The sequence below is a fragment of the Aneurinibacillus uraniidurans genome (assembly GCF_028471905.1).
Classification (GTDB): domain Bacteria; phylum Bacillota; class Bacilli; order Aneurinibacillales; family Aneurinibacillaceae; genus Aneurinibacillus; species Aneurinibacillus uraniidurans.
Genome location: NZ_CP116902.1, coordinates 3,302,672 through 3,418,014 on the forward strand (window position 1 = coordinate 3,302,672; position 115,343 = coordinate 3,418,014).

The 115,343-nt window shown below is 45.1% G+C and carries 110 protein-coding genes, 2 pseudogenes and 3 riboswitches (2 of these 115 running past the window's edge); of the genes and pseudogenes, 33 read left to right on the forward strand and 79 right to left on the reverse strand.

Going from position 1 to position 115,343, the window contains the following annotated elements; translation table 11 throughout:
• Window positions 1-1,261, forward strand: the 3' portion of a protein-coding gene (locus PO771_RS16505; protein WP_272560731.1) for a methyl-accepting chemotaxis protein. 788 nt of this gene lie to the left of the window's left edge; the window shows 1,261 of its 2,049 coding nt (coding positions 789-2,049); its start codon lies beyond the left edge, outside the window; it ends in the stop codon at window positions 1,259-1,261.
• A 38-nt stretch (window positions 1,262-1,299) separates the two neighbouring features.
• Here the strand turns inward: PO771_RS16505 and PO771_RS16510 are convergent, their stop codons facing one another.
• The 3 genes from PO771_RS16510 to PO771_RS16520 form a co-directional block, all read right to left on the reverse strand.
• A complete protein-coding gene (locus PO771_RS16510; protein WP_272560732.1) occupies window positions 1,300-1,830 on the reverse strand; it encodes a hypothetical protein in 531 nt (176 codons plus the stop codon).
• 9 nt (window positions 1,831-1,839) lie between these two features.
• Window positions 1,840-2,043 carry a hypothetical protein gene (locus PO771_RS16515; protein ID WP_272560733.1) on the reverse strand — a complete coding sequence of 68 codons (204 nt, stop codon included), beginning with the start codon at window positions 2,041-2,043 and terminating at the stop codon, window positions 1,840-1,842.
• A gap of 68 nt (window positions 2,044-2,111) precedes the next feature.
• Window positions 2,112-2,408 (reverse strand): hypothetical protein, encoded by a 297-nt coding sequence (locus PO771_RS16520; RefSeq protein ID WP_272560734.1) that lies wholly within the window; start codon window positions 2,406-2,408, stop codon window positions 2,112-2,114.
• 397 nt (window positions 2,409-2,805) lie between these two features.
• On the opposite strand from PO771_RS16520, the gene pssA reads away from it, so the two are divergent.
• Window positions 2,806-3,294, forward strand: a complete 489-nt coding sequence (gene pssA, locus PO771_RS16525) for a CDP-diacylglycerol--serine O-phosphatidyltransferase (RefSeq protein ID WP_272560735.1) — start codon at window positions 2,806-2,808, stop codon at window positions 3,292-3,294.
• A 60-nt stretch (window positions 3,295-3,354) separates the two neighbouring features.
• Here pssA and PO771_RS16530 read toward each other — a convergent pair whose 3' ends face one another.
• Window positions 3,355-3,603 (reverse strand): AbrB/MazE/SpoVT family DNA-binding domain-containing protein, encoded by a 249-nt coding sequence (locus tag PO771_RS16530; protein ID WP_272560736.1) that lies wholly within the window; start codon window positions 3,601-3,603, stop codon window positions 3,355-3,357.
• A 191-nt stretch (window positions 3,604-3,794) separates the two neighbouring features.
• Between PO771_RS16530 and rluF the strand changes: the two genes are divergently transcribed.
• Window positions 3,795-4,481, forward strand: a complete 687-nt coding sequence (gene rluF / locus PO771_RS16535) for a 23S rRNA pseudouridine(2604) synthase RluF (protein WP_272560737.1) — start codon at window positions 3,795-3,797, stop codon at window positions 4,479-4,481.
• Between the two features lie 60 nt (window positions 4,482-4,541).
• Here rluF and PO771_RS16540 read toward each other — a convergent pair whose 3' ends face one another.
• Window positions 4,542-4,772, reverse strand: coding sequence for a DUF1450 domain-containing protein (locus PO771_RS16540; protein WP_272560738.1), 231 nt, complete (start codon window positions 4,770-4,772; stop codon window positions 4,542-4,544).
• A 176-nt stretch (window positions 4,773-4,948) separates the two neighbouring features.
• Here PO771_RS16540 and PO771_RS16545 point away from each other — a divergent pair, with 176 nt between their 5' ends.
• From PO771_RS16545 to PO771_RS16555, 3 genes are all read left to right on the forward strand, one after another.
• The gene (locus PO771_RS16545; protein WP_272560739.1) at window positions 4,949-5,992 is read left to right on the forward strand and encodes a copper amine oxidase N-terminal domain-containing protein; all 1,044 of its coding nucleotides are present in this window, start codon (window positions 4,949-4,951) and stop codon (window positions 5,990-5,992) included.
• Between the two features lie 342 nt (window positions 5,993-6,334).
• Entirely contained in the window at window positions 6,335-6,700 is a 366-nt protein-coding gene (locus PO771_RS16550) for a response regulator (protein ID WP_272560740.1), read from the forward strand.
• Window positions 6,701-6,900: 200 nt separating this feature from the next.
• Window positions 6,901-7,437, forward strand: coding sequence for a hypothetical protein (locus PO771_RS16555; protein ID WP_272560741.1), 537 nt, complete (start codon window positions 6,901-6,903; stop codon window positions 7,435-7,437).
• 116 nt (window positions 7,438-7,553) lie between these two features.
• Here PO771_RS16555 and PO771_RS16560 read toward each other — a convergent pair whose 3' ends face one another.
• Window positions 7,554-7,886 (reverse strand): hypothetical protein, encoded by a 333-nt coding sequence (locus tag PO771_RS16560; RefSeq protein ID WP_272560742.1) that lies wholly within the window; start codon window positions 7,884-7,886, stop codon window positions 7,554-7,556.
• 263 nt (window positions 7,887-8,149) lie between these two features.
• Here PO771_RS16560 and PO771_RS16565 point away from each other — a divergent pair, with 263 nt between their 5' ends.
• On the forward strand, window positions 8,150-8,665 hold the full coding sequence (locus tag PO771_RS16565; RefSeq protein ID WP_272560743.1) for a ferritin-like domain-containing protein: 516 nt from the start codon (window positions 8,150-8,152) through the stop codon (window positions 8,663-8,665).
• Window positions 8,666-8,934: 269 nt separating this feature from the next.
• On the opposite strand, the gene PO771_RS16570 is transcribed toward PO771_RS16565, so the two are convergent.
• The 3 genes from PO771_RS16570 to PO771_RS16580 form a co-directional block, all read right to left on the reverse strand.
• Complete coding sequence (locus PO771_RS16570; RefSeq protein WP_272560744.1) at window positions 8,935-9,219, reverse strand: late competence development ComFB family protein; 285 nt, start codon at window positions 9,217-9,219, stop codon at window positions 8,935-8,937.
• A gap of 405 nt (window positions 9,220-9,624) precedes the next feature.
• The gene (gene rlmD / locus PO771_RS16575) at window positions 9,625-11,019 is read right to left on the reverse strand and encodes a 23S rRNA (uracil(1939)-C(5))-methyltransferase RlmD (RefSeq protein WP_272560745.1); all 1,395 of its coding nucleotides are present in this window, start codon (window positions 11,017-11,019) and stop codon (window positions 9,625-9,627) included.
• A gap of 124 nt (window positions 11,020-11,143) precedes the next feature.
• Complete coding sequence (locus tag PO771_RS16580) at window positions 11,144-12,898, reverse strand: methyl-accepting chemotaxis protein (protein ID WP_272560746.1); 1,755 nt, start codon at window positions 12,896-12,898, stop codon at window positions 11,144-11,146.
• 195 nt (window positions 12,899-13,093) lie between these two features.
• Here PO771_RS16580 and PO771_RS16585 point away from each other — a divergent pair, with 195 nt between their 5' ends.
• From PO771_RS16585 to bacA, 7 genes are all read left to right on the forward strand, one after another.
• On the forward strand, window positions 13,094-13,462 hold the full coding sequence (locus PO771_RS16585; protein ID WP_272560747.1) for a hypothetical protein: 369 nt from the start codon (window positions 13,094-13,096) through the stop codon (window positions 13,460-13,462).
• A 49-nt stretch (window positions 13,463-13,511) separates the two neighbouring features.
• The gene (locus PO771_RS16590) at window positions 13,512-13,697 is read left to right on the forward strand and encodes a DUF5325 family protein (RefSeq protein WP_272560748.1); all 186 of its coding nucleotides are present in this window, start codon (window positions 13,512-13,514) and stop codon (window positions 13,695-13,697) included.
• A gap of 152 nt (window positions 13,698-13,849) precedes the next feature.
• Complete coding sequence (locus PO771_RS16595) at window positions 13,850-14,809, forward strand: cation diffusion facilitator family transporter (protein ID WP_272560749.1); 960 nt, start codon at window positions 13,850-13,852, stop codon at window positions 14,807-14,809.
• A complete protein-coding gene (locus PO771_RS16600) occupies window positions 14,787-15,173 on the forward strand; it encodes an ArsR/SmtB family transcription factor (protein ID WP_272560750.1) in 387 nt (128 codons plus the stop codon). Before PO771_RS16595 ends, PO771_RS16600 begins: the two co-directional genes overlap by 23 nt.
• Window positions 15,174-15,182: 9 nt before the next feature.
• On the forward strand, window positions 15,183-15,668 hold the full coding sequence (locus tag PO771_RS16605) for a PaaI family thioesterase (protein WP_272560751.1): 486 nt from the start codon (window positions 15,183-15,185) through the stop codon (window positions 15,666-15,668).
• Window positions 15,669-15,706: 38 nt separating this feature from the next.
• Window positions 15,707-16,489 carry an alpha/beta fold hydrolase gene (locus PO771_RS16610; RefSeq protein ID WP_272560752.1) on the forward strand — a complete coding sequence of 261 codons (783 nt, stop codon included), beginning with the start codon at window positions 15,707-15,709 and terminating at the stop codon, window positions 16,487-16,489.
• 184 nt (window positions 16,490-16,673) lie between these two features.
• Window positions 16,674-17,471 (forward strand): undecaprenyl-diphosphate phosphatase, encoded by a 798-nt coding sequence (bacA, locus tag PO771_RS16615; protein WP_272560753.1) that lies wholly within the window; start codon window positions 16,674-16,676, stop codon window positions 17,469-17,471.
• Window positions 17,472-17,517: 46 nt separating this feature from the next.
• Here bacA and PO771_RS16620 read toward each other — a convergent pair whose 3' ends face one another.
• Both PO771_RS16620 and PO771_RS16625 read right to left on the reverse strand, forming a co-directional pair.
• Window positions 17,518-18,486 carry a YbgA family protein gene (locus tag PO771_RS16620; protein WP_272563196.1) on the reverse strand — a complete coding sequence of 323 codons (969 nt, stop codon included), beginning with the start codon at window positions 18,484-18,486 and terminating at the stop codon, window positions 17,518-17,520.
• Between the two features lie 25 nt (window positions 18,487-18,511).
• Complete coding sequence (locus PO771_RS16625; RefSeq protein WP_272560754.1) at window positions 18,512-18,826, reverse strand: rhodanese-like domain-containing protein; 315 nt, start codon at window positions 18,824-18,826, stop codon at window positions 18,512-18,514.
• 170 nt (window positions 18,827-18,996) lie between these two features.
• Here PO771_RS16625 and PO771_RS16630 point away from each other — a divergent pair, with 170 nt between their 5' ends.
• Window positions 18,997-19,218, forward strand: a complete 222-nt coding sequence (locus tag PO771_RS16630; protein ID WP_272560755.1) for a DUF1128 domain-containing protein — start codon at window positions 18,997-18,999, stop codon at window positions 19,216-19,218.
• Between the two features lie 49 nt (window positions 19,219-19,267).
• Here the strand turns inward: PO771_RS16630 and corA are convergent, their stop codons facing one another.
• The 8 genes from corA to PO771_RS16670 form a co-directional block, all read right to left on the reverse strand.
• On the reverse strand, window positions 19,268-20,227 hold the full coding sequence (corA, locus tag PO771_RS16635) for a magnesium/cobalt transporter CorA (protein WP_272560756.1): 960 nt from the start codon (window positions 20,225-20,227) through the stop codon (window positions 19,268-19,270).
• A gap of 105 nt (window positions 20,228-20,332) precedes the next feature.
• Entirely contained in the window at window positions 20,333-21,754 is a 1,422-nt protein-coding gene (gene lpdA, locus PO771_RS16640; protein ID WP_272560757.1) for a dihydrolipoyl dehydrogenase, read from the reverse strand.
• Window positions 21,755-23,044 (reverse strand): dihydrolipoamide acetyltransferase family protein, encoded by a 1,290-nt coding sequence (locus tag PO771_RS16645; protein ID WP_272560758.1) that lies wholly within the window; start codon window positions 23,042-23,044, stop codon window positions 21,755-21,757.
• A 23-nt stretch (window positions 23,045-23,067) separates the two neighbouring features.
• Window positions 23,068-24,051, reverse strand: a complete 984-nt coding sequence (locus PO771_RS16650) for an alpha-ketoacid dehydrogenase subunit beta (protein ID WP_272560759.1) — start codon at window positions 24,049-24,051, stop codon at window positions 23,068-23,070.
• Window positions 24,048-25,181 carry a pyruvate dehydrogenase (acetyl-transferring) E1 component subunit alpha gene (pdhA, locus tag PO771_RS16655; protein WP_422664961.1) on the reverse strand — a complete coding sequence of 378 codons (1,134 nt, stop codon included), beginning with the start codon at window positions 25,179-25,181 and terminating at the stop codon, window positions 24,048-24,050. The genes PO771_RS16650 and pdhA overlap by 4 nt, the downstream gene beginning before the upstream one ends.
• A gap of 457 nt (window positions 25,182-25,638) precedes the next feature.
• Window positions 25,639-26,304, reverse strand: coding sequence for a methionine ABC transporter permease (locus tag PO771_RS16660; RefSeq protein ID WP_272560760.1), 666 nt, complete (start codon window positions 26,302-26,304; stop codon window positions 25,639-25,641).
• Window positions 26,294-27,307, reverse strand: coding sequence for a methionine ABC transporter ATP-binding protein (locus PO771_RS16665; protein WP_272560761.1), 1,014 nt, complete (start codon window positions 27,305-27,307; stop codon window positions 26,294-26,296). Before PO771_RS16665 ends, PO771_RS16660 begins: the two co-directional genes overlap by 11 nt.
• Before the next feature lie 98 nt (window positions 27,308-27,405).
• Window positions 27,406-27,509, reverse strand: a riboswitch (SAM riboswitch).
• Between the two features lie 100 nt (window positions 27,510-27,609).
• The gene (locus PO771_RS16670; protein WP_272560762.1) at window positions 27,610-28,431 is read right to left on the reverse strand and encodes a methyl-accepting chemotaxis protein; all 822 of its coding nucleotides are present in this window, start codon (window positions 28,429-28,431) and stop codon (window positions 27,610-27,612) included.
• Window positions 28,432-28,709: 278 nt separating this feature from the next.
• Here PO771_RS16670 and PO771_RS16675 point away from each other — a divergent pair, with 278 nt between their 5' ends.
• The 4 genes and pseudogenes from PO771_RS16675 to PO771_RS16685 all read left to right on the forward strand — a co-directional run bounded on the left by PO771_RS16675 (window position 28,710) and on the right by PO771_RS16685 (window position 35,177).
• The gene (locus tag PO771_RS16675; protein WP_272560763.1) at window positions 28,710-30,257 is read left to right on the forward strand and encodes an SWIM zinc finger family protein; all 1,548 of its coding nucleotides are present in this window, start codon (window positions 28,710-28,712) and stop codon (window positions 30,255-30,257) included.
• Between the two features lie 671 nt (window positions 30,258-30,928).
• A pseudogene (locus PO771_RS19480) lies at window positions 30,929-32,425 on the forward strand (DEAD/DEAH box helicase); the annotation flags it as partial.
• 78 nt (window positions 32,426-32,503) lie between these two features.
• Window positions 32,504-33,031 (forward strand): annotated as a pseudogene (locus PO771_RS19485) (DEAD/DEAH box helicase); the annotation flags it as partial.
• Between the two features lie 16 nt (window positions 33,032-33,047).
• The gene (locus PO771_RS16685) at window positions 33,048-35,177 is read left to right on the forward strand and encodes an ATP-binding cassette domain-containing protein (RefSeq protein ID WP_272560765.1); all 2,130 of its coding nucleotides are present in this window, start codon (window positions 33,048-33,050) and stop codon (window positions 35,175-35,177) included.
• Here PO771_RS16685 and PO771_RS16690 read toward each other — a convergent pair.
• From PO771_RS16690 to selD, 7 genes are all read right to left on the reverse strand, one after another.
• On the reverse strand, window positions 35,174-35,779 hold the full coding sequence (locus PO771_RS16690; RefSeq protein WP_272560766.1) for an SET domain-containing protein: 606 nt from the start codon (window positions 35,777-35,779) through the stop codon (window positions 35,174-35,176). The two genes, PO771_RS16685 and PO771_RS16690, sit on opposite strands and share 4 nt — an antisense overlap.
• A gap of 146 nt (window positions 35,780-35,925) precedes the next feature.
• Entirely contained in the window at window positions 35,926-36,708 is a 783-nt protein-coding gene (locus PO771_RS16695) for a M15 family metallopeptidase (RefSeq protein ID WP_272560767.1), read from the reverse strand.
• Between the two features lie 198 nt (window positions 36,709-36,906).
• A complete protein-coding gene (locus PO771_RS16700) occupies window positions 36,907-37,224 on the reverse strand; it encodes a thioredoxin family protein (RefSeq protein WP_272560768.1) in 318 nt (105 codons plus the stop codon).
• A 184-nt stretch (window positions 37,225-37,408) separates the two neighbouring features.
• Window positions 37,409-37,960 carry an acyl-CoA thioesterase gene (locus PO771_RS16705; protein WP_272560769.1) on the reverse strand — a complete coding sequence of 184 codons (552 nt, stop codon included), beginning with the start codon at window positions 37,958-37,960 and terminating at the stop codon, window positions 37,409-37,411.
• A gap of 163 nt (window positions 37,961-38,123) precedes the next feature.
• Window positions 38,124-38,600: a cupredoxin domain-containing protein gene (locus tag PO771_RS16710; RefSeq protein WP_272560770.1), complete on the reverse strand. Its 477-nt coding sequence runs from the start codon at window positions 38,598-38,600 to the stop codon at window positions 38,124-38,126.
• A gap of 80 nt (window positions 38,601-38,680) precedes the next feature.
• Window positions 38,681-39,718 (reverse strand): tRNA 2-selenouridine(34) synthase MnmH, encoded by a 1,038-nt coding sequence (gene mnmH / locus PO771_RS16715; RefSeq protein WP_272560771.1) that lies wholly within the window; start codon window positions 39,716-39,718, stop codon window positions 38,681-38,683.
• A 16-nt stretch (window positions 39,719-39,734) separates the two neighbouring features.
• Complete coding sequence (gene selD, locus PO771_RS16720; RefSeq protein ID WP_272560772.1) at window positions 39,735-40,784, reverse strand: selenide, water dikinase SelD; 1,050 nt, start codon at window positions 40,782-40,784, stop codon at window positions 39,735-39,737.
• A 242-nt stretch (window positions 40,785-41,026) separates the two neighbouring features.
• Window positions 41,027-41,155, forward strand: a riboswitch (cyclic di-AMP (ydaO/yuaA leader).
• A gap of 8 nt (window positions 41,156-41,163) precedes the next feature.
• Here selD and PO771_RS16725 point away from each other — a divergent pair.
• Entirely contained in the window at window positions 41,164-41,706 is a 543-nt protein-coding gene (locus PO771_RS16725; RefSeq protein ID WP_272560773.1) for a C40 family peptidase, read from the forward strand.
• 61 nt (window positions 41,707-41,767) lie between these two features.
• Here the strand turns inward: PO771_RS16725 and PO771_RS16730 are convergent, their stop codons facing one another.
• The 12 genes from PO771_RS16730 to PO771_RS16785 all read right to left on the reverse strand — a co-directional run bounded on the left by PO771_RS16730 (window position 41,768) and on the right by PO771_RS16785 (window position 53,521).
• Window positions 41,768-43,738: a methyl-accepting chemotaxis protein gene (locus PO771_RS16730; protein ID WP_272560774.1), complete on the reverse strand. Its 1,971-nt coding sequence runs from the start codon at window positions 43,736-43,738 to the stop codon at window positions 41,768-41,770.
• Window positions 43,739-43,912: 174 nt separating this feature from the next.
• A complete protein-coding gene (locus tag PO771_RS16735; RefSeq protein WP_272563198.1) occupies window positions 43,913-44,629 on the reverse strand; it encodes an urease accessory protein UreH domain-containing protein in 717 nt (238 codons plus the stop codon).
• A 24-nt stretch (window positions 44,630-44,653) separates the two neighbouring features.
• Window positions 44,654-44,914 carry a hypothetical protein gene (locus tag PO771_RS16740; protein ID WP_272560775.1) on the reverse strand — a complete coding sequence of 87 codons (261 nt, stop codon included), beginning with the start codon at window positions 44,912-44,914 and terminating at the stop codon, window positions 44,654-44,656.
• A gap of 23 nt (window positions 44,915-44,937) precedes the next feature.
• Window positions 44,938-45,936 carry a hydrogenase expression/formation protein HypE gene (gene hypE, locus PO771_RS16745; RefSeq protein WP_272560776.1) on the reverse strand — a complete coding sequence of 333 codons (999 nt, stop codon included), beginning with the start codon at window positions 45,934-45,936 and terminating at the stop codon, window positions 44,938-44,940.
• Between the two features lie 14 nt (window positions 45,937-45,950).
• Window positions 45,951-47,078, reverse strand: a complete 1,128-nt coding sequence (gene hypD, locus PO771_RS16750) for a hydrogenase formation protein HypD (protein ID WP_272560777.1) — start codon at window positions 47,076-47,078, stop codon at window positions 45,951-45,953.
• A complete protein-coding gene (locus PO771_RS16755) occupies window positions 47,075-47,296 on the reverse strand; it encodes a HypC/HybG/HupF family hydrogenase formation chaperone (RefSeq protein WP_272560778.1) in 222 nt (73 codons plus the stop codon). The genes hypD and PO771_RS16755 overlap by 4 nt, the downstream gene beginning before the upstream one ends.
• Window positions 47,265-49,634, reverse strand: a complete 2,370-nt coding sequence (gene hypF, locus PO771_RS16760) for a carbamoyltransferase HypF (RefSeq protein ID WP_272563199.1) — start codon at window positions 49,632-49,634, stop codon at window positions 47,265-47,267. The genes PO771_RS16755 and hypF overlap by 32 nt, the downstream gene beginning before the upstream one ends.
• Window positions 49,604-50,260: a hydrogenase nickel incorporation protein HypB gene (hypB, locus tag PO771_RS16765; protein ID WP_272560779.1), complete on the reverse strand. Its 657-nt coding sequence runs from the start codon at window positions 50,258-50,260 to the stop codon at window positions 49,604-49,606. Before hypB ends, hypF begins: the two co-directional genes overlap by 31 nt.
• Window positions 50,261-50,268: 8 nt before the next feature.
• Complete coding sequence (locus PO771_RS16770) at window positions 50,269-50,511, reverse strand: hydrogenase maturation nickel metallochaperone HypA (protein WP_272560780.1); 243 nt, start codon at window positions 50,509-50,511, stop codon at window positions 50,269-50,271.
• Window positions 50,499-51,020: a hydrogenase maturation protease gene (locus PO771_RS16775; RefSeq protein ID WP_272560781.1), complete on the reverse strand. Its 522-nt coding sequence runs from the start codon at window positions 51,018-51,020 to the stop codon at window positions 50,499-50,501. The genes PO771_RS16770 and PO771_RS16775 overlap by 13 nt, the downstream gene beginning before the upstream one ends.
• 1 nt (window position 51,021) lies before the next feature.
• Entirely contained in the window at window positions 51,022-52,569 is a 1,548-nt protein-coding gene (locus tag PO771_RS16780; RefSeq protein WP_272560782.1) for a nickel-dependent hydrogenase large subunit, read from the reverse strand.
• A 1-nt stretch (window position 52,570) separates the two neighbouring features.
• Window positions 52,571-53,521 carry an NADH-quinone oxidoreductase subunit B family protein gene (locus tag PO771_RS16785; RefSeq protein ID WP_272560783.1) on the reverse strand — a complete coding sequence of 317 codons (951 nt, stop codon included), beginning with the start codon at window positions 53,519-53,521 and terminating at the stop codon, window positions 52,571-52,573.
• A gap of 264 nt (window positions 53,522-53,785) precedes the next feature.
• Between PO771_RS16785 and PO771_RS16790 the strand changes: the two genes are divergently transcribed.
• Window positions 53,786-54,760 carry an aldo/keto reductase gene (locus PO771_RS16790; protein WP_272560785.1) on the forward strand — a complete coding sequence of 325 codons (975 nt, stop codon included), beginning with the start codon at window positions 53,786-53,788 and terminating at the stop codon, window positions 54,758-54,760.
• Window positions 54,761-54,845: 85 nt separating this feature from the next.
• Here the strand turns inward: PO771_RS16790 and PO771_RS16795 are convergent, their stop codons facing one another.
• Window positions 54,846-55,286, reverse strand: coding sequence for an Lrp/AsnC family transcriptional regulator (locus PO771_RS16795; protein WP_272563200.1), 441 nt, complete (start codon window positions 55,284-55,286; stop codon window positions 54,846-54,848).
• A gap of 187 nt (window positions 55,287-55,473) precedes the next feature.
• Between PO771_RS16795 and PO771_RS16800 the strand changes: the two genes are divergently transcribed.
• A complete protein-coding gene (locus PO771_RS16800; protein WP_422664962.1) occupies window positions 55,474-56,649 on the forward strand; it encodes an MFS transporter in 1,176 nt (391 codons plus the stop codon).
• A gap of 39 nt (window positions 56,650-56,688) precedes the next feature.
• On the opposite strand, the gene PO771_RS16805 is transcribed toward PO771_RS16800, so the two are convergent.
• From PO771_RS16805 to PO771_RS16820, 5 genes are all read right to left on the reverse strand, one after another.
• Window positions 56,689-58,515, reverse strand: a complete 1,827-nt coding sequence (locus tag PO771_RS16805) for an APC family permease (RefSeq protein ID WP_272560788.1) — start codon at window positions 58,513-58,515, stop codon at window positions 56,689-56,691.
• Window positions 58,516-58,789: 274 nt separating this feature from the next.
• A complete protein-coding gene (locus PO771_RS16810) occupies window positions 58,790-59,614 on the reverse strand; it encodes a hypothetical protein (RefSeq protein ID WP_272560789.1) in 825 nt (274 codons plus the stop codon).
• 50 nt (window positions 59,615-59,664) lie between these two features.
• Complete coding sequence (locus PO771_RS16815; RefSeq protein WP_272560790.1) at window positions 59,665-60,384, reverse strand: protein kinase family protein; 720 nt, start codon at window positions 60,382-60,384, stop codon at window positions 59,665-59,667.
• A 4-nt stretch (window positions 60,385-60,388) separates the two neighbouring features.
• A complete protein-coding gene (locus tag PO771_RS19490; RefSeq protein ID WP_422664963.1) occupies window positions 60,389-60,757 on the reverse strand; it encodes a zinc ribbon domain-containing protein in 369 nt (122 codons plus the stop codon).
• 116 nt (window positions 60,758-60,873) lie between these two features.
• Entirely contained in the window at window positions 60,874-61,566 is a 693-nt protein-coding gene (locus tag PO771_RS16820) for an aspartate/glutamate racemase family protein (RefSeq protein ID WP_272560791.1), read from the reverse strand.
• 317 nt (window positions 61,567-61,883) lie between these two features.
• Window positions 61,884-61,979: riboswitch (cyclic di-GMP riboswitch) on the forward strand.
• 86 nt (window positions 61,980-62,065) lie between these two features.
• Here PO771_RS16820 and PO771_RS16825 point away from each other — a divergent pair.
• Together PO771_RS16825 and PO771_RS16830 are read left to right on the forward strand one after the other, a co-directional pair.
• Window positions 62,066-67,432, forward strand: coding sequence for an OmpL47-type beta-barrel domain-containing protein (locus PO771_RS16825; RefSeq protein WP_272560792.1), 5,367 nt, complete (start codon window positions 62,066-62,068; stop codon window positions 67,430-67,432).
• A 505-nt stretch (window positions 67,433-67,937) separates the two neighbouring features.
• Window positions 67,938-68,495, forward strand: a complete 558-nt coding sequence (locus PO771_RS16830) for a DUF2569 domain-containing protein (protein WP_272560794.1) — start codon at window positions 67,938-67,940, stop codon at window positions 68,493-68,495.
• Window positions 68,496-68,701: 206 nt separating this feature from the next.
• On the opposite strand, the gene rlmD (PO771_RS16835) is transcribed toward PO771_RS16830, so the two are convergent.
• From rlmD (PO771_RS16835) to PO771_RS16850, 4 genes are all read right to left on the reverse strand, one after another.
• Entirely contained in the window at window positions 68,702-70,108 is a 1,407-nt protein-coding gene (gene rlmD / locus PO771_RS16835; protein WP_272560795.1) for a 23S rRNA (uracil(1939)-C(5))-methyltransferase RlmD, read from the reverse strand.
• 27 nt (window positions 70,109-70,135) lie between these two features.
• Window positions 70,136-71,014 (reverse strand): diacylglycerol kinase, encoded by an 879-nt coding sequence (locus PO771_RS16840; protein ID WP_272560796.1) that lies wholly within the window; start codon window positions 71,012-71,014, stop codon window positions 70,136-70,138.
• Window positions 71,015-71,108: 94 nt separating this feature from the next.
• The gene (locus tag PO771_RS16845; protein ID WP_272560798.1) at window positions 71,109-72,473 is read right to left on the reverse strand and encodes a (Fe-S)-binding protein; all 1,365 of its coding nucleotides are present in this window, start codon (window positions 72,471-72,473) and stop codon (window positions 71,109-71,111) included.
• Complete coding sequence (locus PO771_RS16850) at window positions 72,412-73,878, reverse strand: FAD-binding oxidoreductase (protein WP_272560799.1); 1,467 nt, start codon at window positions 73,876-73,878, stop codon at window positions 72,412-72,414. The genes PO771_RS16845 and PO771_RS16850 overlap by 62 nt, the downstream gene beginning before the upstream one ends.
• A 119-nt stretch (window positions 73,879-73,997) precedes the next feature.
• On the opposite strand from PO771_RS16850, the gene PO771_RS16855 reads away from it, so the two are divergent.
• Window positions 73,998-74,690 (forward strand): FadR/GntR family transcriptional regulator, encoded by a 693-nt coding sequence (locus PO771_RS16855; protein ID WP_272560800.1) that lies wholly within the window; start codon window positions 73,998-74,000, stop codon window positions 74,688-74,690.
• Here the strand turns inward: PO771_RS16855 and PO771_RS16860 are convergent.
• From PO771_RS16860 to PO771_RS16870, 3 genes are all read right to left on the reverse strand, one after another.
• The gene (locus PO771_RS16860; RefSeq protein WP_272560801.1) at window positions 74,687-75,436 is read right to left on the reverse strand and encodes a sirohydrochlorin chelatase; all 750 of its coding nucleotides are present in this window, start codon (window positions 75,434-75,436) and stop codon (window positions 74,687-74,689) included. The two genes, PO771_RS16855 and PO771_RS16860, sit on opposite strands and share 4 nt — an antisense overlap.
• A gap of 164 nt (window positions 75,437-75,600) precedes the next feature.
• Window positions 75,601-76,185 (reverse strand): guanylate kinase, encoded by a 585-nt coding sequence (locus PO771_RS16865; RefSeq protein ID WP_272560802.1) that lies wholly within the window; start codon window positions 76,183-76,185, stop codon window positions 75,601-75,603.
• Window positions 76,186-76,321: 136 nt separating this feature from the next.
• Complete coding sequence (locus PO771_RS16870) at window positions 76,322-76,876, reverse strand: thioredoxin family protein (protein WP_272560803.1); 555 nt, start codon at window positions 76,874-76,876, stop codon at window positions 76,322-76,324.
• Window positions 76,877-77,046: 170 nt separating this feature from the next.
• On the opposite strand from PO771_RS16870, the gene PO771_RS16875 reads away from it, so the two are divergent.
• On the forward strand, window positions 77,047-77,931 hold the full coding sequence (locus PO771_RS16875) for an EamA family transporter (RefSeq protein WP_272560804.1): 885 nt from the start codon (window positions 77,047-77,049) through the stop codon (window positions 77,929-77,931).
• A gap of 33 nt (window positions 77,932-77,964) precedes the next feature.
• On the opposite strand, the gene PO771_RS16880 is transcribed toward PO771_RS16875, so the two are convergent.
• The 6 genes from PO771_RS16880 to PO771_RS16905 all read right to left on the reverse strand — a co-directional run bounded on the left by PO771_RS16880 (window position 77,965) and on the right by PO771_RS16905 (window position 83,762).
• Entirely contained in the window at window positions 77,965-78,558 is a 594-nt protein-coding gene (locus PO771_RS16880) for a DL-endopeptidase inhibitor IseA family protein (protein WP_272560806.1), read from the reverse strand.
• A gap of 70 nt (window positions 78,559-78,628) precedes the next feature.
• A complete protein-coding gene (gatB, locus tag PO771_RS16885; protein ID WP_272560807.1) occupies window positions 78,629-80,062 on the reverse strand; it encodes an Asp-tRNA(Asn)/Glu-tRNA(Gln) amidotransferase subunit GatB in 1,434 nt (477 codons plus the stop codon).
• An 18-nt stretch (window positions 80,063-80,080) separates the two neighbouring features.
• Window positions 80,081-81,541, reverse strand: a complete 1,461-nt coding sequence (gene gatA / locus PO771_RS16890; protein WP_272560808.1) for an Asp-tRNA(Asn)/Glu-tRNA(Gln) amidotransferase subunit GatA — start codon at window positions 81,539-81,541, stop codon at window positions 80,081-80,083.
• 18 nt (window positions 81,542-81,559) lie between these two features.
• Window positions 81,560-81,850 (reverse strand): Asp-tRNA(Asn)/Glu-tRNA(Gln) amidotransferase subunit GatC, encoded by a 291-nt coding sequence (gene gatC, locus PO771_RS16895; protein ID WP_272560809.1) that lies wholly within the window; start codon window positions 81,848-81,850, stop codon window positions 81,560-81,562.
• Between the two features lie 176 nt (window positions 81,851-82,026).
• The gene (locus tag PO771_RS16900) at window positions 82,027-83,118 is read right to left on the reverse strand and encodes a GGDEF domain-containing protein (RefSeq protein ID WP_272560810.1); all 1,092 of its coding nucleotides are present in this window, start codon (window positions 83,116-83,118) and stop codon (window positions 82,027-82,029) included.
• Between the two features lie 92 nt (window positions 83,119-83,210).
• Complete coding sequence (locus PO771_RS16905; RefSeq protein ID WP_272560811.1) at window positions 83,211-83,762, reverse strand: cupin domain-containing protein; 552 nt, start codon at window positions 83,760-83,762, stop codon at window positions 83,211-83,213.
• A gap of 198 nt (window positions 83,763-83,960) precedes the next feature.
• Here PO771_RS16905 and PO771_RS16910 point away from each other — a divergent pair, with 198 nt between their 5' ends.
• The 5 genes from PO771_RS16910 to PO771_RS16930 all read left to right on the forward strand — a co-directional run bounded on the left by PO771_RS16910 (window position 83,961) and on the right by PO771_RS16930 (window position 87,305).
• Window positions 83,961-84,731 carry a DODA-type extradiol aromatic ring-opening family dioxygenase gene (locus PO771_RS16910; protein WP_272560812.1) on the forward strand — a complete coding sequence of 257 codons (771 nt, stop codon included), beginning with the start codon at window positions 83,961-83,963 and terminating at the stop codon, window positions 84,729-84,731.
• 36 nt (window positions 84,732-84,767) lie between these two features.
• Entirely contained in the window at window positions 84,768-85,175 is a 408-nt protein-coding gene (locus PO771_RS16915) for a DoxX family protein (protein ID WP_272560813.1), read from the forward strand.
• 296 nt (window positions 85,176-85,471) lie between these two features.
• The gene (locus PO771_RS19495) at window positions 85,472-86,305 is read left to right on the forward strand and encodes an alpha-helical endospore appendage domain-containing protein (RefSeq protein WP_422664964.1); all 834 of its coding nucleotides are present in this window, start codon (window positions 85,472-85,474) and stop codon (window positions 86,303-86,305) included.
• 121 nt (window positions 86,306-86,426) lie between these two features.
• Complete coding sequence (locus tag PO771_RS16925) at window positions 86,427-86,750, forward strand: alpha-helical endospore appendage domain-containing protein (RefSeq protein ID WP_272560814.1); 324 nt, start codon at window positions 86,427-86,429, stop codon at window positions 86,748-86,750.
• Between the two features lie 21 nt (window positions 86,751-86,771).
• Window positions 86,772-87,305: a hypothetical protein gene (locus PO771_RS16930; protein ID WP_272560815.1), complete on the forward strand. Its 534-nt coding sequence runs from the start codon at window positions 86,772-86,774 to the stop codon at window positions 87,303-87,305.
• 39 nt (window positions 87,306-87,344) lie between these two features.
• Here PO771_RS16930 and PO771_RS16935 read toward each other — a convergent pair whose 3' ends face one another.
• Both PO771_RS16935 and PO771_RS16940 read right to left on the reverse strand, forming a co-directional pair.
• The gene (locus PO771_RS16935) at window positions 87,345-87,671 is read right to left on the reverse strand and encodes an alpha-helical endospore appendage domain-containing protein (RefSeq protein ID WP_272560816.1); all 327 of its coding nucleotides are present in this window, start codon (window positions 87,669-87,671) and stop codon (window positions 87,345-87,347) included.
• Window positions 87,672-87,738: 67 nt separating this feature from the next.
• Window positions 87,739-88,932 carry a glycosyltransferase family 2 protein gene (locus PO771_RS16940; RefSeq protein ID WP_272560817.1) on the reverse strand — a complete coding sequence of 398 codons (1,194 nt, stop codon included), beginning with the start codon at window positions 88,930-88,932 and terminating at the stop codon, window positions 87,739-87,741.
• A 167-nt stretch (window positions 88,933-89,099) separates the two neighbouring features.
• Here PO771_RS16940 and PO771_RS16945 point away from each other — a divergent pair, with 167 nt between their 5' ends.
• A complete protein-coding gene (locus tag PO771_RS16945) occupies window positions 89,100-91,613 on the forward strand; it encodes a glycosyltransferase family 4 protein (RefSeq protein WP_272560818.1) in 2,514 nt (837 codons plus the stop codon).
• Between the two features lie 88 nt (window positions 91,614-91,701).
• Here the strand turns inward: PO771_RS16945 and ligA are convergent, their stop codons facing one another.
• The 12 genes from ligA to PO771_RS17005 all read right to left on the reverse strand — a co-directional run bounded on the left by ligA (window position 91,702) and on the right by PO771_RS17005 (window position 106,066).
• A complete protein-coding gene (ligA, locus tag PO771_RS16950; RefSeq protein ID WP_272560819.1) occupies window positions 91,702-93,711 on the reverse strand; it encodes an NAD-dependent DNA ligase LigA in 2,010 nt (669 codons plus the stop codon).
• Window positions 93,712-93,724: 13 nt separating this feature from the next.
• Window positions 93,725-96,001: a DNA helicase PcrA gene (pcrA, locus tag PO771_RS16955; RefSeq protein ID WP_272560821.1), complete on the reverse strand. Its 2,277-nt coding sequence runs from the start codon at window positions 95,999-96,001 to the stop codon at window positions 93,725-93,727.
• Window positions 96,002-96,045: 44 nt separating this feature from the next.
• Window positions 96,046-96,729: a heptaprenylglyceryl phosphate synthase gene (pcrB, locus tag PO771_RS16960; RefSeq protein ID WP_272563201.1), complete on the reverse strand. Its 684-nt coding sequence runs from the start codon at window positions 96,727-96,729 to the stop codon at window positions 96,046-96,048.
• Between the two features lie 121 nt (window positions 96,730-96,850).
• Window positions 96,851-97,999 (reverse strand): Ger(x)C family spore germination protein, encoded by a 1,149-nt coding sequence (locus tag PO771_RS16965; RefSeq protein ID WP_272560822.1) that lies wholly within the window; start codon window positions 97,997-97,999, stop codon window positions 96,851-96,853.
• A complete protein-coding gene (locus PO771_RS16970) occupies window positions 97,999-99,432 on the reverse strand; it encodes a spore germination protein (protein WP_272560824.1) in 1,434 nt (477 codons plus the stop codon). Before PO771_RS16970 ends, PO771_RS16965 begins: the two co-directional genes overlap by 1 nt.
• On the reverse strand, window positions 99,425-100,522 hold the full coding sequence (locus PO771_RS16975; protein ID WP_272560825.1) for a GerAB/ArcD/ProY family transporter: 1,098 nt from the start codon (window positions 100,520-100,522) through the stop codon (window positions 99,425-99,427). Before PO771_RS16975 ends, PO771_RS16970 begins: the two co-directional genes overlap by 8 nt.
• 121 nt (window positions 100,523-100,643) lie before the next feature.
• The gene (locus tag PO771_RS16980; RefSeq protein ID WP_272560826.1) at window positions 100,644-100,943 is read right to left on the reverse strand and encodes a YerC/YecD family TrpR-related protein; all 300 of its coding nucleotides are present in this window, start codon (window positions 100,941-100,943) and stop codon (window positions 100,644-100,646) included.
• Between the two features lie 140 nt (window positions 100,944-101,083).
• Complete coding sequence (locus tag PO771_RS16985) at window positions 101,084-102,127, reverse strand: DUF3048 domain-containing protein (protein ID WP_272560827.1); 1,044 nt, start codon at window positions 102,125-102,127, stop codon at window positions 101,084-101,086.
• A gap of 16 nt (window positions 102,128-102,143) precedes the next feature.
• On the reverse strand, window positions 102,144-103,337 hold the full coding sequence (locus PO771_RS16990) for an ABC transporter permease (RefSeq protein ID WP_272560828.1): 1,194 nt from the start codon (window positions 103,335-103,337) through the stop codon (window positions 102,144-102,146).
• Window positions 103,334-104,065: an ABC transporter ATP-binding protein gene (locus tag PO771_RS16995; protein ID WP_272560829.1), complete on the reverse strand. Its 732-nt coding sequence runs from the start codon at window positions 104,063-104,065 to the stop codon at window positions 103,334-103,336. The genes PO771_RS16990 and PO771_RS16995 overlap by 4 nt, the downstream gene beginning before the upstream one ends.
• A gap of 2 nt (window positions 104,066-104,067) precedes the next feature.
• Complete coding sequence (locus PO771_RS17000) at window positions 104,068-105,435, reverse strand: efflux RND transporter periplasmic adaptor subunit (RefSeq protein WP_272560830.1); 1,368 nt, start codon at window positions 105,433-105,435, stop codon at window positions 104,068-104,070.
• A gap of 157 nt (window positions 105,436-105,592) precedes the next feature.
• Entirely contained in the window at window positions 105,593-106,066 is a 474-nt protein-coding gene (locus tag PO771_RS17005; RefSeq protein WP_272560831.1) for a glutathione peroxidase, read from the reverse strand.
• Window positions 106,067-106,131: 65 nt separating this feature from the next.
• On the opposite strand from PO771_RS17005, the gene PO771_RS17010 reads away from it, so the two are divergent.
• Window positions 106,132-107,388, forward strand: coding sequence for an MFS transporter (locus PO771_RS17010; protein WP_272560832.1), 1,257 nt, complete (start codon window positions 106,132-106,134; stop codon window positions 107,386-107,388).
• A 67-nt stretch (window positions 107,389-107,455) separates the two neighbouring features.
• On the opposite strand, the gene PO771_RS17015 is transcribed toward PO771_RS17010, so the two are convergent.
• The 8 genes from PO771_RS17015 to PO771_RS17050 form a co-directional block, all read right to left on the reverse strand.
• A complete protein-coding gene (locus PO771_RS17015; RefSeq protein WP_272560833.1) occupies window positions 107,456-108,883 on the reverse strand; it encodes an MFS transporter in 1,428 nt (475 codons plus the stop codon).
• A gap of 62 nt (window positions 108,884-108,945) precedes the next feature.
• Entirely contained in the window at window positions 108,946-110,220 is a 1,275-nt protein-coding gene (locus PO771_RS17020) for an MFS transporter (protein WP_272560834.1), read from the reverse strand.
• Complete coding sequence (locus PO771_RS17025; RefSeq protein WP_272560835.1) at window positions 110,220-111,218, reverse strand: ketoacyl-ACP synthase III; 999 nt, start codon at window positions 111,216-111,218, stop codon at window positions 110,220-110,222. The genes PO771_RS17020 and PO771_RS17025 overlap by 1 nt, the downstream gene beginning before the upstream one ends.
• A gap of 143 nt (window positions 111,219-111,361) precedes the next feature.
• Entirely contained in the window at window positions 111,362-112,069 is a 708-nt protein-coding gene (locus PO771_RS17030; protein WP_272560837.1) for an ABC transporter ATP-binding protein, read from the reverse strand.
• A 1-nt stretch (window position 112,070) separates the two neighbouring features.
• Window positions 112,071-112,850 (reverse strand): ABC transporter ATP-binding protein, encoded by a 780-nt coding sequence (locus PO771_RS17035; RefSeq protein WP_272560839.1) that lies wholly within the window; start codon window positions 112,848-112,850, stop codon window positions 112,071-112,073.
• Window positions 112,825-113,787, reverse strand: a complete 963-nt coding sequence (locus tag PO771_RS17040; protein WP_272560841.1) for a branched-chain amino acid ABC transporter permease — start codon at window positions 113,785-113,787, stop codon at window positions 112,825-112,827. The genes PO771_RS17035 and PO771_RS17040 overlap by 26 nt, the downstream gene beginning before the upstream one ends.
• A 17-nt stretch (window positions 113,788-113,804) precedes the next feature.
• Window positions 113,805-114,683 carry a branched-chain amino acid ABC transporter permease gene (locus PO771_RS17045; RefSeq protein WP_272560842.1) on the reverse strand — a complete coding sequence of 293 codons (879 nt, stop codon included), beginning with the start codon at window positions 114,681-114,683 and terminating at the stop codon, window positions 113,805-113,807.
• A gap of 117 nt (window positions 114,684-114,800) precedes the next feature.
• Window positions 114,801-115,343, reverse strand: partial view of an ABC transporter substrate-binding protein gene (locus tag PO771_RS17050; protein ID WP_272563202.1) — the end only. The gene runs 654 nt beyond the window's last position; the window shows 543 of its 1,197 coding nt (coding positions 655-1,197); the start codon falls outside the window, past its right edge; the stop codon is at window positions 114,801-114,803.

Below are 115,343 nucleotides of genomic sequence, written 5' to 3' on the forward strand. Positions count from 1 at the left end.
TTTCACCGATCAAAACGGAACAAACGAATTATTCTTTACTAAAATTCCTCATACAAACTGGGTACTCGCTATGGTGATGCCCGAAAAAGAACTGTTTGCCCCCCTACAATCGCTGCTTAGCCGCTTACTGATCATCAGTGTCATCTCCACTCTTGTCATTGTGGCCGTTATTTTACTATATAGCCGCTATATTACATCCAATATTAAAACAATCAATGACGCTTCTCTTGTGCTGGCAGAAGGAGATTTTACACAAGCAATTGCCGTTAACTCAAGAGATGAATTTGCTCAAATGGCTCAAAACTTTAATAGTATGACCGGAAAAATACGTGATCTGATGGGTCATGTATCCAATAACTCTCACCACGTAGCCACAACTGCTGAACAGCTGACAGCAAGCGCAGAGCAGACAAGTCAGGCAACTGAACAAATTGCCGCCTCGATTCAGGAAGTCGCTGTCGGAGCTGATACCCAATCACGAATCGTATTGGATACAAACCGCCTCGTAGAAAGTGTATCGGAACAAATGAAGCTTATCACACAAAAGATCGAGGAGGTAAACGGAGCTTCTCATCATGCAGCCGGTACTTCTACCACAGGAATTAAAGTCATGGAAAACATGCGGAAGCAGATTACAACTATTCATGATAAGGTCCTCCGCTCTTCTGATGTCGTGAATTCCCTCGGACAGAAGTCAGAAGAAATCGGCAATATTTTATCATTAATTACATCAATCGCTGAACAAACCAATCTCCTTGCTCTTAACGCTGCCATTGAAGCAGCGCGTGCTGGAGAACATGGAAAAGGCTTCGCAGTTGTAGCGGATGAAGTACGAAAACTAGCCGAACAATCGGCCAATGCAGCCAGTGAAATCCATACACTGATTGCACAAATCCAAACAGAAAGTGGAAATGCAGTAGAAGCTATGCAAGAAGGAAGTACAGCCGTAAACGAAGGCATCACGATGGTCAGCAACGCTTCCCATGCTTTTGAAGAAATTCGCACCGCTGTTGGCGGTGTATCCACTCAGATTGAAGAAGCTACTGATTCATTTATAAAAATCCAGTCTGGCATTACCCAAATCGTCCAGGGTATGAATGACATGACTCACACATTTGAACGGGCTGCCCAGAATACTCAGCATGTAGCCGCAGCTGTGGAAGAACAGACTGCTTCTATGGAAGAAGTCGCCAGCGCTTCTACTGTGTTATCACGATCAGCAGAAGAACTGAACGAGGCTGTAAGTCGTTTTAAAGTCTAAAAAAAAGAGAATCGGCATGCCGATTCTCTTTTTTCATGCTATTCCTGACCGCTCAAGCGCTGCAATGACAGCACCGTATGATCCACAATACTCACAAGATCTTCTACGTTATCCTCGTTAATTTTACGTCCAAAATCAAGCGTAACTGTATTCTCGTACCGAATCGGTCCTTCCGCAGGATCATATACAAAAGACAGAGACTGCCTAATCTCCGGACGATTCCCCCATACGCCTACAAGTACATTCCGAATGTCCTCACACTTAGCGGGGCTGTCTACGTACAACGCAAATGACACGCGCAATAAACAACCGAGGCGCTCAATTGGTACAAGCTCCAGAATTTCTCCTGCGAGATCAGATGCACTTGCAAGTAATGTCATACGCGCAGCCGGATTCTCGCTCCCTTTTGTTTCTCGATCCTGGAACTCAATCTGGTATTCACGGGACATCGTCGCCAGATCTACACGATCTTTCCTTGCTGTTACTAGGATAGCACCCGCAAGGTCAAGATCATACACCGCTCCTTCAAGGGCAACTTTCATATTCTCATAAATCGTTGGATCAAACATGGTCTCTCCTTACCGCGACCGCTGCTTCAGTTGCTTACGCCGCTGTTCATCTTCCAACGAATTTTTCGCCGCGATTGCATCATAATCAACGCGCAGATTACCACGAACAGTCTGCGTAATCGCAGTCACAATCCCACCGAAAAATACAATTAGAACGATAACACCGATAATAAAAAACATAATCATCGTTGGGCTTGAAAACATAACCTCCACACATAATCCCTCCTAATCTCTTCTGTATCTTCTTATTATACCCTACTTTCCGACTTACTTAGAATTTCTCAGGATGAAACACGCTTACGCACCACAAACGCCAGGGCTTCATTATCAAACGCCATCAGCACGTTCAGTAGTGTGCCGGTTTCAATTTCACCTGCTTCTTCTTTTGGTACCGTTAACTCCAACATACCAGCAAGCTCAGGTGGAACTCCCTGATCCGGGTACGCTTCTCTGTATAACTCCAGCGGATCAAGATCATGGTTTACACACCACTGCGCAAAAATAAGCACCATCGCATTTGTATCGCGACGATAACTATCCGCAAGCTGTCCCCCCAGATCTTTTTGTTTATCTTCCATCAAAATTCCTCCCTACTGTTCTCCATATCATTTATGAATACGACAAATGCTTCCTGCCCATTATAAACAAGAATGCATCCACTGTCACAATACCACTTTCTAGAAAATGTGATATAATGTAGGAGTAACGTGAAAGGAGGATGACCACATGAATCTATATGTGTGCCTCTCCTGCTTTCAAGTAAAGCAGGGGGATCTCTATCGTGTCGACCTGAATATATGTGAAAATTGTACCCGGCTTTCTGAAAACGTTACCATTGAATCCACACGTACAAATGATGATTCGTACCCATCAGCGAGGGGCTGCTAAAGCAGTCCCTTTTATAAGTCAAAAGGAGACTATAAACGTTTATTATGGTAAAATGCTAACTAATTAAAATATATAATGAGGTGAAGCATGAGCTATTTTCGTCGCTCAATCCCAAATAGTTTTACACTCGGCAACCTTGTATGCGGAATTTTTTCGCTGACATTTGCCATGAACGAATATTACCGCATGGCCGCGCTGTTGATTCTTCTGGCCGCTGTATGCGATCTGTTTGATGGAAAACTCGCTCGCATGTTAAAAGTAGACAGTCCGATGGGGGTCGAGCTTGACTCGCTTGCAGATATTGTGAGTTTCGGGGTTGCTCCAGCTATTTTAATGCATACAATGTCAGAGCCTTCCTTTCTCGTTACACTTGCGTTTATCGCCTTTCCAATTGCAGGTGCCTGGCGGCTTGGCCGATTTAACATCAAACCAACAGTTGGGTACTATATGGGGATTCCGATCACCTTTGCTGGACTGATAGTGGCTTTCCTGGCCCTTTTCTCGTTTTCCAGCCCGATTCTTACCCTTATCCTGGCGATTTTGATGGTTAGTCCGATTCGCGTCCCTAAGCTATAATAAAAGCCTGACATACATCTTACAGAAAAAGAGTATGTCAGGCTTTTATTCGTTCTATATTTATGCTTTTACGCTGGCCAGCTCATCCTGACAGCTCTTGCAAACTAATTTACCTTTGAAGGCTGTTACATCTTCTACAGAATCACAGAATAAGCATGCTGGCTGATACTTTCGTAAAATTACCTTCTCCCCTTCTACGAAAATCTCCAAACCGTCCTTTTCTGCAATTCCGAGCGTACGACGTAATTCAATTGGAAGTACCACACGACCTAGCTCGTCCACTTTACGTACAACACCAGTAGCTTTCATCTGTTACCCCTCATTTCCTTGTTTTGTTATTTTTATCATATATCATATAATAAATGGAATAAAGTGCAAATCATGCATATGTAGAGAAAGTCAACGGAATAAAAAGTATCATTTTGTCGAACATTGTCTATCATTATTTGTTTATGTGATGATATGATACACAAAAAGCGACTCAGCGAAAGGATTATAGAATGAGAATCAATAAATTTATGAGCGAAACCGGGATTTGCTCGAGACGTGAAGCAGATAAATGGATTGAAGCAGGGCGTGTCACGATTAATGGGGTACGAGCTGAACTTGGCAGCACAGCCGAACTAGGCGATGACGTTCGCATAGATGGCAGGCCTATTGGGGCTAAGAAAGCGTCCATCTATATCGCTCTGAACAAACCCGTTGGCATTACATCCACTACCGAAAAAAAAGTTAAAGACAACATTGTTGATTTCGTCAACCATCCAGAACGTATCTTTCCTATCGGACGGCTCGATAAAGATTCCGAGGGTCTAATCTTACTGACGAATGATGGCGATATCGTTAACAAAATTTTGCGTGCAGAGAACAACCATGAGAAAGAATACATCGTGACGGTGAACAAGTCGATTACCCCCGCCTTTGTAAAAGGAATGTCCGAAGGCGTCCGCATTCTTGGTACCCGGACGAAACCGTGTCAAGTAACCCAAATCAGTGACCGTGTCTTTCGTATCATTCTTACCCAGGGGTTAAACCGTCAAATTCGACGCATGTGTCAGGCATTCGGCTATACGGTCGTTAAGCTGCAGCGCATACGCATTATGAACATCACACTTGGCAACCTGAAAATCGGACACTGGCGCAACCTAACAGCCCGTGAACTTACGCAATTAAACAAGCAACTCTAGGTACATATAACAAAACAGCCCTGTAGCATCACGTTTTACATGCTGCAGGGCTGTTATTTTTTATCCGCACTTCTTAATAAGCTTACCAACCTTTTTGACCACTTTCTTCGTAGATTTCGCGGTGACAACCTCACCTTTCCCGACGATGACAAATTGTTTTTTCCGGCCAAGCTTGCACATCGATTGACAACCCATACAAAACTTTGCATCCGGTACAAGTTTCGCAAGCTTTTTCCTCAACTTCTTCACATCATCTGTACATTTCGGACAAATTCGCAGCTTCATTGTCATCCCGCTTCATCCCTTCGAAGAATTGTGGTGAATACCTGTAGTGTATCACAAAAACAAAATATTGATAATAATTATCATTTCGCAAAAAAATATTTTGTATTGAAACCTTTTTGGCTTATATGCCGTCAAAAAGAATGGGATCCCAAACTACACTACTGCAAGGATGTGCAACAATCATGAAATCAACAACATTATGGAAAGCAGCTTTATTCACAACACTTTTTGCTACCACTACAACTTCGGCGTATGCGATGTACATACCTGATCAAGAAAAGAACAGTACGCCCCAGTACACCCAGGGACCTACTGTTATGCTAGCAGACTATGCGGCAAATGGGCTTACACACCGTCTTGTTATAAACGGAAAAGGCTATGCACCTGAGCAAACGTCTATCTATACGAGCCACAATCAAATTATGGTTCCTGTACGCACGATTGCAGATGCACTTGGATTCACACTAACCTGGCATAAAGAAAACAATACGCTTGAGCTTACGAAAGGAAACCAATGGTTCCAGTTCAAGATTGGTGCAGATAATTACAACATTGCCAAAATGCCTGTTACGCTAGGTGTCGCACCAGAACTTACGAACAACAAGACATACGTCCCTCTTTCGTTCTTCCGTGATGTAATCAAAGTAAATGTACAGGTTGATGAAACCGGAACGATTTCAATCTCTGACAAAGCAGAAGAAATGATGAAACACGGTGTAATTACAAGCATCGACAAATCCCAAATTGGAATCAATGGATTCACACACGGTTTGAATCTGAATATTACAGACTCCACCATCATTTCAACAACTGATGGCCAGAAGCTTTCATTCAAAGATCTAAAACTCGGAATGGATGTAGATGTTCGTACAGAAAAATGGGCTACCTTAAGCATCCCACCAATGACAAACGCGGTACAGATTACGGTCAAAGATGCTACTATGAATGAAATGCTTGGCACAACAGGAGAAATCACAGACGTACAGGATATACAGAACGGCATGAAGCAAATTACTGTAAAAGGAACGAAGCTATCCGAGCAAGCACAAGATACGATCGTGCTGGTCGTATCCAACAAAACAAGCATCATCGGTACAAAAGACAATCAACCCGTTTCGATACAGGAGCTAAAAACTGGTCAAAAGCTCCATGCATTCTACGGTCCGATCATGACGAGAAGCCTGCCACCAATTGGCCAGGCTGCAAAACTGATGATTGAAAATTAAACAACCATACATTGATGGTGAAAATTTATAGAAGGCTCAACCTCCAAAGTGTACGTAACACTCCGAAGGTTGAGCCTTCTTTTTTTGTAGATATCCCGATTCGTATCGATCGATTCGTAATCCTCCTACATACGAATAGTTCTTTTGTATTTGCTATACTCGCAAATCCGGTTTAAAAACAAAGTTTTCATTACTCATTGCCTAAATATCAGAAATTTATAATAATCTTTAAGACTCCCAAGATTTGAGACTTACTCCATTTACCAAATTAAATTCGTAAACAGTATTATTTTTATGTCCGTGAAATTATAATTATTTAACAAATGAAAAAGGAGGGGGAAAATGTACCGAGTATTAGTTGTCGACGATGCGCTTTTTATGCGATCAATCGTAAAAGGATATTTACTTGAAAATAATTTCGAAGTTGTAGCCGAAGCTCAAAACGGAAAAGAAGCTTTAGAAAAATATAAAGAAACGTGTCCGGATATTGTAACGATGGATATCACGATGCCAGAAATGGACGGGATCGAAACGATTAAACAAATTAAAAAGTATGATAGTAAAGCAAAAATCGTCATTTGTTCCGCAATGGGTCAAGAAAACATGGTAATTAAAGCCATAAGAGCAGGAGCATCCGATTTTGTTGTGAAGCCTTTAGATAAAGAAAGAGTGCTTGCTGCCATTCATAAAGCACTCACCAGTGACTAGACAAACAAAGAGTCTCCCTTCACTTCTGACTACTACAGCTTGTATACGATTCTGATCACTCCCCCTTTGGATTTCAATCCAGAGGGTTTTTATTTTCACCTTGTACGATGCATTTTCAGGAATTTTTCATTTGAAAATGATATACTCTATTTCACAATATACTGATGGGATATAAGTGAAATAAGGAGGAACTAAAAGCAATGTCACAACCGAAGCAACCTATCATACAAAATCGAAAAGAAAGAACGCGCGTTTTCTTGGCACTCGGTATTACCCTTGCCTTTCTAATAGTAGGGATTTGGTATACGTTTCATTCTTTTTCAGACTCTTTTCATACGCGATCTTTCAGGTACTTTTTTAAGGAATTCGGCTCATATGCACGGATTGGATTTTTCATTGTATTAGCTCATTATGTCCTTATGTTTATTCTTCGGAAACGATATGTAGATGGCATTGGACAAATCAAACAACTTGTTATTTCGCTTTCACGAATTGCCCGTCAACTGCATGTTCCCGTAGCAATTATAGCGATAGGGATCGTACTGATTCACGCTATCGGAGCTCTGTTATACGGATTTACGTTCGACTTTACAAATACTACAGGGCTGCTTTCTCTTTTAGTTCTTCTTCCGTTAGCCATCTCTGGAATTTTTCGATATAAAAAAATGGATCGAAAATGGCATTGGGGACTTGGATTAGGTTTTGCCGTACTTTTTATGGCTCATTCGTTTTTATAATCAACTTTTCAAACTGAATACAGCAAAAAAAGCCCCCGGCATAGGTGGGCTTTTTTTGCTGTATCAATCTTTTGGATACGCGTACAGGAAAGGTAAACCTGCTTCTCTGAAAGTAACTATTGTCCTACTTTTACAGCACTCGCCTGATTTACAATATCATGTAGCCTTTGTTTTGCTTCCTCTACGTCCATCTCAAGTTGAATAAGCAGACTTAACACACTATCTGTGTTCGCTTGCTTTTTGAGAAAAGAGAAAACAATTGGCTTTTCATGCTTAAGAACAGTCATGATTTCTACTGTTGCTAACACTCCGTTCGACGTTTTACTTCGTAAGAATAACTTTAGAAAATTCCTGAAAACAACTAAGTGCTCTAACTTATCAGGGTATTTCTCTAGCAATAGAAAAAACTCTCCTACTGCTCTTCCAAGATCCCATCCTTCACTTTTCATACCGTTCTCCTCCTGATAACTGGTGGGTATATCTAAAGATATAAGCCCGTGCAGCTTTGCACTATTACCTTTCTGGCAAGCTTCCCTTCCTCAGTAGGAATATATTAACACGAAATATAAAGTGGAAATAGGCGTAACATCATGCAAACATTGCAGTACATAATTTTATCCAGCCGTTGCCGACTTTTTTATGACTACTTTCACTTTTCAGTTTTGTGCTCATAGACTGCTTACGACACTACCTTACGAGAGGAGTTTTTCTTATGTATCAATATTTTGATTACGACTTCTACACATACAATCCGTATTCGTTTCTTCCTATACAGTATCAAACTCAATCATCCATCCCTGCAAATGCAATGTATCAGACGAATTTGCAGGCAGTTGTCCCTCTCTTGCAGCAAGCTGTACAAGGTGAGCGGAATGATGAGCTTTTTTATGACTACCTCATTCAAAATGCCCCATCCAATCAAGACAAAGAGATCATTACTTCTATTCGCAATGATGAAAGACGTCATCGACAGATGTTTAAGCAAATGTATTATTCCTTAACAGGACAAACGATTGAATCCACTGACAGCGAACCTTTTAAAAAACCACCCAGCTATCTTGCCGGTCTTGAGCAAGCCCTATTTGGTGAATTAAGCGCAGTCGAACTTTATCGTACCATTTACTTTACGATCCCAAATACCGTGTTTAAGAATATGGTATTTGAAATTCTAACAGATGAAATCAAACATGCCAGCAAATATAATTTTTTGTATGCTAAAAATAAGTAGTTGGCTTTTCCTTCTCGAACCGAAAATGATTCAATTTGATTCATAATCAACTGACTCGGACGCAAAATACAGACAATTCAGTGGTTTTCTGCGTACTTTTTAGTTGGCATATAACTTGCTTATATAATTACAGTAGGTTATCTCTACTCGAACTATCTGTTGGATTTTTAACTCTTTAGGAAGCGAGATCGCACCCCTTTCTCGCTTCTACTTTTTTAAAAGAACAAAGGTTGCAGAATTCCTGAGGAACTCTACAACCTTTTATTTTTTTAAGAGCCGAGCGGCATTTTATGCGGGGAGGGATGTTTGGCCACTAATGTGGTGGCTCGTGTAATTTCGCACAAAATATTTGCCAGGGATTGTTTATTGAAGAATTCTGCCTTGATAAAAGCAAGTCCTAAATCTTTGGATGCGTATCGAGGCGGGAGAGAATTGAGCGTTAAGGCGTATACATCTCCTTTACAGATGTCGCACTTACAGGGCATCTCTATATGCCCCCACTGCTCTTCTAATATTTGTAAGACGAGTTCTTCCATTACATTTACTACTTTCATGGTAGTCTCCTCCTCTTGTCCTTAGCCATATGAATCTTTACAGCAAACTGTTACCATCATTCATTTCATAATTATTGTTTTATTGTATATATTATACAGAAATATATATAGTTGTGTAAGACTATTAATGAGTGAATATTTGTATTTTTTCGTAATTATTTCGACCTAGTTATAATAAACCTTTTGGCAGTTGGTACCCTATCCCATAATATTATAAAATATCCCCCTAAAATAATAGATAAAACAAAATGACCACCATTACAGCAGGTAATAAATGCAATTGGTCAAATTGAGCGTGACGAAAAAATCTTGATACAAAAACAGGAAAAAGGTGCAAGGAATCAGGAATTCTCCTTTTTTCTCACACCTTTATCCACACGTTTGGCAGGGGGCTTTATTTTGGAGTTACAACTTTTTCACAAGCAAGCAAACTGATTCCACATGCGCGGTATTCGGAAACATGTCTACCGGCTGGACCCACTCCATTCGGTATCCTTTCGCCAGATATGCCGCATCTTTAGCCAGCGTCGATGGATTACACGATACATATACCATTCGCTCAGGCTTCGCACGCAAAATCGCATCAAGCAACGCACGGTCGCAGCCAGTACGCGGCGGGTCCACGACAACTACATCCGGACGCTCGCCTTGCTTCACCCACTGTGGCAGCAACTCTTCTGCCCGTCCAACATAAAACGTCGCGTTCGTAGTCCCGTTCAGTATCGCGTTCTGCTTCGCATCTTCAATCGCTTCTGGAATAATCTCGATCCCACGCACATCTTTCGCATCACGAGCCAGCCAGAGTGCAATCGTTCCAACCCCACAGTACGCATCTACCACCCGCTCGTTTCCAGTTAGAGCTGCCGCTTCTGCTGCCGCCTTATATAACTTGATCGTCTGTGCCGGATTCAGCTGAAAAAACGCCCGTGGCGACAAGGCATACGTCAGATCACCAAGCATCTCCTTAATATACGGTTCACCCCAGAGCGGTACCGTTACATCCCCAAAAATAAGCGATGTTTTTTTCAAATTAATATTATGACTAACGCTCGTCAGCTTTGGCAGACGCATGCGCAGCTCGGCTACAAGTTCTTTTTTACGCGGCAATTCCTTCGTTGCCGTGACAAAAATAAGCTGTTGCTCGCCCGTAGCAAATCCGGCGCGGGCAACAACTGTACGCACGATGCCTGTTCGTTTTTTCTCATTATATGGCGCGATATGCAGTTTCTCCAGCACATCACGAGCGGCCTGAACCATTTCATTCGTTGCTGGATGCTGCACCGGACAGCCGCTAATATCAACGAGACTGTGACTCGCCGGAGAATACAGTCCGGTTACGATTCGCCCATCCTGTATTCCTACTTGAAGCTGTGCCTTATTGCGGTAACTCCACGGCTCATCCATACCGAGAATCGGACGCAGCGAGATCTGATCTGTTCCCATATAGCGTGCGAATGCCCCCCGCACAATCTCTTCTTTTGCTTTCAACTGTGCCTCATAAGAAATATGCTGCATCTGACAGCCGCCGCACTCTTCGTACACCGAACAAGATGGCTTCTGACGCTGTGCGGATACTTGCTTAATTTTTTTGACGCGCCCCTCAGCAAATGACGGACCATCTTTTGTAATTCTAACCTCTACCACTTCATCCGGAAGCACGCCTGGGACGAATACCGCTTTCTTCTTGTAATAACCGATTCCTTCTCCATTAATACCGATTCGTTTTATGGTAACGAGAATCTCCTGACCGATACGAAGCTGTACCGGGCCTGTCTGATTCGGATTTTTTTTCTTCTGCATCGCTATCATTCATCCTTATTCCCTGCCGGGCAGGTTGTTCACATTGTATCGCTTCATTATAGCATACCAAAAACCCCGCAGGCGTCGATACGACCTGCGGGGTCCATAGCAGTAGTATTGTTTATTACATATACGAACGATGTTTTTGCTTTTCGGCGATAATACTCTCCTTCAAGCTTGTAAGCTTCTCCATGACTTCCCGCGAAGCCTCGGCCAGGTCACGCAGGCAGCGCTCAGCTGTTGGGCGATCTCCCCGGTTATAAGCCTGAACGGCTTCTTTAGCCAGACTGTGAACACGGGCATGCGGTGCTTCAATGGCTTGATACAGTGGACTGTTGCTGAATAAACGCTTCGCTTCGCCGTAGTACCATTTGCCAAGACGGCAGTCAAAATGAGACGCCACATCTTTCTCGTCAATTTTTTCAAAGCCAAGCAGCAGATTATACACCTTCCAGCGCCAGAGCAGGTGGTCAGTGATGGCGAGCTGAAGCAAGTCTTCCTGACTCATTTTCATATTTTTCGAGATCGAACGCACCCGATATTCATCGATCATCTTACTTAGCTGATAAACTGCTTCCCCGGTACGCCGTCCGATGGCAGCTCCCTGCTCAATCGCTTCGACAATATTATGATTGCGCGCCGTAATATCATCCGTCGCTGCTGCCTGTTCCTGGCTGATGGCTGCAATCTCGTCAAAGTGTCGACCAATTTCATGAATGCTTCCATTCATGTCTTTTAGATCATCTGATACATTCGCCAGCTTCTTAACACCTTCGTGCAGGCGGTTCGAAGATTGGCTCGTTACATTTTTAATCTCAGACGTAATGCTATGCAGTTCCTGCATATCATCTGTGATATGTGCTACCGATTTTTTTGTGCTATCTGCAAGCTTGCGCACTTCTTCGGCTACAACGGAAAACCCTTTGCCATGTTCACCTGCGCGTGCAGCTTCAATCGACGCATTAAGGGCGAGCATGTTCGTCTGGTCAGCAATGCTTTTAATCGCATCGGTTAGCTTGCTCATACTACTGACACGCTCATACAGCTGATCCACCTGGCCTGCAATCTGTACTTGCTCTGCATCCATCTCCTGCAAGGAATTCATGACACCCCCAAGTGCAGAAACTCCATTATCCAGCTTATCAATCGTATCTGTCGCATCATGTGCCACATTCGCAATCGAGCTCGATACTTCTTCTACCCCGGCATTCAATTCTTCCATCGCTGCGCTGACCGCAGCCGAATCTTTCATCTGCTGCTCCTGATAGGACAGCAAATCACGCACTTCGTCAATGTTAGCATTATATTCAATAATCGTTGACAATCCGCCAATAAAACTTTTCGCTTGCAGCTCCATATATGCCTCTACGACAATCTGCTGATCGAGTGTAATCATGCTTTCATATGCAAGAAGAGCATCTGTCATCACAGCTGGACGCTTTGCAAACGCTTGCACGATATGTGGAATAAACAATTGGTTCAACAGCGTAAATGCAGGAAAGAACCAGTCCGGTGTCAGACCAACCCGTGCATGCGCTTCCGCAATAGCACGACGCTTAAATACGTATTCAAGATCCAACTTATCTTCAAATAGGCTGATCATATACGCATAAAATGTCTTCTTTAGTTTTTGCGCATCCCCATGCTTCACCAATATTTGATGCAAAAACGGTACTTCATGCAAACGGTCATAAAATTTATCCACAATTTCCTGATGGTGCTTCTCAAATATATCTTTTAGACTATGCATAATTTCTTTTTGTATTTTTGAAATCCCCAGGAAGTCAAGCTTCTCCTTTAATCGTCCATCCGCTGAAATATCCGAATGATGATCGATATTAAAATAGCTATAGTTAGCCATCTTATCTTTCCCAAACATAATTTTCCCCCTCGATCTCATCGTATTTTTACATGTATCATTTCCTATTGTATCTTTTATTTTACCACTATTAGGAGACTAATTAACTAGATAATAAACAGATAAAACGACATTTTCCTGAACTTACTACCATACAGAGAATTGTATGTCTGCTACAATAACGAAATAGAGTATTGATTGTCAGGGGGATACATCATGTCGACTTCGACAGCCATTACAACACTAGAGACACTGGCAGCCATGCATCGTTGTAATGATGAAAGTCAATTATATACACAAATCGTGCACAATTTTGCACGCCTTCCTCACTTCTCCTGGATCGGAGTGTACATAGAGACAGACGGTCAGCCTATGCTAGCTGCCTCTTCTGCGGATACACCACTCGATTCCCTAGCTCGCCAATCAATTTTACAAATTCCAATTGAAACGGAAGAAAAAGATTACGGAAAGCTTACAATTATCGCTCGCCCATCATGTACGATTGATGAGGCTGATTATATGGGATTGATCCAAATCGGGTGTGAACTTGGTAAAAAAATTACGGCACTCCGCACATCGGAATGATTTTGTCTAACGCTTGAATCGTTTATAATGGGACAGAGGTGAAAAACGGATGACAACTTATCAAAAACAGTCCCTTCTCATTGCGATTCTTGGTGTCGCTTCCTTCATGGGTGTTGGCATTTCTTTTGCTCAACGTAACTTTCTTATGGCTATCGTTTGTGCAATTGTCGCTATCCTTGTAATCGGGATTGGCTTTATGAATAAAGCAAAACACCGAAAAAATGGAACATTATAGGTAGACAAAGTTTTCATGTTTCCACAATCCTGATCGAGGATGATCAGGATTTTTTTATGCATATTATACTAATATTCAAATGAATACTTGAATAATTAGAGGGATCCATATACACTGAAGCTACCATTTATTTACGAACAGGAGGATTTTTTATGGGTATGCATCATCACGATCACCCTAGTCATGATCATCACGGAGGGCACCATCACCATCATCACGGCGAGCATGCCAATGAGAATACTCTATTGTGGGCATTCTTTTTAATTGCTGGCTTCATGATTATCGAATTTATTGGTGGCTTTCTCACGAACAGTCTCGCCCTGCTATCTGATGCAGGCCATATGCTAAGCGACGCTGCCTCGCTTTTTTTAAGTGTGATGGCAATGTGGCTCGCACGCAAGCCTGCCACTCCGACGAAAACATACGGCTATAAACGAACAGAGATTCTCGCTGCATTTTTAAATGGTCTTACACTCGCTGTCATCTCGATTTACATTTTTATCGAGGCATACGATCGCTTTTTTGAACCGCAACCTGTTGCTAGTCTTACCATGATGCTCATTGCTGTCATCGGTCTGATCGTCAACATCGTAGTTGCCTGGATTTTAATGCGGGGCGGCGATACACATAATAACCTGAATGTGCGCAGCGCTTTCCTGCATGTCTTAGGCGACATGCTCGGTTCTGTCGGCGCGATTGCGGCAGGTGCTCTCATCTGGCTGTTCGGCTGGACAATTGCTGACCCGATTGCCAGTGTCATCGTAGCTACTCTCGTGCTCGTATCCGCCTGGAGAATTATTCGAGATTCTGTTAACGTGTTAATGGAAGGGGTACCAAGTGGCATGGACATCGATCGCATCCGACATGCTGTGCTGGAACTGGATGGAGTAGATGCGATTCATGATCTACATGTATGGACCGTTACCTCAAGCTTCCCATCACTTAGCTGCCATATTGTTATCCAAGATTACACACAGGCTGGAGATATTTTGCGAAAGGTCAATCAGTTGTTCAAAGATCAGTTTGGCATCAAACATACAACCATTCAAATTGAAGATGCCGCTATGTGCGCCAAAGGAGATATGTGCGATGAAGAAGATCACAAGCATTGAACCTGCCATATGCCACCTTCCTGCAGAAAAAATACACGGTCTGCGGGAAGACCTGGCTTGCCGCCCGATTGAGCATCTGGCCGCCCTTTTTAAGGGACTGGCCGATGCCAATCGCGTAAAGATCGGTTACATATTAACGCAACACGCAGAGTTATGTGTGCATGATATCGCTGATCTAGTTGGCATCTCTGTTGCCAATGCATCGCATCATCTGCGGCTGATGCGCACACTCGGCTTAACAAAGACACGTAAAGACGGTACAACTGTTTTTTATTCCCTAACCGATGATCACATCCATCGCATCCTGTTAGTAGGGATGGATCATATGGAAGAAGGGAAACATCACGAAAATAATACAAAGTAGGAGATTTACATGGACAAGCAACAACTATTAGCAGCCATCGAACAACTGTCAGACCGCGAGTGCAAGGCAATTGAGCGGACACTGACGGCGGTACAAAATATGAAAGAAAACAAATATCCCTTCCTCGGCAATTTTCTTAATGTGAGCGAAGAGATAAGCGAGAATTCCGATGTATTCGTCTGCTCCATGCCAATCGGACGCGAAGTGCTGAATCCGTATCGCATCGTATACGGTGGTATTACAGCAACACTTGCAGATATGGCAATGGGCTGGATGCTAGAAAAGCGTATTTCCGGGCAGGATAAGTTTGTCACCCTCGACATGCATACAAACTATCATCGGGCAGGTACAGGCAAGCGGCTCATTGCGACTGCACGGGTTATCAACCAGGCGCAGCAGATCTGGCAGATGGCGTGTGACGTACATAACGACCGGGGTGATCTCGTCGTGACCAGTACCGGTACATTCCTGCAGCTATACCGCAACCGCGACTAAGCCTTACTCTTCTCGATTTCTGGAAAGGGGCTACGATCATGAAACAAACCGTACAGACAAATGGCATTTCACTTGCGTATCATGAAGCAGGGCAGGGGGAAGCTCTTGTATTCCTTCACGGTTTTTGCGGCAGCTCTGCTTACTGGGAACGAATCGCACCCGAACTTGCTCGTACATTCCGGGTCATTACCCCGGACCTGCGCGGGCATGGTGCAAGTGAGGTAGGCGATGGCACGTATTCGATGGACTTGCTGGCAGACGATATTGCCGGGCTGCTTAAGGCACTCAGGCTTGAACAGGCCTATGTGTTTGGTCATTCTCTTGGTGGGTATGTGACGCTTGCGCTGGTAGATAACCATCCCGAGCTGGTAAAAGGATTCGGGCTCATCCACTCCACCGGACTGCCGGATGATAAGAAAGCGAAAGAAGTGCGGAAGGAAAGGGTAACACTTATCGAGGAAGAAGGCCTCGAGCCGTTCATCAATGATCTGATTCCGAGGCTTTTCACACCTAAAAATCAGGAAGAGATGAAAGATGTAGTGGAGCACACTCGCCAGATCGGCCTAGCCACCCCTCCAAAAGGAGCAATCAACACCTTACAAGGCATGGAAATACGCCCAGACCGGACGACTGTCCTTATAAAAGCAAAATGTCCCGTGTTGCTTGTCACCGGAGAAGACGACCACATCATTCCATCGGAAAGCACATGGGCTGGCGCACCCGAGCATGCTATGCGAGAAACATACTCCCACTGTGTTCATATGAGCATGTACGAAACGCCAGATAATCTGATCCATACCATTCAAAGCTTCGTGAAATGAAAAGAGGCAATCAGCATCGTATTATAGCGTGCTGATTGCCTCTTTCATTTTACCTTCGACTCTGTGTTTTGTACGTTTATTAAATTTTTACACAAAAAATATGGTTAGGGTACGTGATCAATTATATAATAAAGGCTGGCCAATAAAGACGTAAAACGGCTACTACTTATTTTGGGGGATACACATGGAACACTATTGGATTGCCATTATCCTTGGTATCGTGGAAGGCTTGACTGAATTTTTGCCAGTTTCCTCCACGGGTCATATGATTTTAATGGCGGATTTACTCAACTTTGACGGGGACAAGGCTAAAACATTCGAGGTTGTGATTCAACTTGGTTCGATTACCGCTGTTGTATTTGTGTTCTGGCGGCGCCTGCTTAGTCTGATTGGAATCGGACGTACACGCACGTACGGTCCGCAATTGAATTTGCTGCATGTAATAATCGCTGTCCTGCCAGCAGGCCTTGCCGGTGTACTGCTACATGACTTTATTAAGAAATATTTATTCTCTCCATATACGGTGCTTATGGCGCTGGTGGCGGGAGCGATTCTGATGATTGTAGCAGAGCGATTCCAGCCACGTATCACCGCACCAACAATTGATGATATCACCTACCGTCAGGCGTTTGGGATCGGCTTATTCCAATGTCTAGCGCTCTGGTCTGGTTTTTCCCGCTCCGGTGCGACAATCGCAGGTGGTCTGTTGCTTGGGACAAGCCATAAAGCGGCTGCTGAATTTACCTTTATCGTGGCGATCCCGGTTATGCTGGGAGCAACCGGACTGGACCTGATAAAAAGCATGCACTTCCTTTCAGCGAGTGATTTCGGATTTTTCGCAACTGGCTTCGTAACAGCGTTCGTTGTTGCCATGCTGGCGATTGTATCATTCCTGAAGCTTTTGCAGCGAATCAGCCTGACACCGTTTGCGATTTACCGCCTGCTTCTGGCAGCTGTATTTTATCTGTTTGTGCTTCGGTAACAAAAAAATCCAGGGACATGTTGAATCGTCTCTGGATTTCTTTGTTTTAAAAGTCTCTTCCTTTTCCTGAATCCGTGATCTCCACGAACTCCTCTGGATACGGTTCGAAAAATGTCTGCCTAAGCAAATACGGGTGCTCAAAGCGAATCACCCACGATTTCAACACCGAAAGCGGACTGCTCAGTGGCAGCTTCCCATCCCGGTATTTCTCCAGCAATTCCAAAAAATGACCACGTTCACCGGATGACAAATAGTCTGAGAAGTATCCCATAATATGCATCATCACATTAATGTTCGACGTAAAGCGCGGCGCACGCGCAAACAGTAGACCGAGATGCTCCTCGTAGGCGTCCAGCACCTCTTCGATTGACTTCTTATCCCGATTCGCCACAATGTTACCGAGCACCTTTAGCTCTTTCTGATTATACGCCATAAACAAATACTTGTTATCGCTTTGAAAATTAACCAGCACTTTCATCGACTTCTGTGTCTTGATGGCACGAAAGGTTGACAGCGTGTACAGCTTCGTCAGAAAATGCTCGCGAATCTTAAAGTTTTTCAGTCGTCCTTCATCCTCAATCGCAGCACGCGGAAACCGATCTGTGATTGCGCCTCCAAATAATCCACTGCTTTTATGTAAAACAGCTGGACGCTCGCCGGCACTGTATACTTTCACATCTTTTATCCCACACGAAGGGGAACGATTCTTCAAAATAAATCCATCCACATCCGACAAAGATGCGAGAAATTGATCAGCAAACTGCCCCATCTCATCTGTTACATCTCGGCCACTTGTCGGCTGTATCAGACGGCGATCCTCTCCGCTCAGTACCACACGAATGGTTTCGCGCGGCGTCCCCAGCTCGATCGCGATCTCCGGGCAAACCGGAATAAAATCGACATGTTCCTGTAACTTGCTGACAAATTCATCCGGAATCATCTGCCCATTATATCGACAAGCGTCAAACTCCAGACATTTGCTTACCACAATCGTTGGTCTGGCAAAATCCCGCACAATCTCCGCCGTCCTTTCTTTCTCTTTACTCTTCAATATAAAACGCGACTTCCGCCATCCCGCCTTCTACATTCACGATTTTCTCGAACCCTTGATTCAACAAGAACTGCGTCACATGCCAGCTCCGAACGCCATGCGCACACATGACAAAAATCGTCTGCTCCCGATCAAGTTCCGCAAGACGCTCAGGTACAGTATTCATCGGCATATGATTTGCTTTCTTAAGATGCCCTACTTCCCATTCGTATGATTCGCGCACATCCATAATATAACTTTCGTCTAGTGCCCCTTGCTTATACAAATCCGCAAATTCATGCGCAGAAATCGCATTTGTTGTCATGCTGTTTTTTTCCTCCTCATAAGTCCTGCATTTTTCCTTATCGCTATTATAGCCAGAGCGTACACATGATTGCCACTCTCGCTATGCTGCAAATGCGCAACGCAAGTAGAGACACGATACAGAACGTGCTACAATGGATGAAATACGCCATGAAGGAAAGGATGAACGGAATGAACCTGACAGAAAACACACCTGAAAATATTGAATATATGATCGAAGCGATCAAGGATAAGCTACGCATTGCAAATGCCAGCGCTGTAAAAGCATCTCACTTCGATGACAGTAAATACGAAGACCTCAAGGACATTTATGACATGGTTATGTCGCGCAGCCAGTTTAGTATTAGCGAAATGGAAGCAATCGTGACCGAACTAGGCAGTCTACGCAAATAAATTTTCAACAAAAAAGCAGCCATACAGCGGCTGCTTTTTTGCGTTCTACCTATTTATGCATATCAAGCCATCCCTTACGGCGGAACCAGAGGAACATACTTCCCCCGATGATCGCCATTACTGCCAATACAGCAAAATAGCCATACTTCCAATCCAGCTCAGGCATATTCTTAAAGTTCATTCCATACACGCCCGCAATAAACGTCAACGGAATAAAAATAGACGAAATAATCGTCAATACCATCATCACATTGTTCATCCGATAAGAGTTCACCGAGATATAGTTATCCCGCATATCTGCTGTCATCTCCCGGCTTGAATCAATCATCTCTGCAAGCCGCAACAGATGATCATAAATGTCCGTGAAGTACAGATGATGCTCTTTGAACTCTTTTAAACGCTCCGAATTCAATATACGATACAGCAAATCCCGCATCGAGCCAACCGTCCGCCGCAATTTCAGAAGATCAGCCCGAATCGCAAATACTTCATCCATCAGCTTACGCCCCGGTATGTGCCGCTCGTCTGTATCCAGCTCACTCAGCGCATCTTCAATCCGGTACACAGATGGAAAGTAATAATCGACCAGCTTATCAATCAGCAAATAGGCGATGTACACCGGACCACTGGAACGGCCCGAAGTCGATGCAAGGAACTTTCGCCGTACTTCATCAAGCTCATGTAGCGGCTTCAAATGAAATGATACGAGAAAGTTCGGGCCGACAAACATATCGACTTCTTCTACATCAAGCGTCGTTTGATTCAGCGAATGAAGAACGAAAAACAAGTAGTTTTCATAATAATCGAGCTTGGGGCGCTGCAGGAAATGCAAACAGTCTTCAATCGCCAGCGGATGAAAACGAAAGTATGTATCTAACAGCTTTGCTTCGTCTTCTGTCGGCACATTGAAATCAACCCAGTACCAGTCTATGTCGGAAGCGGACAGGCACGAGAGTGGAATATTTTCGAGCAACTCTCCAGTTGTCGTTATCGCAAGCGTCGTAATCACGAGTTAGTCTCCTATTCTATATGCCTCTTTCTTATTATTGTATGCCCACCGCCTATTCCTTGCAAATACACAGCGGGAACATCCCTGTCCCCGCTGTGTATTTTCCTATTTATTCACAACATGAATCGCATGCCCGAGTGCTGCACAGGCCGCTTCGAGCCATACCTCACTGATTGTCGGATGCGGGTGCATAGTCAGCGCGATATCTTCTACCCGAGCTCCCATCTCCAAAGCCAGCACTCCTTCCCCGATCAAGTTCGATGCGTCCGGTCCAACCATATGAAAACCGAGCAGCAGATGACTGTCTGCCTCTACAATCACTTCGGCCATCCCGTCGGCTTCTCCACTCGCAAGTGCACGTCCATTCGCACGTATCGGGAACTGACCCACTTTCACAGCATATCCCTGCTGTTCGGCTTCTTCCCGTGTCAAACCTACTCCTGCGATCTCTGGCTCCGTAAAAATCACATACGGAATAAAAGGAGAATCCACCGCACTCGGCAGCCCACCAATTACTTCCGCTGCCACAATCCCCTGCTTGGATGCGCGATGCGCCAGCGCCGGGCCCGGTGTACAATCCCCAATCGCAAAAATATGTGGGCGGTTTGTCCGACACTGCTCATCTACCGGAATATAGCCGCGTTCATCCGTCAGCACTCCCGCCTGTGCAAGTCCGAGACCTTCTGTGTATGGTGTACGCCCGATTGTGACGAGCACTTTTTCACTTTCAATCGTATCACTACCAGTAGAAGTCTTTACATGCAGGTGTACCCGTCCGTTTTCAATTACAGTGTTCTCCACCCGTGTTCCCGTGTAAATGCGCATCCCCCATTGCTTGGCATGACGTAACACATCCTTCTTGAGCACGGCCGACACCTGTGGCAGTACCTCTTCCGCCGCTTCCACAATGGTCACCTGACAGCCAAGTCGGGCGAACGCCATCCCAAGTTCCATCCCGATATAACCGCCACCCATAATAGCCAGACTTGCAGGTAGCTCAGTCAGTGCCAGTATACTCGTCGAATCAAGAATATACTGCCCATCAATCGACAGAAATGGGGGAATCATCGGCCTAGACCCGGAGGCAATAATCGCCTGTTCAAAGCGATACGTTTCAAAGTCGCCACCTGTCTCCACACCAATACGGTCCGATGACAGGAACACTGCCTGACCATGTGCAATAGTCACACCATTTTTCTCACACAGCTGGCGCACTCCGCGATTGAGCTGCTCAATGATCTTCTGTTTATGTTTCTGCCAGGCGGTCAGCGAGAACTGTGCATCCCCCTGTGGAAGTGTAATCCCGATCTCGGTGAGTCGAGATAGCTTCGCATATTCCCCGGCAGCATAAATGAGTGCTTTTGATGGGATACAGCCCCGATTCAAGCAAACACCGCCAAGTTCTTCTTTTTCAACAAGCACAACTGATTTGCCAAGCTGGCCGAGCCGGATGGCAGCCGCATACCCACCCGGTCCACCTCCAATCACGACCACGTCTGTTTCTGTCGCCACTTCTCCGACTACCATCTATACCAGCTCCATAAATAGAAGTTCCGGATTTTCCAGCAACTGCTTGATCCGGTTTGTAAATCGCACAGACGCCACACCATCAATAATCCTGTGGTCAAACGATAGCGACACATTCATCATGTCGCGAATGACGATCTCACGGCTTCGTACAACGGCACGCGGCTCTATTTTATGCAGAGCAAGAATCGCGGCTTCCGGGTGATTGATGATCGGCGTGGCCTGCTGACCGCCAACCGATCCAACGCTTGTGATCGTAAATGTACCGCCGCTCATATCGGCCAGCGTTAATTTGCCCGTACGTGCTTTCTCCGCAAGTTCCCCAACTTCTCTGGCAATGTCAAAAATCGATTTTCGATCTGCATGCTTGATGACAGGCACGACCAGCCCCTGCTCGGTGTCTGCTGCCACGCCGATATGATAGTAGTTTTTCAGAACGATCTCGCCGGTGCTGTCATCAACCGATGCATTAAACATGCGGAATTGTTTGAGTGCAATAACAGTTGCCTTGATGAAAAACGGTAAATACGTCAGCTTCACACCTATCTCCTCAGCATGCAGCTTCATTCGGCTGCGAAGTGCGATCAGCGCATCCATCTCCATATCATCAAAATGGGTCACATGCGGGATAATGGTTACGGACTTTACCATATGCTCAGCGATTTTTTTACGGATGCCAGCAAGTTTTATTCGCTCTTCCGCTTCTTGCGGCAGGTTACTTGCTAGGTGCGGCGCAACGATGACAGGCTGTTTTACTTCAGGCGGCATCTGATCTGTGGTAACAGCAACCACCTGTGATTCCCTATCCTGTATCGACTCCGATTTTGCAAATCGGCGTATATCCTCCTCAAGTACACGACCTGCCGGACCGCTGCCTGCTACTTGCTCCAGATCAATCCCCAGACTGCGTGCCAGCTGCCGCACATATGGAGTTGCCAGTGCACGGTGAGTCTCGGAAACAGATGGTACTGCTAGAACAACGTTGGAGACCGAAGAAGCTACTTCCCTTTCCTCTGACTGTATCGCAGCCGTTTCCATTTCTACTTTCTCTCCCACCCCATCGTCAATCACAAACATGACCTGCCCGACATGTACCGTATCCCCTGCTGCAAACAACAGCTGCGTAATCACACCACTAACCGGCGCAGACAACTCCGCATTTACCTTATCAGTCTGCACTTCAACTACCGGCTGGTCCTGCTCCACATGATCGCCTTCTGCGATCAACCAGCGGGTAATTTCCCCCTCATGCATCCCCTCTCCCACATCAGGAAGCTTAAACTCTACCATAGCGTCCTCCTCACCCTCCTCCACTAAAATTGCATCGTGTCAATAATGCCCTGCCGAATGCGTGCCGGTGTCGGCATATATGAATCTTCCAATGTAAAAAACGGAACCGGCACATCGTATCCAGTTATACGTTTTACGGGTGCTTTTAAATAAATGAGCGCCTCGTCGTTAATCAGCGACGTGATTTCAGCACCAAGTCCGGCTGTTTTATGCGCTTCGTGCACGATTAGCGCACGTCCTGTTTTCTTCACTGAAGCAATAATCGTATCCAGATCAAGCGGATACAAGGAGCGAAGATCAATAATCTCACAGCTCCATCCCTTCTCCTGTGCGATCTGCTTCGCTGCCAGCTGGGCGGTGCGCATCATACTCCCCCACGCAAAAATCGATAGGTCACTTCCTTCCTCCACGATCCGGGCCTTGCCAATCGGAACGCGATACATCTCTTCCGGTACCTCTTCCTTGAACGCACGATACAGCCGGGTCGGTTCAAGGAACAATACCGGGTCCGGATCTTCAATCGCCGAGATCAGCAATCCTTTAGCATCATACGGCGTGGCAGGTACGACTACTTTTAAACCCGGTGTATGCACAAAAAACGTCTCCACACTCTCCGAATGCAACTCCGGTCCACGAATCCCTGCACCATATGGCGTACGAATCACAAGCGGTGTCGTGAATTGCCCTCGCGTCCGATGACGCAGACGAGCCGCATGTGAGACGACCTGCTCAAATGCCGGGTAAATAAAACTAAGAAATTGAATTTCTGCCACCGGGAGCATACCATTTAGTGAAAGCCCAATCGCGGACCCAATAATGCCAGATTCAGCAAGCGGCGTATCGACCACTCGCTCCGCTCCATGTTTCGAGAGCAGCCCTTCTGTCGCCCGAAATACGCCTCCGTTTACGCCGATGTCCTCGCCAAGCAGCATAACTCGCGGATCATCCGCCAGCTTCTGATCAAGCGCTTCAGTAATGGCCTGGATCATGGTGAACTTTCGATTCATACGTGTCCTCCCTCCTCATCCTGCAATGAGAGAAATTCTTGCCGCTGTTCCGTAATATGCCACGGTACATCCGCATATACGTGATCAAACATATCGACTGGACGTGTTTTTGGTAACGCTTCCACTTTAGCGAATGCCGCTTCGATTTCGTCCGTAAGCTTGTTCATAAGCACCTGTTCTTTCTCTTCCGTCCATAATTCTTTCTTTATTAGAAACTTCTGGAGCCGCTCAATCGGGTCACGCTGTTCGCGCCACTCTTTAGCTAGTACTTCCTGATCCCGATATTTCTTCGGATCATCCGCTGTAGTATGAGCGCCATAACGAAAGGTAACCGCTTCGATAAGTGTCGGCCCCCTGCCTGCCTGCGCCCGTTCGATCGCTTCTCTCACCGCCAGCCATACAGCAAAAATATCATTGCCGTCCACCCGTATGCCCGGGATGTCATACGCTGCCGCACGCTGGACAATCGTACGCGAGGCAGACTGCCGTTGAAACGGCACACTAATCGCATACCCGTTATTCTGACAGAAAAACAAAACCGGAAGCTGATAGACACCCGCAAAATTTAGTGCTTCATGAAAATCCCCTTCCGACGTGGCACCGTCTCCGAAATACGCGATACTGATTGCTCCCTCACCTTTTATTTTATTCGCCCAGGCCGCACCAGCCGCATGCAGCATCTGCGTCGCAATCGGCACAGACGGCGGCAAGATGTTCTTTCCAGCCGGACACATGCATCCTTCCATTCGACCCATCCAGTACAAAAACAAATTTTCAAGCGTCTGCCCGTGCGTCAGTATCGCCGCATGATCACGATACGTCGGAAACATCCAATCCCCTTCTTTGAGTGCCAGCGCACTCCCCACCTGCGCTGCCTCCTGCCCTTCAAATGGCGCATATGTCCCGATGCGACCTTGTCTCTGCAAAATGACCGCCTTGCGATCAAATGCACGTGCTCGTGTCATCTGCTCATACATGCGTACCATAAGAGCCGGATCGATTCTATTTTCAATCCCCTGCTGCACCTCTCCATCTGGTGTAATCACTTGAAACAATTCCGGAATACGAACATCTTCTAGACGACCCGTCAACGCTGCCGCACGAGCCCGCATATCTTTTTCAATCAACATAATGCTGCCTCCTTATGTGAATTCCGTATACCTGCCGAGCCTGCTGTATCGTATGCAAATGATCAAATAAATGTCTTGATACCACTGCCTCTTTATGCAGATTATAAAATTTATTCTGAATAATTTGCAAACGCTTACATTAAAAGATATATGCGGTTATGTATTATCGTCATAAAGAAAAAAAGAAGCAGAGAAACTCTGCTTCTAAATAAAACTGTGCTTTATGTATATTGCAAAGTAGATTTTCAAGACCCACACAGCTTTCCGAAACGGTCGGTAAACTCAGAATTGATAGATGCTATCAAAACATGCAGACAACATCTCTCGCCTTATTGGAAGAGCATACATCAATCTTTACCACTAGAATCACGCTAGAAGGATTTAGCTACAGCTATAAAACTGACCATGATCAACAAGAGCCTCTCCCGAATATATTTTACGGAGGGGCTCTTGTATCTTATCGTTTATCAATCGCACGGGCTACACGGTCACCAGTAAACTGAATCACCTGCACCAAAATAACGAGAATCGCTACGGTCGCAACCATCACTTCTGTCTGGAATCGGTAGTAACCAAAGCGAATCGCCAAATCACCAATCCCACCGCCGCCGACAATACCAGCCATTGCCGTGTAGCCAAGCAAGCTAATAATCGTTACCGTCAGGGCAAGCACAATACTCGGACGTGCTTCCGGCAACAATACCTCACGAATGATCAACCACGGACTTGCACCAGAAGCAATTGCTGCTTCAATTACACCTTTATCTACTTCACGAAGCGATGACTCAACAAGACGGGCAAAGAACGGAATCGCTGCTGCTGACAGTGATACCGATGCTGCACCCGGGCCAATTGTCGTACCAGCCAGAAGCTTAGTCAATGGAATAAGTGCAACAAGCAAAATGATATACGGTACAGAACGAATAATATTAGCGAGCGAACCAAGTACTACATTGAAAAAACGATTTTGCAAAAACAATCCCTTACTCGTGATAAACAGCAATACCCCTAGTGGAATCCCCACAACAAATGCCACACCAACGGATATGGCCATCATATAAAACGTCTCACCAAATGCCTTTCCGAATTCCGGAAGCAAGTCAATTAAATTACTAAGCTGCATCTGCTAGCACCTCCAGTCCGGCTGTACGCTGCCGGATATGTTCAATCGCACGAGCGATCTCCTGCGAATCACCAATCAGTTCCATAATAAAAATCCCCAGCGGCTCATCCTGGATGTATTCAATCTTGCCATGCAGGATATTGCCTTCTACATTGAATTTTTTCAGCACATCCGATACGACTGCCTTCTCCGCAATCTCGCCCTGGAAGTTGATTTTAACCAACGTTCCTTGTCGGTTTTCCACCAGTTTCTCCGGCAGGGTAAAATGCAGAACCGTATCGATAAAATCACGGGTCAGCGGCTGTACCGGACGAGCGAACAACTCATACACCTCGCCCGATTCAATCACCTTTCCATTCTGCATGACGGCAATGCGATGGCAGATCTCTTTGACCACTTCCATCTCGTGTGTGATCAATACGATTGTAATCCCGAGTGTACGGTTGATTTCTTTAAGCAAGGCTAGAATCGAACGCGTTGTGCTCGGATCAAGCGCTGATGTCGCTTCATCGCACAACAATACTTTCGGATTGTTCGCCAATGCGCGGGCGATTCCAACACGCTGTTTTTGACCGCCGGAAAGCTGTGCCGGATAATGATTCCCTTTGTCTCCAAGCCCAACAAGTTCTAACAATTCCGGTACACGTTTCTCAATTTCTTCTTTCGATTTCCCTGCAGCTTTAAGCGCAAACGCCACATTTTGCGTAACGGTCTTAGAGCTGATCAGATGGAAGTGTTGAAAAATCATACCGATTTTCAAACGCTCCTGTCGTAATTCCTTCCCTTTCAGCTCCGTAATGTCGACACCATCGATCAAAATTTTGCCGGACGTTGGGGTTTCCAGCATGTTCAGGCAGCGTAGAAGAGAACTCTTCCCTGCACCGCTATATCCAATAATCCCGAAAATTTCGCCTTTTTTGATTGTAAGGGTTACATCGTCGACCCCTTTAACTGTACTTTTCTTACCTCTATACTCTTTTGTCACCTGCTGGATTTCAATCATGATAGCCTCCCTCTCCCTTTTCTAGGTAGTAGCAAACAAAAAATGACCTCTTACCTGCCCGAAGCACATAAGAGGTCCAAAAAGGGGAAAAGCAAGACCTCTTATCTGTCGGACATGCGTCCTGCTGGAATTGGCACCAATTGAATCATCAACGGTTGCCGAGGCTTCATCGGGCCAGTCCCTCTGCCTCTCTGGATAAGAGAATATAAAATATGCCGTTTTGTTCGTTCATTTGCCTTGTGTTGCCTTGTTATTTAGAATTTTAGTTCAATTATTCCTACATGTCAAGTGGGTATTTGTTTTTATTTGGAGAGCTTTTTTGCAGTTTCGACCACTTGCTGAGCTACCGTATTTAACTGCTCAAGCGTACTATTAATTTCTGTTGTAGCTGAAGCTTGCGATGTAATAATCGGGGTCATACTTTGCGATAATTGCTGGAGTTCAGTCGATAGTTTTTTCATCTGTTCTAAAATGTCTTCAATCTGACTTACCGCGTCACCTGTATTCGTAGAAAGGTTGCGGATCTCTTTGGCTACCACTTGAAAGCTTCGTCCTTCTTCGTTCTGTGCCTTAGCTGCAATAATACCTGCATTTAACCCGAGAAGATTGGTCTGCTTTGACACGTTACGGATTACATCGACAATTCTTCCTGACTCATCTGTATGCTTTTTCGTTTGTTCTGCGGTAGTATTCATAATTTCTTGCGTAGAAGCTAATTTCTGAGCCATTATATTCACTTCGTTTACACTTGCAGCGATTTGTTCAAGAGATGCCGAAAGCGTCTCCGCCATCCTACCGAGTGCAAATTCGCGCTCTAAACTTATGCCCATTGCCATCACACCTACTACTTCATCCTTGTCAAAAAGCGGGAGACCAACCCCTCGAAATGGATGTCCATACTCAGGAGGCGCAACCATAGTTACAACTTTCCGCTGATCTCTTGCCATACCAAGCGCATCGTAGTCGAGTATAGGTTGTCCAAGTTGTACCCCCGCATCCAGCGTCTGAGACTTGGCGTAGTATACGTACTTTTCCTTATCACTAATCCCAATCATGATGTCTGCTTCATAAAATATTTTTGAAAGGATGGGCATTGCCTCTAAAATAATCTCTAACTCGTTCATATAATATGTACCCTCCCATAACTAGTTTTTTATTTATATAAAGACTATAAATCAATCATATCATTAGAATTATCTGACAAAAAGTCTAGAAATTAATAATCTTGTGAATAAATTAGCATCCTATTTTTCAGGCAGTTGTTTTGTTGACCTCCCTCTATAAAAAGACAGAATCGGGTATACTAGAAATAGAACCGATTGCAAGTTGAAAAGGTAGCAAACGCCTCTTCTATCTATTAATCATCTTGATGATGCATCTATTTTCACAAAAGGAGAAACACATGCTGTCCAATCAGCTTTCTAAAGAAACCGTCGACTTTATAGCGAGAGAAATCGCACAGTCCGTGGAACTACCTATTATCAAACTCGGATTACATTATCGGAATCAAGGACACGTCTATAATGTTACGGTCGATGACGCAGCCATCCATGGTATTGTCCAGGACAAGATGGCTCACCGTGTTTCCCTTGATCTTGATTTCTTGTCATACAGCTCATGCACCTGTCATAAGTCAGAACTATGCGAACATATCATAGCTGTCTTTTTTTATGCATATGCGGCCTTTTATAACCCACGTGATTACATACACACACTTGAATCGGCTGTGAAGCCTGCAGCGAAAAAAGCTGTCTCAGCCTCTCTCTCTCTTGAAACAGGCACAGTAGAACAGTGGCAAGAGCACATGCAAGACCTATATAGTCGTCAGCTTACGCATACATATAACCCGTTTCAATATATCTCAGACTGCCTGCCTACTATTCTGGCAAGCGCTAAATCATGGAACAAAGAAAGCAAGCAATTATATACGTTGTACACTCTGTTGTTTCTTCTCCAAAAAACCGAAGAAGCCAAGCAGCAGATTGCGCTTGCTTCGACATTCTATCAGTACCAGTACACGCTCGTTATAGATGAATTATTGGATCGTCTGTTTCACGTACTCAATACGCTCAATATCGAGCGACTGCATCAGGAGTACACACCATACCTAGAGCCATTCATTGCAATTCTTGCAAAGCTGTGCTTCCCGACCACTCATAGTCCAATTGACTGGCTCACTATCTATCGTTTTTTTTGGAACACATTGCTATGCCAGCCAGCATGGATACAAGCCGAAATTACACGCTTAACGCAGGAATTGAAAAAGAAAGACATGAACTCGCTCCAAAAAGATCACACACTACTTGCACGCGTGCACTTCTATGTACTTGCCGGACAGGATGAGGAAGCTTTACAGCAATGGGAAAAAACTGCTGCACAAAAACTAGAAAACTTACTGCACTATATTCATGTCTTTCATCAGTCGAACCAATGGGAGCGTATGCTTGTCTGGCTGCGCACACTGCGCCCTTATTTATCCAAAGCCGACCACGAAGAATTCAACTTCCTCTGTGAATGCTGGGCCGATACTGCTACAGAACTGCACATAGAAGAAGAATACCTCATGCTTTTGCGCTCGTTGCTGCCGCAAAGCACCCCTTTTTACATGCGCTATCTATTTGAAACTGAACGATATAAACAGTGGATCGACATACATCTAGCTCTCGGAGCATCTCCGCTGATGATGTATAAAGAAAGTCTCAGCAAAATCGAAAAATATGATAGCACCCTTTTGCTGCCGCTTTATCATCAAGCCATTGAACGCCTCATCCTGGAGAAGAAGCGGCCCGCTTATAAGGATTCTGTGAAGCTATTAAAAAAGCTACGAACATACTATAGAAAACTCAAACAGCAGCCAGTCTGGGATACATACATAACCCGACTTACCGAACGACATGCTCGCTTGCGTGCGTTTCAGGAAGAGCTGCAGAAAGGAAAACTTCTGCCTTGATTCTTACTGATACTTTCACCATTTCAAGCTGTTGGATTGAAAATCGTGCTTTTTTTGTCCGGGCAACTAATCAGAATGGGCGCCTGGTAGACCCTGTTACCCTTACATCCATTTTATTTAGCTGGCACGAGGCGTCCTACTACGGCACCTTCATCGAAACTGTTACGTATGACCGAACAGAAGGTCTGCTTCTCTCCCCTTCTGCTGCCCTGGACTTATTTGCCTCACCTGCTCCATTAGAGCATGCCACAATCGAATGGGACGAAGAGGCGAAAAAACTACTTGCTATAGCCCCCATTCTGAAGCAAGCGATTGCCGAAAAACAAATACAACCTGATTTTTCCAAATGGCAAAAAGGGGAGTTCGGCTGGAAACTTCTAACCTCGATCGAGAACACTCCGATCTTTCTTGATGCTTGGATTGAGAGTCTGCTTACAGAGTCAATCAAAGAAGATCACCCACTACTTCACACTGATGTACGAATGCGCGCACAGTGGGAGGAAGAAGACTGGCTGATCGCGATTGGCTGGGTGCAGGATGACACGCCGTTCCGCACCTGTTTGCAGGTAGAAGAAGGCGAAGATGGCCAGCACTGGTTTTTGCATATTCTGCTACAGGATCGTTCACAGCTGGAACACCTGTATACAGTCGCACAATCGGAACATAGCGATATGCCTGCTCCCCCTTACCCGGAACAATGGCAGCCGTACTATTCTCGCGTTGAAAAAGATATACGGAAAATTAGCCGCATCTTGCCATGGATTGAGGAGGCATCCGATCACACCCTTCGCCAAACACTGAACACCGAAGAAGCCTGGCTGTTCCTGACCGAAGGCAGCGAGCAATTGATCGAATCCGGTATCACGGTATTCTTACCAGCCTGGTGGGAACAAATCAAACAGATGAAGCCGCGTCTCAAAGCCCGCGTCGCCTCATCCGTCGGCTCTTCTCGCCATTCCTTATTCGGCATGGAACAAATCATGGAGTTTGACTGGAAGCTCGCTGTTGGTGATGTGACTTTATCCGAAGCAGAATTCCATGAGATCATCGAACAGAAGAAACATCTTGTCCGCATCCGGGGCCAATGGATTCAATTCGACGCCACCATGCTCGCCCAGCTACAAGCAATTATTAGAGAAGCTCAGACTGGAAAAGGCATGACATTTCGCGATGTGTTAACCCAGCACCTTCTGCCGTCAGAAGCACCCTCTTCTGACGAACTGCACGTCGACGTAGAATTGAATAAGCCACTGCGTACAATGGTCAGCCAGCTGTTACAAATGTCTACCATTCCTACAGTAGAAGCACCTACCTCTTTGCAAGGTGAATTACGCCCGTATCAGCTTGAAGGGATTGCCTGGCTTCTGTTCCTGCGACGGTTCGGACTCGGTGCCTGTCTCGCGGACGACATGGGGCTCGGAAAAACAGTGCAGTTCATCTCCTATTTGCTGCACGTCAAAGAAACAGAGGGCAAGCAGGCACCGTCATTACTCATCTGTCCAACTTCGGTGCTTGGCAACTGGCAAAAGGAGCTGCAGCACTTCGCTCCTTCCCTTACGGTGCATATTCATTACGGCTCCTCCCGAAAAAAAGGAGATGAGTTCATAAATGTCGCAAAAGATGTAGACCTTGTGCTCACATCGTATAACTTGTCGCATCTGGATGAAGACGATCTGCATGCGGTCACATGGAATACAATCTGCCTCGATGAAGCACAAACAATTAAAAACGCTCATACGAAGCAATCAAGTGCCATTCGCAGACTAAGTGGCTACCACCGCATCGCCCTGACCGGCACGCCGATTGAAAACCGGCTAACTGAGCTGTGGTCCATCTATGATTTTATTAATCCGGGTTATCTCGGCAGTCTAAGCGCCTTCACCCGACGCTTCGTGACACCGATCGAAAAGACAAAAGACAAAGTATTAATTGAAACGGTACAGCAATTGATTCGCCCATTCTTGCTGCGCCGGGTCAAAAAAGATCCAAAAATCCAGCTCGATCTGCCTGATAAATATGAAACGAAAGAATTCGTTTCTCTAACGGTCGAACAAGCGTCATTATACGAAGGCTTAATTCAGGACATGTTCACCAAAATCGAACAAGCCTCTCCGATGGAACGAAGAGGCCTGATTTTATCGACCTTAACCCGCTTAAAGCAGGTGTGTAACCACCCAGCGCTATTTTTAAAGGAAGGAAAAAATGCGGACTGGAAAGAACGCTCCCATAAAACAGAACGCCTTCTCACACTAGTAGATGAGCTTCGGCAGGAAGGAGATCGCTGTCTGATTTTCACACAGTTCGTCGAGACTGGGCATCTGCTGCGGGGTATTCTCGAACAAGAATTACAGCAGTCGGTTTACTTCCTTAATGGCAGTACACCAAAAGTGAAGCGGGATGAGATGATCGCGCGCTTCCAGGATGAGACATTGCCTGCCGATGCATCCTGTGGGATTTTTATTTTGTCCCTAAAAGCAGGTGGTACGGGCCTAAATCTCACCGCTGCCAATCACGTCTTCCACTTCGATCGCTGGTGGAATCCGGCAGTGGAGAATCAGGCGACAGACCGCACGTACCGCATCGGCCAGACCCGTCATGTTCATGTCCATACGTTCGTTACGATGGGTACGCTAGAGGAACGAATCGATGAGATGTTAACGCAAAAGCAGAACTTAAGCGAGCAAATCGTAGGCAGCGGAGAGAACTGGGTCACTGAGCTATCCACCGATGAACTGCGCGAGCTGTTTGCCCTGCGCAAAGAATGGATTGAATAAATGGAGGTGCTACTCCTTGTTTTTCATACAACGTGTGATGCGCTTTTTAGTCCCTTATAAGGGACTAAGCGCTTTACTATTCCTTGCCCTGATCATTGAATTAGCCTTCGAGACATTGTTACCACTTAGCTTTAAATTCATTATCGACAACGCAATTATACCGGGCGATTATCCAAAGCTAGTACTTATTCTCAGCTGTCTATTAATCGGGGCAATTCTCGTCATAATTGCTGGGATAAGCCGGGATTTTCTTTCCGCACGAATCGGAACCGCCATGATCCGAGATATGAATGTCACCATGTATGAACACTTACAAAAACTGTCCATGGACTTTTATGTCCGAACAAAAAGTGCCAACATCGTAGCGCGTTTTAATTCGGACCTCTCTGTTATAGAGAACTTCCTGATGCTTATTCCGTACGGAATTTTGTCGGTGTTAGGCTTAGTTTGCAACGTTATATTCTTGTTCGTACTTCAATGGAAACTTGCCCTGCTCGCCACCATTGCCCTGCCACTCTGTCTGCTCGGCCCCAAAATGCTTGGAGCTCGTGCCTCTGACAAGACCCTGCTGCTCAAAGAAACGCAGGCACAGATTGCTGAAGTCGTGCAGGAGAATGCAAGCGCACAACCCGTTCTAAAAGCATTCGGTCTAGAACGTTCTTCTATCAGCTCTTTTCATACGCTTATGGCTCGTTACACAAAAATCTTTACGAATGCCCATTTTTCCACGTTTCTCGTAGATCGTTCGACTAATATCGGCATTATCATTCTTAATCTTATCGTCATTTGCTCCGGTTCGATTCTCGCATTTCAAGGGTATCTCTCTATCGGTTCATTGCTCGCCTTTAATTCGATTCTGCTTAGCATTAGCACCCTGCTCGGTGGCATTACCTGGCTAGCTCCCCAGCTGATTCACGCTACGGCAGGAATGCGACGAATCGAAGCATTACTAGCAGAGCCCCCGACTCCTGATGCCGTGGCCACCCCTGCGCTTGCGCCGCTACAGCATGAGATTCGCTTCACCAATGTTACATTTGGGTATACGCCGGATCATCAAAACTTGAAGCAGATCAACCTCTCCATCCCAAAAGGAAGCTACGTAGCCTTCGTCGGTTCAAGTGGCTCTGGAAAGAGTACGATTATTAGTCTACTTATGCGGTTTTACGAACCATCCACCGGGGCAATCTCATTCGATGGTGTGAACATTCGTACGACGTCACTTTCTTCCCTCCGCTCCCAGATTGGAATTGTGTTTCAGGACAACTTCTTATTTAATACATCCATTCGGGAAAATATTCGGATGGGCAAACCAGATGCTTCTGACCAGGAGATTGAAGATGCGGCATGCGCTGCCGAAATTCACGACATCATTCTGTCATTTCCGGATGGATACGACACCTGTGTAGGCGAACGAGGCTCCATGCTTTCCGGTGGACAGCGCCAGCGCATCGCGATCGCCCGGGCCATTATTCGCAACCCTGCCATTTTAATTCTCGATGAAGCAACATCCGCGCTCGATCCGGCAACCGAGATGGCGATCAATCTCACCTTACAAAAACTGTCGCACAGCCGCACGGTTATCTCTGTCACACACCGCCTGGCATCTGTCGAACACGCAGACTGTATTTTCGTTCTGCATCAAGGTCAGCTGATTGAACAAGGAACCCATCAAGAACTATTAACCTTACCAAACGGAACATATCGAGATTCTTGGGACAAACAAAATGGCTTCCAGATGAGTGACAACGGCTTCTATGTGGAGGTTAAAGCGGAAAAGCTTAAAAAAATTCCGATTTTATCTACGCTAGATGATGAACTACTGCACGAGATTTCTCATTACTTCGTTACTGAATCGTACGCTAAAGATCGAGTTATCATTGAAGAGGGAGATTGGGGAGATCGATTTTATGTTATCGTACGAGGAAAAGTAGACGTGTTAAAAAATAAGGAGGGCGAAGAACAGGAACGAGTAGCATCGTTAGCAGACGGCGACTTCTTCGGGGAAATTGCGCTCTTGCAAGACGTCCGGCGCACCGCATCCATTCGCTCGGTTACACCTGTCATTCTGCTTAGTCTGCAACGCGAATTTTTCCAGCGCGTATTAAAACAAGCTCCTCACTTACAAGAAATGCTTCAGCGAGATTAACGTCCCGTTTTTTTCTTTCTATCATAATGAATCTCTTTAATCGAAAGCATCGGCTCTTTACCGGCGATCACAGCCTGAATTTTATCGGCGAATTCAGCCCGGACGAGATGCTTCAATGGCTGTTCGACATCGTTATAAAACTGAAATGCTCCCTGTGCCAGCAGGTCCCAGCGGTCGGCATACCGCAACAAATCATCCGGCATGACCCGTACCCGGTCCGTTCCTTCTTCTGGAAAGCATTCAAACGGAACATCGACATTCAATGTACCATAATCATCTGTTAGCTGCTCACCTGGATAAATATCCTGCGCCGCCAGCTCGATCTCATACGCGGTCCCTACACAATTCGCATGAAAGCTATGATTGACGTACTTTCCAATGTCCCAGCACAAAATGTACTGCCCATGCTGGTTGCGATACGAATATTTGAGCACATCCTTTTGGCGAAGCGGCTCAAGTGACTCTACGACTGATTCTTCTAAAATTTGATCGAGATCGTCTAATGCCCAGGTAATCGTTCCTTTCGGGATGAATCGGGTCGCAAACACACCGAATCCGATCTGATCATTAATGTACCGTAACTCTGTGTCAGGATGCATCATAAGACTTCCTCCATTTTTTTCATTTTTTCATTCATATTAAACAACATAAGATAACGTGTAAACATATATTGTATCCAGATCTTCGTTACAGGTCATGGAAGAACCTAAAAAGCCCTGCTGCACATAATGTTCAGCGGGGCCTCTCCTTATCTTTTTCCTTTTGTTAGTGTTACTGTACGTGTATTCTGATCCCAGTCAATCACATAACCAAGCACTTGTGCGATCTCCCGTCCCTGTGCATATCCCGTATCCCCAATCACGAGGGTCGTCTGTAGTACACTCGTACCGAGCATAACCTTCCCGTTTGCAAATCCAACCGTAACTCCTGCCGCATTGCCCACTGCCCGCACTGGCAAATACGAAACACCGTCGCGGAGAATACCACTCGCATCTAACTTCGCACCATTAACGACTATACTACAAGCATTTGATGCCACTTTCGTCGGTTCAGGAATTACGACAGCCGCTGTCGGGCGTGCGGGTACTTGTCCACTTTGAAGCTGACTATATCGATAGCCAAATGTCATCTCGAAATGGGGCGTATCCTTAAACGTCCTGAAATCACCGCCCCAGGCAAATCCCTTCGATTTAAACACCTGCACCACTTGCTTCCATTCAGCACTGCTATCGTCCCATGTCACGTCTTTCCCGTCTTTTGTGTACAAAGCGAAGTCAATCGCCAAACCGTAGTTGTGGTACGATTGCCCCCCTCTTGCATTCGTCACAATTTTCCCTGGCTTTGTCCGTCCTTGTGCATATAAGTCATTCTGTTCAGCGATTGAGCGGTATCCTTGTGCGATGAGAACGTAGATCCCTTGCTGCCATAACGCGAAAATAGCATCCCACGCTTTCTGTCGGACAGTCGGGTGCAAGTTCGCGTCATTTAGGCGAAAGTTTTTCTGTACAAGCCAATCCCATGTAATTGTCATGTCCATCCCCCTTTTACTTTCACAATATGCAAAAGAGTGTCTGCCTGTATCAACGCTAGCCTTTTCAAGCAAAAAAAGCACCTTCCCATTCCTAATATTGATCGTCAGAACAGGAGAAGTGCTTTTTTACTATTTTAAACTATATATACAATAAGAGGTAATATTAAATTGGATTTTTTCAAAAAAATAACGGAAAGCTCACATGCTTTCCGTTCGATCCAGCGCTTCTTCCAATTGTTCAAACCTAACAAACCTTGATTGACGTAAAACTTCTTTTCCGTGTAGAAACAACAAAATCGTTGGTGCGGTAAATACAAGAAATTCTCCTGCAATCGCAGGCGTTTTTTCAATGGATACCGCAACGCTTTTGACCCGCGGATATTTTTGAAGCAATCTCTCTGTCTTCTCAAATACAACATCACAGACTCCGCAATTCGCCATTTTAATGAACACTAAACTTATTTCGTGGCGCTCTATGTGTGCTTTTATCTCAGATAACTCGGTACATTCATCCATATTCGTTCATCACCTTAACATAAGTAGTTTTTCTATAATCTGTTCCATAATTCCCACCACTTTAGCTGTTATTTTTATTTCATATAACCATTTCGATTCTACTATAAAATACTAATTCATATAAAGAAAAGCACCTACCTATTGCTCAGTAGATGCTTTTCTTTATGTTATCATCAACTATCCACTATCCGTTTACCACCCCGTACAACTGCTCATTCACATCCAGATGATTCGTATTAATGTGTGTCAGATTCTCAATCAGATCTTTCGTCTGTTCCCGGTGCGTTTTGCGTGCAATCGCCCGCTCCGGTGCAGTTTTAAATAAATACTTTTCTTCCTCCGTCTCCGGAATAACACCCGGAATCGGCATTGGTTTTCCCATATCATCTACGGCCACAAGCGTCTGGAACGATACCGCTGCAATCCGGCGTTCCCCTGTCATCAAGTCTTCGGCTGTAGAGCGGATGAATACTTCCATCGAAGTCCGACTTGTCCACGTAACATACGCAACCAGGCATATGGAATCTCCCACTCGTACAGGAGAAAGAAAATCGACGGAATCTGTGGAGGCTGTTACACATGGCCGTCTCGCATGACGCGTAGCAGACAATACCGCCACCTCGTCAATCAACTGCATCAGTCGGCCCCCGAACAGCGTGTAATGATGTTGCGTATCGGGTGGAAGTACAACGTTTGCTTTAACGCAACGCGAAAGTTTACTTGGCTTTGCATTCATTATGTATCACCTCATCGTTGTTATTGTTTGTATTATAACAGATAAGATTTATCTCGTGTTGTTATATTTCAGATTAAAGCGTTTACAACTATAAAAAAATTAAAAAAACATGGACAAAATCAGGCAGCAAGCCATCATTTTGTCCATGCTTTTCGGAACAGCGTTATTCGACAATCAATTTTCCAGTCATTTTATCGTGACCACTTCCGCACATCACGGAACAGTCATATTGGAACGTACCAGCTTTATCTGCGACAAACTCTGCGCTTCCGTTTCCTTTAATGTTCACCTTGTAGTCTGGAATTTCGAAGCCGTGTCCACCGTCGTCACTCATCAGGGTGATTTTTACCTTGTCCCCTTTTTTGACACGGATTTCTTTTTTATCAAACTCAAAATCTTTTGCCATGACTTTGACTTCTACTGTTTTTCCAGCAGGAGCCTGATTATTCGCAGCTTTCGCAACTGGAGCAGGAGTCTGGCTGCTTGATGATGTCGCAGCCGGAGCTGATGCTTGACTGCTTGATGATGTTGTAGCAGGAGCCGAAGAACTGTCAGCCTGCTTCGTGCTCGTTCCACAAGCACTTAGCATGGAAGCTGTTACAATAGAAGTCGCAAACAAAATAACCATTTTCTTTTTCATGATCGTATCCTCTCCATTCCGTAATGAAACAATCTATACGTATTTGTATCACATTAATGTTTTACCACGGAAATCTGAAATCAAACTGAAAAAGAGAGGTTCAGATGACGTTTCACCGCTTCAACAGCTTCTTCCACACAGTCAGCCTGAATGAGAATAGGCTCTTCTATATACATCCGCTCCATATATTGATAGCGTGGATCATAATAATACTCAATTAATAAGCGAATCGCCGCTTCGTATTCATCGTTCAGGAGGTGACGTTCAATTTCCGCTGCGACCGGGGTATGAATTCGATTCTTTATTTTTAGGAAAGCCCCTAGGCACTCCTCTTTATGCTCCTCGGGACGATAGTCTTCCATGATAATCCGCACACGTTCATGCAGCGGTAATTGCACGATGATATGGACGCCGCTAATTTTAGCTTGCATGATAAACTCAGGAAGCAAAATCTTACCGATTCGTCGACTTTCCGCTTCCAGCACTACATAAGGAGCATCCTTCACTTCCTCAAGCTGATTCAATAATAAGGCATCGAAAGACTTCTGATTATTCGATTGCAATCCAATTTCCCCGAAAATCGAACCACGATGCCCGGCCGCTGCTTCCAGATCAAGTATCGGATAACCTTGCTCTTTTAAGCGGTGAAGAATATGCGTTTTTCCAGAGCCTGTATTTCCTCCCAGAACAACCGCACGTGGATGAAGATCGTATTGCGCAAGCCTTTCGACTACCCATTTCCGATAGGCCCGTACTCCTCCAGCTAGGCGTAAAGCACGTATGCCCATAAGCGAAAGTAACGTCGCCGTTGTTTTGCTTCGCATGCCTCCCCGCCAACAAAAAACAGCCAGTTGAGAATCATACTGCTGAAATTGTTTAATAAAACGAGGTAGCTTACTTGAAACAATTTCTAACCCACGTTCTTTCGCGGCATCCACACTCACTTGCTTATAGAGTGTACCGACTTCGGCCCGTTCCGCATTATCAAAAATAGGAATGTTCACACTTCCCGGAATGGTAGCTTCTGCAAATTCCGCAGGAGAACGAACATCGACTAGCATAAGCTCCCCTCTAGCATGTCGTTCAAGTAATTCCTGAATGTTTATATCTTGAAACAATGCAGTGCGCCCCCTATCACAAAACGGTTATGCGTCTTGGATTTTCATCCGTCACATATCCAATCCGTTTCGCCTCAACGCCAGCATGCACCAATGCTTCTAGCAGCTTCTCCGCGTCTTGATTCGCAACCGAAATCAATAATCCACCTGAAGTGACCGCATCACACAAAACATACCGATCGATCGCGTCAAGATCATCTGCAAACTGCACCGAACTTTCAACATGTGCAAAATTATTTTTCGTACCTCCAGGCATGCACCCACTCTCAGCCAACTCACGTACACGGGGCAAAACTGGTACGTTAGATCGTTCAATGGTAATCCCAACCTGACTGCCTTTTGCCATTTCCAGTGCATGTCCAAGCAGACCAAAGCCCGTAACATCTGTGCATGCATGTACGGTATAATTCGCCATTGTTTCCGCAGCCACTTTATTCAAAGTGGTCATAACCTTCGTAACACGTTCAATCTCCTCTTCATGAAGCCGATCATTCTTAATCGCTGTTGTCAAAATGCCGACCCCGATCGGTTTTGTTAAAATCAACTGATCTCCCGCCTGGGCATTTGCATTCGTTTTCACATGATCTGGATGAACGAGCCCCGTTACAGCAAGACCAAATTTTGGCTCATTGTCATCGATCGAATGGCCGCCAACGAGAGTCGCTCCGGCCTCGCGCACTTTTTCAGCTGCACCTTGCAAAATTTCCGCAAGAACTTGTTTGTCCAATTTGTGGATAGGAAAGGCTACGATATTCATAACCGTAAGCGGTTTTCCTCCCATTGCATAAATATCGCTGAGGGCGTTCGCTGCCGCAACCTGTCCAAATGAATACGGATCATTCACAATAGGCGTAAAGAAGTCGAGTGTTTGCACGAGTGCCAGATCGTCTGAAATCTTAAATACTCCGGCATCGTCACTCGTATCCAGACCAACAAGCAGATTCGGATGCGGCTCGGTCTTAGGTAAACGCTGAAGTACTTGCGCCAAATCCATAGGACCAATTTTACATCCACAACCTCCCTTCGTTGATAAGGCAGTTAACTTCAGATTATTGTTCGTCGACATAACAGATCTCCTTTTTGCATCATAACGTGCATAAAATTCCGATGGGTACACGTTAATAGTACACCAGGAAGATCTTTTTTCGCAAAATACGGCAAACTGATCTACGCAAGCTTATCGCAAAAATATGATCAATGTATGATCATGACGTAAAAAGTTTTCCCTTTCCTCATGATGGATACATAACCAGTAACGGCCTAATGTTCTCCCCGTAATTTTTCGTTATTGTAAAAATGTAAGTTGAAATTAAATGAGTGCCTAATCTGGGAAACCAGAACGGGGGAACCGTTTCTTGGGGTGAAATCGCAATTGCGATCGGGAAGCCTTTCAACCGAACCCGGCAGCTAACCTCGGCGGCATACGAAAGGGAGAATTTTTCTTTATGTTTAAAAAAGTCGTTTCTGTTGTCGTACTCTCTAGTGCTTTCGTGACAGGTATATGCAATGTAGCTATTCCAAATGCAAGCGCAGCAACCTATCACCATTCTCACCATCGCTCTCACCACCACTCCGCAATCCCATCGTCTGCAACGGCCTCACAGGGGCAGCAGGGACAAGGAGAGCAAGTTGCAGCCTACGCGGAGCAATTTCTCGGTGTCAACTATACACATGGGGGCCGCTCTCCACAAACTGGCTTTGATTGCTCAGGATTCGCCTATTATGTATACAAACATTTTGGCATTACCTTATCTACAGGACCAGCTGGCCAACTGCAGCAAGGGACACAGGTGAGTAAGTCAGACTTGCAGCCAGGGGACATTGTATTCTTCCGCTCCGAGAATTCTCACAGCGGGTACCATGAAGGAATTTACATTGGAAATAATAAATTCATTCATGCGGTTGCCCCGGGCAGACCTGTTCAAATCACAAACTTAGACTCTTCCTGGTATACACAGCGCTTCATAGAAGCTCGACGCTACCTATAAGACGTAAGACACAGCAAACCGCTACCTGATAAACGATCAGGTAGCGGTTTTTATCTGCACACTATGCTTTAAATTGTTTTACAATCTCCTCAAGTTCTTCCGCCATTTTAGCCAGGGATGCTGCCGTAGCAGACACCTCTTCCATCGAAGCTAATTGCTCTTCCGTGCTAGCTGACACCTCATTAATACCTTCTGATACTTTTTCTACTGTCTTTGTTACAGAGCGAATGGACGCCACAAACTGCTCGGTACTTGCTGTAATCTGTTGAACCGAAGCGGAAACTTCATGAATTTCATTGCTTACTTCATCTATCGATTGGTAGATTTGCGTAAAGGAGGCTCCAGCATCATCGACAACTTCCATCCCTTTCGCTACTTCTTTCCTACTATTCTCCATCGAACGTAAAGCCGTATCCATTTTAGTTTTAATCATATCAATTAATCCTGTAACACTGCCGGCTGATTGAGAGGATTGCTCTGCCAGCTTTCGAACCTCATCCGCTACGACAGCAAATCCTCGTCCATGTTCTCCCGCCCTCGCTGCTTCGATAGCAGCATTCAAAGCCAGAAGGTTTGTTTGACTTGATATATCTGTAATCAGCCCGGCAAAATTTCCAATTTGATCGATACTTTCATGTAAATGCTTGATAATAGTAGCTAACTCATCAACCGAGTTTTGAATGAAGTTCATCTGCTGAACGGCTGTAAGAATGGTTTCATTTCCTTTAGATGCTATATCAGAAGTTTTGGTCATCGATACAGAGGTCGTCTGCGTATGCTGAGCGATTTCCTGAAGTGTATCAGACATTTCAGCAATCGTTGCTGACATCCCCTCTACGTTTCTCGCCTCCTCCTCTGATCCAACCGCGATCTCATGAACCGTACCAGAAATATGCTCCGTTGCCTTAGCTGTTTCCTGAGAACTTGCCATTAATTGTTCGGAGGCAACCGCCAAAAGATCTACCCTTTCTTTTACCTGGTGTACAACTGTCTGTAAGGATTCACCCATATGATTAAAGTGATTTCCCAGTTGACCAAGCTCATCTTTAGCGTTCACACTAACTCTCTCTGTTAAATCACCTTTGCTGATTTTATCCGAAGCATCACTTAGCAATTTGAGCGGTCTTGTAATGGAAAGAATCACCCAATACGTCACAACAGCTCCCAACAGCAGCGAGACGATAATCGTAACAACCGTAGTAAAGAAAATACCTTGAACACTCTCTTGAATCTCTGCTAATTTTATCGTGCCAGCTACTTTCCATCCTGTAGTCGTATTCGTTGTAAAAAATGTTTCTTTTTGCTCTCCATCCTCGTTACCTATATATGTACCCTCATCCTTTTTAAAGAGCTCTCCCATAGTCTGTTCAGGGATCGCATCACCACTTTTTATCGTAGGATGAACAATGGCTTTCCTTGTTTGATCGATGATAAATCCATACCCATGTTCGCCAATTTTTGTTTGTTTCACGGAATTACTCAGATTGGTAAGATCTAAATCGATAGCAACAACCCCGCTCCCATCTTTCAACGGTTTTGAAGCGCTTACAACAATTACATTTTTAAGCTTATCAAGGTATGGTTCTGAAACACTTACGCTCTCTTTATTTTGCATTGCTTCTTGATACCATACGCGCTTCCTCGGATCATAGTCTGGCGCGAGTTTGTCTGCCCCGTCTGCAATCAAGATGCCCGTTTGTGTACCAACGTATGCAGACGTAATTTCTGGATGCGTATTTTGGAAACGATGTATAATGTCCATAACACGTGGATTTTGTTTTCCATCATATAAGCTTGCATCAATAGACTGAGATAAAAAACCTACACTCTTCTTCTCATTTTCTATCGTATTATTAATTAAGTCGTTTAGAAATTTCACGTTTCGTTCCGCAGAATTGACCATGTCGTTTTGTATCCGGTCTTTAGCGGTATTATACGAGAAACTTCCAATAACTAGACTCGGCAGCAGTAAAAGGAGAATAAACGCAACCTGTAACCTTCTTCCTACACTTGATGCAATCCAATTCATCATATACCTCAACCCCTCTTACTAACATCTGTGAATATAAACTGTATAATTCAATAAATAAATATTATCTATAAAATACCTTTTAGCATAGTGTAAAAATTGCAATATTGCATATAAAAAAAATAGACCGCCCTCCCCAGAGGTCTACGGTCTATTTTTGCTCTTACAAACTAGAGATTACATCCAAAGACGAAATAATCCCTCTACAACACCAAGCTGATACATATAATAAAAGCCAAAACATATACTAATGGCCCCGGTCACCCTGGCCAGCCAAAAATGGATGCCTGTACTTCTTGTGCTCATAACAAAAGGAATCGCCAACACCGTCGTAAATAATAACATCCCACAAACAGTTCCCAGGCCAAAAACGATAATGTAGGCGGCTGCCTGCCAGACTGTTTGAACGGTTTCCATCGTAAGCAGGATCATCGCCGCACTTCCGGCAAGACCATGAATAAAGCCAATAGCAGCCGATTTATAATACGATACATTTTTGTGTTGATGCTCATGGGTAACTAATGTTCCGTGCGAGTGAAAATGATTGTGTACATACCCGTCCCGGTGAGGATGAGCATGGGCATGAATTTTTTCCTTTTTAATTCTTACAAGACTATCAATCCCTAGATACACAAGCATGATACCGACCAAAAACTCAAGCGACATCGCCCACACTTCAGGTATTTGGCTTTTCAGCAAAATAAGTGTGATCCCTAAAATAAACAGCGTAGTAGTATGGCCAACTCCCCAAAACACACCCGCCAGCGCAGAACGCCCTATTTTTTTACTTTGGCTTGCGATCGTCGATACGGCAATAATATGATCGGGCTCAATCGCATGCTTGATTCCCATTAAAAAACCAAATACGAGAACGGATAAAAAACTAACGTCCATCATCTCTTCCCCCCGTTCCCTTGCCTAGCCTCTCATATCGGTCACGGTAACCCCGGATGTCTCCTGATGCTGATCCTGAAGTTTATGTTGAAGTTGATGCAGCTTTTTGCGCAGCTGTACAGCTAACTCCTCTGCTTCCAGAAAATCTGTCCGCAGCCCATGCAAACCGCGATTTTCGACAAAATCTCCCCATGAAGAAACATACGTATTCACATGGCGCACCAAATCTTCCATCTGACGTAAAGCAAGCTGAGCTTCACTTGTATTAACGATTTCTTTACACATTTTAATCTCCTCCATTTTATAAATTAGCAAATTCGCGGCAATGGCGTCCCAGAAAGCATATCCAGCTCTCGCGTTCCTCCAAGCGCCGTTTTTAGCAACACTTCACCATTCCCCGGTTCAATTCGGCCAATCTCCGCCGCCATATGAAATCCCGGAAACGCTCTTATAAAATCAACCAATGTCTCCGACTCCTGCTCTGATACGATGAATAATACTTTCCCCTCATTCGCAATATAAAGCGGGTCCATTCCCATCAATTCAAGCGCTCCTTTAACAGCTGACTGCATCGGCACTTTCTCCTCTTCCACAATCATCCGCACACCGGCGCTCACAGCGATTTCCTTCAGAGTTGTTGCCACGCCTCCCCTGGTTGGATCGCGCATAAAGCGTATCGTTTTAAATTCTGTCAGCGCACGGGCAATCAGCTTATTAAGCGGCTGGCAATCGCTAAGCAACGGTGGATCAAAACTGATACCTGCTCGTTCTGCTAGAACAGCCACCCCATGTTCAGCAATGCCACCATTAATAATGATTCGATCGCCTGGCTGAATTTGCTCGTATCCGAGTCGCTTAGGCTGCTCATTGAAGCCTATTCCTGTCGTGTTAATATACATGCGGTCACATTTTCCGCGTTCTACAACTTTCGTATCTCCGGCCACAATTCGCACGCCTGCTTCCCGTGCCGCTTCTGCGAGGGAGCGCACCATCTTCCGCAGCAAATCAATTTCCAGACCTTCTTCCAAAATAAAGCCAACCGATAAGTATGCAGGTGTGGCACCGCTGACAGCCAAGTCATTTACCGTTCCGGCAACAGCCAGCTTCCCAATGTCCCCGCCTGGAAACTCCAGTGGTTGAATAACAAAAGAATCCGTCGTAATCGCCAACTGACCCGCTCCGACAGCAACTGTAGCGGCATCCCCTTTCGCAGCAAGAGCTTCATCGCAAAACGCTTCCGCAAACACTTCTTCAATCAGCCGATGGGTAAGCAGTCCGCCATCCCCATGCGATAGCAATATCTTCATCCGTTTCATCCCCTCTATCCGTGAGCTACCACTTTTCCACGCTCATATTTGTAGTAGGTGGAGCAAGTACCTTCTCCCGATACCATGCAGGGACCAATCGGATTCTCAGGCGTACAAATTCCGGCAAACAGTTTACAATCAAACGGACGCATTTTTCCTTTAATGATTTCACCACACAGGCATCCTTTGATCCGCTTTGTTGCAGGCTTTTCCACCTCGATATGCTCTCTCGCATCAAATGTTCGGTACGCCTCACTCAGTACTAAGCCGCTGTTCGGAAGATCGCCAATTCCCCGCCATGTTCCCGTCTGAACAGAAAACACTTCCGCAAGCAGTTCTCTCGCTTTGCGATTTCCATCTTCCTTTACGACACGCTCATAGTTATTCACAACATATCGTTTTTCTTTGTTTAACTCCTCGACTAGAAGCGAAATGGATGATAACAGATCGACCGGTTCGAAACCTCCGATTACAGCGGGAATGTTCTCCTTCTCCAAACGTTCCCAACCACGCCGACCAACAATGACGGACACGTTCCCTGGCAAGAGCAGCCCGTCAAATTGATAAGACGAATCTTGTAATAAAATATCAACCGCTGGTGGGGTCAACTTATGAGCCGAATATACCCAGAAGTTTGTCACCCCAAGCTTTTTAGCGCGTTGCATACTCAGCGCAATGCCTGGAGCAGTCGTTTCAAACCCAACTCCCAGGAATACGATCTTCTTATCAGGATGACGCAGGGCAATGTCCACACTTTCCGAAGGAGCATACACAACTCGAACATCCGCTCCATTCGCTCGTTCTTCATATAAAGTAGAAGACGAGCCCGGCACTTTCATCATATCGCCGAATGTCGTAACAATTACGTCCTGCCGCTTGGCAAACGCAATCATATGGTCGATATCCGCCTGATCCGTCACACATACCGGACATCCTGGGCCGCTAATCAAATCAACATACGGGGATAAAATATCACGGACGCCTGTTTTTGAAATAGCAACCGTATGAGTGCCGCACACTTCCATAAACCGAAGCTTCCTGCCCAACTTTTCTCTTTCCTTCTCCAAGGATGGAATAAGTCTTTCCACTAACTTTTTGCTTAGCTCCGTATCCCGAAAAGCCAGAAGGTTACTCATCGTCATAAATCGAGCACCTCTTTCCACACATCAAGACTATTCCGTGCGCTTGATTCATCAATGACCTGAATAGCTTCTCCTGCGTGGACCAGGACATACTGGTCTATCTCTACCTGCTCCAACAAGCCAATGCCTACGATTTTGGTACTCCCTAAGTAATCAACTTTAGCACGCCACTCCTGCAGATAAACCTCAACAACTTTTGCTGGAACTGAAAGACACATGCTCCTGATGCCACCTCCATAAAGCTGAGACTGCCTGCCCGAAGGCAATTCCCCCATCTCCAGCCGGTATTTTCTGCTGTGTATAAACCGTAAATCCTTCCTGCTGTAATCGTCGTTTTGTATACGAGAGCAAGTACCGATTGTTCCATACCCCACCACTTAATACGACTGAGCGAATCCCTGTTTTTTCCCGTGCCTCTTTCGCACCATCCAGCACCATTTCCGCAATCGTATGATGAAAGGTTCGCGAAATGCTCTGCGGAGAAACGCCCTGTTCAAAATCTTCGAGAATGCTTAGAAACAGCCGATCCACATGCCATTTCCCGTCCCTGCTATAAAAAGGGTAGACCCGATTATCATGTTCAGTGCCCTGCACATCGTCTCCAATTAACTCTCCTAGCAGCATAGCAGCCTCGCCCTCATACGAGCTTTCTACACAAATACCCAGCAAGGCCGAAACAGCATCAAACAGACGGCCTGCACCACTGCTCGTAGCTACTGGAATGCGCCCATCAAGCTGTGCCATAACGAATGGCATTTTTTCGCGATAAGCAGAAAACAATCGCTCAGCCCAAGCAAGCATATCGTCTGTATTTCCCAGTGCTTCATACAGACATGATACGGCCAGTAGCCATGGATTCCGAATCGCCGTCTCTCCCCCTGGTAACGCAAGCGGCTTAAGGGAATGTACTCGCTCAAAATCAAGGTAATCGCCCACCAGTATTTCAAAGCCCCACATCGTACCGTCGCGTCCATATCCAGTTCCATCCAATATGCACCCAATCACACGTTCCTTAAGCATATGTTCCGCCATACATGCCGTCATATGAGCATGATGATGGTATACCGCAATCGAATGCTTGCTCTTCCACGCTTCTCTTTCTTGCGAAACGCGGTAAGCAGGATGCGGGTCATAGCCAATGACATCAGGCTTTGCTTCTACCAGATGTAAAACATGAGCGATGCTTTGTCGATAATTCTCGATCCCTTCAACCTTGTCGACCTCTCCTACGTGATGACTGAGCAACGCCTTACCATTATGCAAAAGGCAAAACGTATTTTTCATTTCACCACCCATGCCAAGAACGACAGGAAGTGCAGATGATGTAGCGGGAATAGGGAATGGTATTCCTTCAGGGACGAACCCGCGCGAACGACGAATAAGATAAAATTCTTCTTCAATTACCTGACCAACTGAATCATCAGCACGAACGACAATGTCACGATTATGAAGCACATAGCCGTCTGCAAGATCGCGCAAGTCACGCAATGCTTCTTCATTTGTCTGTGCAATCGGGCAGCCGCTCTTATTGCCGCTTGTGGCAACTACAAATAAGCACGTCGAATCAAACATAAGCTGATGCAACGGTGTATACGGAAGCATGACCCCCATCCGACGAATGCCTGGTGCCAGAAGAGAAAGTGGCAAGATCTCCCCTAATTCTGGCTTCGGTTGCAGCAGTGTAATGGGTGCCTGTCTCGTAAGGATGACTTCTCTCTCTTTTGGTGATACATAAAAGTATCGTTCAATCGTCTCAATATCCCATCCCATCAGAGCAAGCGGTTTGCGTGATCGATTTTTGCGTCGGCGTAACTCCTTGATCGCTGCCTCATTGCTTGCATCACACACAAGGTGGAAGCCACCTAGTCCTTTAAGCGCAATGATTTTTCCAGCTCCCAGTAACGAATGCAGCGTTTCAAGCCAATCACCGGACACTGTTTTTTGCTGCTCATTCAACAAAGTAATCTGCGGACCGCAGCGCGGACAAGCAATCGACTGTGCATGAAAACGCCGATTATGCGGATTCTCGTATTCTTGCAAGCATTCTTCGCACAATGGAAACGATGCTAGGGCAGTTCGCCCTCTATCATACGGCAGCGCCTCAATAACTGTATAACGCGGCCCGCAATCGGTACAGCTTGTAAAAGGATAGCGATAAAAGCGGCTGTCCGGGTCTGACATGTCATGTGCACATGCGTCACAGAGGGCAAGATCAGCCGGCAAAACATAACAGGAAGAATCCCCCTCCTGTTTACTCGAATGAATCCGGAAGCCCGTTTCCCTAATAGGCGGCAATTGAGTTTTGCTTAGCGTCTGAATGCGCATCGGCTCGGTTGCCTGGGACGATAGCGAATCAAGAAAGGCCTGAATGTCCCCGAACGTCCCCTCGACCTCAATGATGACTTCTCCCCGTTGATTGGATACATGACCGCTCAGCTGATATTGCTGGGCAAGACGATACACAAGTGGGCGAAAGCCGACACCTTGCACAATTCCTGCGACACGCAACTGATACCGCTGTATCGTTACGCCTTCACTACCTTCGCTGTAAGCCATTCGATCCAATCGTGCATTCCCTCCCCATTCAACGCCGACACGTAAAAAATAGGAACATCCGGATTTAACCGATGGACATCCGCTTTGAATTGCTCCACATCAAACTGGATATACGGCAATAAATCCGTTTTATTCAAAATAACAGCATCAGCCCGCTGGAATACAACCGGATATTTGGCTACTTTATCGACACCTTCTGTCGTACTTAACATCACAACCCGCAAATCCTCACCCAAATCAAATTCAGCCGGGCACACCAGATTCCCCACGTTTTCGATAATGAGCAGGTCGACTGCGGCGAGATCAAATCGGTCCAACGCCTGTGCGATCATTTTGGCATCCAAATGACACGCACCATGCGTATTAATTTGCACCGCATGAACACCATGAGCGGCAATTCGCTCCGAATCAAGCGTCGTCGCTACATCCCCCTCAATAACCGCGATCTCATACTTGCTTTTCATTTCATCTATTACTCGTTCAAGCAATGTCGTTTTCCCTGCCCCGGGTGAGCTGAGAAAATTGAGTGTAAGTATGTCATGCTGCCGTAAACGGTCACTATTTTCCTTAGCCATGTCCTTATTTCCCTGCAGAACATGCCTTTCAATATAAATTCGTTCCGTCATATAAGTCCCTACTCTCCCTCGATATAATCGATGTAAAACTCGTCCCTGGTTGCCCGTTCGATTTCAAGTACGGCTGTATCGCTGAGTGGCGCTTTTTTCAAAAGCGTAAAAGCAAATTGCAGTGAATCAATCATGACAGACGTATGCTCGCCGACCACAACTTTCACTTTGTGGATATGCTGCAAGTTCCGTTCCTTAGCAATCGTAGAAACAACAGAAATCACTTCTGACATCAGGCTTACTTCATGCATGATGATCCTCCGTTTTGTGCACACACCTCGGCAAGTTGATAGCCCCGCTGTCTGAGTTCACGAATCACAAGTTCCACCGTCTCTTCTACCTTATTTTCTATCCGATCAGAGAGTGTAAGCGTCCACGGCGAGACCTCTTCCGGCTCGATACCAATGACAAGACCGCCAACTTCCCTTCCGCTGCTCTTAACGATGTGTAACACTTCTGCAATCCCCATCTCATGCAGATACAGCGGTGCTTCATCCGGTATCTTCAACGCGGAGATCGGGAATTGATATAACGTCCCTGGCTCTTTTTGTAAAACAACTGTGTCTATTACGACGATTTCTCTTGCTTCTTCTATCAGTGGGAGGATGGAGAGACCTAAGATCCCTCCATCTACTAGGCGAACGTCTTGCGGAAATGTATACCGCTTTTGCAATTCCGCAATGATTCTTGGACCGAACCCGTCATCACCATGAAGCGTGTTTCCCAGTCCCACTAGTAACAATTCGTATGAATATTCCATCTTAAATTCCTAAACGCATATGGTGGATATGAGTTCCATGGATAGAATGAACCGCACATACGAGACATGCATCAAAGGAACGCACCACACTACCTAACTCAGTCGGATCATCAGGCCTTACTACTTCTGTGCCCATTAACGCCTGCTCAATCGCACCCAGTTGGTTCATGCTATCACGCGGCGAGACATTCCATGCTGTTGGTGTGATCACCTGATAATTAGCCAGTTTACCGTCCTCAATCACATTCCAATGCATCAAGGAGCCACGGGCTGCTTCCGTCAATCCAACACCTTTTGCATTCTGCGGTTCAGCAGGCTTGATATAGAATGGTTTCTGCAGATCAATCTCCGCTAACCATTCATACATTTTCGGAAGCGTACGCACCGACTCCTGGAATCTAGCAATTGCACGCAGGAAAACGCTCGGACCATGTACCGTAAGTAAATCCATCATAAGCGGATCGCCCTCTACAATCATCCGTGACAGCGGCCCGGCTTCCACGACCTGCCCATCATAACGCGGCGCCTTCGCAAAACTGTACTTATCCTCATCATCTTCTTTATAATCCGGGTCTGTGACACCTTCCCACGGATGGTTTCCACCTTCGTATCCTTTATAGAAAGAACTAGAGATATGCTCTTCCACTTTTAAATGGTCAAAAGCGTGTGTTTTCGTGCCGTCGTAGTAGCCTGCAGGCAACCATGCGGTACGTTCTTCTACTTTATGGTTATACGGATTATCAGGGTCTTCATACACACCCGAAGAGAGGAACTTTCCAGGTCCAACCCCCAGCTTATCCAGTCCTACATCAAGAGCAAACTGAATGAATAGACCGATATCGCTATTGCGATGTGATTCACTCTCCGCAAGCCATACCCGTAAATCGTTTTCTCCGGTAATTTTTAGCCAGCGCTCAATGGAGCATCCGAGAATAACCGTTTCAACGAAATTCTGAAATTCCTTGAAAATCGCCATTGTTTTGGTCAAGTCTGTTAAATAAGGCGAGCCTGTAATCCCACCTGGAACCATGAAACTACTATGCGGCCATTGCCCGGCGAAAATGGCATTCACCTCGAGTAAGCGCTTACGTTGCTTCACTGCCTGTGCGTACGATGTTCCTGTAAAAGGAGCAAATCGCTTTTTCACTTCTTCATAAAAAGGCGACTCTGCATATTTCTCATTGACGAAATCGACTGCAAACAATGCATAAAACCATGTCGCATGACTTTGTACATTTTCCGTCGCCTGACAAATATTACGCACCAGTGTCGCATTTTTTGGAGGTGAAACTTGATAAGCGTTTTCCAGAGCATTTACGGCAGCTCGCAAGTGAGCCTGCCCGCATATGCCACAAACTCGCGGTGTGATGACAAGCGGATCAAGTGGGCTTTTTCCACGTAAAATCACTTCAATGCCACGAAACATTGTCGCCATGGCACTTGCCTGTACCACTTTGTTTTCCTCAATCACGACTTTAATCTCCAAATCGCCTTCCACGCGGTTAAGCGGACTGACATTCAGCTTTACTCTTGTTAGCTCTTTCCCCATATTATTCTCTCCCCTTGATCATTTTGCCTTTCAAGCGTTCTGGAGCCGCCAATTTGGAAACAGCTGCAGCAGCAATATACGGTAATGTCGGAACACCCAGAGGAGATTTTTTCGGAATCATCCCGACTTTTTCTGTTTTAAAGTAGTTGAAAGTAGGAAAGTCAGGCTCTGTACAGCCAAAACAAGGGACACCCGCTCTTGTTTTACTGGATTGACGATTCCATAAAATTCGGTTGCACGAGGAATGCGTATAATGCCCCTGACAACCAAAGTTAACGGACAGGCACCCTTCCTTGCATCCTAATGTTTCAGCTGCAATTTTATATTCAAAGTACTCATTTCGTGTACATCCCTGGTGAGTAGTCGTGGAGTATAAATCGAGTGGACGATGGTATTCATCGAGGAGTAAATCTTGAGGTCTAGTTAAAGCGCCAATGATCGTTTGTGTAATCCAATCCGGATGCGCTGGACATCCCGACACATTAATGACAGGCAATCCACTTGCTGAGCGATAATTCGCTCCTAAAAATCCGCCTTTATCTTTCCGATGGAACTGCAAGCCAGTCGCATCAGTCGGATTTGGATCAGCTGCCGGAATTCCCCCGAAGCATGAGCAATCACCAGCAGCGATTACGAAGCGAGCGACTTTGGATAGATCTGCTACCCAATCTTTGAAAGGCCTTTCACAAAAAACATCATATTTGCCGGTGCCGTTCGGCCCTTGCGCAATGGCACCTTCAATCACCAAAATGTCTAGCGGCTCATGTCCATCAATGAAATCTCGCAAAATTTTCTTTACGCTATCTCCCATTTCCAGACTTAACGACGGATGCCAGCACAGTTTCACCCCATACTGTGTCAGCAAATCAATGACATCAGGCTGATCTGCCGTCAAGAAAGCCATCGTATTCCCGCTACACGCCGACCCTTCTAACCAAAGTAAATTTGCCAAAATATCCTCCCCCAATTACACACATAAAATATTGTTGTGTATTCACATAGTAATATGAAATAGGGACTTATGTCATTAATATTTTTACCAATCAAGTAGCGATTATATTGCAAATTACCTATACAAACAGTAATTATATTAATAATAAGCTTGTCGCTGTTTGATCTAACTCAGCACAAAATCCATCCTTCAAATATAGTCTTACCACGCACTCCACACGTGATATGATACAGTAAATAAAAATTTGCAAAGGAGCAAGGAAATATGAGATATCGCCGTCTCGGAAAAAGTGGACTTGAAGTATCGATATTAGGATTGGGCACAAATGCATTTGGAAAACGAGCTGATCAAGACACTTCAATCAAGATTATCCATCATGCCTTGGACAGTGGTATTAATTTCATTGATACGGCAAATATTTATGCTAACTCTGAATCAGAGAGAATTATTGGACAAGCTCTGGACGGAAGGCGACAAAACGTTGTGTTAGCGACAAAGGCTGGATTAGTGCGAGGAACAGGGCCGAATGAGAGTGGCTCATCTCGCTTTCATCTTCAACAGGAGTTAGAAGACAGCCTTAGACGTTTAAAAACGGATTATATCGACCTGTATCAAATTCACACATTTGACCCGTACACTCCGCTTGAAGAAACGCTGCGTACTTTAGATGATATGGTTCGTTCAGGGAAGGTGCGCTATATTGGAGCATCGAACTATGCTGCCTGGGAGTTAATGAAAGCATTAGGTATTAGTGAATGGAAAGGATTTACCCGGTATATTTCCACTCAAATTAGTTATTCTCTTGCCGATCGTACACCTGAAAATGAACTTGTTCCCATGTGTGTAGATCAAGGTGTCGGTATTATTCCGTATTTTCCGCTAGCTGGAGGGATTCTAACTGGAAAGTATAGTGAAAAAGAGACGGTACCTGTAGGTTCCAGAGCAAATACAGACCCCAACTTCAGCAGATTTCTTGATGATCGAGCCATTACACTCGGACAAAATGTAAGCAAGCTGGCAGCCGAACATGGTTATACTTCTAGTGCGATTTCGCTGGCCTGGCTCATGGATAGACCCGCTGTCTCCACCGTTATCGTGGGTGCTACACGCATCGAACAACTGGAGGATAATTTGAAAAGCGTAAACATAAATCTCGATTCAGAAATAACAAAAGAACTGGATGAACTCAGTAATCCATTTCGTTATGGTAAACCATTTGCTTTTTACCGTTTACCTTAAATTAATTGATATCACCAAATCTAAGGGGCGACTGACAAAAGTCGTCCTTTGTTGTCCGTCCCCCAAATGGCTAGCGAAAATTTGGCTAATCAACACGACTGTCATCCAACATCATTTTTTGCTCAAATGGAGCTGTCAGCGCAATCAAGGTATAGGAATAGCCAAAATCAGCGCATCTTTCCGAAAAAGCCACTAGTTCTTCGTTGGTTTCAGTGACTACCTTCAGCATGTAGTTGTACTCTCCGCTGATCCGATACATATCCGTCACCTCGGGCGATTGCTTGCAGAACTCAATAAAGGCAGAGCATTTCTTCGTCCGGAACATGACGAAAGCAGTCGTGTTTTTACCTAGCTTCGCCTGAGAGATGGCAGCATGATACCCCGTAATCACGCCTTGCTCTTCTAGCCTTCTTACCCTCTCTTTTACCGCGGGCTGCGTCATCCCAATAACTCTTCCTATTTCAACCATTGAAATACGAGCATTTTCGTGCAGAAGATGTAAAATTTTGTAGTCTATCTGATCCAGATGAATCACCCTTTCATTTCTTTAAGTAAATAACTCTAATTAACTTGAATATTTAAAGCGATATAGCAGAAATAACTTCATTTATCTATGTAAACTATAGAATTATTTGCGTAATATGTCACTAGATCAAACACTTGTCGCACCCGCGCGGGAATCGGCAAAACTTTTCGTTTAAGGAGTGACGCTATTGTCTTGCTATACAGTAGTTTATTTACTTGCCTTGGGTGAGTTCATGGTGGGCACTGCCGAATCGATTGTCACCGGAATCATCGATATGATTGCGAAAGACACGCAGGTCCCACTCTCACTCGCCGGGCAATTGGTAACCGGTTTTTCTCTAGCATTTGCCTTTGGTTCACCGCTAGTAATCGCTTTTACCGCAAGTATGGAGCGAAAGAAACTGCTTATCACAGTTCTTCTTCTCTTCATCGCTGGCAATCTGCTCGCATTTATCAGTCCTAGCTTTTCTGTTTTGATGACTTCCCGAATCCTGCTCGGCTTAAGTGGAGGCGTCTATACCGTGGTGGCGCTTGCTGTCGCTGCCAACCTCGCTCCACCCGAGAAAAAAGGGAGTTCGATTGGGATCATTCTCATGGGCTTTAGTATCTCGCTAGTTCTAGGAGTACCTGCCGGGACCATAGCAGGCGAACTGTGGGGCTGGCGTTCTGTTTTCGCCATCATTGCGGCATTAAGCATCATCCCGGTTCTCTGTATTTCGCTGTACCTTCCCAAGCTGTCAGGACAGAAGGCTATCCCTTTGCGGACACAGCTTGCTTCTCTCAAAAACAATAGGATTATCACGGCTTTGCTGGTTTCGTTCCTTTTTGTGACGGGGTACTCAACAGTCTATACGTACATTACACCACTCTTGCAAACTACTTCAGGGATGTCGACAGCTGTTGTCAGCACAACGCTATTATTGGCCGGCGTGGCCAGTACAGCAGGGTCACGTATAGGAGGATTTTCCACGGATAAACGGGGAATACGACCCACGCTTTACATAAGCTTATTCCTCCATGCAGCAATTTTGATCATCCTCCCCTTCATGGCGCAGCTTATTTTTGGTGCCATGCTTGCGGTGATGGTTTGGATGTGTGCCGTACAAATGACTGTGCCTGCCCAGCAATATTATCTAATTACCTTGTCACCTCAGTCGTCCGAAATCGCGCTAAGTGTCAATACTTCTATCTTCCAATTCGGATTGGCCGCAGGAGCAGGAATGGGTGGTCTGATCGTGAATCATTATTCGGTTGCCCCTCTCGGTTGGGTTGGAGGAGCGTCAGTGCTCATAAGTCTTTTTCTCGTATGGTTGTCCTTCTCATCAGAGGGGTCTGCCACATCTACAACAGTCATATCAAAATAAGAAAACAGTCAGGGAGGAAACGCCCTGACTGTTTTTTTGTTAGGATTTTAAATGGAATGGCACTTTAACAATTATGATATCCTCCCGATTCAACAACGCACGTTCAATAAAGTAAGCGGCCTGGTTATGAAGCATCCGGTGCCACGTTTTTTTCGTAATAAAGATCGGGAGAACAACGGTGATTTCATATTTCCCATCGACACGCCGTTGAACCTGGTCAATAAAGCGAAGCAATGGATTTTTGATGCTTCGATAACGTGAATAAAAAGTTTCCAGACGAATCCCAGGATTCCACGCTTGCCATTTTTCCCTGAACTTCTCATCTTCGTCTTTATCAATGGAAACATGAAACGCGATAATCTGCTCGGGCGGGCTAGATTCTAAGGCATATTCGATCGAGTTGCGTACGACTTGATTGATTCCACCTACCGGAACAATCATCAGCGTACTCTTTAGATGCAGCGGGTGATCGATCTCCATCTTTAATTGGGTAGCAACGCTTACGTAATGCCTTTTAATGCTAAACATCATCCATACAAGAACCGGAATAATAATGGCGATGGTCCAGGCACCTGCTGAAAACTTCTCCACAAGAGAAATGATTACAACTGAAAAGGACATGATCGCGCCTAAAGCATTGATGAATACCTTCGATTTCCACCCTGAAGGCTTTTCTATCCTCCACTTCTTAACCATACCCAGTTGCGCGATCGTAAACGAAAGAAATACCCCGATGGCATACAACGGAACCAGACTATCAGTCACAGCATCAAATCCAATAATCAACAAAATTGACATGAGCGACAGAACCATAATGCCGACATTAAGCGAAAGTCTGTCACCCCGCGTGGAAAACTGTCGGGGCATATAGCCGTCCTGTGCCACAATGGCAGCCAGAAGTGGAAAGCCCGCAAAGGCTGTATTCGTAGCCAGAAACAGGACAAGCGCTGTCGAAATTTGTGTCGAATAATACATCCAGGAATGTCCAAACAGGTGAGAAGCAACCTGAGAAAGAACCGTTGGATTCCCGGTTGGACTTGGTGCAACTCCATATAAATTGGCCAGAATTGTGATACCCATAAACATGACAAACAACAAAATCCCCAAGTATAAGAGCGTGGTTTTCGCATTCTTCACCGTTGGGTCTCGAAAGACTGGAGTGGCGTTGGAGATCGCCTCTACACCGGTCAAAGCCGAACAGCCCGATGAAAAAGCACGCAGCAGAACATAGAGGGTAACTCCCTGTGGAATGTGCGCCGGCATCGGAATAGAGGTAGAAGGAATGCCATGCACGACCACCTGATACAGACCAGCAAGTAACAAGGCAAAAATATTAAAAATAAAAAAGTATGTTGGAAAAGCAAAAACTGTGCCGGCTTCTCGAACCCCTCTCATATTGATAAAAGCGACAAGAAGAACACCCAGCACAGAAAGCTCAACATTCCACGGTATCAGATTCGGAAAGGCGGATGTAATAGCAGCCACTCCCGCTGTAGCGGATACAGCTACTGTTAACGTATAGTCGACGAGCAGTGCGGCACAGGCAATCAGTGCCATCAGCGGATTAAAGTTTTCCTTCGCTACCGCATACGCCCCGCCCCCCCTCGGGTATCCATTAATCACCTGACGATACGAAATAATCAGGGTAAAGAGGAGAATCACAATGATCAATGAAACAGGAAGACTAAACCACCTGGCGGCTACTCCATAAGCAACAAGCGCAATTAAAATCGATTCTGTCCCGTATGCTACCGAGGATAAAGCATCGGATGAAAGGATCGGCAAGGCCATCCATTTCGGCATTCTCTCTTCCTGCAACGCTTCTGTTGACAGCGGGCGGCCGAATAAAAAATGTTTGATTTTCATCCCGTTTTCCACTCCAATTATAATTGATTGTTTTTTCCGCTCTCGAACTCGAGATTAGGCCGACCTTTTATTTATTTCATGTGACTTATTATAAGCAGATTATTTTAAAAAAAACACAATCAAGAATTCAAATCCAAAATCACCAGCCAAGGAAGATTGTATCCGATATTCCTCGTATCAAACAAGCTGTGACAGAAGTTAACGAGCACATAAGAATGATTAAGGAGACAAAAAAATGTGCAGCCCCTTTCAAACAAAGATCGCTGCACATTTTTTATGTTACTTTTAGTTTATAGAGAAGATAACTAAACCCTAGCGTTATAAGTGAAAAGAGTACCGCTATACTCGAAAATGCAAGAACATAGGCATTATATTCTGCAAGTTGAACAATCATCTTATAGCTGTTCACATGTAGAAATCCCGCAATAATATTAAACACAACAAGCAAAGCGAAAATCATGACGAGTCCATTTGCGGAATTTTGGATATCTGCTTTACTTAACGCAATGTGGGAAGAAATACTGATAGCCAGCACAATAAACAGCCAAAACGAAGGAGTCGTCAGGTTATGCAGAGTAAAGAGACTTTTACTTATCACGATCACTGCTTCACCTATCGTTTTTAACACATTGATATCTACCTTCTCTATAGATATATGTTGATGAATTTGAGCTTTAAAAGTAGCATACGATTGCGGCACAAGAAGATACATGCCTACTATTAAAGAAGCAATTCCACTAAATATAGGCCCTAGCCCGATAAAGAAGTTGCCGACTTGCTGATAAACACTGGCTGGATTATATTGATGCTCAACATAGCCAAGCACACCATCTGGACTATTGAGCTGCAACAGCTTTACCTTTGTTACCTTGTGTCCCCATAGGATGCATTGGATCAGATGTCCAATTTCGTGAATCGGGGTACCTATCCAGGCGGTCAGGAGCACTCCTTTTCGTCCCAACGCTCGAACCAAATATGTATTTGAGTATTTTTCCAAATATCCTAAGAGAAAGCCAATAAAAATAAAAACACCTACCAAATAAAGCATTTCTACAAAGCTTATCAGGAGGGTGTTACTAAATGATACTACGATATTCATCGAAATCTCCTTGTCATAATGCCGTGCTGTTTACGTAACCTATGATTTCATTAGCATCCAAACGCATGAATAAAATCCGTCTCTATATCACTAATGCTTTCATACACTGTCTCAAGCCCCATTAATCTCTTCAAAAACATTTTCTGCTTTTCCTGTAATGGTAACTCTTTATACCAGGGTAAATTCTTTTTGCCTCCATCTCTTTGAAAAGAAGAATAAAGCAAGTACAAGAAAAAATCTCCCAGATACGAATAGTCTAGGTCATATCTATATCGATTGTTATCTGCAAATCTTGCCAATCCAAAGTCAATAAGAACTACGTTATAGCCATCTATAAGAACATTAGGTATCCTTATATCCCGATGTACAATACTATTTTCATGTAGGTACTTTATAATATTTATGAGTTTGATGCCAATATTATAAAATTCTTCAGTTGAAAATTCATGATGATCCTTGAAAATCATATCCTTAACCGTAACTCCTGACTTGAGTTCCAGGACAAATCCATAAAAGCTCCCTTGGTTTATTACCCCTAAAAACTCAGGGATTCTTTCATCCCTGAGTTTTGAAAGGATAACCGCCTCGTATATATTCTTGTTTGAATCCTTGATAAACAAGCTTTTTTTGAACTTCTTAATAATAACCTTGCTGCCTGTGTCGGTTTTGGCAAGAAAGCATAACCCATATCGACCTTCGCCAACTATTTTTTCAATCGTATATTCTCCAAGTTTTTTTCCACGATATTTTATTTCACTAAAATAACGCATAGGATCACCTATTCAACTGGTTTCCACATTGAGAACAAAATTTAGAGTTCGGTGGCATTTTTCCTCCACAATTTGAGCAGAACAATTCCACTTTAACCTTTTCTCCACAATTCAAGCAAAATTTTGAGCCAGCCGGGATTTGACTGTTGCACTTGTTGCAATTTAGCGATCCTTGATTTGGAAATGGCTGATTTTGCATAGGTGAATGGTTGTGTTGGTGTCTGTAATGACCATAATGGCCTCTAGAACTGCTTCTTGAACCAATCATATCAAACAAGTTGCCTAAAATTCCTTTTTTCTTGTAGTGACTACTTCCATGATTTCCATATTTATAATGGCTCTTTTTTGAAGAAGATCTTGAGAAAAAGCTCATATTTCCATACCTCCTTATATAATCTATTTATTTTCTATTGTTATCCTACATGTTAACAGCCCTCTAACCCAAATTCCACCACTACCAAATTAAAGCTTTTTTATCTCCTGTAATCTCTATTCGTTCAAAGACTGATTTACTGCTTCAATTGCATGCAGTGCTGTTGTATCAAACACTGGAACTTCCACATCCTCTTGCTTTACCAGTAATCCGATTTCAGTGCAGCCCAAAATAATGCCCTTCGCTCCATTTTCCACTAAACTTCTCATTACCTTCTTGTAACATTCCCTAGATGTCGGTAGGACCTTACCTACGCATAACTCTTCATAAATGATCTTGTTCACAACTTCTCTGTCACTCTCATTTGGCACTATCACTCGTATTCCATTCGACTCCAAGCGTGACCTGTAAAAATCTTGTTCCATCGTGTATTTTGTACCTAGCAAACCTACTGAATCGATTCCTTGCTGTTTAATCGCCACAGCAGTTGCGTCCGCAATATGTAAAATCGGAATGCTGATTTTTTGCTGTATGACATCTATTACCTTATGCATCGTATTGGTGCAAATAATAATAAAGTCTGCTCCCCCTTTTTCCAGAGAATATGCAGCATCACCCAATACTTCTCCAGCCTTGTTCCACTCTCCCATCGACTGATAATGCTCAATTTCAGCAAAATCCACACTATATAACAAGCACTTTGCGGAGTGTAATCCACCTACTCTATTTTTTACTTCTTCATTAATAATCCGATAATATTCAACCGATGATTCCCAACTCATTCCTCCGATAAGACCAATCGTTCTCATGTTACTCCTCCCTCGAATGAAATCTTTAGCATAGAAACTGCTCCCTCTAACTATTCTCCTACTCTGACTATAAAGTATTTATCGTCTTCCTGCATATCACCCTTTCTTCACCGCTCAATTCCACCCTTACTTAAATAATAAACAAATATAGTTAAGGTAAAAATGCCCACAATCCTCATTTCTAGACTATGTGTTCTTATCCATAATCTTAGATTTCCATTTAGTCCCCTTGACACTATTTAATAAGATTTATAATCAAAAATACCTATTCAACCAATCGTTTAGACGCATTATGATAGACTTATAAAAAATAACTAATGTGAAAAGGGCAAATCATCGGGAAACCATGAGACGCAAAGCCAAGGGCCTAAAGCATGACTGTTTTTTAATATGCATGGCAGCCGGTTACCACAAGGACTCATAGTTTTCCTTACCTATGAACCTTGTTTAAGGTTCATTTTTATTTTGTCCCTTTTCATGGAAAGGCAGGGATGCTATCGTGAGAAAACGTTTTTTATCAAAATCTTCGTTTTTAGCATTTTTTCTTCTCGTATTCCAGGTATTTATCTCCATACCAAACGTATTTGCGGAAGGTATCTTACCGCCAAGTAACCTTGCAGTCCAGCTTGTGACACCGAGTGACATTAAACTAACGTGGAGTTCTGTTTATGGGGCAACCGGTTACAACATCTATACTATAACCGATGGTCAGTTAACTCTATCAGGAACAAGCAAAACAACAAGCTACAGTATTAATAACCTCCCTGAAGGAACCTATAGCTATGTTGTATCTACTCTAAGCGCAGAAGGTGAGTCGGGTCCATGCGCCCCTGTACAGGCTGAAATTGTCTATCCAGATATGCAGTCTCCTTCCACTCTCACTTATACGATTCAAAACGGAAACAACATTGTTCTAAACTGGTCCGCCTCCCAGAATGCTCAAAGCTATAATGTCTATCAAATCTCACCGGAAGACCAAAAGACATTACTTACAACTGTAACTGGACGAACCTATACTGTAAGCAATGTTCCTGCCGGAAACTATAAATATGCAGTTTCTGCAGTAAATTCCGCATATGGGGAATCACCACTTTCTGCACCTGTGCAGGTCGAGGTCACTCCCACGACAATGAATGCCCCTCGTAATTTTACGTATACGGTAACGAATGGTAATGATGTTAACCTGCGATGGGATGCTGTTACCTACGCAGACAGCTATAAGGTTTACCAAGTTGTTGATGGGGAAAAGGTGCTAAAAAGCACAATAACCGGTACAACAGTTACGTATACGAACATGCCGGCTGGTGATTACAAATATGAGGTTCACTCATACAGTAATCGTTTCGGCGAATCAACAGAAGGCAGTCAGCTTTCCGTTACAGTTGGAGCAGTTACAATGGCTGCACCAGGCAACTTTACGTACAAGTTACAAAACATTAATGACCTTGTCTTAACCTGGGGAGCCGTACCAAATGCAACCGGCTACAAGGTTTACCAAGTTATTGACGGACAAAAAACATTAAAAAGTACCGTAACCGGCACAACAGTTACATATACAAATATGCCGGCTGGTGATTATGTTTATGAAGTTCACTCGTACAGTGATCGTTTCGGTGAATCAGCAGAAGGCAGTCAGCTTTCCATTACAGTTGGAGCAGTTACAATGGCTGCGCCAGGCAACTTTGCCTATAAAATTCAAAACGGTAATGATATTGTACTAACCTGGAATTCTGTTCCTAATGCAAATAGCTATAAAGTGTATCAAATCGTAAACGGTCAAAAAGTTTTAAAAAGTACAGTGACTAGCACAACAGTTACGTATGCCAGCATGCCAGCTGGTGATTACAAATATGAAGTTTACTCTTTTTCTACTCGTTTTGGTGAATCACAGGAAGGTAGCCAAGTATCCTTCTCTCTTGCTCTGCCTACTATGGAGCCACCGGCAAATCTGCTTCAAACAATAAAAAGTGCTACAGAGTTTAGCCTAAGCTGGGACCCTGCTGCCTATGCAACAAATTATAAAGTCTATCAAATTACAAACGGACAAAAAGTCTTAAAAAGTACCGTAACAGGTACAAGTGTTTCGTATACGAACATGGCACCTGGTGAATACAATTTTGAGATTCATTCCTACTCTTCCCGTTTTGGAGAATCGGTAGAGGGAAGTAAACTAACCGTAACTTTAAATGGCCAAACGATGGAAGCACCAGCAAACCTAACGTACAGTATTAATAACGGCAATGACATTACCCTGAAATGGGCTAGCGTACCTTATGCTACAAGCTATAAAATCTATCAAGTCATTGATGGAGAAAAAGTTTTAAAAAGTACAGTCACAGGTACAAGCGTTACGTATACAAACGTGCCGGCTGGTGATTACAAATATGTTGTTACCTCCATCTCGACCCTTTTGGGTGAATCACCAAGTGGGGCTGAAACTAGCTTCTCCCTGACTTTACCGACGATGGATGCCCCAGGAAACTTTGCATACAAGATTCAAAATGTTAACGATGCTGTATTTACATGGGGAGCTGTTCCTAATGCAAACAGCTATAAACTTTATGAGTTAATTGACGGGCAGAAAGTATTAAAAACGACGGTGACAACTCTTACTACAACACTGCTTAACATTCCTGCCGGCGAACATACTTACGTGATTCATTCTTTCAGCTCTCGTTTCGGCGAATCAGCAGAAGGAAGCCAGGTTTCATTTACCCAGGTCTTCCCTACAATGCAGAAGCCGGATAATCTAACATATACTATCGCGAACGGTAACGATATTAGCTTAAAGTGGAATACTGCCACTTATGCAACTGCTTATAATGTTTACCAAATTATTGATGGACAGCCTGTTTTGAAAAAGACAGTGACAGGTACATCCGTAACATTCACAAATATGCCTGAAGGTGACTATACGTATGAAGTACGCTCATTCAGCAGCCGCTTTGGCGAATCACCAGAGGGAAGCCAGGTTTCCATCAAGCTTACTCAAAATGTAATGCAGGCACCGGGCAACCTGACACAAAGTATTACAAACGGAAATGATATCACTTTAAAATGGAATAGTGTTACTTATGCAACTGCTTATAAGGTTTACCAGGTTATTGATGGACAGCCCGTTCTGAAAAAGACGGTGACGAGTACATCCGTAGCATTCACAAATATGCCTGAAGGCGACTATACGTATGAAGTACACTCATTCAGTGATCGTTTTGGCGAATCATCAGAAGGTGCTAAGCTCTCATTTACGCTGGACTTCCCAACGATGCAGGCACCGGGCAATCTGACGCAGAGTATTACAAATGGAAATGACATCACCTTAAAATGGAACGGTGCTACTTACGCAACTGCTTACAAAGTGTACCAAATTGTTGATGGACAGCCCGTTCTGAAAAAGACGGTAACGAGTACAAGCGTAACCTTTACCGACATGCCTCAAGGCGATTATACGTATGAAGTACACTCATTCAGTGATCGTTTTGGCGAATCACCAGCAGCCGGTACCCTGAGCTTTACACTTACATGGCCTGTAGTGCAACCACCAGTGCTGCAATCATCTTTGTTCAATGCAAACAATATGACATTCACCTGGAAGGCAGTTACTTGGGCGAATGAATACCGTCTTTACAAGGTAACAGGTGATAGCAAACAACTGCTTTATAAAGGAACAGCGCTTACTAACACGGTTTACAATTTAGCAGAAGGCAATCATTCTTTCCAGGTAACTGCATACAGCACACGCTTTGGTGAATCTGCGCCTTCTAATCTTATTACCGAGAAAATTGTTTACCCGATTATGCAAGCACCTACAGCTAGCATAAAGCTGCTAAGTTCAACAGAAGCTTTAATTTCATGGAACTTTATCACCTATGCAAACGGCTATAATGTGTATGAAATTATTGACGGTAAACCGGTACAATTAACTAAAAATCTAAACAATCTATCGTATAAGCTTTCTAACCTTACGTATGCAGACCATGAATACTATGTTACCTCGTTCAGTAATTCGTTTGGAGAATCAGAACGATCAAATACTGTAATCGCCAAGCTAATCATAGATACGGAAGCACCGGTAACAACGGCTAAAGTGACTCCTGCTTCTGCATCAACTGGCTGGGCGAATCAAAGCGCTGTTGTCTCATTGTCTGCAACAGACAACGAGGTAGGCGTTGCGAAAACATTCTATTCTCTTGATGGTGGCGAATTTGTAGAAGGGACAGACCTGACAATTAGCGAGGAAGGCATTCACAAACTCTCTTTCTACTCTGTCGACAAAGTTGGCAACAAAGAAGCAGCTAAAACAATTGACATCAAAGTTGACAAAACAGCACCGGTAACAAAAGCAAATGAAATTAGCGATACGTTTACTCAGTCATCCAGCATTAAACTGAGTGCGACAGATGCACTCAGCGGTGTAGCCAAAACATTCTACTCGATTAACGGCTCTGATTATAAGGAAGGAACATCCTTTACGGTAAGCGGAGATGGAACTAACAAAATCTCCTATTATTCAATAGACCAGGCCGGAAATACGGAAAAACCGCAAACTATCGAGGTAAAGGTTGATAACACGGCTCCTGTTACTACTTCTGATGCTCCTACAACATGGAGTAAGGACGATGTAACAGTTTCTCTAACCGCAACAGATACAGAGAGTGGTGTAGCCAAAACATTCTACTCGATTAATGGCTCTGAGTATAAGGAAGGAACATCCTTTACGGTAAGCGGAGATGGAACCAACAAAATCTCCTATTATTCAATAGACCAGGCCGGAAATACAGAAAAACCGCAAACTGTCGAGGTAAAGATTGATAAAATGGCTCCTGTTACTACTTCTAATGCTCCTACAGCGTGGAGTAAGGACGATGTAACAGTTTCTCTAACCGCAACAGATACAGAGAGTGGTGTAGCCAAAACATTCTACTCGATTAATGGCTCTGAGTATAAGGAAGGGACATCCTTTACGGTAAGCGGAGATGGAACTAACAAAATCTCCTATTATTCAATAGACCAAACTGGAAATACGGAAAAACCGCAAACTATCGAGGTAAAGATTGATAAAACCGCTCCTGTTACTACTTCTGATGCTCCTACAACATGGAGTAAGGACAATGTAACAGTTTCTCTAACTGCAACAGATACACAGAGTGGTATATCTAAGACATTCTACTCGATTAATGGCTCTGAATATAAGGAAGGGACATCCTTTACAGTAGATAAAGAAGGGATTACCCAAATTTCCTACTATTCAGTTGACCAGACTGGAAACATTGAAAAGCCTCAAAATGCTGAGGTAAAAATTGACCGTACAGCTCCAATTGTCACAATGGATGTAAATAAGGAAATCAAGCTTGGCACTAGTCTGTTACTAGAATACACAGCAAAAGATGACCAATCAGGTATTGCTTCTGAAAAGATGGTTGTCACCGATCCAACTGGGACATCTAGTACCGTAATGAACGGTAGCTCTATTACGATTAATAAACAGGGTGTCTATAATGTTTCGGTAACGGTAACTAATGCTGCAGGCCTTAGCACTACAATTCAAAGAAAGTTTTCCGTATACATTCCTGCCACAATTGAAGTTACACCTAAAATTGTAAAAGGAAATAGTGGAGTGTTCACAGTCCGTGTTGATCTTCCTTCAGGCTATAGCACTCAAGGCTTTGATTTAAATACAGCAGAACTTAATGGTGTGAAAGCATTATCTTCGAATAATGGATACTACAATCAGGCAAAACTTGGCCAGTTTAAGTTTGAACGTTCCGATTTTACCTGGTCTACACCTGAAGTTGCTGTTGAGTTCCGTGGTTATGTAAATGGAGCTTTAGTAGTTGGGCAAACCATGGTTAAAGTACAAAAGTAAGATATAACCAAACATAAGTAAGTGCAAAAAGGCCATTGGAAAACTTCATTCCAATGGCCTTTTGTGTTCATTTCTAATGTACAAAACAGATAAACGATTACAACCAATCTGGCTTTTTTCGATTTTTTACTCTCATTTTTTCTGTCAGAATATGGTCAGTGGTCAAAACAAAAAGCCCGGTTAGCTCCGTGCTCTTCTTAATTCCTGTGTCATAAAGGTAAGCGTTACATCTAGATCCACAATCAAGTAATTAAAATGAATTATATCATTTCCCGAAATATTCACTTGTTACAATATACGTAGCCATACCTACTATAACCATGACTATAATAGCGGAAATAATGCCTATTATTTTTTTTATCATATACCCTCCATTATTTGGTTTATTTTTTTACAAATATATACTAAAATAGCGTTAAAGTCCATAAAATTACAAATTTAGTATATAAGTTTAATTTTATGGACTTTATATACTGCAAACAAAATAAGGGAGGATTTTAGTATTATGGAGCAGCAAACAGACAAAAACGCTAATATATCTGTAAGCAACTCTTTTATAAGTACAGAAAAGTATAAATCAATAGGTGGATGGTTAATTTTATTTGTTACAAGCTTGATCATAACTTTTATCATAATGCTCTTTGTTATTATTAATGAGTTATTACCAGTATTTTTAGATAAGCAACGTTCTATTTTAATAACTCCCGGTTCACAATTATATGATCCATTATTCACTCGCATAACATACATAGAATTATTTATGAGCATAATAATTTCCATATCTGCTATCATTCTATTAGTCTTTTTGTTTCAAAAAAGAAAATTCGTTCCGAAAATCGCTATAATTTATATCGTATTCTCCTCAGCCTATGCAATCGTAGATTTAGCAATGTATATTTCATTAATCAATCACTTCAAGGATATCGGTATTAACCTAAACCTGGATGCTAATGAAATAAGAGAGAAGGTATCAGGATCATTAATAAGCGCAATAGTATACCCTGTGGTCTGGGTGCCGTATTTCTTAAAGTCCAAGAGAGTAAAACATACCTTTATTCGATAAAAATTCAAATTAATTTCGCCAAACAAAAAATCCCCACCACCCAATCCGGCTTTTTTCGATTTTTTATTCTCATTTTTTCTGTCAGAACTTTATTTTTTTCGTAATAATGTTTTGATAAAAAACAGGGGAAAAGGCTTGATATGACTCGTTTTCGCCCTTTCCCCTCTTTCTTTTATCCTTGCCAAAAGCAGAACTTTATTTATTGGTTACACACATTTTATGAGTAGCGCGACACTCTCGACGTGCACCGTATGCGGGAACATATCCACCGGCTGCACTTCAACCGTCTTATATCCGCCACCCTCCAGAAAACGAAGATCACGGGCCAGCGTCGATGGATTACACGACACATACACCACACGGTCCGGCTTCATATCCAGAATCGTCTGCAACAACGCTTCATCACAGCCCTTGCGCGGCGGATCAACCACCATCACATCCGCCCGGTTCCCTTCCTCATACCACGCAGGAATCACAACCTCCGCTTCACCAACCGCAAACGTCGCATTCTCAATTCCGTTCAACCGTGCATTCCGCTTTGCATCCTCAATCGCATCCGGCACAATCTCCACGCCGAACACCTGCTTCGCCTTCTGCGCCAAAAACAACGAGATCGTTCCGATGCCGCAGTACGCGTCAATCACATTCTCTTCTCCCGTCAGCGCCGCATACTCCAACGCCTTCCCATACAAACGCTCCGTCTGCACCGGATTCACCTGATAGAAAGAACGAGCCGAGATCGCAAATGTAATGTCCCCAATCGTATCGTAGATATATTCTTCACCCCATAAAACCCGGGTAACCTCACCAAAAATCACATTCGTCCGCTTCGTATTCACATTCTGTACAATGCTTTTCACACCCGGCACCGCCTGCGCTAACTCTGCAACCAACGCATCCTGATTCAGAATCTTGTCCCCATTTGTGACCAATACAATCATCACATCGCCAGTCGCAAAGCCAACTTTTGTGACGACATGGCGCAAAAGACCTGTGTGCGTTTCCTCCTGGTAAGCACGAACACCGTGCTTCCAGGCGATCTCCTTCACGCGAGCAATTACATCATCGCCAGTTTCATGTTGGATCAGACAGGCTTCCATATCGATGATTTCATGCGAACGAGCAGCGTAGAAACCGCCAATTAAGCCGCCCGCTTCTTCACCAATAGGCACCTGAGCTTTATTTCGGTAGCGCCATGGGTTTTCCATCCCGATTGTCGGATGGACCGGTACACCTTCGATTTTTCCGATACGACGCAGGTTGTCTTCCACAAGCTTGCGCTTGAATTCGAGCTGAGCCGTATACTCCATGTGCTGAATGCCGCAGCCACCGCAGCGAACGTACAACGGACAAGGCGGTTCCATACGAGCAGAAGACGGCTCGATAATCTCAAGTATGCGAGCGTAGCCGAACTGCTTTTTTAGCTTTGTAGCACGAACGCGAACGCGTTCTCCTGCAAGTGCACCCGGCACGAACAACGTGTAGCCTTCGTAGCGGCCCACACCATTTCCTTCATGCGAGATGTCTTCAATCGTAATTTCTACTGTTTCATTTTTCGTAAGTGGCAGGCCGGATAGATCGGCTGTCGGCTGCCTGCGCTGTTTTTTTCTCAAAATCATCCACCTATATTCTATACGTAATTAACGAATAAGCTTGATATGTCGCGGCAGTGTTGTAAACGTACACGGAAGCGTGCCCCCGAACTCTCCATCGAGATTCAGCTTCACCTTCTCATTAGAAATCGCGACAAGCTTCCGGGTCTGGAAATATTCAACCTTCGAATCATTCACATGCTCACCCTTTAACGCCAGCGTAGCGATGCGGATGAAATCCGGAAGCGATGTTTTCTTCAACACAATGCAGTCAAGCAGACCGTCGTCCATTTTTGCATTCGGGGCAATTTTTTCGAAGCCGCCGATTGAGTTACTGTTAGCAATGAGAAACAGCATAATCTCATCATCAATTACCCGATCATCTGCTTCTAAGCGGACGTGCATAGGAGAGAGAAAAGCCAGCTTCTCAATGCCCTTCATATAATAAGCGAGTTGACCAAGCAGTGTTTTCAGCTTGCTAGGTACTTCGTATGTGAGCGTTGTCAACGCACCGCCGCCCGCAATATTAATGAAGTAACGATTGTTAATTTTGCCAACGTCGATTGGAATCGGTGTTCCATTTGCAATGACTTCTACCGCCTTTGGAATGCTGCGCGGCAGGCCAAGCGCACGAGCAAAATCATTCGTCGTTCCTGCCGGAATAATGCCAAGTGCCGGACGGTATTTCTGTTCCGCAATCCCGTTCACCACTTCATATACCGTTCCATCTCCTCCGGCTGCAATCACAAGGTCAAAGCGCCGCTCGACCGCCATACGTGCCGCAAGCGTCGCATCGCCCGCCCCTTTCGTCGCATGACAAGAGGTTTCATAGCCGCTCTGCTCCAGTGTATCGAGTAATCTTGGAATCCACTTTTTCACTTCTTCCCGTCCGGAAGACGGATTATAAATTAAACGTGCACGTTTCACATCCAGCCACCCTATTTCCCCATAAACTTAACTATTCCTTTACAAAGATTACCCTAATTCAAGGAAAAAAGAAAGCCGCCTGTTATGAGGCGACTTACAAGGCACGATCAAGCAAATCCATAATGTGAATCGCCTCCATCTCATTCTGCATGCCAGCTCGAATGATGCCTTGCTTCATCTGAAGCAGACAACCTGGATTGGACGTTACGATAAGGTGCGCTTTCGTTTGCTTGACATTTTTCATCTTGTCATCAAGAATACGCATCGACATATCGAAGTTTGTGATGTTATAGATCCCTGCCGAACCGCAGCAGCTATCAGCATTTATCATCTCGATGTATTCCACACCCGGAATACTGCGGATAAGCTGGCGTGGCTGATTGCGAACGCCTTGGCCGTGTGCTAAATGGCACGAATCTTGATACGTTACGCGAACATCAAAGGAATTCTTGAATTCAATCTGCGGCAGTTCAGCCAGCAGTTCATTTGCATCGCGCGTTTTGGCGACAAATGCCAGCGCACGCTCTTTCCACTCCAGATCATCGTGGAACCAGTGATGATACTCCTTAAGTGCGGCTCCACAGCCACCAGCGTTGTTGACGATGAAGTCAACATTTGCTTTCTCGAATGCCTCGATGTTACGTTTCGCAAGCTCAACTGCTCCGTCTTTTTCTCCGGAGTGCGCGTGCAGCGCCCCGCAGCATGCCTGATCCTCGACAAAGATCACTTCACAGCCGGCTTTCGCAAGCACACGGGAGGTCGCCTGATTCGTTTCATAAAACATCACGTCCATAATACAGCCTTTAAACATGCCGATGCGGAGCTTAGCTGTTTGATCGGTCGGTTTTACGATTTTTTGACGCTTTTTGCGCTCAGCTGGGGACGCTACTTTTTCTACGGCTTTCTGCATTTCTGCCATTGGACGTGGCAATACATTCACAAGTCCGGTTTTATCTGCTAATGTTTGCAGGCCAGCTGCCTGTGCTGCCCAAAGTGCCGTACCAAGTGTATCAATCCGCTTTGGATGCTTGAAGATCTTATTAAAAACAATGTCACGGATAAATGGCGATTTGCTTCGCTCTTTTTTGTTCGTTTCTACCACTTCACGTGCGGTTTCCACGAGGCTGCCGTATGGCACACCTGCTGGACAGGCCGTCTCACAGGCGCGGCAGCCGAGGCACAAATACATGTTGTTCTCAAACTCTTGATCGACCTGTAGCGCTTCCTGGGCTACGCCTTTCATGAGAGCGATTCGACCACGCGGGCTTGCCACCTCTTTACCTGTCTGCCGGTACGTCGGACAGGATGGAAGGCAGAAGCCGCACTGCATGCAGTTCATAATTTCGTTCGTGTCAAACTTGTTCAGCAGGGATACACTGGCAGTGGAGCAGTCTGGATTATTTGTCTGCTTGTTCATTTCCATGCGCATGTTCTCTCGTTTGTCCACATCCACAGCCATGATTCACGACCACCCTTCTTCTTGAGCTTTTCGCAAAAATTTTGCCAGGGTTCATAATTCCGTACGGGTCAAACGCTTCTTTAATTCGTCGCATGATGTCCATGCCAACTGGACCAACTTTTAGATCAAGGTAATCGGCTTTTGCCATACCAACACCGTGTTCGCCTGTAATGGTGCCGCCGAGCTTGATTGCTGCATGGAAAATCTCTTCGAATGCCTGCTCCACGCGGTGGATTTCTTCCTTATCCCGTTCATCTGTCAGGCAGGTCGGGTGCAGGTTGCCATCTCCTGCATGACCAAATGTACAAATCTGCAGGTCGTATTTTTTCGCTACCAGATTAACTTGCTCCACCATCGCCGCCAGGTTGGCACGCGGTACAGTAGCATCTTCCAGAATCGTCGTCGGTTTGACGCGGGCAAGTGCCGAGAGTGCCGAACGACGCGCTGCCATCAGACTCGCTCCTTCTTCTGCCGTCTGTGCCATCCGTACTTCTGTTGCGCCTTCTGCCCGGCAAATATCTGCCATCCGCGCAATATCGTGCTCAACCTGAAGCGAGGTTCCATCCTGTTCGATAATGAGCATGGCCTTCATGTCTAACGGCAATCCAATATGTGCGAAGTCTTCCACTACGATCATCGTCTCTTGATCAAGGAATTCCAGCGTCGCCGGAATAATCTTGGAAGCGATAATCCGCTGTACACTTCGGGCCGCATCCGTCAGGTCATTGTAGTACGCCACCATCGTTTGTTTGGTTTCTGGAAGCGGTAACAATTTTGCAGTGATCTCCGTAATAACTGCCAGCGTTCCCTCTGATCCAACGAGCAGCTTGGTGACATCGTATCCCGCTACATCTTTCGCATTCTTACCGCCTACCCGTAAAATATCTCCATTCGGTAGAACGGCTTCCAGTCCCATAATATAATCTTTTGTTACACCGTATTTTAGGCCGCGCATACCGCCTGCACATTCCGCGACATTCCCACCCATGGTCGAAATCCGCATACTGCCTGGGTCCGGTGGGTAAAATAGCCCCACTGCCTCTACCGCTTTATGAACATCTGCCGTAATTACACCCGGCTCAAATGTCGCAGTCAAATTATCCTGATCAATTTCTTTAAAAGCATTTAAGCGATTCATATTGAGTACAATTCCACCTTCGACCGGTACCGTCCCACCGCACAAGTTCGTGCCAGAACCACGGGATACAATCGGAATCCGATGCTGACTGGCGACCTTCATAATCGCTGCTATTTCCTCCACGCTAGATGGAATCACTACAGCATCCGGCATTGCCTGGTAAAGCGGGGTTGCATCATACGAATACACATACAACTCATTCGGTGTATCGAGAAAATAATCGCGACCGACAATACTCCGCAATTCATTTTTAATATTTTGATTCATTCGAATCCTCCTCTCCTATTCAGCAGGTCATCTGACGAATTTGATAATAATTTTAGCATAACGCAGAAAAATTGTGTAGAATAAAAGAAAAGAATTTAATAGAAGGGTACGAAACATTTATGTCACTTATTAAAAAAAGTTATGAAGTGATCGCGGAACAAATAGAGAAACTGATCGAAGATGGAACGCTAGAACCCGGAACGCGGCTCCCCACCATTGATCGCCTCGCCGAACAGTACCATGTAGGAAAGTCTACCGTCCGGGAAGCACTTAGCCAGCTCAAGGCACGCGGCCTGATTGAATCACGTCAAGGCGAGGGTACCTTTGTGAAAAAAAGTGCAGCAGCGGCATTAAAAGCCATTCCACCTATCATCGCCAGCAATCACGAAGAATTGGTGAAGCTGATGCAAGTACGCCAGATTGTGGAGTCCGGCTGTGCGGAACTTGCAGCGATGAACCGAGATGAAGAGGACATGCAGCGTCTTTCTACTATTATAAATAATATGGAAGCTGCACTAACGGATGAAGAGCTGAGTCGGTTATACGACATTGAATTTCACATTGCCATCGCATACGCCACAAAAAATCCGTATTTACAGAACATGATGGAAAGCATCGCGGAGGCACTCAACCTAACGATTCGGGATAGCCGTAACCTGTGGTTATATGAAAGCGAAGGCACAACCTCCCGTCTCTATCATGAGCACCGGGAAATATTTGAGGCCATTCAAAACCAGAACAGCAAAGAAGCACGTAACCTGATTGAACAGCATCTTACCCGCGTACGTGAGGTACTCGAAACAGGTCGTTAAGATACGTACATCTGGATCGTACTCGCAAGCCATTTTGCCACGTTTGGATCAGGGAGATAAGGGCGTCCGTCATAGCGCACCGAAATCCCGGCCAGACGCTGCGGAATGGCTTTTTCTGTGTAATAACCTGAACTAAGAAACAGGGGGACAACGAGCGGCTTGTATCTGTCTGCTAGTCGGGACGCCTGCTGTCGAATGGTATCTGGATGAAATGTACTGTATGCAGCAGCACACAGCCCAACTTCATCACACAAACTCGCCGCAAGTTCCTGCAGCAGCCGCTCCCATCGTTCTTGATAACCAGTCTCCTCGCTCCCGTGTGCCACAAGCAGTAATGCTTCTTCTTCTGGGCGACTAGACAGCTCACATACTCGCGTCCGCAGCAAAGTACGGATGCATTGGTGTGTGTCCATCGGTGCAGCCCAGGTGATAGCGGTACCAGGTTGCAACGAAATGCGTGCTAAATCCGTCGGCACGGCACAGCTATCCGCAAGACCAAGCGCATAACGAATTTCGGATAAATGGGTGCTGCCACTTGACACGAATAGCGGGATTGCGATGATATGCTGAACCCCCTTCTCTTCCAACCTTCGGATTCCATTCACAATCGACTTTCCCTCGACCATACCAAGAAAAGCTACCTCGATCTGCACATTGCTAGTAAGCTGTCTTGCTGTTTTTTCCACAAGCTCGTTCCACTCTGGCCGACGCGAACCATGTGCAATAATGATGACTCCTTGCTTCATGCAATCCCCTCCCATTAAAACCGACTATTTTTCTGTGTATTGTAAACTTTATAGCACTTTTCCTCGTATTTGTACACAAAAAAATCCTGATATACACCCTTCTCATAAGAACAAAGAAGGGGTATACCAGGATTTTTACCTCTTACGGTACCGGTTGTTTGCAATTAGTCTTCCAGAAATTTAGCTTCTAAGTACTTCTCCAGCAGCTTCGTAATTTCGAAAGCCGTATGCGATGAATCAAAGTTTTCAAATACATGCTCGCACGCATCTTTATAGGCGATCGTTTCGTTATAATGTGCTAGGTGTCGTGCGATATCCTTGTCTGAATCGCCACGCTGCTTTTGGCGCTCGGCAACCGTATCACTGTCTGCATAAATAAAGAAGCGAATCACGTTATCTCCATACAGCTTTTTCACTTTCTCCGTTCCTTCCGCATTCAACACCATAATAATACTCTGGTGTTCGGTAAACAATGCGGCAATATCTCCTTCTTTGATGCCATAGTGATAGCCGTCCATCGCAACGCTTTCTAAAAACTCATTATTTGCTGCTGCCTGATGAAATTGCTCTTCAGTAATAAAATGATAGTCTTGCCCTTCCACTTCCATCGGTTTCTTCGGACGAGTTGTATAGGAAATAACCGGCGGAATATGAAGACTGCGAAAAATCATTTCCGCAATCGTTTTACGACCTGCTCCGTCGGGTCCTGTAAATACCAAGATATACTCTTTATCTTTTAAACTAAACATGGCATAAAACCTCCTTGGAATGAACGTCTAGATTGTCAATAGAACGCACCAAATACACAGACCGATAGTGAAAAAGACCAGACTCTATTAGCTATATTCGATATTTGTAATAAAATCCCTTGTGTTCCACAGAATTTTATTCCTGTACCTTCGCTTTCACACTTTCGATAACCGTACGCCACACGGAAGGGTCGGACGTGATTCTTTCTTTAAATTGGCGATACATATTTTTTTGTTTCTCTTGAAAATCTGGTGAGTCTGCTGCGGGTAGTTCAGCTCGTAAGGCTGTAACCATCTCCTGCACCTCTGATGATCTTGGACCCCAGACCTTTTTTTCGTTACCATCTTGATCGATAAAAATGAAAATTGGAATGGAGCGCGATGTTCCATTCGTTAAGTATTGATCCATAAGCTCCAGATTCTCATCACGAATCAAAAAGCGTAATTCTATCTTGCTTGCCTCTGCGATTCGCTGCAGGACTGGAACACATAAAGCCGCATCTCCACACCAATCCGCAGTAAGGACAATTCCTCTCCAGTTACGCTCGGCAGCATCGTTCCATGTATTTTGATCCTCTTCCGAGAAAACTACTTGTTCGTAGACCCGTGTTAGTTCCTGTTGATTGACTTGCATGTTCATACGATACTGTTCAAACGTCATTCCTTTTTCATACCAGAGTTCGAGTGTCATAGCTATGACCCCTTTCACGTTTATAATATTGTTCCCCTATATAATATCTATTCGACAAAACAAGCCAACTATCTTCCATGGTAGAGAAATTCCTCTGGAATAAAGTCGAAATTTTGTTACAATAATTTTACCGATAACTTTATATGCATACGAAAAAAGGAGGGGAGTTCGTGGTTTCCGGATATCTTCTTGTGCTATTATCGGCGGTCGGATTCGGTTTGCTGCCGATCTTTGCGCTGTTTGCCTATGACAGTGGCGTAAGTGTAACGACGCTGTTATTTTTACGTTTTGCCATTGCAGCGGTTATTTTCTTTGGCTGTGTGTTCTTGTACTCACGCACCTGGAACGTATCACGGCGTCAGCTGATATCACTTTTGCTGCTCGGCAGCGTATTTTACACTTTGCAGTCGTCGGCGTATTTTTTAGCTGTAAAGTACATTCCAGCCTCACTAGCCACGCTTTTATTTTATTTGTACCCTGTATTCGTTGCAATTCTATCGTTCTTCTTTAATAAAGAAACGCTATCAAAGCAGCTGGTCCTATCTGTTCTTATCTCGCTTGGCGGCATGGGGCTCGTGCTTGGAACGCCAAATGGAGACATTAACACACTCGGCGTGCTATTCGCGCTCGGCGCGGGGGCTGTGTATTCGCTGTACATTATTATCGGCAATCGGGTAACATCATCCGTACCTCCAATTGTCACAAGTGCGTATATCGCCCTGTTTGCCTCGACATCGTTTTTTGTATGGGGAATCTTCACTGACTCCCTGCATTTTTCATTTAGCAAAACCGGATGGATGGCGATTATCGGTGTCGCACTCTTCTCGACCGTTGTGTCGATGCTCACATTTTTTGTTGGCATGAACAAAACCGGGCCAACACGTGCTTCTATTGTGAGTATGGTGGAACCGATTGTGACGATCCTGTTCTCTTTTGCCCTGCTGCATGAACAGATGGCGGCGCTACAAATGCTCGGTGGAGGGATTGTCCTCACAGGAGCGGTGCTTGTCATTATGGCAAAAGAAAAACAACATGAAAACAGCCAGCTCTCCTGATGGAAGAGCTGGCTGTTCGTCTTTTATCCTGCTTTAAAAAAGCTTCTCCGGCGGTGTTGCAATCCGCCAGACTCCCTTTTCTTTTTGTACGGTCACAATTTGCACTTCAGGCTTCATCCCGACGTCAGCAGGATACGGAATGATCAATTGATAGTCTCGTACATTTCCCGAACTTCGCAAAAGCTTCGCAGTTGCTTTATCGAACTGCAGCAAGTTTCCCCCATCTGCATTTAGCTGTGCTGTTCTGCCTTGATACGTAATGAATCGCTCTTTGATATATGTCTCACTTGCCTGCTTGGTGAATACTTGTGTCAAGTAAGCACTCAGCTTTTTCGGCGTACCTATATCAGCAGACAGGAACCTGTACTCTTGCGCATTCGGGTCGTTTTTAATTTTGAAACTTTCGATCTTACCCGTACCTTTGCCGCCACTGCTTGTATAAACATAATGCTTCTGTGCCGCTACAATAAGCGAGATAATATTCTTCTCATTTATGTTTTTGATTTGTGTCGGATGTACCGTTTGCTTGCTCGCAGCTGCCAAAACCGATTCCGTTCCAAAAGGCGTAACCACCGTCGCAAAGCTGCATGATAAAGCCAAGCACCCGATTATCATATACTTTTTCATATTTCACCCTCCTCGCCCTTCAGACGATCCAGGGGAGGAAAATGTTTCTAAAAAATTCCTTTGTAGAAACCTACAATTTTGCCAGCGCATCACGGAGCAGCTGATTAACTACACCCGGATTTGCTTTTCCTTTGGATGCTTTCATGATCTGACCCACAAGCGCACCCATTGCTTTTTCCTTACCGGCTTTGAAATCTTCAATCGCCTGCGGATTTGCAGCGAGCACTTCGTCTACCATCTGCTTCAGTGCCCCTTCATCGCTAATCTGCACCAGACCTTGTTCTTCGACGATTTTTTCCGGCGACTTGCCTGATTCCATCATCTCTTTGAACACTTTCTTGGCGATCTTGTTGCTGATGGTGCCTTTTTCGATCAGCTGTACGAGCGCACCAAGATTATCCGGTGTCAGGCTGATCTGTTTGAATTCCAGGTTATTGGCGTTCAAATATCCGATCGTCTCTCCCATGAGCCAGTTGGAAACTGCTTTGGCATCCGCACCAGTCTGCACAGTCGCATCAAAGAAGTCAGACATGTCCTTCGACATCGTCAGTACACCCGCATCGTATTCCGGCAAGCTGTACTGTTCCACATAACGAACTTTACGTGCATCTGGCAGTTCCGGGATCAAGGCACGAATCTCTTCAATCCAGGCCGGATCGATTTTCATCTTGATCAGATCTGGGTCCGGGAAGTAGCGATAGTCATGCGCCTCTTCTTTGCTTCGCATGGAGAAGGTACGGCCTGTGTTATCATCCCAGCGGCGTGTTTCTTGTACAACTTCTTCTCCGTCACGCAGCAATTCTGCCTGACGAATTTCTTCATATTCAAGTCCACGCTGTACGTTGCGGAGTGAGTTCACGTTTTTCAGCTCGGCCCGTTTACCGAATTGTTCCTGACCTACTGGACGCAGACTGATGTTAGCGTCACAACGGAATGAACCTTCCTCCATTTTCACATCGGAGATTTCACAATACTGGACAATTGATTTGAGCTTCTCCAAATACAAGCGTGCTTCTTCCGGTGAACGGAGGTCCGGCTCGGAGACAATCTCGATGAGCGGCGTTCCCACACGGTTAAAGTCAACGAGCGATGCGTATCCACTGTCTGCGTGTGTCAGTTTGCCCGCATCTTCTTCTAGCTGGAGACGGGTAATACCGATACGCTTCGGCTTACCGTCTACTTCGATTTCAATCCAGCCGTTTACTGCAATTGCTTGATCCAGCTGGGAAATCTGATATGCTTTCGGTGAATCTGGATAGAAGTAGTTTTTACGCTCGAAAATACTTTCATCCGCAATCTCACAATTGAGTGCGAGTCCAGCTTTAATTGCGAATTCTACTGCGCGCTTGTTCAGTACCGGCAAAACACCCGGATGTCCGAGGCAGACCGGGCATGTATGCGTGTTTGGCGGTGCGCCGAATTCTGTTGAACAACCACAGAAAATTTTTGTATTCGTGGACAATTCCACGTGAACTTCAAGTCCAATGACCGTTTCGAATTCCATCGTCTGTCTAACCTCCTTTTACAGCTCTGGACGAGCTTTGTGATGTTCGGTATTTTGTTCAAACGCGTGTGCAACGCGGAGTACAGTTGCTTCATCGAATGATTTACCTGCGATTTGCATACCGATTGGCATCCCATTGCTTGCGAATCCGCATGGAACGCTGATTGCCGGAATACCTGCAAGGTTAACTGGAATTGTACAAATATCTTCCAGATACATCGTCAGCGGATCATTCACTTTCTCGCCAATCTTAAATGCTGTTGTCGGCGCAGTTGGTCCGATAATCACATCATATTTCGCAAATACCTGGTCAAAGTCGCGCTTAATGAGCGTACGCACTTGCTGAGCTTTCCGGTAGTATGCATCATAATAACCTGAGCTTAATGCATACGTACCAAGCATGATGCGACGCTTCACTTCCGGGCCAAGTCCCTGGCTGCGCGTCTCATGGTACATATCAATCAAGTTCTCGGCACTATCCGCACGTACGCCATAGCGTACGCCGTCATAGCGTGCCAGGTTGGATGACGCTTCTGATGGTGCAAGAATGTAATACGTCGGTACCGCATATTCTGTATGCGGCAGTGTTACTTCTTCTACCGTTGCACCCAGGCTCTCCAGCACTTTTAACGCTGCGTTAATTTTCTCGCGCACTTCCGGGTCGATCCCTTCGCCCATCATTTCTTTCGGTACACCAACACGTAAGCCTTTGATGTCACCTGTCAGTGCCGAGATGTAATCCGGGATTTCTACATCCGCTGATGTGGAATCAACCGGATCATGTGTAGCAATCGCCTGTAGCACATAAGCCGAGTCTTCAACGTTTTTCGTAATTGGGCCGATCTGATCAAGCGAAGATGCGAACGCCACCAGACCGTAGCGAGATACGAGACCGTATGTCGGCTTCAGGCCAACTACGCCGCAGTACGCCGCTGGCTGGCGAATGGAACCACCTGTATCCGAGCCAAGCGAGAAGTATACTTGTCCAGCCGCAACCGATGCAGCCGAACCACCGCTCGAACCACCTGGTACATACGCAAGGTTCCATGGATTGTATGTGTTATGGAAGCTAGAGTTCTCAGTCGAGCCACCCATCGCGAATTCATCCATGTTCAACTTCCCGATCATGACAGCTTCGGATGCATGCAAACGATCCATCGCAGTAGCGTTATGAACCGGCTTATAGTTAGCCAGTAATTTACTCGCACATGTAGTGATTACATTTTTTGTTACAATGTTATCTTTAATCCCCGCTGGCAAACCAAAAAGCAATCCCTGTTCTTCTCCACGGGATTGCTGCTCGTCCAACTGTTTTGCGCGAGCACGCGCATTCTCCTCATCGAGGGAAATAAACGCCTTTACTTTATCTTCAGTCTGAGCGATGCGCTCAAACGAAGCGTTTACGAGATCGGAGACAGTAAGTTCTCCTTTTTCCAGTTCGGTATGTATATCTTGCAACCGTTTTTCAAACAAAGACACGCAGGTTGTCCCCCTTTCCTATTCGATAACAGCCGGTACTTTGAATTGTCCATCCTCTTCATCCGGCGCATTGCGCAGAGCGTCTTCATGACTCAAAGACGGAACGACGATATCATCGCGCATAACGTTATACACATTAAGCACATGACTAGTTGGCGGTACATCCGCTGTATCGAGTTCGTTTAATTTTCCTGCAAACTCAAGAATGCTGTTCAGTTGTTCAGTATATTTCACGGCTTCTTCTTCCGTCAGATTCAGACGGGCAAGCTTGGCTACATATTCGACTTCATTGCGTGTAATCGCACTCATGTTTTCCACCTCCTGCATATGATTCTGGCGCTGCTCTCCTCATACGCCAGCATGACTAAATCTACGTAAAATCATACCAGAGAAGAGTACGCCACGCAATAAAGGAGGGGGAAGAGCGAAAGGGGAAAACATAATGGCGCCTACGTTTCCCCCCTCCTCTTTCTTCCCCTATTTTCTTACTCACCAAGGACCTTTACACCATTCCGTCCATTGTTTTTTACTTCATACAAACTTTTGTCTGCATATAAAATCGTCTGTTGTACATGATCTATAGAAGACAATTCTGCGCATCCAATCGAGATCGTAACAGGTGGAATACGCGTTCCATCTTCCGCCTGGAATTTCGCCGAAGCGACCGCTTGGCGAATCTGCTCAAGACAGGATTCCAAATACTCTACAGATGTACAAGATACATAGAGAATAAACTCTTCTCCTCCATACCTTGCCACAAAAGCCCTGTGCCCTTCGCTATTTATTGTTCTACACACCTGCAAAAATACTTGTGCTATTTTTTGCAGCACACGGTCTCCCGTTAAATGGCCATACGTGTCGTTAATTTTTTTAAAATAATCAATATCAACCAAAGCAACATAATTGACAGGCTGCTTCCCTTTATATTCAACGTTCAGTAAATCAAAAAACTTACGCAGATTGTACAACTCTGTTAACGGATCATGCTCAGCAAAAAACTGCAGCTTACGTTGCAGTTCCATCTGTCGCATTGACCAGATCTCAAAAAGATAAAGAATAATCGCAGAACCTGTTATCGATATGTATCGAAGCGGCGCAATCATCATAAAAACTTCCCATCCATTTGGAAACCATATAATAATAGGGAGGTCAGAAATCAGCCACATCATACTAAATAACGCCCAAATTTTAAACGGTTGGATCTTTGTCTTATTCCTGATGTAAAAAAACAACACAAAAAGAGTCGGCAAAACCAATCCAAAGACAATGCCCGGTACAGCACCGGCCCCACCCATTCCCCATCTCCACATACAAACAATGGCCAGAGCAGGCCAGGTGTCTTCCCATCCTCTAAACAATGCCGCAAATCCAAGTGGAATGATTCGCAAATCAAACCAGTATTCCTCATACGTAATCGGCAGATAAAACAAGGAAATAGAAGTAGCAGAAATAATCGCCACGATTAAAAAGCGAAATACCCCTTGTGAAACTTTGCCTTTTACGCTCATAATCATAAAATTCAGGGCTGCGTGCATCATTAAAATGACTGCTATATTTGATAAAACAGACTGAATCATCGTTCATTCCCCATATCTCATTACCGGAATCACTATATAACCTACATTTTATCATACAAACTGCCTGCACGATGTGCAGGCAGTTCCCATCCCTATATCATATCGTCTGAATGTGCCGCATAAACCGAGATCAGCATTTTGCCCATCGTGTCGCCAATGTTGACAACCCGATGTGGAATACATGCTTTCCAATAGAAGCTATCCCCCGGACCGACTACGAACTCATCTTCTCCCTGCTGAATAAGAAACGTTCCCTCTAGTACTAGGTGTGCTTCTTCCCCTTTATGAGCATGCGGTTCATCTCCAGTACCTACACCAGGTGGCGTATACGTAATCATCATACGAAGCCCATCCCGATTTTGTGGGGTAAGTAATTCTACGCGAATCCCATTCTTGCCAAACTCATGAACGACTCTCTCTTCCCTTCGCACAACCTTAACCGCCTGACTTGGCTCTAGCAACAAATAAGCAAGGGGTACATGAAGAAAATCAGCAATCGTTTGCAGTGTCGCAATTGAGGGTGATGTTTTTCCGTTCTCGACCTGACTGACGAATCCTTTAGACAATCCGGTTCCTTCACACATTTCTGCAATCGTAATCCGCTTGCGATTACGCAGGCTGCGAATATTTTCACCTATATTCATATTTTTTTCACCTCATACTTGACATATTACCACCATCGTGATAGTTTTTAAATATAAAACATAGTTCACTTTTACAAAACCCGGATACAAAGAGATGATCCTTCCTCTCTTAACTATATACCGGATTTTCTTTTCCTTCTATGTTTTGTAATACAAAACTTTAATTCATAAAATAAAACCTAAAAGGAGGTTATACGTATGATGCCAGCTTTTTTTCTTGCACACGGAGCACCTTCACTTGTGATCGAGGAAAATTCCTATACAGAGTTTCTGAGCAAGCTCGTTGCTGAGCTTCCACGTCCTAAAGCGATTGTCGTTTTCACTGCACACTGGGAATCGGATGTGCAGCTCATCAGCAGTGCCCAAACACACCGCACGCTGTATGATTTCTCAGGATTTCCTGCTGAGATGTATGAGATGACATATCCGGCACCAGGTGACCCTGAACTTGCTGGAAGCATCACAAAGCTGTTAGCCAACGAGGGAATTCCATCCCGGCAGGATGATACGCGACCACTTGATCACGGTGTATGGGCACTGCTTAAGCTGATGTATCCAAATGCCGATATCCCGGTTGTCGCAATGTCAGTGAATCCATTCCTGCCTCCTGCTGAACAGTATCGCATCGGGCAGGCACTTGCGCCGCTTCGTGATGAAGATGTTCTTATTATTGGCAGCGGCGGCACCGTTCACAACTTACGGCGTCTCCAATGGGGTGGCGGGCAGCCTGAGCCATGGGCGATGGAGTTTGATCAGTGGGTTAATGAAAAGCTCGTCACATGGAATACAGAGGACATGTTCCGCTATGACGAACTCGCTCCACATGTGCGGGAAGCTGTTCCACGCAATGAGCATTTCATCCCGCTCCTCCCGATCATGGGAGCAGGCGATCGTACACGTCAGGCAGCACTGCTGCACCAAGTATATCAATACGGTTCACTTAGCTTAAGTGCTTGGAAATTTGAGTAATATGTATGTACTTATACAAAAGGGGAGATTTTCAACATGAATAACAAAGAAAAAGCATTATTTCTCGTACAGCTCATTCTCGGATTTATTTTCTTCATGCACGGTCTCGGCAAATTCCAGGGAGGAATTAGCAACATCGCAGGCTGGTTCGCAAGCATTGGTCTTCCAGCCGGACTCGCTTATGTCGTAGCGACTATTGAATTAGTTGGTGGCTTGCTTATGATCGCAGGTCTTGGCACTCGCGTAGTTGCGGCACTATTCGCCGCTGTAATGGTAGGAGCGATTGCTACCGTCAAAGGTGCTGCCGGACTGATGGGCGATGGAACACATCCAGGTTATGAATTTGAGCTTGTACTACTTGTGCTTTCCGTATTCTTCGTACTGGCCGGTCCTTCGGCAATCTCGCTTGATCGTAAGCTCTTCAAACGTGGAGAACAACAATAAAAAATGCGTATTGAAGGGAGGTGATCCGGATGGCTGCTTGTGGTTGTGGACAAACTCAGAACCCGCAGGGACAATGCGATGGTTCACATGCAAATAAAAAAGAAGAAACAAAATAAGGTGAAAACCTATTATTCAAACGAAATGGCAGTGAGCTACGCTCACTGCCATTTTTCTTATGTATAAATCTACCAGAAAGAAAAAAACAAAAGCAAAAAGTAGAGAGAATAAAGGCATATGCCGTTTCACATCTAGCAAAAATTCATATACTTTATTATCAATTAAAAGGAGGAAACAGAATGTCTTTTCCTAACATCCCAGATGTTACCGCAAAGATTTCGGTAACAGTGGGGCAAACAATCCCTCTGCTTCTTGCGTCGATTGCCTTTGAAGAATTAGCCTTAGCTCATATTATGAATGCAGAAGCGGAGAAAATCCAGTTTGTTTTGGGAACACTAGAACCAAGTAGACCACTCGCTTCCACTTCCGATACTCCTACAGTTACCATCTCGAATATCCTGGATATTAACCGAAGCGTGAATCAAACTCTTCAAACTGTCATTAAGAAAGAAATGCTGCTGCAATTCAAACTGGAAAATATTCTTGAAAATATATCTGTACTCGTGCCAACTACTCCACCTACTCCGCCGTCCGAAACTTGCCAATGTTCAGTATCCTTCAACGTTCCAGCCAACTCACCATTTACTGAAACACTTGACGGCAACCCATCTGTGTCCGGAACCGGACAGCTTGGGAAAAATCCTGGTTCAAGTGCAAGAGTAATGATCTGCCAACAATGTGACCCAACAGAAGCGGATCTATTCTTCTTTGAATTTACACCAAACTCAGGTGCCGCCCCTATCAACTTCGAGGCAACTTCCTTTACTCCAACAGCTGCAGGCACGTTAGGCACATGTTGTTCAGACAACGGTGTGCTCCGTTTCACGATTTCAGGTACGGGATTGAGAACAGAGAATGGAATTGAAACAGCTGTGGGCTTTACGCTTGTTCTAGAGGGTAAGAGCGTAACACTTACATTAAATGGAAACGAAGTGTTTGCGGGCACTGTACCAGGACAGGGCAACATACACATCAATTCTTGCGGGGGATTCAATCCTCCTTCATGCAGCTAGTAGTTAGCTAACTCTCACCAGCTTCAGCCCTTTTCCATGATTTTTATGGAAAAGGGCTTTTTGTAACACCTAAAAATGCGGGGCATATATTAGCCATATATAATAGGAAGGTGAAGCCCGCATGAGTATGCCTCATATACCTGAAGGAAAATTCAGACCTTCAGGCAAGGAAGTCGTCATTGATCTATTAGAGTCGATTGCTCTTGAAGAAATTGCCCTGTCCCATCTGATGAATGCAGAAGCAGAAAAAATACAGGCTTTTGTCGGGAAACATCTTAACTTCCCAACCTGTCCATCTACCAGGGATATTATTAAATTCAATCAAAACGTTACGCTTCTATTGGAGACGATTGTGATGAAGGAATGGCTGCTGTTACGAAAGCTAGAAAACATACTGGAGTTAAAGGATCATCAAGTAGAATGCTTCATTGAATTTGAGGAATAACATCTTACAGGGAGAATAAAGATGAATAATTTGTCATTTAGCCAGGCTCTCTCGCTATCAGAAGATACTTTACGCAAAATGCTGGAATCAGCCACATTACTGCTTAAAGGATTACGGAAAAGAAGCATTGACTCTCCCGCGTTAGAAAAAACAGAGGAATACCAATCGCGCTATTCGATTTTTTTATTTATCAGGAACCTGATTGATCTACAGCGGATCTTGCTGCGTAAGAAAGTGTTATACTCAAATTATTTACAAAATCACAATATCGATCCGGCTCTTCATATGGATAGCCAGACCAATTTTCGACACGAGACCGAACAACTCGCCACTCTCATTCAGTCCGACTGCTTTTTTATGGCACACGTAAGAGAAAGTGCTCACTTGCTCCTGTACGATTTAAAAAATTACTATAAGGAAAAAGTGTTTTTATCAAGCCTAACGATGAAGTCCGCTCCTTCAGTGCCCCCATGGCTTGGTGAAAAAAACAAAAGCAGCAGCTTCCGCCAGCGAAAAAAGAAAATCATAAAACGAGAGGAAAGAAGTGAACGGTAGCTACGCTACTATTCACTTCTTTTGCTATGAAAAATACTCTTAACACTTATGACGCGAGCGAATCAGCTCCAGTACGTTTTCAAACTTGAATTGCAGAAGCATTTCCTTTTTAATGACATCTTGAAGGGTCTGGCGTACACTTTTATTGACCTCTAATAAATCACGCAAAGTAATAACAGAAGAATGAAGCGTTGTCTTACATGGTGTTAACGTTCCTAAAACAAACTGGATTTTCTCTGCTTCCGCATTAATAATATGAGCTAAGGCTAATTCCTCAAAAGCAATCGATGCAAGAAGCAGTGAAACAGTCTCACCCGGTGTTACGGAGATCACGGGAGTAACATTCGGGATATTAGGAAAAGACATTGCATTTCCTCCTTTGGGTTAATAGTAAATGATATTGATCATGGACCATATCGGGAACGGCGCATACCTAACTTTGCGATTGAATAGCTTGAATAAGCGTATTCACATCAATATCCTCAGGAACTACATCCTGAAGCGAAATCTTTTCTCCTTGAAGGAGATCCGCTAGCGATTCAATAGCCGGAGTATATTCGGGTGAGAGCTGAAATGAACGAATATAGGAAAGAGCAGCTTCCTTCGTTTGACCAAGCTTTTCATAACAGTGACCTTTGCAATGCCAGGCCTGGAAACTTCCAAGCCCTTTCATGATTAGATAATTGAAATTGTCCTCTCCTAAATCAATACATCGTGCAAACGCCTCAAGCGCTTCTTCGTACATTTCTTTCCCGTACAAAATCACACCCTGATAAAATTGTAAATCTACATAATCGGGATACAGTATTAACGCCCGCTTGATTCCCTCCAATGCGCCATCCCAGCTTCCTAGCGTAAGTAAAATAGAATATTTTAGTTTGTAAAGTAGAGAAGGCGGCGTAAACCCGGCCATCAAAAAGTCAACGACTGCTAGATTCACATGTTCAAATGCCTTTTCATACTGCTTGGCGCGATGGTATTCTGCTGCAATGTGATAATGAATCCACGGGCTTCTTTCTTCCTCTTCCAACTCTTTTTTAAGCATTTCTAGATTGCGCGTGAACTTGTTCTTGTTTTCTACGACATCATCGAGATATCCGTAGTGATGAAATTTTATCGGTAACGAGCCAATCCTTTTTTGATCTTCCGGAGAAGACAATACTTTGTCAATGTTGAGCCATTCATGAATTTTGTTGACGAATGCAAACCCTTTGTTATTTCGGAAGAGCCGGAAATGCCCGATGCTTAATGCTTTATCTTCGTCCACCTTGTTACCGACATAATTAATCAACTGAATCTGCAGCACATCATACTCGTGAAAATACCGGGAATCCCGCAGTTTGTCCCGGTCATTTGCATCCACTTCTTCATCAGCATCCAGCCAGAGAATCCAATCTCCTGTCGCACGAGCTAACCCATAATTTCGTGCGTCTGCAAAGCTCTCATTCCAAGCAAATGAATGTACGTGTGCACCAAACGATTGGCAGATTTCTACTGTTCGATCCGTTGAGCCTGTATCGACAATAATGATTTCATCTACAATCCCCTTAACACTCGATAGACAACGGCCTATAGAAGCTTCCTCATCTTTGACAATCATACATAAGGACAGCCGCAAATCATTCATGGGATCATGAACACCTCCTTGAATACGTAACGCATTTCCCATGCTTTATCCTATTAAGGCGGGTAGGAAGAGGTGTTATGAAAAACAGGCACGATTTACGCTGCCATGCCATAAGATAACGAGGAAATATGGATGGAGATAAACTGCTTACCAAAGAGGTGTTCGATTTGAAAACACAACACAGCATCATTTGGGAAGGACCCTGGGATACTGGCAGCAGCTTTGCACTTGTCAATCAAAACATATACAAGCATCTTTCTACCAATCAACAATTTAAGCTGCATGTTCGCTCTCCTACTGAATTACTAGAAACATGTCCTCCTGTAGCTGATATTACTGTTCGCCATCAATGGCCGCCTGATTTCACGCCACCATCAAGCGAAAAATGGGTTTGTATGCAGCCCTGGGAGTACGGTGCTCTTCCACTAGACTGGTATATTCCAATGAAATATTGGGTAGATGAAATCTGGGTGAATAGCACGTACACCAAGGAGTGTTATGTCCGATCTGGGCTTCCGAAAAGTAAAGTGAAGGTCATTCCGCTCGGTGTAGATGATCGTACCTTTCACTATGATGTTGATACAATGAACCTAGAAGGAAAAAAATCTTTTGCTTTTCTATTTGTTGGAGGAACCATTGCCCGTAAAGGAATTGATCTCCTGTTACATGCTTACCTTGAGGAGTTTACGGCACATGAAGATGTTTGTCTGGTGATTAAAGATGTGGGGAACGATTCTTTCTACAAAGGGATGACTTTAGAGGAGACAATTGAAGACGTACGGCGCAATCCCCATCATCCACATATTTTGTATATAAAAGAGCACTTAACTAGCAATGAGCTGGCCAGTCTGTACAAAACATGTGATTGTCTTGTGCACCCGTATCACGGAGAAGGCTTTGGCCTTCCTATGATTGAGGCGATGGCCTGCGGAACCCCCATCATCGCACCATGTCTTGGACCAAGCAGTGATTTTAGTGATGAGAACACCGCCTTTCTCTTGCCGTGCCAGGAAGAAAAGCTGTCCCCAAAAAAGATAGGGCATTTAGAAACCGTTGATTTTCCGTGGTGGTTTACGATGGATGAAACGGACGTAAGAAAAGCAATGAGATTTGCTTACGAAAATCGGGCACTCGTGAAAGAAAAAGGACGCAACGCCAGTCGTAAAATTTTATCTTCTTTTACCTGGAAACAAACCGAAGCGATGGTTTCACATCATCTGCACCAATTATGTATCACCCCTTCTTCACAGAAAGCAACCCATGAGGAAATTGTGGAACAGGAACTGAACCAGGGGATGACTTTGTTCCATAAGGAGCTGTATGCAGAGGCCCTGGTAAAATTTCTGGGCATTCTTGCTGTATATCCTAACTCCATCGAGGCACGATATAATGCCGGAATCATCCTTGTCAAACAAAAAGAGTTCGCCTTTGCACTCCAGCATTTCCTGTACCTATCTGGCATAATGGCGGAACTGGAACCTGATTTTCAATCTACTGTACAGAATGTCATCAAAACGTGTTATCTGCATATAAGAAACTCCCCACAAACCGTTACCAAACCGTATAAAATTCTCTGGCAAACTCCTTTATTCAATGCCAGTGGTTATGCCGAAGAACAGAGACATTTTTTAGATGGGCTGCGACCGTTTCCATTAAAAATTAAGCTTTTTCCACTTGATGCTCCAAACGAAGCCAATCATTCATCGTCTGAACTGGATCATTACTTCTCTACGCTTCAGAAACAAACCGTTGGAAAACCATTGATTCATTATCAAGCGTCACCTGCTAATTTTTTCACGACACCCCTTGCGCCTATCGCGATCGGCCGAACAATGTTTGAAACGGATTCGGTACCTGGAGATTGGATTCCTATGTTGAAGGAAATGACGGAAATCTGGGTTCCTTCTGTGTTTAATTATGAAACTTTTTGCGCCGCTGGCATTCCAAGTGAAAAAATTTTCATTCTCCCTGAACCGTTAGATGATAACTTGTATACACCAACAGACGTACGGCCCTATCCGTTACCAGATTGTAAAACGTTTAAATTCCTCTCCGTTTTTGATTGGAGTATCCGAAAGGGATGGGATCTTCTGCTTGAAGCTTATTTTACGGAATTCAGCGCACAGGACGATGTTTCTCTTATCTTAAAGGTGTCCAAAATCAACGAACCAAACGCGACTCCTTTTACTAAAATCGCGGAAGTAGCCAAAAGACTCGGGGTTAGCAAACTACCACATATTCATGTGATTGAATCTCGTCTGACTGAAAAAGAAATGATTCAATTATACGGATCAGTGGATGCATTTGTGTTGCCTTCTCGGGGAGAAGGATGGGGACGCCCCTACATGGAAGCTATGGCTATGAATTTACCGACAATCGGAACGAGATGGAGCGGGCAGCTAGACTTCATGAATGATGAAAACAGCTATTTAATTGATGTGGAACGGCTCACTTCTATTGAAAAGGATAGCATGCCCCCTCATTTCCACGGTCATCAATGGGCACTTCCAAGTGTCGAGCATTTACGGCACTTACTGCGCTTTATCTATGAGAATCCGCAGCAAGCAAAACAGAAGGGAATAAAAGCGAGGCAGACGTTGTTTCCTCAGTTTTCAAAACAAGCAATTGCCACCAAAATCTATGAAAGAATTGATCAACTGGTTACACGTTACAATCAATAATTAAAAATAGGTGTGGGAAACCATTGGTCTCTCCACACCCTTTTTTTATCCTGCCATCTCCACTTTAAAGACCGCTACCTCTATCTCGTTACGAACGTATCCATGCTAAAAATGTTGCTTCATCAATTACTTGAATGCCTAGTTCATTCGCTTTCACTAGTTTTGAACCGGCTGCTTCACCTGCAACGACGAGATCTGTTTTCTTACTAACGCTTCCCGACACTTTGCCACCACGCGCTTCGATTATCTGCTGTGCTTCTTTACGTGTGATCTGCTCAAGTGTTCCTGTCAGTACAATCGTCTTCCCGGAGAATGGGGAATCTGTCGGAATGTCCTCTACACGCAGGCCCTTGTATTCCATAGTAACACCTGCTGATCGCAAGCGCTCAATCGTCTCCGTCACTTCCGGCTTGGCAAAATATTTCACGATGCTTTCCGCCATTTTCGTACCGATCTCATGAACAGCAGTCAACTCTTCTTCTGTCGCTTCGCGCAGGCGATCCATCGTGCCGAAGTGACGAGCCAAAATGCTGGCTGCCTTCTCGCCAACGAAGCGGATACCAAGTCCAAACAGTAGGCGCTCTAATGAATTCTCTTTACTTTTCTCAATCGCTGCCAGCATGTTGTCAACCGACTTCTCACCCATGCGTTCTAGCTCGAGCAGCTTATCCCGTTCCAAATTGTATAGGTCAGCCACACTGTGGATTAATTCGTGCTCATGCAGCTGTTTGACGACTTTCTCACCTACCCCGTCAATGTTCATCGCATTGCGGGAGACGAAGTGAATGATTCCTTCACGAATCTGCGCCGAACACTGCGGATTGATACAGCGCAGGGCTACTTCTTCTTCCAGGCGGACGAGCTCGCTGTTACATGCCGGACAGTGAGTGGGCATCTGATATGGCTGTTCGCTGCCATCACGCATCTCTGTTTTCACACCGACGATTTGTGGGATAATATCGCCTGCCTTTTTGACGATGACATGATCCCCGAGCATAATCCCCTTCTCACGAATAATGTCTTCGTTGTGCAGAGAAGCCCGCTCCACCGTTGTACCAGCCAAACTGACCGGATTTAGAATAGCCGTCGGCGTGATCGCACCTGTGCGACCGACTGTAATTTCGATATCCCGAAGGACAGTCACCGCCTCTTCTGCCGGAAACTTATATGCAATCGCCCAGCGCGGGCTTTTGGCGGTGAAGCCAAGTTCGTCCTGATAAGCGAAGCTGTCCACTTTTACAACCATGCCATCAATGTCATAGGCAAGTTCACTGCGTCGATCTGTCCAGCCCTCGATAAACGAAATGACCGCTTCGATTCCATCAAATACACGCCGCTCCGGGTTTACCTTGAAACCAAGCTCTTCCATTAATGCAAGCGCACCGCTGTGGGAAGAGGCAGGAAGCCCTTCGTCCCCGACCATCGAATACAGGAATACATCTAGCGAGCGCTCTGCGGCGATTTTTGGATCAAGCTGGCGCAGGGAACCTGCGGCGGCGTTGCGCGGATTGGCAAACAACGCTTCTTCCCGTTCGGTCCGCTCATGATTGAGCCGCTCGAATGCGCTCCGCGGCATATAGGCTTCCCCGCGAACTTCAATGCTGAGCGGCTGCTTGAGCACTAAAGGCAGCGAACGGATGGTGCGCAGATTCTGCGTAATATCCTCGCCTGTTTTTCCATCCCCGCGTGTCGCTCCCTGCACGAATCGTCCGTTCTCATAGCGCAGGGAAACAGCCAGCCCGTCAATCTTTAATTCGCACACATAGCGTACCGGCTGTTCTGTACCGATCCCCTGCTGCACACGACGATCAAACTCTCGCAAATCTTGCGCGTTAAATGCATTGCTTAAACTAAGCATCGGAATGCGGTGCTCCACTTTATCGAAAGAGGAAAGCGGCGTCCCTCCGACGCGCTGGGTCGGCGATTCAGCTGTAATAAGCTCGGGAAACTCTCCTTCGATCTGGATCAGCTCCTGCATCAACTTGTCGTATTCATAATCTGCAATAGCTGGTTCATCTTTGACATAATACAAATAATTATGCCGCTCAATTGTAGCACGCAGCTCTTCAACGCGTGCGGTTGCTTCCGTTCGGTCCATAGACATTCCTCCGTTACGCTTTTTCCACCGGGGCGAATTTAGCCAGCAGCTTCTTAATGCCAACCGGATTCGGGAATGCAATGGTTAGCTCTAGATCCTGTCCGCTTCCCTTCGTCGACACAATGGTGCCTTCTCCCCATTTGCTATGCTTCACTTTCTCGCCCGCTTTCCAATCTACGGACATATCCGTCCCGCCAGACGATGGTGTAGAAGTAGTACTGGATGCACGTCGCATCGGGACAACCCCTGTGCGTGGAGCAGACATACTGCTATTGCTACCGTACGAGCTGCCGCGCGAAGCCGTACCCGTGCTGCCATAGCGGCTTGCGATCCGCTGCTGCACACTTCCTTCGGCTTCTAGCAAATGCTCAGGAATTTCTTCAATAAAACGAGACGGTGAATTCATTTTGGTCTGACCGTACAATGTCCGCATAAGTGCCCGCGTCAGGAATAGTTCCTGCTCGGCACGGGTAATGCCAACATATGCAAGCCGGCGTTCTTCTTCCATCTCCGCCTCTTCCATCAAAGCACGAGAATGTGGGAAGATGCCTTCCTCCATCCCGACCAGGAACACCATCGGGAACTCCAATCCTTTGGCACTGTGCAATGTCATCAGAACAACCGCATTGCCTTTGTCCTCTTCTGTCTCATCCAGCTTGTCGATGTCAGCGACAAGTGCGAGATCGGTGAGAAATGCGACAAGCGTCTTGTCTTCACTCGTCCGCTCGAATTCCATCGTCACGGACAGAAACTCGTCGATATTCTCCAGGCGGCTGCGTGCTTCAAGTGTTCCTTCCCGGCGCAACTCTTCCTTATATTCCGTCCGATTAAGCACTTCTTCTGCTAACTCGGTTACACTCACGTATTCCTGCATGCTCCCAAGCTCCGATACAAGGCGAGCAAACCCCGTGACAAGGCCTGCTGCACGAGCGGATAGTCCCATCTGGTCCACTTCCTGAATCGCCTGGTACATGGACAGACCGTGCTGTGTGGCATACGCGGCGATCTTCTCGACCGTACTTGCCCCAATGCCTCGCTTCGGCACATTAATGATGCGCGTTAAGCTTAAGTCATCATCCGGGTTGGAGATGAGACGTAAGTACGCAAGCATATCTTTAATCTCTTTGCGGTCGTAGAACTTCGTGCCGCCGACGATGTTGTACGGGATGTTTGACTTAACGAACACTTCCTCCACAACCCGTGACTGAGCATTTGTTCGATACAAAACCGCCACATCCCGGTACTGACGACCATTCTCGATCGCCTTCTGGATCTGACCTACGATGTAATACGCTTCTGTATGCTCACTATCCGCCGTATAATAACGAATGTTTGCCCCTTCATCGTTATCTGTCCACAGATTTTTCGCTTTGCGGCCCACATTATTCTTAATGACATAGTTAGCCGCTTCGAGAATCTTCTTAGTCGAACGATAATTCTGCTCCAGCAGAATCACTCGAGCGTTCGGGTAATCCTTTTCGAAATTTAAGATATTCGTAATGTCCGCCCCACGCCAGCGATAGATAGACTGATCCGAGTCTCCGACAACGCAGATATTTTTAGAGGCGGATGCAAGCATTTTAACAAGCATATACTGGGCGCGGTTCGTATCTTGATACTCGTCAACGTGAATATGACGGAATTTTTTCTGATAGAATTCCAGCACTTCCGGTTCAGCTTTAAACAGCTCAATTGTTTTCATGATCAAGTCATCAAAATCAAGTGAGTTATTATTTTTCAGCTTTTTCTGGTACTGTGTATATACTTTGTAGGCGACCTGCTCAACCGGACCGACGATCATATCTGCGCACTGTTCTGCTGTTTTCAGCTCGTTCTTGGCGCTGCTGATGATGCCCAGTACAGCACGTGGATCATATTTTTTCGGATCGATGTTTAAGTCTTTCTCGCACTGCTTCACGACTGACAACTGATCACTCGAATCAAGAATGGTGAAGTTCCGGTTATATCCCAAACGGTCAATGTCACGGCGCAAGATACGTACACACATGGAGTGGAACGTAGAAATCCAGATATCTTCTGCATCCGGGCCAACAATGGACGAGATCCGTTCCTTCATTTCACGCGCCGCCTTATTTGTAAAGGTAATGGCGAGAATACTCCACGGCACGACATTTTTTTCTTTCAATAAATACGCGATCCGCTGCGTCAGCACGCGGGTCTTTCCGCTCCCCGCCCCGGCAAGCAGCAGCAGTGGGCCATCTGTGGCAAGCACTGCTTCCCGCTGCTGCGGATTTAAGCCCGCAAGCGGATCATTTTCCTGTATAAACAAGGTTAAAAACCCCTTTCACTCTCCATCAATATCCTTTGATTATATCATTTTTGACGCTTTACAGCCTCTACTGTTGCGAGCGCACGTTCGATATTTTCATATACTACATTACCAATGACTACAGTATCCGCCCATTGTGCCATCTCCTGTGCCTGCTCTGGCGTTTGAATACCGCCCCCGTAAAAAATCTGGCTGTTCTGCACAACTTTACGAGCTGCTTTCACCATCTCAGGATTCCCGTATGTACCACTGTATTCAATATAGAGTACAGGCAGGCGGAGCATCTGATCTGCCAGGCGAGCATATGCTTTCATCGTATCCTCATCGATCTCCGTACGGCTTTCTGTTAACTGTGCTACCGTAGAGTCTGGATTGCAGACAACATAGCCTTCTACCGCTACTTCTTCCCATCTAATAAACGGGCCATGTTCCTTCAAGCCTTGCACATGTGCACCCAGAATCCAGTCTGGATTTTGCGCATTCAGGACAAGCGGTACAAAATAAAAGTCAAAGCCCGGTACAATTGAATCCATATTAGACACTTCGAGTGCGCACGGCAGGGCATAGCGTCGAATACGACTTAACAGATCAATCGTGTTGTCAAACGTTACATTCGTCGTTCCGCCCACGATAATCGCATCTGTCCCGGACTCACATACCGCTTCTAACGCATCGTCGCTAATCTCCTTGTCCGGGTCTAGTTTAAATACGTGCTGCCAGGTGTACATCTCCACGTTTGTTGTCCTCCTCAATTCATGTCTGCTCTCCATTATACTCGAACCACAGTACGGTAAAAAAGAAGTGGAAACAAGAAAAGCCAGTCACTATGACCGGCTGACTTTTATGTTATTACTGAATCGTAGGCCTAAGTCGCTGCTTTCCAACGTGCCTAATCTTGACTTGTGCTTGAACAGAAATCGAGTCTTTGCGTAACGGTATCACGCCATTTTTCGCGACTTTTTTCCAAGCGTCCACATTTTTTTTGTACAGGGTATTCGACAAGCGATATACATCCGCATCAAGCTCCAGACCCTTGAGGTACGTTTGTTGTACCTCTTTTTCGATCACTTTCTCTGCTTCCCGACACAAAAATTCTTCACTTATTTTCTGGTCGATTTCATTGACGTAACCGGAAACCTTGATCTTGATCGTAAAATACACATCCTGATTTTTTACTTCTGGCTGAATGGTAACACTAGGGCTAAGCAGAAGAACATAAGCTGCTCGCCTCCCCTTTTTTTTCAGCAGAAGTCCATTCCGCTTCGATTCTTCTGTCATCCACCGCAGTCCCTTTACATCATTACTCGAAATGAAACCTTGCAGCTTACGAGGTGTAATGATCGCTACACCGTCTGCCTGAATGGCAGCTCGTTTCTTTTCGTTAGATTGCCAAGTATTCTTCGCTATACTGACAGTTGGTATGACCGCGTTATACCCTGGTTCATCCAGCTGCATGATTAATTCCCTCATATTCATCGGCTTAAGAATAGAGCTCTGGTCGTAACTACCTCTAGGCTCTGCAACTCTGGTAAGGGCTGTGGAGATGCCAAGCATTGGAGACGAAAGTAACAACTGTTTGACATCTCCTTTCGTACTGAACATCCAGATCCGATACCGTGTTTCCCGATAACGATCAAACAGATCAATCGTATCGTTTAGCGCCTTATTTTTAAGCGCTTCTTCTGTAAACACAATAAAACTCAAATGTCCCCAGAATACCTTTCGTTGTATAGATTTGTATAAAGCAAACAAGGCCTCGTCCATACTTTTGCCAGAAGCACGGCCCACTTCCATTTGCATTTTCTCCCCCCCGCCTACTTCGGACTTTGCTAACTTTCCCAAGTTAACCATTTGTAAGTAAATGATATAGCGACCCTTTTTATAATCCACTCCTAAACCATGTATATAAACCATCTGCTCCGGTTCATTCGAATCCAGGCATCCAGCTAATAAAGGAAAAAGAATAACGATAATGGCCATAAACTTCCAATGTCTCATTATGACTTTCTCCTTCTCATTCGGGTCGGATCTCGTGGATCGAGTGTACGCGGACGACTAAAAAACTTTTGTGCAGGCAAGCGAAAAATTGCTTTTAGGATATTCATTGTATTCAAACGAGTGGCAAGTTCAAGATACGGCACACCAAATGTTCGAATGTTCGCTACATAAAGAAAGATAAAGTAAACGGAAAGGAAATAACCGAAAAAGCCTAATGCGGCAGCAAAGGAAAGCACAAAAAATCGTAATAACGTGATCGTTCCAACGAGCGATTGGTTGGCAAGAGTAAAAGTGGCGACTGTAGAGGCACCGATAATGACCAGCATCGCAGGACTGGTAAGCCCGGCGCGAATCGCAGCATCTCCAATAATAAGTCCACCCACTACGCTCAACGTCTGACCGATAGCAAGCGGAAGTCTCATCCCAGCCTCCCTGAATAACTCAAACAAAATAAGCATCAGAACTGCCTCTAATCCACTAGGAAGCGGAACTCCTCTTCGTGCTTCCACAACGGTCGCCAGTAAAGTAAACGGAAGCTGATTTTGATGAAAAGCGGTCAGTGCGACCCAAAATCCAGGTAAAAACGTGGCCGCTGCCAAACCAGCGATCCTCATAATTCTTTCAAATGAATTGTAAGCAAACGTGTACTCCGTATCCTCCCCTGTTTTAAGCAGCAGAAACAGATTCGTCGGTATAATCATTACATATGACACACCATCCACCAATAAAAGAAAGCGGCCGCTAAGCAGCGATTGAACAGCGAAATCAGGACGCCCCGTATACTGATATTTCGGAAAAAAAGGATACGGATTTTCGGTAATTAATTCGTGTAATTGATTGCCGCTATAGATGCCATCAATGTCGATCGCATGAAGCTTGTCCTGAATTTGCTGCAAGATTTCTTTGCTGGCAATGTCGTCCATATATAGAATGCCGACTTTTGTTCTTGTACGCCTGCCAATTTCAACCTGTTCATAACAGAGTGTATCCGTACGTAAGCGCTTACGAATTAAAGCTACATTTATTGCAATATCCTCAATGAAGTCATCCCGCGGTCCTTTAATGGAGACTTCTGTCTTCGTCTCCTCAGGATTCCTTTGCGGAACATGTGAAATATCTGTAGAAAATACCCATTTTTCTCGTTTAAATACAAGCAATAACTTTCCGGAGAACACATCAGCTGTTGCCTGGTCCTTGTTGTTAATCGATTGCAGGTCCGGTACATGTAGCTCCTTTTGCACAATGTCTGCTGTAAGCTCTTGATTTTGTCTGAAAAACACGTCCAATCGTTCGAAAATCAAGGTATTGAGTATCTCGCCATTGATCATTGCCGGACAGTACACAAGGAGAACGGGATTATCCAGGAAGAATACATCTCGAAGTTGAACATCGTAGCATTTGGCAAATAAGCCCCGAATTTCTTGCTCATCCATTTGGTTGTCTCCCTCCTTTATTCCGGGTCATAATCACAATACCTCCAAGCAAAACAGACAAGCCAACGACAAAAAGCAAAAGGGATGGCAACAAAATGGATTTCAAAAATTCATAAGACTGCATATCACTAACTGGAAATAATGTCAGTCCCATAAGAACAGCAAAAACGGGAAGAAGAATCCACCATACTTTTCTTTTATCTTTTAGATTCAGGATCTCAAGCATGATAAATAGAAATAACGAAACCCGAATAAATGCACCTGACATCCACTGGTAAATGGATAGATAATCAACATGTTCGACGAAACGTCCAAGTTGGACAAGCCCCCATTCTTCATAAGCAGGATATCGCTGTCTGGACGCTTCTACTGGACCGAATTCGGCAATCGCCCCAATCAATGGACCTATCGTTAATCCGGTTAGGAGCAGTGCATTCACAAGAAAGTGGCGGTAGCGAATCGGTGCATCAATTTTTTGCTGGAGAAATAAAAACATAATAAGTTCAATCATTCCTGATGCAGCATATATAGACGCTTTGAAAACAGGAGAATATCCTTTTTCTAATAGCGGCAAAATCAACGAGTAGTCTTTGAATTGAAGATTGGCCGTTGCCACAAAAAAGCCAAGAATAATGATGAAAAATAAAAGAAATACATTAATAATCGACACCGTTCGCAGTCCTGATGCTGCCGTGAGTACACAAAGCAAGATAAACAGAAAAGCTAAAACCCATACAGGGGTAGCTGGTAAAAAAACAATGTTTGCCCATATAATCGTTTCTCGTAACGTAGAAGCTGCGAGAATGACTACATACAAACAAATGCTGATGACGATCACAATCGAGAAAAACTTCCCGATATGCTGCTGTAACCAGAGGAATAGATGCTGCTGCCTCGTTTTTTTATGTATATAAACGAACAAAAAGCCCCAAAGTAGCATGAAGCCAAATGAAATCAGGACCGACATCCATGAGTCTCTTCCTGCAGCTTGGATTAACGGCGGAATGACAATGACATGATTGTTAAAACCAACTGCCGTCATTCCTAATAATGTGAGCTGAAATACTGTGATGGATTCGGAATTCTTCATAATCCCTCCTCCTTCTGACAATGATGTAGTTGTATTATTTCCCATTACATTTTTTTTATGTTTCGGTTACTTCCCCCATTAAAAGAAAAAACCTCCCGTTACTTTGGGAGGTTGTTGTTCGTTACTTTTGTTTCGGAATTAGTCGCTCCAGCGCCGCTAGATAGCCGCCGTTTCCATAGTTTAGACAGCGTTTCACACGCGAAATCGTTGCCGTGCTCGCGCCAGTCTCTTCTTCAATCTGGCTATACGTCTGTTTCTCTCGCAGCATGCGTGCGACTTCCAGGCGCTGTGCCATTGATTTCATCTCATTAACGGTACACAAATCATCAAAAAACAGGTAGCAATCTTCCATCGTCTCCAGTGCAAGAACCGCTTCAAATAATTGCTCCAGTTCTCGTCCCCTGATTTTATCCAATTGCACGGGTGACCCCTCCGTTCCCTTGCCATTTCACACTTTAACTTGGCAACACTTTACATAAGTTAAGAAGTAAAGCAGCCGTTATGTCTATAATAAGAAATTCCCTGCTTTTTGACAAGGAAAACGTTTTCTGTAAGCCATTCTTACTTAAAGCTAAGATGCGCTTTTAGAGACGGCGTGTCCGGTACAACGTTCACCCAGGTTGTACCCGGATATAATTTGACTTCCACACCATTCTGGTAGGCACGGATTGCCCCATCAGCCCGGCGTTCCCATGTAACCGGAAGAACTTTGCCACGCTGGAACATGTAACCCTGCCCCGGCCCGGTAGTATCAATCTCAAGTCGTCCTTCTCGATCGAGTGTCCGATGATGCGCAGCAATTACAAGTACATTGGTCGCTGTCAGTTGTTTGCCGGTTTCTTTATCCAGATGCGGTTTGCCTGCGGTCAGACGCTTATATTGCTTCGTCGCAGCATCGTATTCATATCCGGCATTGTTGCGCTTCGAATACGTAACGGTAATGGTGGTCGCTACCTTCCCGTTCATTGGTTCATCCGTTGTGTGAAAGGAAAAGGTCGGAGTCGTACCGCCGAGATTGTAGCCTTTCGCTTCCGCCCCTGCTCGCAGCTTGGCGATGCTCGTGTATAAGTTGTGCGGCGCACGGCGGGATTTGTCGCGCCAGTATGCCTTACTGTAAGCATAAATCTCATCTAAGTCGGCATACTGCCCGCTTTTAAGCATGGAGAGAGCGGCAACACTGCCGCCTGCATGCGACATAATCGCATCGAATCCCTGACCAAGCTCGACATTATAGGGGCGAATGCTGCGCACTGGACCGACTATTTTGGGAGAATGACTCTGATAGAATGCCATGAAGCGAGTAATCAGTCCTTCTTCTAGCATTTCGTACACCATATCCGCCTGATCCAGCCCGGATTGCGGCCGTGCCTTGCCGTGATTGTTAATCATGACCATGACAACCCGATCCTTTATTTCGTGATCAACCGGCAGGCCAGTCAAGGGAGCAAGGTAGCTGGCATTGTTCTGCCCGGACACAGGCTCGGCCTGCTGTTCCGTGGACTGTGCTGGAGAAGGAGACGTTTTCTCTGTTAGATTGCCGCAGCCCGCTGCTGTTAGAGCCAGCACAGTCGTCAGACCAAGTGAAAGCCAGTGATATCGTGCCATTTGCCCACGTCCTTTCTTATTCGTATCGAAGCGCTTCAATTGGATGTAGTTTTGCTGCCTTATTTGCTGGATACAAGCCGAAGAACACCCCAATTGAGCTGGATACAGAAAACGCAATGATGACCGCTTCCCATGACAGTAGGAACGGCATATCTGCATACAAGAATACAGCAGCGGAAGCACCAACTCCAAGCAGTACTCCGATTGCGCCACCGATGAGCGACAGAATAAGTGATTCGAGTAAGAATTGAAGTAGAATGTGTTGTCGGCGTGCCCCGAGTGCCTTACGAATGCCGATCTCCCGCGTTCGCTCCGTCACCGATACAAGCATAATATTCATGACGCCGATTCCACCTACAACCAATGAAATACCCGCTACAATACTGAATACAAGCGTAATCACGTCTGTTACTTTTGTAAAAGAAGCAATCTGATCTTCCAAGCTTACAGTCTGGTAATAATCTTTATGATTATGTTTTCGGTTCAAAAAATTTTTTACCTGCTGCATTGCTGGAGTAACCGCTTCTTTGCCTGTTGCTTTTACCTCCAGATTTGACACACTTTTCGTTCCATATACGTCCTGCAAAAAACGAATCGGTACGTACGCATTCTGTACTTGCGAATTATCAAACCGGAATTTCTCCTCCCGAACAAGTCCAATAACGGTGACATTCACCTTCTCGAACCGCACCCGCTGTCCGATCGGATTCTGCGAGCCAAACAAGTCACGAGCGAGCTTCTCATCCAGTACAATAACCGCGCGGCGGCTCTTATCATCTTCCTCTGTAAAAAATCGCCCCTGCACGACGCGGGTGGTTGATTTAACATCCAGAAGCGTAGCCGTCACTGCACTTACACGCGCCGCCTTTTTCTTCCCATCCTGGTTGTACAAAGTTGTGCGGCCCATCTCCATATACGCAGCAATCGATGAGATATACGGACTGATCTGCGGCAAGTATTCCGCATCCTCGACAAGGAGCGCATTCGAGTCCGCTTCCTCCTGTGTATCATATGTGGTCCACACATCAAAATTACTAATTCCGAATTTGCTCACCTCACCGATAATCGCTGCCTGTCCACTGCGTCCCAATGTCATAATTGCGATAACTGACGCAATACCAATAATGATGCCAAGCATCGTCAAAAACGATCGGAGCTTATTCGCTCTGATCCCATCAAGTGCGACAAACAGACTCTCCCGAATGCTCATGCCTGCACCTCCCCGGCCTGCTGTGCAGCAGCATACAGGCGCTCTGTCACCGGATCATCCGCTATAATCATCCCGTCCCGGAACCGAATCAGGCGCTTTGCGTACATGGCGATGTCATGCTCATGTGTAACTAAAATAATGGTCGTGCCTTGGTCATTCAATTCCTGAAAAATCCCCATAATCTCCACGCTTGTCCGCGAATCGAGTGCTCCTGTCGGTTCATCCGCCAATATAATAGAGGGGCGGTTTACAAGCGCACGGGCAATTGCCACTCGCTGTCGCTGCCCCCCTGACAGCTCATTTGGCTTATGCTGCATTCGCTCCGCTAATCCAACCCGGGCAAGGGCTTCTTCTGCTCGCTTCCTGCGTTCTTTTCGATTTACTCCAGCATATAGAAGCGGAAGTTCAACATTCGCCAGCGCTGTAGAGCGCGGCAGTAAATGAAACGTCTGAAATACAAAGCCAATTTTTTCATTGCGTACCCGCGCCAATTCTTTCTCTGACAGGTTGGTTACTTCGATGCCGTCTAGAAAATAACGCCCATCTGTTGGCTGATCCAGGCAGCCGACCATATTCATAAACGTTGATTTCCCAGAACCGGACGGACCCATCACTGCGACGAATTCTCCTTCGGTAATCGCGGTACTCACACACTTCATCGCATAAATTTCCTCCTGTCCAGTCCGGTACACCTTCGACATATCTGCAATTTCCACCATGGCTGTCATCCTTACTTCAACCCCGGACTTTCTGGAACAGATTCGATGATCGGTTCCTGCTCTTTAAGTTGTGGTCCTGGATTGGTGATAATCTGATCACCGGCACGTAATCCTTGTTTGACTTCCGCAAACAGCTCATTTTCCATCCCTGTCACAACCACTTTTTTCTTCGCTCGTCCGTTTTCATTTACCCAAACGAAAGATTTGCTGTCGTTATCTGATTTCTGGATTGCTTCGATCGGCACCTGTACCGCCTGCTTCCTGCTTTCATACACGATCGTTACATCGACACGAAATCCAGCCCGTAGTGCCGGAACTGGTTCGATCAATTCCAGCTTGGCAGTAAGCTTTGCTTTTTCCTCCTGCTGACCCTGTGATTTTTCCTGTGTCGTTACAGCCACTGGAGAAACAGATGTGATTCTGGCGTTTACTTTCTTTTTACCGAGTGCATTTCCCTCGATGATAGCAGCTTGTCCGATGTTGATTTTTGAACTGTCTGCTTCATTAATATCTGCTTCTATGTACAGCGCACCTGCGGAACCTATCGTAAACAGTTCGCCACCTTTGGTTGCTTGTTCCCCCTGCTTTGCTTTCCGAGTAATAATCGTTCCATCCATCGGTGCCGTAATGACTGTTTGCGCTTTTTGGGCTTCCAGATTCGTCCGCTTTCTTTCGACGCTACCTTTTTTAGCAATGGCATTCTGTTTTTTCACTTGCAGAGCAGAAAGCTCTGTATAAGCTGTATTTACATCTTCCGGCTTCGGCCCCTTCTGCTTGAGCTGAAGTTCATAACGTGCGGTTTGAACCTTGAGTCGACTCTCATCCAGCCGATCTGTGGCCTTATCAAGTTCCTGCTTTTTTTCTACTCCCTGTTCCACCAGCAGTTTTATACGTTCATACTCACGTTTAGCTCCGGCATAATCCTGTTCTGTTTGCTTGACTACAACTGAAGCTTTGGAAATCTCCAGCGGCTCTGTGTTCGCTTTCAATTTTGCAATCTCAGCTTGTTTTTGCTTAATCTGCGCATCGATTTCCACAATTTGTCCAGCTGCATCCAGCAGCTGGCTATCCATATCAAGAAGCTGGTTTTCTATGTCCTGTGTATCGATCATACCGACAACCTGACCTTTTTTCACTACAGTTCCTTCTTCAACGGCAAGCGATGTAATACGTCCTGACGCACCTGCATATACGGTCATTTCCTGCTTCATTTTTACGCGTCCGGTCGTCATGATTTTGTTTTCCATATCTTTTTGGACAACAGCGCCAAGTGTAACCGGTACCCCTTTCGGCTGCTTATTTCCTAACGCCGCATACCCAGCTACCCCACCAGCACCCAGCACGAGTACAATGGTGCCGATTATTATTTTTTTCCGCAATTCTCTTCTCCCCTTCTGTATATCATATCAGTCACGAAGAATTATACGGAATTTTTGTAAGAAAGTTCCTTGTTATATTCTTAATTTTTTCTTAATATTTTTCGAACTAAAAAATGTGGAGCAGGTTGATCCCACTCCACATTCGTTCCGATTTCTTCTATAATATAGCCTCAATATCCCCCGCGATCGCTTCCGGGGCTGTTGTCGGTGCATAGCGCTTGATTACCTCTCCATTGCGACCGACAAGAACTTTCGTGAAATTCCACTTCACAGCTTCTGACAAAATGCCCGGTGCCTGTTTCGTCAAATAAGCAAACAGTGGATGCGCATTTACTCCCTTTACATCAACCTTCGCAAACATCGGGAAGGTCACACCATAATTCAACTCACAGAACTGTTGAATATCCGCCTCCGTTCCTGGCTCCTGCTTCATGAACTGGTTGCACGGAAATCCAAGCACTTCGAAGTTTTGCTTGTGATATTTCTCATACAACGCCTGCAATCCTTTATACTGCGGAGTAAATCCACATTTGCTCGCTGTATTTACAATAAGTAGAACGCTGCCTTTATAGTCGGCAAGTGACTTCTCTTCTCCAGTAATCGTTTTGGCTGAAAAATCATAAATACTCATGCAAACCCCTCCTCGTATTAGTTGTATAATAAAACGAAATACATGTATATAAAAGGAGACTCCCTATGCCTTCTTCCGTATCTGCTTCCGTACAGAAGACGATTCCGCAGCCGAAGAATCAAGCTCGTATGCTTTGGTTTCTCGTGTCCTTTGCGTATCTGCTTATTGTCAGTCAGCGGACAGCACCCGGCATCATTAGTGATCAACTTCTGGCTGAATTCCATATATCTGCTTCTACATTAGGTCTTATGAGTACGTTTCAATTTGTCATGTATGCAGGCCTGCAAATTCCGATCGGGCTGTGGGCTGCTCGTCTCGGCCCGGCCCGTCTGCTACTCGTAGGTATTCTGGCAAGTGGTATCGGAACAATTCTCTACAGTATAGCAGACAGTCTGCCGCTTTTATTTGCAACCCGTGCATTGATTGGATTTGGTGATGCGTTCATCTGGGTAAATTGTGTACTGATTCTCGGAAAAGCGTTTGAGCCTCTTTCATTCTCGACAATGATTGGCATGACGGGAGCGATGGGCAGCCTTGGCAATATGCTGACGACCATGCCACTTGCCTGGTGGGTTACCGCTTCCGGCTGGCGACTGCCGTTCACCTGCATGGGCATCATCCTGCTTGTACATGCGCTAATCATGTACCGGGGATTTAACCGCCGAGATATGCTGTTTCCTACTGATGCTGCGAACTTGCATCCAGCAGTCACACTGCGAGAATTCGCCACACTGATCCGGAAGCGGACTGCATGGGGACCATTTCTGTGCCACTTCGGAATCATAGGTACATATGTTGGATTTACCAGTGTGTGGGCCGTTCCATATTTGCTTGATATGTATGGAATCAGTCGCGCAGAAGCCGCGTCTATTCTTGGCCTGGCACTCATTAGCGCAGTCGCAGGTGGTCCATTGTCCGGTTGGATGGCCGCCCGAGCTGGCAATTGTCGAGCACCTTATATCTGGCTACAAGTACTGAACGTTACCGTATGGAGTATGTTCCTTCTCACCAAAGCGCACCCGCCGCTTGCACTTGTATATGTCCTGTTTATTGCGCTTGGTTTTGGAATCGGCACCAGCACCCTTACGTTCGCCTCGATTCGAGAGAATTTCCCTGTAGCGCAGGTCGGTGCGCTAACCGGGCTCGCCAATACAGGTGGATTTTTCAGCGCCGTGCTGCTTCCCCCTATTATGGGGCTTGTGTTTGACCGAATCGGACTTCACAGTCAGCAGGCATATGCTGTAGCCTTTATTATTCCAGCCCTGTTTGCTTCTATCGGCATTGTAGGGGCCCTTATGTTATCCAAACAGAAAGCTATATAAGTATAAAAAAATCGCCAGTAGAATCGCTGGCGGTTTTTCCTATTATCCCATATGTTTACCTATCCCATCACCTAACAGGCTTCCCCCTTCGCGCCGATACAAAAGCACCAAACAAGCAAATCACAGCGGCTGCCCCAAATACACTATGAAGTGCCGCAATAAAGGTGGCGCTATATGCCTCCCCTTGTATCATAAAACGCTCACCGCTGCCTGCCAGACGATGAAACTGAAAAGAAAATAACGAAACTGAAAAAGTTGTCCCAAGCACCATCCCCAGATTCCGTACCAGCGCATTCAATCCCCCTGCCCTACCTAATTGGATAGGCGGTACAGCCCCAAGTACGCTCGCGTTATTCGGTGACTGAAACATCCCCGTCCCAAGCCCAAACAAAGCTAGATGCAGCGCGATTTGCCACGGTAATTCCTTTGCACCTAACGTGGTTAGCATGGCAAATGACACCGCATTTAACAAAAGTCCACCCGTTGTAAGGAAAAACGGCCCTATCCGATCAGACAGCCAGCCTGAGAGCGGCGCAACGAGCGCCATAACCAACGGGTTTGCCATCATCACATATCCAACAATATGCGGAGAATAGCCCAGCACATTTTGCATATAAAAAGGCATCATAACGGTAATACAAAACAAGGAAATAAACGATAGCAATGCCGCCAGACTCCCCACCCGAAACGTCCGAATTCGATACAAAGAAAAATCGAGCATCGGAAACGAAATTGAAGTTTCTCGTTTATAAAATCCAATAAGAAGTCCAACCGCGCCCACAAGTCCGGCAATTGTCCAAATAGAGCTCCATCCCCATACTTGCACATTTGATAACACATAAAGAAACACTACAATCCCAACCATATACAACATTGACCCTGTATAATCAAACGGCTCGCTTACTTGTTCCAGCTTCTCCTTCGGTAAAATCCATATCCCGGCCAAAAAAGCCAGCAATCCAATGGGAACATTCACCCAGAAAATCGATTCCCAGCCAAGCGAACCTACAAGCATCCCACCGACAGCAGGACCCGTTAAAGAACCCAAGGAAACAACAGTTCCTGTAATTCCAAGCGACCTCCCTCTCTCTGCTTTCGAAAAGGTAGACGCTACAATGGCCTGGCTGTTTCCCATTAACAACGCTGCACCGGCCGCTTGAATAATCCGTCCAACAATTAACATCCAGATTGAACCCGATAGTCCGCAAAAAATCGATCCCCCAACAAAAGTCAGAAACCCTACCTGATAAAGCCGACCTCGTCCTAGAGAATCGGATAACTTCCCAACGATCGGCAGAAGTGCCGCAATCGTAAGCAAATAGGCCGTAATCACCCATTGGACAAGATTCAAGGAAACTGCAAGTGCGTGTGAAATACTCGGCAGCGCCACATTTGTAATGCTCCCGTCAAGCGTCGCCATAAAGGTGCCGAGCGAAACGTTAGCCAGGATCAACCATTTCCTATACTCTTTTTGCTTCGCAACTACAGTGCTCATGATGCCTCCGTGTCATCGTTCTCGTGAACTCCTTAGCATATGTTTTCCGCATTAGGCTTCTGTTAGTCATGATTTTGATTGCTACGAGACCAAACAACAACTGGGATAAGCAGTAATGAAAGAACGGCTCCGGCAAGTGAAAGTGTTGTATAACTGGAATGAGCTACAACCATTCCAGATAGCGCTCCACCCGATGCCCCCGACAAAGCGATCAAGACATCAACAGATCCTTGTGTCTTTGCCCGAGTGGACGGGTGAGTTGCATCTATAATAAGCGCTGTACCGCTAATCAAACCAAAATTCCAACCAAGCCCAAGTAAAGCGAGGGCAATCGTGAGTGCGAGCATAGAATCAGCAGGCGCAACAGCAGCCAAAACACCAGCGGCAAGTAACGTGGCACCAGAGGCGACTGCCATTGCAGTACGTCCAATCTTATCTACGAGAATACCCGTCATGAGAGATGGGAGATACATTGCACCGATATGGAAGCCGATTACCATTCCTACCTCTTGCAAGCCGTGTCCATGATGCCTCATATGTACAGGTGTCATCGTCATAAGTGCAACCATGACAATTTGAGTTAGGACCATTACCGTAGCTCCGACAACTACTCCTCGTTTGTTACTAGCTCGTGCTGTAGAATGGTTGTCTGAGCGTTTACGATCGTCCGCTTTCTCCACATCTGCAATTGCTTTGGCAACAATAAAAGGATCAGGACGAAGTAAAGCTAGGAGTACCAAACCAGCAAGAATGTAGGCTGCGGCAGCTAAAATGAACGGACCAGATAGAGCACGGACACCGATTGACATAGCAAATTGGCCCATTACATCAACCAGATTGGGACCCGTAACAGCGCCGAATGTAGTGGATACCATGGCGATACTAATTGCAGTTGCTCGCTGTGTAGAGCTTGCCAGGTCTGTACCTGCATAGCGTGCTTGTAAGTTTGTAGCAGTCCCAGCCCCATAGACTAGTAGTGATACAAAAAGAAGTAGAATACTGTTGATTGCTGCGGAAATGACTACCCCAATTGCACCAACACCACCAGCCAAAAATCCGGTTGCCAATCCAAAACGGCGGCCAAAACGTTGAGAGAGTCGCCCGACAAGTAGTGCTGCCCCAGCAGAACCCAACGTGAACAGCGCAGCTGGAACTCCTGCAAAGCTATCTGTACCTAGCATGTCTTGTGCAAGAAGTGCCCCGACAGTTATACCTGCCGCAAGTCCTGCACCACCAAAAATTTGTGAAATGACAACGATGATCAACGTCCGTCGGTATAATTGTCGTTGCTTTTCCGGAGAATCAATGTAGCTTGATAACCAGGTACTATTCGACATTACTCACACACCATCCACTCTAGCAAAATTCCTGCTTGCACCAATCCACCGCCAAAACCATACAACAAAACACGATCGCCTGCTTTCACTTTTCCTTCTATTATTCCTTTATTCAGCGCGAGTGGAATGGATGCTGCTGACGTATTGCCGAAATGCTCCAGACTCCATAACGTTTTCTCTAATGGAAATCCGCTACGCTCACAAATTGACTCAATCATCCGTAAATTCGCGCTATGCGGCACAAACCAATCCACTGCCTCAAGCACGAACCCACTCTTCTCCATAACTTTCTCCATCCCGCAAGGCACGGTCGTAACTGCCCATTTATACACTTCTCTGCCGTTTTGGACAATATAACCACTGTTTTGTAATTTCTGTCCGTTCATTTGATTCGAAAGTCCAGTACGGTATAAATGAGTTCCCCCTTCCCCTTTAGCCGTCATATGGACAGATAGGAAGCTCCCTTGTTCCTCTGTATACTCGACAAGCATTGCTCCTGCTCCATCTCCAAACAGGATACATGTTGTACGATCATTAAAGTCTGTCGTTTTCGACATCGTTTCCGCCCCAATAACCAACACTTTTTTATTCATACCTGATGTGATAGCACTGTTCGCCATCTGCAAAGCATACACAAACCCGGCACAGGTCGCATTCATATCCAGTGCACCTGCATCTTTAATTCCTAATCGTGCTTGCACCTGACTCGCCACACTTGGAAATGCGTAATCAGGCGTGCTAGTTGCAACAAGAATGAGATCAACATCGTCTACTGCCTTGTCATACCTTTTCATTAAATCCTGCACCGCCGCTACACATAAATCTGTTGTGAATTCCCCTTCAGCTGCAATTCGCCGTTCTCGAATCCCGGTCCGACTAAAAATCCACTCATCACTTGTATCCACCATTTCTTCCAGGTCAAAATTGCTTAACACACGTTCCGGTACATACGTGCCAATCGCTGTAATTTTCGCTTTTGATAAAAAAGAGTTTCCCATATTGCCCCTCCTGTTTCATTTTACAGTCATTATATCACCAGATATTATGACCAGGTACTAATTTTTTATGAATATTCATAGCCTGCCAATAAAAAAATCTCCTGTTCATATATGTAGAACAGGAGATTTTTGCTATCCATATTTTAGTGACCGCCTAAATAAGCCATCTTAATCTGATCGCTCGCATTCAACTCTTCCGCTGTGCCAGACAACACAACCCGTCCCGTCTCGATTACGTATGCCCGATCAGCAATTGACAGTGCCATATTAGCATTCTGTTCTACCAACAGAACCGTAGTGCCTGTCTGATTAATCTCTTCGATAATGTGGAATATCGTCTTCACCAGTAAGGGAGCAAGACCCATGGATGGCTCATCGAGCAACAGCAGTTTCGGGCGTGCCATCAACGCTCGACCCATCGCAAGCATTTGCTGCTCCCCACCGGATAATGTACCGGACAACTGTTTTTTCCGTTCGAGTAAGCGTGGAAACAGTTCGTACACTTTCGCGAAATCCTGCCGGATGCCATCTTTGTCCTTACGTAAGAAGGCACCTAGCTCCAGATTTTCTTCCACTGTCATGTTTGCAAATACACGCCGACCTTCCGGAACATGCGAGATTCCTTCTTTCACAATTGCCTGGGCTGCCCGGCCTGAGATTGATGTACCTTCATATACAATATCGCCCTGCTTCGGCTTCAAGAGACCGGAAATCGCTTTGAGCAGCGTGCTTTTACCTGCACCATTTGCTCCGATCAGCGTTACAATCTCACCCTGGTTAATCTCAAGTGATACACCGTGAAGCGCCTGGATGTTGCCGTAGAATACATCGATGTTGTTTACTTTTAACATATCAGGAAACCTCCTCGCCGAGATACGCTTCGATTACTTTCGGATTGTTCCGCACTTCTTCCGGCGTACCTTGCGCAATCAACTGACCGTGATCAAGCACATAAATACGTTCACACACGCCCATTACAAGCGGCATATCGTGCTCGATTAATAAAATAGTCAGGTTGAACTCTTTGCGAATAAACGCAATCAACTCCATGAGCTGCTTCGTTTCCTGCGGGTTCATCCCGGCTGCTGGTTCATCCAGCAACAGAATTTTCGGATTGGCGGCCAACGCACGCGCAATCTCTAAGCGGCGCTGCTGACCGTACGGCAGATTTTTTGCCTGCTCGTCTTTTAGACGGTCCAAATCAAAAATCTTCAGAAAGCTAATTGCTTTCTCTTCCATTTCCTTCTCACCGGAAAAGTGTGCCGGCAGACGCAAAATGGAACTAAGTATGGAATGCTTAGATTGTGAATGATACGCAACTTTTACGTTATCTAATACAGACAGTTCACCGAACAGACGAATGTTCTGGAATGTCCGACTGATACCTTTACGTGTAATCTGATACGGTGCATTCCCGTTTAATTTCTCCCCGTTTAGCGAGATCGTTCCTTCTGTCGGCACATATACACCTGTCAATAAGTTAAAGAATGTTGTTTTTCCGGCACCGTTCGGACCGATCAAGCCAACAAGTTCGCCTTGGTTTAAATACGCATGAACGCTCGATACAGCTTTTAAGCCGCCGAACTGGATGCCGACGCCGTCAACGTTAAGCAGCGGTGTTTTTGTTGCCATCGGACTTCCCTCCTACTGTCGCGTGCTTTTTGAATAGCTGCGTCAATTCTTTCGTACCAAGCAATCCCTGCGGACGATAAATCATCATAATAATGAGCACAAGGCTATAAATAATCATACGTGTCTCCGGGTAATCCTGCAGGAACGTTGAGACAATCGTCAACAACACGGCGGCAATAACCGCACCAGACATACTGCCAAGTCCACCAAGTACAACAAAAATCAAAATATCAAATGACTTCAAGAAACCGAAGTTAGACGGCTGAATGATGTAGAAGTTATGTGCATACAACCCACCCGCGATACCCGCGAAGAACGCACCAAGCGCAAATGCTGCTACCTTGTAGTAGGTCGTATTAATTCCCATCGCATCCGCTGCGATCTCGTTCTCACGAATGGAAATGCATGCACGTCCATGTGTGGAATTCGTAAAGTTCGCAATGACGACAAGCGTAATAATCAGGCATGCGGTCGCTGTCGTCCAGTCCGTCATGCTGTTGACCATCATCCCGCTCGCACCGCCAACATACTCAATGTTCAGCATGACGATCCGCACAATCTCACCAAACCCAAGCGTGGCAATTGCCAGGTAGTCACCGCGCAGACGCAAGCTTGGAATTCCGATGATCAATCCGGCAATCGCTGCGGCAATCCCGCCAATCGGCAGGGCTGCTAAGAACGGAATGTTAAAGTTCATAGTTGCAATCGCTGACGCATACGCCCCGACCGCGAGAAAGCCAGCATGTCCAATCGAGAACTGGCCCGTAATGCCAATGATCAAATGCAGACTTACTGCAAGAATGATATTAATCACAATCGTGATCAGCATATTCTGATAAAAATCGTTGAGCACTCCACTCGTAATCAAAAACTGGATCACTGCGTACAGGGCGAGCGCACCAACTATTGAAAGCCAAAATCCTTTTGTTCGCTTCATCGTTGTATTTCGCCTCCCTATACTTTCTCTCTCATGTTTTTACCGAACAGGCCCGACGGTCTAAAGATGAGGATCAGAATAAGTACGACAAATGCCACACCATCCCGCCAGAGCGAGTAGCCAAGTGCACTAACCATCGCTTCAATCACGCCAAGCAACAGCCCGCCAACCATCGCACCTGGGATAATGCCAATCCCGCCGAGAACAGCTGCAACGAATGCTTTTAAACCAGGAATAATCCCCATCAAAGGTTCAATCTTTATATAATAAATCCCAAAGATAACACCTGCTGCCCCGGCAAGCGCTGAACCGATCGCAAAGGTCGCAGAGATCGTATTGTCAACATTAATCCCCATCAAGCGAGCTGCTTCTGTATCATACGATACCGCCCGCATCGCTTTGCCAATTTTCGTTTTGTGAACAATGAACTGAAGGAGAATCATTAACCCAAGCGATACACCAAGAATTAATAGTGACTGACTATTAATTGTAGCCCCGAGAAACTTAAACTCTGTAGACGGAAGCACTGTACTCGGATATGCTTCCGGTTGAGCTCCCCGCACATAAATCGTTCCGTATTCAATCAGCAATGACACACCGATTGCGGTAATAAGGGCCGCAATACGCGTCGCATTCCGAAGCGGCTTATAGGCGATCCGCTCAATCGTCACACCAAATAATGCGCATGCCGTCATTGAGATCAACAGCGCTGGAAAAAAGCTAAGTTTTAGCACGGTAATGGCGTAAAAACCAATAAACGCACCAATCATGAATATATCACCATGAGCAAAGTTAATAAGTTTAATAATGCCGTATACCATCGTGTAGCCAAGCGCGATCAGCGCATAAATACTGCCGAGCGATATACCGTTCACAAGCTGCTGAATAAATTCCATATGGCCACTCCCTTTGACAAGCACTTTACTACTATAACGCGATGATGCCCCTTATAAAGATGGAATGGCGGGACAGATGTCCCACCATTCATCTTGCCTATTTTGTTACATAATCTGTTACGGATTTACTTTCATTTTGAAGCCTTGCTTGCCATCTTTGTACTCAAGGATAGCGGCAGATTTAACCGGATTGTGTTGTGCATCAATGGTGATTTTACCGGATACGAGTTGAAGGTCTTTCGTGCTTGCGAGTGCATCTTTAATCTTCACTGGATCTGCATCGCCCGCACGCTTGATGGCATCAGCGAGAAGGTATCCAGTGTCATAGCCGAGCGCTGCGAAGCCATCTGGAGTTTTATCTTTGTATTTCGCTTTAAATGCACTTACGAATTTTTGTACTTTCGGGTCGCTATCTTCTACAGAGTAGTGATTCGTGATGTATGTATTGTTCAGTGCTTTTGCACCGGCAATCTCAATGAGCTTTGGAGAATCCCAGCCATCGCCACCCATGAATGGAACATTCAGACCAATCTCACGTGCCTGCTTCACAATAAGACCTACTTCTTCATAATAGCCCGGCAAAAATACGAAATCTGGATTCGCTGCCTTAATGCGTGTCAGCGTTGCACGGAAATCGGTATCCCCTTTTACATACGCTTC

Coding starts and splice junctions, on each gene's coding strand:
- PO771_RS16510 (WP_272560732.1), bottom strand. CDS start 1,830: ATGTTTGATCCAACGATTTATGAGAATATGAAAGTTGCCCTTGAAGGA.
- PO771_RS16520 (WP_272560734.1), bottom strand. CDS start 2,408: ATGGAAGATAAACAAAAAGATCTGGGGGGACAGCTTGCGGATAGTTAT.
- pssA (WP_272560735.1), top strand. CDS start 2,806: ATGAGCTATTTTCGTCGCTCAATCCCAAATAGTTTTACACTCGGCAAC.
- PO771_RS16530 (WP_272560736.1), bottom strand. CDS start 3,603: ATGAAAGCTACTGGTGTTGTACGTAAAGTGGACGAGCTAGGTCGTGTG.
- rluF (WP_272560737.1), top strand. CDS start 3,795: ATGAGAATCAATAAATTTATGAGCGAAACCGGGATTTGCTCGAGACGT.
- PO771_RS16540 (WP_272560738.1), bottom strand. CDS start 4,772: ATGACAATGAAGCTGCGAATTTGTCCGAAATGTACAGATGATGTGAAG.
- PO771_RS16545 (WP_272560739.1), top strand. CDS start 4,949: ATGAAATCAACAACATTATGGAAAGCAGCTTTATTCACAACACTTTTT.
- PO771_RS16550 (WP_272560740.1), top strand. CDS start 6,335: ATGTACCGAGTATTAGTTGTCGACGATGCGCTTTTTATGCGATCAATC.
- PO771_RS16555 (WP_272560741.1), top strand. CDS start 6,901: ATGTCACAACCGAAGCAACCTATCATACAAAATCGAAAAGAAAGAACG.
- PO771_RS16560 (WP_272560742.1), bottom strand. CDS start 7,886: ATGAAAAGTGAAGGATGGGATCTTGGAAGAGCAGTAGGAGAGTTTTTT.
- PO771_RS16565 (WP_272560743.1), top strand. CDS start 8,150: ATGTATCAATATTTTGATTACGACTTCTACACATACAATCCGTATTCG.
- PO771_RS16570 (WP_272560744.1), bottom strand. CDS start 9,219: ATGAAAGTAGTAAATGTAATGGAAGAACTCGTCTTACAAATATTAGAA.
- rlmD (WP_272560745.1), bottom strand. CDS start 11,019: ATGCAGAAGAAAAAAAATCCGAATCAGACAGGCCCGGTACAGCTTCGT.
- PO771_RS16580 (WP_272560746.1), bottom strand. CDS start 12,898: ATGTTTGGGAAAGATAAGATGGCTAACTATAGCTATTTTAATATCGAT.
- PO771_RS16585 (WP_272560747.1), top strand. CDS start 13,094: ATGTCGACTTCGACAGCCATTACAACACTAGAGACACTGGCAGCCATG.
- PO771_RS16590 (WP_272560748.1), top strand. CDS start 13,512: ATGACAACTTATCAAAAACAGTCCCTTCTCATTGCGATTCTTGGTGTC.
- PO771_RS16595 (WP_272560749.1), top strand. CDS start 13,850: ATGGGTATGCATCATCACGATCACCCTAGTCATGATCATCACGGAGGG.
- PO771_RS16600 (WP_272560750.1), top strand. CDS start 14,787: ATGAAGAAGATCACAAGCATTGAACCTGCCATATGCCACCTTCCTGCA.
- PO771_RS16605 (WP_272560751.1), top strand. CDS start 15,183: ATGGACAAGCAACAACTATTAGCAGCCATCGAACAACTGTCAGACCGC.
- PO771_RS16610 (WP_272560752.1), top strand. CDS start 15,707: ATGAAACAAACCGTACAGACAAATGGCATTTCACTTGCGTATCATGAA.
- bacA (WP_272560753.1), top strand. CDS start 16,674: ATGGAACACTATTGGATTGCCATTATCCTTGGTATCGTGGAAGGCTTG.
- PO771_RS16625 (WP_272560754.1), bottom strand. CDS start 18,826: ATGACAACAAATGCGATTTCTGCGCATGAATTTGCGGATTTGTATAAG.
- PO771_RS16630 (WP_272560755.1), top strand. CDS start 18,997: ATGAACCTGACAGAAAACACACCTGAAAATATTGAATATATGATCGAA.
- lpdA (WP_272560757.1), bottom strand. CDS start 21,754: ATGGTAGTCGGAGAAGTGGCGACAGAAACAGACGTGGTCGTGATTGGA.
- PO771_RS16645 (WP_272560758.1), bottom strand. CDS start 23,044: ATGGTAGAGTTTAAGCTTCCTGATGTGGGAGAGGGGATGCATGAGGGG.
- PO771_RS16650 (WP_272560759.1), bottom strand. CDS start 24,051: ATGAATCGAAAGTTCACCATGATCCAGGCCATTACTGAAGCGCTTGAT.
- pdhA (WP_422664961.1), bottom strand. CDS start 25,181: ATGTTGATTGAAAAAGATATGCGGGCTCGTGCGGCAGCGTTGACGGGT.
- PO771_RS16660 (WP_272560760.1), bottom strand. CDS start 26,304: ATGCAGCTTAGTAATTTAATTGACTTGCTTCCGGAATTCGGAAAGGCA.
- PO771_RS16665 (WP_272560761.1), bottom strand. CDS start 27,307: ATGATTGAAATCCAGCAGGTGACAAAAGAGTATAGAGGTAAGAAAAGT.
- PO771_RS16670 (WP_272560762.1), bottom strand. CDS start 28,431: ATGAACGAGTTAGAGATTATTTTAGAGGCAATGCCCATCCTTTCAAAA.
- PO771_RS16675 (WP_272560763.1), top strand. CDS start 28,710: ATGCTGTCCAATCAGCTTTCTAAAGAAACCGTCGACTTTATAGCGAGA.
- PO771_RS16690 (WP_272560766.1), bottom strand. CDS start 35,779: ATGATGCATCCTGACACAGAGTTACGGTACATTAATGATCAGATCGGA.
- PO771_RS16695 (WP_272560767.1), bottom strand. CDS start 36,708: ATGACAATTACATGGGATTGGCTTGTACAGAAAAACTTTCGCCTAAAT.
- PO771_RS16700 (WP_272560768.1), bottom strand. CDS start 37,224: ATGGATGAATGTACCGAGTTATCTGAGATAAAAGCACACATAGAGCGC.
- PO771_RS16705 (WP_272560769.1), bottom strand. CDS start 37,960: ATGAATGCAAAGCCAAGTAAACTTTCGCGTTGCGTTAAAGCAAACGTT.
- PO771_RS16710 (WP_272560770.1), bottom strand. CDS start 38,600: ATGAAAAAGAAAATGGTTATTTTGTTTGCGACTTCTATTGTAACAGCT.
- selD (WP_272560772.1), bottom strand. CDS start 40,784: ATGTCGACGAACAATAATCTGAAGTTAACTGCCTTATCAACGAAGGGA.
- PO771_RS16725 (WP_272560773.1), top strand. CDS start 41,164: ATGTTTAAAAAAGTCGTTTCTGTTGTCGTACTCTCTAGTGCTTTCGTG.
- PO771_RS16730 (WP_272560774.1), bottom strand. CDS start 43,738: ATGATGAATTGGATTGCATCAAGTGTAGGAAGAAGGTTACAGGTTGCG.
- PO771_RS16735 (WP_272563198.1), bottom strand. CDS start 44,629: ATGGACGTTAGTTTTTTATCCGTTCTCGTATTTGGTTTTTTAATGGGA.
- PO771_RS16740 (WP_272560775.1), bottom strand. CDS start 44,914: ATGTGTAAAGAAATCGTTAATACAAGTGAAGCTCAGCTTGCTTTACGT.
- hypE (WP_272560776.1), bottom strand. CDS start 45,936: ATGAAGATATTGCTATCGCATGGGGATGGCGGACTGCTTACCCATCGG.
- hypD (WP_272560777.1), bottom strand. CDS start 47,078: ATGACGATGAGTAACCTTCTGGCTTTTCGGGATACGGAGCTAAGCAAA.
- PO771_RS16755 (WP_272560778.1), bottom strand. CDS start 47,296: ATGTGTCTTTCAGTTCCAGCAAAAGTTGTTGAGGTTTATCTGCAGGAG.
- hypF (WP_272563199.1), bottom strand. CDS start 49,634: ATGGCTTACAGCGAAGGTAGTGAAGGCGTAACGATACAGCGGTATCAG.
- hypB (WP_272560779.1), bottom strand. CDS start 50,260: ATGACGGAACGAATTTATATTGAAAGGCATGTTCTGCAGGGAAATAAG.
- PO771_RS16770 (WP_272560780.1), bottom strand. CDS start 50,511: ATGCATGAAGTAAGCCTGATGTCAGAAGTGATTTCTGTTGTTTCTACG.
- PO771_RS16775 (WP_272560781.1), bottom strand. CDS start 51,020: ATGGAATATTCATACGAATTGTTACTAGTGGGACTGGGAAACACGCTT.
- PO771_RS16780 (WP_272560782.1), bottom strand. CDS start 52,569: ATGGGGAAAGAGCTAACAAGAGTAAAGCTGAATGTCAGTCCGCTTAAC.
- PO771_RS16790 (WP_272560785.1), top strand. CDS start 53,786: ATGAGATATCGCCGTCTCGGAAAAAGTGGACTTGAAGTATCGATATTA.
- PO771_RS16805 (WP_272560788.1), bottom strand. CDS start 58,515: ATGAAAATCAAACATTTTTTATTCGGCCGCCCGCTGTCAACAGAAGCG.
- PO771_RS16810 (WP_272560789.1), bottom strand. CDS start 59,614: ATGAATATCGTAGTATCATTTAGTAACACCCTCCTGATAAGCTTTGTA.
- PO771_RS16815 (WP_272560790.1), bottom strand. CDS start 60,384: ATGCGTTATTTTAGTGAAATAAAATATCGTGGAAAAAAACTTGGAGAA.
- PO771_RS19490 (WP_422664963.1), bottom strand. CDS start 60,757: ATGAGCTTTTTCTCAAGATCTTCTTCAAAAAAGAGCCATTATAAATAT.
- PO771_RS16820 (WP_272560791.1), bottom strand. CDS start 61,566: ATGAGAACGATTGGTCTTATCGGAGGAATGAGTTGGGAATCATCGGTT.
- PO771_RS16830 (WP_272560794.1), top strand. CDS start 67,938: ATGGAGCAGCAAACAGACAAAAACGCTAATATATCTGTAAGCAACTCT.
- PO771_RS16845 (WP_272560798.1), bottom strand. CDS start 72,473: ATGGCTGTGGATGTGGACAAACGAGAGAACATGCGCATGGAAATGAAC.
- PO771_RS16850 (WP_272560799.1), bottom strand. CDS start 73,878: ATGAATCAAAATATTAAAAATGAATTGCGGAGTATTGTCGGTCGCGAT.
- PO771_RS16855 (WP_272560800.1), top strand. CDS start 73,998: ATGTCACTTATTAAAAAAAGTTATGAAGTGATCGCGGAACAAATAGAG.
- PO771_RS16860 (WP_272560801.1), bottom strand. CDS start 75,436: ATGAAGCAAGGAGTCATCATTATTGCACATGGTTCGCGTCGGCCAGAG.
- PO771_RS16865 (WP_272560802.1), bottom strand. CDS start 76,185: ATGTTTAGTTTAAAAGATAAAGAGTATATCTTGGTATTTACAGGACCC.
- PO771_RS16870 (WP_272560803.1), bottom strand. CDS start 76,876: ATGACACTCGAACTCTGGTATGAAAAAGGAATGACGTTTGAACAGTAT.
- PO771_RS16880 (WP_272560806.1), bottom strand. CDS start 78,558: ATGAAAAAGTATATGATAATCGGGTGCTTGGCTTTATCATGCAGCTTT.
- gatB (WP_272560807.1), bottom strand. CDS start 80,062: ATGGAATTCGAAACGGTCATTGGACTTGAAGTTCACGTGGAATTGTCC.
- gatC (WP_272560809.1), bottom strand. CDS start 81,850: ATGAGTGCGATTACACGCAATGAAGTCGAATATGTAGCCAAGCTTGCC.
- PO771_RS16900 (WP_272560810.1), bottom strand. CDS start 83,118: ATGATTCAGTCTGTTTTATCAAATATAGCAGTCATTTTAATGATGCAC.
- PO771_RS16905 (WP_272560811.1), bottom strand. CDS start 83,762: ATGAATATAGGTGAAAATATTCGCAGCCTGCGTAATCGCAAGCGGATT.
- PO771_RS16910 (WP_272560812.1), top strand. CDS start 83,961: ATGATGCCAGCTTTTTTTCTTGCACACGGAGCACCTTCACTTGTGATC.
- PO771_RS16915 (WP_272560813.1), top strand. CDS start 84,768: ATGAATAACAAAGAAAAAGCATTATTTCTCGTACAGCTCATTCTCGGA.
- PO771_RS19495 (WP_422664964.1), top strand. CDS start 85,472: ATGTCTTTTCCTAACATCCCAGATGTTACCGCAAAGATTTCGGTAACA.
- PO771_RS16925 (WP_272560814.1), top strand. CDS start 86,427: ATGAGTATGCCTCATATACCTGAAGGAAAATTCAGACCTTCAGGCAAG.
- PO771_RS16930 (WP_272560815.1), top strand. CDS start 86,772: ATGAATAATTTGTCATTTAGCCAGGCTCTCTCGCTATCAGAAGATACT.
- PO771_RS16935 (WP_272560816.1), bottom strand. CDS start 87,671: ATGTCTTTTCCTAATATCCCGAATGTTACTCCCGTGATCTCCGTAACA.
- PO771_RS16940 (WP_272560817.1), bottom strand. CDS start 88,932: ATGAATGATTTGCGGCTGTCCTTATGTATGATTGTCAAAGATGAGGAA.
- ligA (WP_272560819.1), bottom strand. CDS start 93,711: ATGGACCGAACGGAAGCAACCGCACGCGTTGAAGAGCTGCGTGCTACA.
- pcrB (WP_272563201.1), bottom strand. CDS start 96,729: ATGTACACCTGGCAGCACGTATTTAAACTAGACCCGGACAAGGAGATT.
- PO771_RS16965 (WP_272560822.1), bottom strand. CDS start 97,999: ATGAGACATTGGAAGTTTATGGCCATTATCGTTATTCTTTTTCCTTTA.
- PO771_RS16970 (WP_272560824.1), bottom strand. CDS start 99,432: ATGGATGAGCAAGAAATTCGGGGCTTATTTGCCAAATGCTACGATGTT.
- PO771_RS16975 (WP_272560825.1), bottom strand. CDS start 100,522: ATGAAGAATTCCGAATCCATCACAGTATTTCAGCTCACATTATTAGGA.
- PO771_RS16985 (WP_272560827.1), bottom strand. CDS start 102,127: ATGGCACGATATCACTGGCTTTCACTTGGTCTGACGACTGTGCTGGCT.
- PO771_RS16990 (WP_272560828.1), bottom strand. CDS start 103,337: ATGAGCATTCGGGAGAGTCTGTTTGTCGCACTTGATGGGATCAGAGCG.
- PO771_RS16995 (WP_272560829.1), bottom strand. CDS start 104,065: ATGACAGCCATGGTGGAAATTGCAGATATGTCGAAGGTGTACCGGACT.
- PO771_RS17005 (WP_272560831.1), bottom strand. CDS start 106,066: ATGAGTATTTATGATTTTTCAGCCAAAACGATTACTGGAGAAGAGAAG.
- PO771_RS17010 (WP_272560832.1), top strand. CDS start 106,132: ATGCCTTCTTCCGTATCTGCTTCCGTACAGAAGACGATTCCGCAGCCG.
- PO771_RS17015 (WP_272560833.1), bottom strand. CDS start 108,883: ATGAGCACTGTAGTTGCGAAGCAAAAAGAGTATAGGAAATGGTTGATC.
- PO771_RS17020 (WP_272560834.1), bottom strand. CDS start 110,220: ATGTCGAATAGTACCTGGTTATCAAGCTACATTGATTCTCCGGAAAAG.
- PO771_RS17025 (WP_272560835.1), bottom strand. CDS start 111,218: ATGGGAAACTCTTTTTTATCAAAAGCGAAAATTACAGCGATTGGCACG.
- PO771_RS17030 (WP_272560837.1), bottom strand. CDS start 112,069: ATGTTAAAAGTAAACAACATCGATGTATTCTACGGCAACATCCAGGCG.
- PO771_RS17035 (WP_272560839.1), bottom strand. CDS start 112,850: ATGGCAACAAAAACACCGCTGCTTAACGTTGACGGCGTCGGCATCCAG.
- PO771_RS17040 (WP_272560841.1), bottom strand. CDS start 113,787: ATGAAGCGAACAAAAGGATTTTGGCTTTCAATAGTTGGTGCGCTCGCC.
- PO771_RS17045 (WP_272560842.1), bottom strand. CDS start 114,683: ATGGAATTTATTCAGCAGCTTGTGAACGGTATATCGCTCGGCAGTATT.